A 115343-nucleotide genomic window follows, 5' to 3' on the forward strand; every position below is an offset into this window, starting at 1 on the left:
AATTCTTTTGGTAAATGGAGAGGCTGTGTTAGGTAGTATTATCCCATATTTTCTTACGAGGTGCAGTATGGTGTGGCGTTTGAATGCATGCTTTAAGCAATATTGTGTTTCTATGAGTATCGATTTTTCTGAAAGAGAGTAGCAGGGCATCTCTTGTAGTGAATAGCAAATTCTCTTGAGAATGATGTAGTTGGATGATATTTTCTCTGTGCTCATCGTATGAATTTTTTATGAAGTATATGTGAGAATATGTTTTTGATAAAAAGTCATTTTGTCAATTTTTATTAATAATCTTCTTGTTGATAACAATATATTGATAACATATTTAACACGGTGATGACGTTTGGTTGTTTTTTTAACAAAATTGATAAAGCGTTACGACCTTTATGGGTAATATGCAATGGATTACATTTTAGAGAAAAGTACAGTTTTAGTCGTTGATGATACTCCGAGTAATATTGATGTTGTATCTGGTGTATTGTCTCGGCACTATAATGTCAAAGCTGCAACAAACGGAAAAAAAGCGCTTCTTGTTGCTGAAGCAATGCTTCCGGACGTCATTCTCCTTGATATTATGATGCCTGATATGGATGGCTATGAAGTGTGCTCGCAGCTGAAAAGAAATCCGAAGACAAAGAATATTCCAGTAATATTCGTCACGGCCATGAATGATATGACCGATGAAGCCCGCGGATTTGAACTGGGTGCGGTTGATTATATTACAAAACCTATTAGTCCCCCAATTCTTTTGGCTCGCGTGAAGACGCATCTCCAATTGCATGATCAGAACAAGGTCTTAGAGCAAAAAGTACTTCAGCGCACGAAGGAACTTAATGAAAGCCGTTTGGAGATTATTCGCCGACTTGGTCTTGCAGCAGAGTATCGAGATAATGAAACAGGGATGCATGTCATTCGCATGAGCTATTATTGTTCCATTATTGCCCGCGCTATTGGCATGAGTGAAGAAGAGAGTGCTCTGATTCTGAATGCTGCTCCAATGCATGATGTTGGTAAGATCGGTATCCCCGATAGTATTTTGCTCAAACCGGGCAAGCTTGATGTAAACGAACGGTCTATCATGATGCGCCATTGTGAGTTTGGGGCTAAAATTATTGGAGAGCATGACAATCCATTATTGCAGATGGCGCATGCTGTTGCTTTGTCGCATCATGAAAAATGGGATGGTTCAGGCTACCCTCGCAAACTTGAAGGGAAATCGATTCCTCTTGTTGGTCGCATCGCGGCGGTTGCTGATGTATTTGATGCACTTATCAGTGCACGCCCATATAAGGCAGCGTGGCCTACGGACAAAGCGGTGGATTTGATCCGTCGTGAATCGGGCAAACATTTCGACCCCGAGCTTGTTGCCGTCTTTCTTGAGAGGTTTGATGCAATTCAAGAGGTTATGAAAAAGCATGCTGACCCAGAAAATGCAATGCATGAAAGCTAAGGCATTTCTTCAGGAAAACCTTTCCAACATCTCTTTCAGTGGAGAGGAGTGTTTTTCATTGTTTCATATAATCACTGTATGACGTATTACGAGGTTGCCAGTGAAACTGCGACACGTTGCTCTATTAGGTATATTGTCCATCGTTATCTTTTTAGCCATATGTCAGGTTGTTGCATCCGTATTCATTATTCGTGATGGTTTTCAAAGCATTGAAGATGATTCGATGTATTCTTCTTATGATACAGCGACTTCATATCTTTCACAAATTCAAAATAATCTTGATGCGTTACTCATAGATTGGGCATATTGGGACGATACATATTATTTTTCTCAGAATGGTAATCAATTGTATATTGATTCAAATTTTGTCATGAATACATTTGTTGATCAAGATCTTTCTGCAATTGTTATCGAAGATAATGTTCATCATGTTATATATTCTAGAGCATTTGGAAGTAATATGAAAGACGACTTGAATCTTTCAGAAAGCCTGGTACGTCAGTCAAAGATTGATATAAGGCTTTCTCATGATGATGATGCGTTCAAGTATGGTCTCCTTGCCTTAAGCGATGGAGATATCGCCCTGGTTGCTAAACGATACATTCTTACAAGCGGAAAAACTGGACCGCCTGCAGGGACCATGCTGATGGTCAGAATGCTCAGCCCTCAAATGATTCAAAGGATGGGTGATGTCTTAGGCTTGCAACTGTCTTTGGAACCATTTCACCATGTTGCGCAATCAGGAGCGGGAGTCGGTGAAAACTCTGGTCGTGATTTTTCGATCCAGTATTCGCAAGACAAAATCATTGGCACCGGTCTTCTGCGCGATGTCAATGGCCAAGCCATTGCTCTTTTGCGGGTTGAAAAATCTCGGACGATTTCAACGTACGGTCAGTATATCATCAACTCGTACTTTGTATTTATGATGTGTGCATTATTTATTTCTGCAGTACTGACATATATATTCCTTAAAAAGAAAATTTTAGATCGTATAGAATCATTAAGTACACAGGTCCGTGATATTGATGATGGAAAGAAGAATGATATCCAACTTCATTTTTTTGGGAAAGATGAAATTTATGATCTTGGAGTGAGTGTAAATGATATGTTGCGAAATATAGATATGACGCAGCAAAATATTATTTTGAAATCAAATGAAGTTGAAGATCATAAAAATTTCTTGCATCAATTGTTTAATTCTATTTCTGCTGGTGTTCTTATTATTGATCAAGAAACACGAGAGATTGTCGACATTAATGGATTTGCACTGAAGATAACGGGATTTTCTAAGGAAGACCTTCTTGGAAGAAAATGTCATAAGTTGACATGTCCTTCAGAAGAGAACAACTGCCCGATTCTTGACCTTAATGAACCGGAGGATATGTCAAAACGTACGTTGCTGACGAAAGATGGTTCAAAAATTCCTATTTTTAAGACGGTGACGCGCATTCATCGTGGCGATCGAAATTTATTGTTAGAGACATTTATAGATATTTCTGATGCAGAGAAAGCTCGTATTGAACTGGAAAAAGCGAAAAAAGCACTTGAAGAAACAGTTCAGGAGCGCACTGCTCATCTCCGCGGTATCATTGATACGGCCAATAATGGTATTATTGTAATAAATTCTCAGGGGCTTATCACTGAATTTAGTCCCGCTTCTGAAGAAATTTTCGGATATACGAAAGAAGAGCTTATTGGACGAAGCATCAATATACTCATGCCTGAACCATATAGTAAAGAGCATAACCAGTACATTAAGAATTATCTTGCAGGAGGGCCGCCGAAAGTTATTGGGAAGCAGCAGGTGGTACCGGCAAAGCGCAAAAGTGGTGAAATCTTTCCCATGGAAATTGCGTTGAATACCGCAATCGTCAATGAAAATCCCATTTTTGTTGCCGTGTTACGTGATGTGACCGACCGGAAGAAAATGGAAGATGCATTAGCCAATGAGCGGCAACGCCTTCAATTGATTTTGGATACGAGTCCTGTTGGGGTGGGCATATCAGTCGATGGCATTGTACAGTACGCTAACACCAGTCTGACACGCATGGGATTGCGGGTTGGAGAAAAAGTCGCAACGGCCTATGTGCATCCTGAAGAACGTACAGAAACTCTTGCAATGTTAGGGAAAGAGGGCGTAGCAAAAAATGTAGAAACCCAGCTCTACGATTCAAATGGTGACATTATAGATGTTATCCTTTCATATTATCATTTTGAATACATGGAAGAAGAGGCCATCCTCTCGTGGGTCATCGACATTACGGCACGCAAGGCAATGGAAGACGAGATTCGCAAGAGCCAGGAAAAGTATCAACGATTGGTGGAAGAACTTGGTGGGAAGTTTGTCATTTTCAGCCACAAGGCGGATGGAGAATTCATTTTTGTCAGCGAAGGAGCTACGACTGTATTTGGAATGTCTAAAGAAGCGTTGCTCGGACAAAAGTTGCATACGGCCATCCAGTGGCTTCCCGGAGAGGTCGAGCGAGGTGCAAAGCTTATCCAACAGATGCTTCACGACAAGACAAGTTTTCAGCAGTTTGAGATGGCGTATATCCATCATGATGGAAGCCACCGCTATGTCCTTATCTCTGAACATCCCGTTCTTGATCAGCAGGGAAATCTTCTTTCCATAGACGGAATTGCAGAAGATATCACTGTGCGCAAAGAAGCGGAAAAAGCCTTGGCTGAAGCCAAAGAGCAGGCCGAAGAAGCGACACGCGCCAAATCCGATTTTCTGGCGAATATGTCGCATGAAATACGTACACCCATGAACGCAATTATTGGCCTTTCTCATTTAGTTTTGCAAACATCACTTGATGACAAACAACGAGCGTATATCGAAAAAGTCTATCTGTCAGCGGACAATTTGTTGGGTATTCTCAACGACATCCTCGATTTTTCCAAGATAGAAGCCGGCAAACTTGAGATGGAATATATTGATTTCCATCTCGAAGAAGTCTTTGAAAATTTATCCAGTGTGGTTGGCTGGAAAGCTCAGGAAGCTGGTTTAGAAGTCTTATACGATATATCTCCAAATATGCCGACGGCTTTGGTCGGTGATCCGTTACGTTTAGGACAGATATTGATCAACTTAGGAAACAATGCGGTCAAATTTACGGCACAAGGGGAAGTGATCATTGCTGTCCGTGTGGAGGAAGAAACTGCATCTGACGTCATGCTCCATTTCTTGGTCAGAGATACAGGGATTGGACTGACCCAAGCGCAAATCAAGAAGCTCTTTCGAGATTTCAGCCAAGCCGACTCCTCAACGACGCGAAAGTATGGCGGTGCCGGCCTGGGGTTAGCCATTTCCAAAAGATTGACTGAAATGATGGGGGGGCAAATATGGGTTGAAAGCGATCCTGGCATTGGCAGCACATTCCATTTTACCGCTCGTTTTCTCAAACAGGATCAAGATGTCATGTGGTATAGTCAGCAACTGGCTGACCAAAATCTTCATATTCTCGTCGTGGATGACAACGAATACGCACGTTCAATTTTTTCCGAAATGATGACGGCGTTTGGCTTTAGTGTGGATAGTGTTGATACAATCGATTCCGCATTGGAATTTCTTGAAGCACAGCGCCGTACACGAAACTACGATTTTGCCATCATTGATTGGGATATGCCGGGACTGAATGGGAGAGAATTCTGTCGTACACTGCAGAATTACTCCGACATTCACAATATCCCTCTGATGATTCTTGTTACTTCTTACCGAGGGGACGGACTTCAGGAGGAAATTGGCGCATTTCCTTTCATTACGGCGGTATTGAATAAACCGGTGATGCCTTCAACGATCTTTGACGCCATGGTGGAAGCAAGAGGTGGTGTGATCGACCGGAAACGTCGGGATGCGTTGCGACAAGGTGTGATGGGAGACGTTATTGCACGTCTGAAGGGGAGTCGCATTTTGCTCGTCGAAGACAATGAAATTAACCAGGACGTGGCGCTTGAGTTGATGGAAAGCCATGGGATTTCTGTCCGTGTAGCGCAAAATGGTCAAGTTGCGCTGGATATGCTCGGAAGCGAATGTTTTGATGCGGTGCTTATGGATTGTCAGATGCCGGTTATGGACGGATATACGGCAACCCGAAAAATTCGTGAACAGGAACAGTTTAAAACGTTGCCTATTATTGCCATGACGGCCAATGTTATGGTTGGAGATCGGGAACGGTCGCTCGAAGCTGGTATGAATGATCACATCGGCAAGCCTATTAAAGTCTTGGAACTCTTTCAGACTTTAGGAAAGTGGGTTCATCGCATATGCCCTGATGTTGGTTCTCTTGCAGCACAACGTATTGAGACAAAAGCATTGATGGATTTTGCAGATATTCCTGGGCTTGATGTTGAGCTTGGTCTGGATACCATTTTAGGGGATACCGCATTGTATCGAAAGCTTTTGGTGAAATTCTATAATGAGTATAAGGATTTTGAACATCTTTTTCGAGAGGAGTGGCAGTCTTCCGACACCATGGCTGCAGTACGGTGTGCACATACGTTGAAAGGAGTCTCAAGCCAGATTGGTGCAACAGATGTGCCTCAAGCGGCTTTAGAGCTGGAACTTGCCTGTCAGAATATGCGCTCCGCTGCGGAAATAGAAAAAAAGTTACGTAAGGTGGTCGCTACATTGGAGCCCATGTTCACGGAGTTGAGGAAAATGATCAAGGGGTGGCGAACAGATTCTGCCTCCACGCTCGCTGTAGCGGATCCTTTTCCAGATGGCCTGCAACACTTGCTTCAGCAACTCCAACGTTTGCTCAAAGAATCGGATACAGCCGCAGTGACCGTGTTGGATGAAATCCAGCGCAATCCGGAGTATGAACCGTGGAGAGAAGCACTTGGGCGAGTCTCCAAGTCACTGGCCAATTATGAATTTGAGGATGCTTTGGAAGAATTGACCATGTTAGGTATTGAGTAGCCCCTTGCGTTCATGGATTTTGGTGTTGGCATGGGCTATGGCAAAGCGCCGACTTGCTCCAAGGCTGCATTGTTGATCGTCATGCGCGCCGCGGCTTGGGCGGAGGAGGGCATATCAATACGCGTTGCGAAAAACCATGGGTGCCCGGTGTTTTCCAACCAGCCAACAAACCATCCTGTCTGTTGAGCCCAGCCTGTTTTACCGCGCAGGATTGTCGTCTCAGTGTGTTCTTTTTCCAGACATTGTTTGACAATGTCCATATTCCGTTTGGAGAACGGGAGCGCATCGTCATAGAGTTTTTTGAGAAAAGGGATTTGCTGTACTGGAGATATGCGGAGTTCTCCATCTAACCAAAACGAATCGATATCCCCGCCAATATTGTGGTTGCCATAATCGGCGCGATCCACATATTCCTGCATGCGTTCGGGACCGATTTTTCGGGCAAATCCTTGGAATACCCACACGGTGGAATTGGCAATGGCGCTTTTGAGTGTCTGGTCTTTGTTCCATGCTGCGACATTCCGTTTCTTCCCATCCCATGGGATAACGGCATTTTCATCGGCTATGACACCGGTTTCAAGCGCGATCAATGCATGCAGGATTTTAAAGGTCGATGCTGGTATCGCCCCAGTGTTTGCCAGCGTAGAATCCGAAGTGACACACTTTCCCGAAGGTTCTTCAACGATGACGACTCCTGTCACTCCAGCGTCTTCGATGACCTTCTGCAATTGTTCATCTTGTTGCATCTCGAAAGCCAGTAGGCCAGAAACACCACAACAGAGCTGGACAATGAGCATGAATATGACGGAAAGGCATATTCTCATGAGTATGGTCCTCTTGTGAAATTATTGGATCGACGACATGTGGATGCTAACGGTTCTGCTGTTGCGTCAATATGCTCTTTGTCCAAACGTCAGGCCGCATGGTATGCTGTTTCTATTGCGGCGCACATTGCTTCCAGCTCGACTGGTTTAATGAGATAGGCATTCATTCCTGCTTTGAGGAACGTTTTTTTGTCGCCAGGCATGGCACATGCGGTGAGCGCGATGATCGGTATATTGGATTTTTCCTGTCCTGCCTGTCCTTGACGAATAGCTTGAGTCGCTTCAATGCCATCCATAACGGGCATTTGTACATCCATAAGAATCACATCGATATCGTGTGTTTTAAGCCTTTCGAGCGCTTCCTTTCCATCCTTGGCTGTGGTGACGGTATATCCACATGATTCAAGAAGATGGCTTGTGGCGGTTGTATTGATGTCATCGTCTTCGACCAGCAGCACCTTCGCAAACGTTGGAGGGGCAATGACAGGAGGACATGAAAAGGGAAATGGGGAATTCTCCGATTGGGGAGCGATACATTCATGCGATTCTGCCGGGGGCAAGGGGATAGAAAAATGAACAGTTGTGCCAACATTGACTTCACTTATAATCACAAGTGTGCCGTTCATCAGCTTGATGAGTTGCTTGCAAATGGTCAACCCCAATCCTGCACCTTGAAAATCACGTTTAAATCCTCCGCTGACTTGGGAGAAGGGCTGAAAGAGCATGGTAATTTTGTCGTCCGGAATGCCAATCCCTGTATCTGTAACGGAAAAATGGATATGTTGAGTTGCTGAAGACGGACCACGCAGGGGGTAGACCTCCAGATGAACTTCTCCTGATTTGGTAAATTTGAAGGCATTTCCAAGGAGGTTGTTCAGTACCTGCGTAAGTCGCAGAGGGTCGCCGATGACCTTCGCCGGCGTCTGGGGATCAATGACGCAAGTGAGATAAAGGCCAGTTTGTTTGGCGCTGATTTCAAAAAGTGCACATGCCTGTTGGATCGTTTGGCCAAGATCAAATTCGATGGATTGAAGGTTGATTCTATTCGCTTCAATGCGAGAAATATCCAAGATGTCGGAAAGCAAGTGATGGAGACGCTTCGATGACTGGATAGCCATTTCGACAAATTTCCGCTGCTTTTCATCGACATTGCTGGTGCTGAGGACTTGGAGCATGCCGAGTATCCCGTTGAGCGGCGTGCGAATCTCATGGCTCATGTTGGCCAAAAATTCAGATTTGACCTGATTGGCCTTTTCAGCCTGTTCTTTTGCCCGCAGCAATGTTTCTTCGTAGCTTTTGAGTTCCGTCACATCAGCGACCTGAGACAAAATGGAGATCATGTTGCCTTCTGCATCGAGCAACGATGAGTTGTACCACTGGCAATGAACAATGGTTTTATCTTTACGGTAGTTTCGATTTTTGATCGTGTTGAAGGGGATTTTACCTTCAAATAATTGTGTAATGTTTTGTCCGACAACGTCTTGGTCTTCGGGATAGACAAGCTCAAAATCGGTCCAATTTTTTCCGACAACTTCTTCTTCTTTCCAGCCGAAAATATGTTCCGCCTGCTTCGACCATGTTTTGATATGAGTTCCATTCTTCCATTCAATGACGGCCAAAGGAGAGTTTTCCATATGAAAGGAGAGTCTCTTGTGTGCTTCGGCAAGTTGTTGCTCCGTCTGTCTGCTCTCCGTCACATTGGCGTTGTTGCCGATCATATATGCCGGTTTACCATCGGAACTCCACTCGACGATCTTTCCGGATGATTCAATCCAGATGTATTCCCCATTGCTGTGCCGCATACGAAATTCGTTTCTGTAATAGGGAGAGCGCTGTTCAATATATGCGTTAAAATGTTTGATCGCACTGTCTTTATCGTCGGGATGGAGAAGCTCGGTTTGAGCCGGAAATGCCGGGGGAAGTTCTGAAGGAAGATAACCCAGCATGGTTGCATATTTGGAACTATATGTTCCTGTCATATTGGTGAGGTCGAGTTCCCATATCGCATCGGTCGTCGCGTCAAGGACGCGTTCAAGGTGGATTTTGATGGATTCGAGTTCTTTCCTGACATTGACCTGCTCAGTGATATCCAAAGACAAAGAAAGTACACACGACTCATCCTGGTCGCCGTATGCAATGGGAGTCAACGAATTCCGGAACCACATATCATGCGATGCCATGGTCACCATGGTTTCTTGAATTGAGGATACCTTGCCTTGAGCGACTTCTCGATATTTTGCAATGAGGTATTCTGCTTGATCGGCCGGGACAAATTCACGAATGTTTTTACCAATGACTTGTGCAGGGTCGGGAAGTCCGCAGAGGTTTGTGGCTGCTCTCGGATTGGCAAAGCGGAAGGTTCCATCGGCGGAAATCACGGAGAGTGTTTCTTGGAGAGAACTTACGACTTGACGGTATCGTTCTTCACTTGCCGTGAGCTTGTCTTCGAATGTCTTGCGCCGTGTGGTGTCGAGAATTGAGCCGAAAAGGCTAACGACCTTACCATCTTCATCGGTTTCGACAACACCGCGAGCAAGGAGATGGATAACCGTTCCATTCGAGAGTGTTCTTGAGAGCTCCAATTCATATGGTTCTGCCTTTTCCAACGCGCGAGTAACCATGTTGTCCAAGCGTTCTGCACTTTCAGGGTGGAAAAGGGCGAGTTGTCCTCTGTAGCTTGAGGGAACATATTCCGGATCAATTCCAAAAATAGCATAGAGATTTTCCGACCAGGTGATGGTATCGCTTTTGGGGTCCCATTCCCAATCACCGAGACCCCCGACGCGTTGTGCTTCATTAAGCCGAAAATTTGCTCGTGCGAGCATCCGTCGAACATTTCTGAGACGAATTGTATAAATCGCAAGAAATGTGCAGAAAAGGATGAGCATGGCCGTAAAAATAAGAACGATAAAAAGAACGGTCTTGTACTCCTCCCAAATAGTATGCGGGCGATTAAGGAAGATTGTGTCCGAAGGAAGTAAAGACGGGTCGATGTCGAATCGATCAAGGACGGCATAATCGAAGAAATAACGATTGGCTTTGTCCCCTTCGATAACAGGATGCTCTTTAGCCGGAATGTCGTGTAAAATGTCGAGGGCAAGCTGTGCGGCAAGTTTACCTTGTTCGAATTGAGAGATAACTTTGCCTCCGATCAGTCCGCGATTGATACCGTGCTCCCAGAGATGAAAAGTTGGTACCGGTGCGTGAGAAACTATCCAATCGAGGCTTTCTTCAAAGGATTTTGTTACTCCGTTCTTATCTCGATAGGCTGAGAGCAGCAGGAGTGCATCGCTCATTTTGAGGGCACGAAGACGTTCTCCAAATTCGTCCCACGTCAGGTCTTGGAGAGAAAGCATTTCAAGTAAGGTGTTCGGGTGCGAATGTCGCAACTGTTTGTAGGCGATCAGATCGGCCTGCCCACTTGGGGTGGAGTCTACAATGGCATAGATCGTCTTCAATTTTGGTTGCAAGCTGAGCATGGTGTTAATGGTGTCCTTCATGGAGACTGCTTCGATCACTCCAGTGATGTTTTCTGCTCCACTCAAGGAAAGGGCAAGCTTTTGGTTGTTGACTCCACAGAATACAAGAGGAGTATGGGGAAAGAGCTCTTCGCGATGTTGGAGGACAAATTGCAAAGCGTTATCATCTGCAGTGAGAATTACATCATATGCTTCTATTTGCTTTAATTTATGACGCAAGAGTGAGTAAAATACGTTGAAGTCCGTCTCCGTAAAAAAACGTTTGCTGTCCATGAATTCAACGTCGAGAGCGATCCCAGCGGGACGAAAAACAGACTGAATCCCTTCCATTTGCTTAAAAAAAGTTGGAAATCCAGGGTGGTATGAACTGATTAAGAGTGCTTGTTTCTCCGATGCGTTTGCTGAAAAAGCAAGGAGAATGAAAAGTATAACGTTGGAAATTATCAGAAGGTACTTTTGATGCACAGGCATTGTTATACTCTTTGCGTCTTTTGTATTTTTCAATGGAAAGAGATTTAGAGTCACTTCCTCTTCAGAGAGATGGTCTTATTGATATCTTTTTACATAACAAGAGTATTGCACTTTGTACAATCATTGTGCTTGTCGGAGGCAGGATGGAGCATAGAAACGGAAGAAGAACACGGATTGGAAATTGGATCTCAGATACAAATTGTTACCGAGAGATGTTGCTAACATTCTGAAACCATTTATTGGTTGTGGAGTGTTGTTCTCTTTTTACGTAGTGCCAGTGCATGGAGCAGATTCCAGGGAACACCGCCTTGAACGAATTTCGAGAATGAGAGCATTCCACGGCGCAACGAGGGCGTAACCAAGTCGGGTGCATTTCAACATTATTCCTCATATTTTTCGAATTATATTGAATCTATGCGATTTGTTAGCTTCTTTTTGCTGACAGAGCTGGTATATCCTATTGTTTGGGGCTATCGTTATACTGAGCCAGACACCCGAAATTGCTTTACTCGTCAGGGGGAGAGCTGGATGATCCACCATACGCACAACCGACGAGGTGCAAGTCACGCTCGACAGTCTCTCCTTCCCGGGTATACTCTGTTATTTCAATGTATTGATCCATTTTGGTATCCTCTCGGCGGCTCTTTCAAACAAATCTTCTGCTCCTGGTCTCTTTGCTAAGGGAAATTCGGGAAGACCGCTCTCTTACGAAAAATTTGTTATCGACTGTGTAACCTCTTTGAACTTATTGTCTACTCCATTTGTAGAAGTTGACGTAGAGTCAACCTCAATAAATATAAGGACACCGCCCTATGCATACCCTTCCGGATTTTGTCGTTGAGCCCATCGAGCTGAAAATTGAGATCACCCGAGCGTGCAATCTGCGTTGTTCCTTCTGCTACCTCGGCTCCATGGATCGATGGTCAGCCGAAAGCCATATGCCGACTTCCGCCGTCATGGATTGGATCGATTGGTGTGTGGACAACGACGTCCCGGCCGTACGCTTCACTGGTGGAGAAGCCACACTCCATCCCGACATCGAGCTTTTGTGTAACTATGCCCAAGTCCGGAAGCGTTATGTCATCCTGAATTCCAATGGCATGGCTGATCCAGCGCTCTACAACCGCCTGCTCGTCAATGATCTCCGTGTCAGCATTCCTACATTGGACCCGCAGAGCATGGACGAGATTACAGGATGCTCCGATGTCTTGGCCAAGAAGATTGCGGCCATCGACCAAGCCCTTGCACGAGGTCTTTTCCAGGTGGTCATGTTCACGGTCATGACACCTGAGATGTTGGGAAAACTGCACGAGTTTATTCCCTTTTTGCAGGCTCGACCTCAACTGAAGTGGGGGCCGTTGCGCTTCGAGTCTTCGCCGGACGACCCACGTCCTTTGACGCGCGAGATCATGCAGGCTTTAGCCGAGGAAATGTCTGACCTCATGGACGCGTATCCCGAGACGGTCAAGGGCATCGGTATCGCGGCGCCATTCTGCAGTGTCACTCCAACGAGCCTTGGAGCTAAAGTCTTCTTTGGCCGGGGCAGGGCCTGCGGCCCCTTCAAGGCCCTGAACGTGAATTTTGACGGCATGCTCACAGCCTGTTTCGGCACCTGTGAATTGTTCACGCAGGGATCGCTTGACGACGTCCGTAACTCGCCGGTGCTTCATGCTCATTGTTCCTACGAGGTGCTGCCCGAGGAATGCCATGAGTGTGAATACATCGAGGCTTGTGCCGGCGGTTGCCGTAAACCCGCGACACTGGCCGGTCACAATGGTCGACAGGTCGACTACCTCGCGGAGTTTGTCCAGGAATAACTGTCGTGAGTGCCGGAAACTTCGGTTTTACATCGTGGTCAATATTTGAGTGGAAATGGAATTCAAAAACGGCTTCTGGCCAAGGACGGCCCGCATCCGGTTCCGATGTCAAGAACTGGAGAGAGCCGCACATTGTCGGGGTTATTCCGGTTAACGCACCGGATGCCGCAGAGACGCAAGTATGCCCCACAATCTCATTTTACAGGAGAGCAGTGATGAACGAGATGAATGAACAGCAGAAACAGTGGGCCCGCATTGTCGCAAAGGCCTGGGCAGATGATGATTTCAAACAGCGCCTTTTGACCGATCCGGCTGCGGTTTTGACCGATGAGGGTGCCAGTTTCCCGGCCGGTGCTACGGTCCGTGTAGTGGAGTCTCAGGAAAATGAAGCCATATTCGTTTTGCCGACCAGGCCGGCAGATATGGGGCTGCCGGATGAATTAGATGAACGCTTGGCGGCACATTGGCCCTATATCTATGTGATTTAGTTTCATAAAGAGGTTGCTGCAGACCGTTCCTTCACACAAAGCAAGGAGAAGTACCCATGAGCGAAATGAACGAACAGCAAAAACAGTGGGCCCGCATCGTGGCCAAGTCTTGGGCGGATGAGGAATTTAAACAGCGCCTTTTGTCCGATCCGACGACGGTTTTAGCCGAGGAGGGCGTCAGCTTCCCGGCCGGAGCCAAGGTCAGCGTGTTGGAAGCCAAGGAGAACGAAGCTGTACTTGTCCTGCCGACTAAGCCGACGGATGCCGAACTAGGAGATGTGACCGAAGAGCGCTTGGCGGCGATGGTTGATGCCTTCGGTATATTATAAATTGCGGTAAACTCCGCAATCATCCCCAGTAAGGAGAATATGCATGAGCGAAATGAACGAACAGCAAAAACAGTGGTCTCGCATCGTAGCCAAGTCCTGGGCGGATGAGGAGTTCAAACAGCGTCTTTTGGCCGATCCGTCCGCTGTCTTGGCCGAGGAAGGCGTCAGTTTTCCGGCCGGAACCACGGTGAGTGTGTTTGAAGCCAAAGAAAACGAAGCTGTGCTTGTTGTGCCGGCCAAGCCGACTGATACAGACTTAGCGGAAGTGAACGACGAACGCCTGGCTGCCGCGATCGTCTTCTCCGCGACCTTCTAATCGTATTACGATACAGGCTGGCCGCTGCGGACAATGTGTCGGGTATCGACGTACGTGTCGGCTCCGTTGCGGCCAGCCGAAATTCTCCACCAAGGACATGTGCAACGCGCATACCCAAGCCAGGAAGGAAACGACATGACGACTCAAACGCCCCTCCACGTTGACTCAAACCCCTTCGGCAATCACAAAGACTGTTCTCCCCAGGAAACCGTGGAGCGGATCAAATCGATTCTCTATAGTGTGGGCCTCGGCGACAAGGAGCCCATGGCCGAGATACGCTTCAACCCTGCTGCGGGATGCCACTCTCTCCATTTGACGGACAAAACGTATCCTCTCCTCGGGGCTAATGGGAAAGGCGCAACCGACGACTACAGCACTGCCAGCGCCTACGCCGAGTTTCTGGAACGACTTCAGTGTTTTTATCCCCTCTTTTTCGGTCGCCTGGGTGAAATACAGCCCCAAGAACCCATGCACTTTGACGAAGGAGAGCGCACGGTGAGCGACCTTCGGCGTGATGCACCGGGCGTGATGAGCGAGCTCCTCGATACAGATGCTGCTCACCCTGATAATACGCTGGTTTGTTTGCCTTTTTGGGATGTGTCACGTGAGAAAATTATACCTTTACCGTATGAATTCATGACGCATTGTACACTTTCCACGGGGATGAGTTCGGGAAATACGGCGGAGGAGTCCCTGACTCAAGGGATTTGCGAGATTTTGGAGCGATATGCTGTGCGACTGGTCACGAAGGAAAGAATGAAGATGCCAACGATCCCGTTGGAGACGGCACCCATTGTTTCACCGGGACTACGGGACATTCTCACGGCGCTGCAGGAGGAGGGATTCGAGGTTATTGCCAAAGACTGCACCAATGGTGGGACCATACCGGTTCTTGCAGTTATTGTAGTGGACAAAGAAAATGATCGTTATGGTTTATGCTTTGGAAGCGATCCTGTCTTCGATGTAGCGTTTCAGCGTTGTATTACGGAACTTTATCAGGGAAGGAATGAGCTAGCATACTGTTATTCGATGTGGTCACAAGAACGACCTCTTTTGAAAGACATTTATAATAACGTACATAGTTCTTTGTGGATACTGTTGCCGGACGCACCGCCGTGTGATTTTTCCCGCGCCTTCACCGCTCCTGGGAAAAGTAACGCGGAGTATCTTTCGTTTGTACGGGATCAAGTCGAAGCAATCGGTGGACGTATCTACATACGGGATTTTTCCTTCCTGGGATTTCCCGCACACTACACTTATATTGAAAAATTATCTGCGCCTGCACCGCTGAAAGCAGCAGAGTTCGACTATTTTTATGAGGGATTTGATGAGTCACTTGGTGTTCTTTTTCGTCTCTCCGAGGCCTCTCAACGTGATGTAGAACGACTGGCCGCAGCTTGTGAATCCAAGTTTCGTAGCGAGCACATTTTTTCTTCTCGATTGGAAGGTCTCCTTGAAAGGTGTTTGTTTCGACTGCCGCTGCATACGTGGATGGAGCCGAAACTGTTTCTGGCCTTTATTTACATTGAAGCCGGCCGACTGGACGTTGCGCTCAACATGTTGGAAGAACCGACTGCTCATCCACTCAAGGGCGATGCAGCGGAATTGAGCCAGTTACTGAGCGCATATTGTCGGTACGCCTCGCAAGGTGAACAGAATATTCTGGAGAGACTGGAAGAAGAGTTTGGAGATGGCCCTTACGGCGCGAGTTTGACGCATCTGGTGAATATGGACTGGGGAAGCCTCTACGCAAAAGCGCCGGCAGACGCTCCGGGGGGCAAGTTCGAGACTCTCCCCGTTCCTCGTTGTGATAGCCCCTTTTCCTGTGCCGGGTGCGCCTACAAGCGGAAGTGCTGCCTGGACCGCTTTTTCGAGATCCGTGGCAAAATTCGTAAGGCGTATCGCCCTGTAGATCAGACGCTGTTGGGCCGGCATTTTTCCAATGGGCATGGGGAAAAAGCCGTGTAAAAATGCGAAAATCGGGATGCTGCATGATTTCCCGTTGGTATTGAACACCTTCACGACCTCTCTGGATAGAAACGTTCCAGGGTGGTCGTGAAGGAGTTTGTGTTTCTTGTCGTTTCTCTTCAATTCTTCCCTCCCAAGGCTCCGGTTCGGGGCATGGTTGCACCTTCATCTTGCCAACCGAAAAGCGATACTCGACACTTCCCAGAACGCGTCTTGTCGCTTAGAGGAACGCTCAATTCAGATTGAAATGGGAGTTGTGGTATGACGCAGAAAACCAAAGCCATGCTTCTTCTTGCTGTGACAGCTCTGGTGTGGAGTTCCGGGGGGTTGGCTATAAAACTTGTCGATATGCATCCCATGGCGCTGACCGGAGTACGAAGTGGGTTGGCCGCATTGACGCTCATGGTGCTGTTTCGCGGGAAACTGTCGTTTGGGTTTTCTGCGGTCCAACTCGGCGCGGCGTGCGGGTATGCCGGTTTGCTCATTACGAATGTCGTCGCCACCAAATTGACGACATCTGCCAATGCCATTCTATTGGCGTATACCGCACCGGTGTACGTAGCCCTGGCGGCACCTTGGTTTCTGCATGAGAAAACACGAAAAAGCGATTGGCTTTTTATCGTGTGTACACTCATCGGTATGGCGCTCTTTTTTCTCGATAAATTGTCCCCCACGGGGCTGATTGGCAATGGCGTCGCCATGGTGACGGGCCTCTCCTATGCCGTTTTCACCCTATGCATGCGCGCGCAGAAATCGTCGTCACCGGTGGAGTCGGTGATATTGGGGCATGGTTTGACGGCCGTATGCGGACTGCTGTTTTTACGTGATGGGTTGCCCGGAATGGAGGGACTCGTCGGGCTGCTCTATTTGGGAATTGTGCAACAGGGCATATCGCTTGCGCTGTACTCGTGGGCAATCAAGCGTTTGGGAGCGCTTGAAGCAATCTTGATCATGACGTTGGAACCGATTTTCAATCCTCTCTGGGTAGCATTGGGCTATGGAGAGCGGCCTGGGCCATGGGCCATCGCCGGCGGGACGCTTGTTGTTGGAGCTGTGACCTCCCGCGCTATCGTCGCGGCTTGGCGTACCAAACAATATTTGACGAAATAGCAATATGCTTCTCCACTACAAACGATGCAGAACAGGGGCGTGCTCACAAATCCCGCATCGCATTGTACTGTCTAGACGCATTATTGACACATAATTTTCACTGGTCGGACGCGTGCACGGCATGTACGAATTATGTACATATGTAAGAATCCCTTCCTTGGCACTATGCTGTTTTTCTTTGAATTTTCTCTTCATTTATGGAGGTTTTCCAATGAATCCGCAAGACGTGAGCCGAAGGGATTTTTTGTTGATGGGTGCTGTGACGACGGCTGCAGTGGTTGCGCTTCCGAAGTTCAGCCTGGCTGATGTTCGGCAAGTTTCCGTGTCCGACTGTATGGATATGTCACCGGAAGAAATGGCCCGTCAGTCCAAGCTGGTAACGGACAGCTACGCTTATCTCATGACAGCCATTGATTCCATTCAAGACCCCGCCCTGCGTAAATCTGTGAAAGACATCATTGAGAATCCCGCCCCTACGATGATGACGGGACTCATGGATCCGGCAGCGCGCAAAGATGCCTACGGCAAAATGCAGAGTATGGGATTTGTGGAAAAAACCAGCGAAGCGGATTTCCTTCCAGCCGGCGATCCTCAAAAATCTCCGCAACCGTTTTTGAGCGCACCCGGAAGCGGATACACGAGTCATCACGCCTATCCTGGGGGTGTCGTCACGCACACGGCCGCCAACGTGATGTTGTCTCAGGCCCTCTATGATGCCTATAAAAAAACATATGGTTTCGATATGGACCGGGATGTCATCATTGCATCGCAAGTGCTGCACGACCTCCACAAACCCTGGGTATTCCAGTGGGGTGATAATGCTGAATCGCGTACCGAACATCCTCTTGCCGGAACCGGTCAGCACCACCCGCTTGGTGTGGCGGAATCCATCCATCGCGGTCTGCCGGCGTCGGTCTGTGTGGCCCAGGCCTGTGCGCATAACCATCCGGGGTTTGCCAAGGACGAAGAAGGTCCGGTGAATTGGATTAAAGCAGCCTGCGCTCTTGTGGAGAAAGATCCTGTTGCTGCCGGCTTGTTGGCTGAAGACGGCGCCACGTTGCCTGTTCCGCGTCAGATGGAAGGCTTCATTTGCCACCTCGGCGATCATGATTGGGTGCTCACCGTGCCTGCGGCCAAATGGATGATTCCGGTTCTGGAAGAAGTCGCTGTGGAGTCCTACGGACTGAGCGAAGACGATCTGAAAGGACGCAAGTTCAACGCCCTGCGCAATTATGTCTTTTCGCAGGCAACGATCATGACTTTGTACAATATATACAGCGCCCAAGGTAAAGACGTTCTCAAAAAGACGGTATTTGAAATCGTCAAACCCGTCTAATTCTGCACGTTCACAACGCTTTCACGCGCTCTTTTCCTCTTTTCTTCGATACGGATGAACATTCACGCTGCATGAGGTCATCGATTGCGTCTCCACGGTGAAATCCTTGATTCACCCTGGAGGCGCAACCTCCTGCGTATGATGCTGTCCGCTTTGCTTGGGTGAACGAAATGGCGTATACGTCGTGAATGGACATACGAGCACAAATTCTTCGCCAACTTGACGCCATGGCCGTGAACGAGGGCACAACCGAAACCGTTCTGGATGAAGTCACGTTCTATCGGGCAAGTCAATATATGCCCAAGCAACCCTTGATTTATAGCCAGGGGTTTTGCATTGCTCTCCAGGGCTTTAAGGCCTGTTATTTCGGTGGGAATGTGCTGACGTATGGCCACGACCAATATCTTGTGGTGCCAACCATTCTTCCGGCGAAGGCCGAAGTATTTCCGGAAGATGGGAAACCGTTACTTGCGATCTCCATTGCCATTGACCACGAGTATGTTCATGACATTCTTGATGCTATGGGGAATGCGTATCCCTATCAAGATCGTGCTGTTCCGGGCATTCCTATGGCCTATTTGGAATCGTTTTCCGATGATCTGCTTGATCCGCTTTGGCGTCTCTTGCAAAGTCTCGGCAGTCGGGGCGAAGCCGAGATATTGGCTAAACCGGCCATTCGAGAGGTCTACTATCGGGCTTTACTCGGCGCAAATGGGCATATTCTCGCTTCGGTTGCCCGGAGTGAATCGCATTATGATCGGATTTGTCAGGTGTTGCGCGATATGCATGACAACTATGCCACTCCGATCGATGTGACGGCATTGGCCACGAACGTGAATATGAGTGCCCGAGCGTTTTACAAACATTTCAAGGCGGTGACGTCGCTCACCCCGGTGCAATATCTCAAACGTATCCGGCTGGAAAAAGCACGGCATTTCCTCGTGGCACATGGTCAGCGTGTGAGTGTCGCCGCGCAATATGTCGGCTATGAAAGTGTTTCTCAGTTCAGCCGCGAGTTCAAACGTCACTTCGGATACCCGCCGCGAGAAGCTCTACAGCGAAATGCCACAGTATTGCATGCTGAGAAATCTTCGGGCCGTGAATGCGTGGAGAATTTCAGGCGATCAGGTACACTTTGTGTGCAGGAATAGGCACGTTTTTGGCGGAATCTTACCTTCCCCTTTGTTGTCGATCGTTTTAAAAAATGCAGCATACTCAGCGAACTCAGAGTATGGGTTCGCGCAATACATGCCCACGACATGACAAGGAGAAATCCATGCAGAGCTTTGACTATTACATCCCGACGAAAATTTTGTTTGGTCCCGGCAAACTCAATCAGCTCGCCACGGAAAAATTACCCGGTAAAAAAGCGTTGATTGTCATTTCAAATGGAACATCCATGCGGAAGTATGGCTATTTGGAGCGCGTTCAGGCGCTGCTGGCCGAGCAGGGAGTAGAATCCGTGGTCTACGATAAGATTCTTCCCAATCCTATTGTGGAGCACGTTATGGAAGGTGCCGCCGTTGCCAAAGACAATCAGTGTGATTTTGTCATTGGACTTGGGGGCGGGTCTTCTATCGATACGGCAAAGTCCATTGCCATTATGGCCGTGAATCCCGGACATTATTGGGATTATATCCACGGCGGCAGCGGCAAGGGACAACCTGTAGCCAATGGTGCATTGCCTATTGCTGCGATTACGACAACCGCCGGGACCGGGACCGAAGCCGATCCCTGGACTGTTATTACGAACAAGGATGAGAAAATCGGTTTTGGAGATTTGTCTTGCACGTTTCCCGTCTTGTCTGTGGTGGATCCGGAACTCATGGTGTCGGTGCCCCCGCAACTGACTGCCTATCAGGGGTTTGATGCGTTTTTCCATGCGGCCGAAGGCTATATCGCCAATATCGCCACACCGGTGAGCGATATTTACGCGCTGGAAAGCATCCGTCTGTTGAATGAATATTTACCTCGGGCCGTCAAGGATGGCAGCGACATGGAAGCACGCGGATATGTGGCGCTGGCGAATACGCTATCCGGTATGGTGGAATCGACATCAAGTTGCACGTCTGAACACTCTCTGGAACATGCGTTGAGTGCGTTTCATCATAATCTGACCCACGGTGCCGGGCTTATTATGTTGTCGAAAGCGTATTTCGGACATTTCGCTACAAAAGTTCCAGATCGCGTCAGCACGATGGCCAAAGTCATGGGACATGACGATTTTATCGAAGCCCTCGGTGCGTTGCAGGAACAATGCGGCGTGGCCGATCTGAAAATGTCCGACTTCGGTGTCAAAGAAGATGAACTCGAAGCCATCGCCAAGAATGCGCGAGAAACCATGGGGTTCCTGTTTACACTTGATCCGGTGGCCCTGACCGAAGACGACGCGTTGGCTATTCTGCGAGCGTCCTACAGGTAGAGAAAAGAATAGAGAGAAGAAGCCTCCGGCGGCTCAAGAAACTTTTTGGAAAAAGTTTCTTGAGAATCTTCAAAAACTTTAGCGGGTTGAATATAAACATCGACGTAGAAGTCGGTGTGTTCAGCAATCTGGAGAGTTCGATAGAAACTGAATATGCTCGACACCAGAGTGTTGTTTTTTATCACCACACAGGCCTGGGAGTGCAGACTTCCGGGCCGTGTGGTTGGCTTACGGTTTTCCCTTCCGGAATCCTTTACCACCACCTCGGCGGGGATGGTCACGATGCCCTCTACCACGTCCACGCCCTCGGCATGAGGGGCCTTCGGCATCGCAGTTGTTTTTCAGTGATGTGACGAGTTTTTCTAATATTGCGCCAAGTTGGCGGCGTTCTTCATCGTCCAGACCATTGAAAAGGCTTGCCGGTGTGACATCGTCTTCAGTTTGTCCCGGTATTGCGGCCTGCGGTGTTGCCGAAATGATGAACCGTCGTTTGTCTGTTTCGTCGCGTTCTCGGGAAATGAAACCATGGCGTTCTAATTTGGCAAGCACTTCGCTGAGCGACGACGAACGAACGTCGAGCATTTCCAGTAAATCACCCTGATTAATGGGGCCTTGCTCTCGAATGATGGACAACACGCGCCCCTGAGCATGGTGCGCGTGGTCCCGTCGGTGGAACGCACGCGCCATATATCTGGAAACGTTCTGAAACTGTTCGATCAATGTCGCGTTATCCGGTATGACCGGTGAGCCATAATTCGACATATCGAATCCTCCTTACTGATTCCGCAAAGCCGATGCGGCATAGGCCTTGCCTTTTTTGCAGGCCGGAGCATCGAGCGGGCAATGGTTTTCGCAGAGCGGACAACGGGCTTGTTCGAATACGCCGAATTCCTCTGTTTCCGGGGCCATTGTGATGACATCGTTTTCTTGTTCACGCGTGAATGTGTTTCGATGCCAAGGTGGTGGGCTATCGCAACGTCGTGCGTGTCGTCGCCCGCCTTGGCCGCGTCCGCGTTTTTGCCCCATGTGTCCATGGTGATGATTTTGTCCACGACGTCCTTGGTGTTCTTTACATCGTCCAAACATATGTAACTCCTGGGTTGAAATTAAAATGAAAAGGTACCTAACTATTTGATGAGAGAATATGGATAAACTGGAGGATGTCAAGGTGTGAAGGTACCTTTTTATTTTGTTATGAACAGAGACAGGATAAAGATAAGTTATATTAGTTAGTTGCAGTATGTTTAAAGAGAGAAAATGAGATTTTGTAGGCGGAGACTTTGCACACGACGGCGATGAAGTTGAGCTATATTTGCTGAGTTCATCGCACGTCATATGCATTGAAAAACAGAAAGCTATGCAATCTCCCGTTGCTGATGCTTTGCATATTCGTAGGGAATGAACTGGACAAACAGCAGCGAACAGACACTGAGCATGGCTCCGCCGACGAAAATCCAAGAGGGGTGGAACGTCCACGCCAAGCCACCGAGAACGGGAATGATGACGGCCGCGATATGATTGATGGTACCACCGACGGCCATTGATGAGGCGATGTCCTCTTTGTCGCCGATTTTTTGGAAGAATGTATTGATAGCCAGAGAGAAATTAAACACAAGATGGTCGACAATATACATGAGTATAACGAGCCACTTGCTGTCGCTGTATGCGTAAACCAAAAAGACAACAATGAGGCTGAGATATTCCACAGAAAGAACCTTACGTTCACCCAATGCGTTGACGGCTTTTCCGATGAGGGGATTGGCGAACATAGCGACAATGTTGTTCACAATGAACAAGACGGTGACTTCTTGAATGGTGAATTTGAACTTGATGACGAGAAGAAAGACGGCAAATGCAACAAAAATTTGCCGACGAGCTCCGGATAAGAATGTCAGAATATAATAGAGCCAATACTTGCGTTTCAACACCATTTTTTTGTGTTGCACCGTGGCATTGACATTTTTTGGATGGAGAAATGTGCCGAAGAGACCACCAAGAATAACGATGACTCCAATCCAAATGAACATGTTGGTATAGGACATATAATCGGAAACACAAAAAATAATGGCACCGACAAAGATGTTGACGATGGCATTGACGCCTCGCAGCCTTCCAAGAACAATCGGTGCCTGGCGGAGATCAAAGTATTGCAGTGTCAATGATTGATTGAGCGCCAAGTAGGAATGAATACCGAAAGAGATGATGAGCGTCGTGAACACGATGCCGTAGAAACTCGGCATAAATCCGACAAGAGAAATGCCGATCCCCATAAACGCAACAGAGAGCGCGGCGAGTTTGTGCTCACTTATGGTGAGCAAGAGATAGACAATGAAAAAAGTCAGCAACCCGGGAACTTCGCGGATAGACTGGATAATACCCATTTCTTGCCCGCTGATGTGGGCTATTTCCACCGCAAAGTTGTTGTAAAGCGTTCGCCACCCCTGAAACCCAAAGGCCGTGGCAACAGTGAGAATGAACAAATACAAATACATACGATTCTTGAGATTCATGGGGAGACACCCTTGTTAAGGAGGCTGAATATATGGATATATGAGGCAGTCTCGAAAAAGAAAGAAGTCGAAAGTGGCTTCCTGAGGCTGGGTCCACGTTGTATACCCTGGCTCATCCGGGTTTTTCAATGTTTTTTCTGACAGAAAATGGGCTGGAAGAGCACTTCTACAACGCGCGATTCATTGATGTATTCTTGAAGTACGGAGGAGTGTTCTGAATATATGCGCTAGGAGCGTAGAGTATAACGCGATATTCTACGCTCCTAGACTTTATAGTTGTGATACAACATTTTCTCTACAGTAATAAATGAAAGAATTGTATCTATACTATACGTATGAAAGTTTTGTCTTTTCTATGGTGCAGGAAGAAATCCAAGCACTGTAGCAGGCGATCCGGAACCCCCGGCGTCACGAATACCGCCAACCACGATCCATGCACCTTTTGGGGGTAACTGCTCCAGTCCGGCTAGATTCTCCAGATGAATACGATTGTCTTGTAATAGTGCTGTATTGGTCGCATAGGTTTCATCCGAACCGGGATCGACGCCGTGGGTATCAATGCCGAGACCGCCGATGTGGCGATGTTTTATGAGCCATTGCGTCGCCTCAATACCAATGCCGGGATAATGCATCACGTCATCTGCATCGGCGTTGAAAAACGCTTTCGGGTCGTTCCATCGATCCTGCCACCCTGTGAAGGCAATAACCATAGCATGCTCGGGGATAGGGCCATTGGTTCTTTCATATGCGCGCACATCATCCAGCGTCAGGGCATAGTCTGGGTTTTTGGCAGCCTGAGCACGAATATCAATAACGGCTGCAGGAAACACAAACGATGTTGCCGGAACCTTATCAGCGGTGGCTCCATCGGTATGGAAATGCGACGGCGCGCCCCAGTGGGTACCGGAATGTTCCCCCATCATGATCGAATGCAAGGCAAACCCATCTTTTTCTACGTTAAAAAGCGGCTTGAATTCCGGGGTGGGGTCGCCGGGAAAAATCGGCATGTCGACGGTATTGACGTGACTAAGGAAGACAACATGGCTGAATGCCTGCTGCATTTGCTGTGGTGTCAGAGATGGGCCGCCTGCAGCGTGGGCTACTCCTCCCCAGCAGCTTACAAGCACCGCGATAAATACTGTAATAGTCCATAAAGATTGTACATATTCACTTATTAGGGAAAGAACACCCATGGTGAAAGCTCCTGTGCTGTTGCTAAAATGAAAATGGTGCCCAAAGTTTGTTGGGGCATATCTCGTTTTTTCGTATACATACTGCATCCCAAGGTGCTTTGTCGAACATCCACCACGAAGGAGTGAGGTCTCTTATGACAGAAAAAGAGAACATGATTGCTGGGCGACTCTACGATGCTTCAGATCCCGAGCTTGTCGCCGCACGTCTCGCTTGTCGGAAGTTGTTGCATGCCTTCAACCATGCCGCACCGGAAGAGGCGGAACTTCGCCAGGATATTCTTGGGCAACTGCTCGGGGGGATGGGTGAGCGGATTGAAATTACTCCACCGTTTTATTGTGACTATGGGTTCAATATTACTCTGGGAAACAATGTGTATATGAATTTCAATTGCATTATTCTCGATCCCGCGCCTGTGCTTATTGAGGATAATGTCATGTTCGGTCCGTCGGTCTCGCTCTATACAGCAACCCATCCGGTTGAGGTGGTGGAACGCCTGAAGGGGCCGGAACTCGGCACGCCGATCACGATTCGGGAAAATGCCTGGATCGGCGGTGGAGCTATTCTTTGTCCCGGTGTGACCGTGGGGCGCAATGCCGTTGTTGCTGCGGGTGCCGTAGTGACCAAAGATGTTCCGGATAATGTCGTTGTCGGCGGCAATCCGGCGCGTATCATCAAGCACCTTGATGGGGATGGAGAGAAGAAATAACAGGCTGTTTTTACATCGCAAAGCCACGACGTTATGCAACGTGTGTCGTGGCAGATGCTCTATGGCGAAAGAGCAGTGTCGTTCCAAACCCTGCCAGCGCGCACAGGGCCGCGACGAGATAGACCGACGCAAATCCGGCATACGACGCAAGGGCACCGGTGAGGGGGCCTGTGAGCCCGTAGGCAATGTCCTGAAATGCAGCGAATCCCCCAATGGCTGTGCCGCGTATATGTGGGGGAGCAATACGCACGACCTCGACACCCAGTGAAGGGAAAATCAACGAGCATCCCGCACCCGTGAGGGCCGCACCGATCCACGCCACCAGAGCATGCGGCGCAATCCACAGCAGGGTGAGCCCGAAGCACTCAATCGCGAATGAAATCAAAGAGACCTGAAATCCACCCATTCTGTCGGGGAGATTGCCGAACAGGATGCGGACTGTGACAAAAGCACCACCAAAAAACGACAGCGCAAGTCCGGCATTTCCCCAATTGTTTGCAAGAAAATAGAGCGAAGAGAACGCCCCGATAACCGCAAACCCGACACCTTGGAGTGAGAGGGCCATCCCAGGCAGCACGATGAGCCTGACGACAGAATGAAACGGCACGCGGTGACCACAGTGTATGGGAATTGGACGTATCCAGATATTCAAACACAGCGCAATGAGCGGCAGCAGCATGGTGGAGACACCGAGTGCTGCAAATCCCCACTGATTGAAGAGCACCAGGCCAATCGGTGCCCCCGCGGCCAACGCGCCGTACACGGCGACACCACTCCAGGACATCACGGTTCCCGACCTTTCCGGCCCCATGATGCCGAATCCCCATGCCAGAATGCCGGTGAGAAATTGGCTTTCTCCATAGCCAAGAGATAATCGTCCCAAAAGCAGTATGACAAAACGAGCCCAGATGGGGACGGGAAGAAGCGCCGCGCCGAGATAGAAACATCCGGCCAATCCGCAAGAGAACATTCCCCACAGTGCGGTGCGTTTTGCGCCTTTGGTATCGGCCGCCCGTCCGGCATAGCCTCGCGTGGAGACCGTCGCCAAAAACTGAATGCCGACGGCAAGCCCGACCATGGTATTACTGAGTCCGAGCTGCTCATGCACAAACAAGGCGATGACGGGAAGGGGAAGCCCGACGGTCAAATAACAGAGAAAAATGGACGTCGCGAGCCAGAAGAAAGAACGCTCGGGATATGGATGGGCCTCTACTTCCTCAGAGTGCGACATAAAGAATTCCGGGTTGGAGTCCCCAAAATCCTGGACCCTCATCCGTACAGAAGGAGAGAGGCAGGTCTTGTCCATGGAAATGTGTTTGGTGCATCGCTGAATAACGAATATTTTTTACTCGATTCATGGGGGGATGCCAAAGAGGAAGATGCAATGGCCCTCATTACTTGCGGAACAACGGGCTATCTTTGGGGAGAGAGATGTCTTCTTGCGTATTCAGCCCTTCTCGTTGAGCAATGAGTGCACATGCGGTATTGTATTTTGAAATGATGATGTTGAATCGTTTGAGCTGCAATGCGAAGTGTGGTCCCTGTTTTTCTATTGTCTCAGAAAATTTTTCTGATGCGTATATATAAAGTTCTCTGTCAGCTGCATTGTATGATTCAGCAATGGCGATATCACTCTGTGTGATGTGTTCTTTCAATTCTTGACGGAGTGCATTGCGCTTCTCATAAATGATGGAGTCGAGACCAAGAAATGATTTCAGTAAGAGCAAACTTTCATTGAATCGTTCTTGTATACCAACGAATCCAAATCGTGTTGTGATGTTTTCTTTCGCGATGCGCAATGGCTCGTGAGGAAATTTGGTGAGATCGAAATCTTCACCGGATATCATGCGCGTCATGAAGTTCTTTCCACGGTATCGCAGCATTTTAGAATCGCTTGTAATATAATCTGAAAATGTGACACCATTCTCGTTGAGATACCGGTAGAGATGGTTGTTCGGCCATGTCTTCAGAAACACATACTCGGAAATGAGGCGTTGCACCGGGTCTCGGAGAAATGTGAAGACATTGACCGGTATGGAGTAGATTGTCGGTGGCGTGTACGATTGCAAAAAGAGATGACCCTGAATTAATTTCAGTTGGTCACGCTCTTCAGCACTCAATATGCGTTTTTGTTTATAATCATCCTCCCGATATATCGATAGAATCTCATGCTCCTCGAAATTATTTTTCAAGATGGAGTTGAGCGTGGTTCCGGCGGTTCTCGGTATATGAAGAAAAAAGAATGGTGTGCGCATGACGGCATTATAAAATGGACTTCCACTGAAAGCTAGCGGTTCGTCCTTCCTCATACGCTTGCACATAACGATGAAATCGGCGTGTTTACTATTTCACATGGCTGTTTATCCCAAAATTCTAGATTGTTACGGCGCGAGAATTGTATAAGAAGTGTCTCAATCACAATGCATATATAATGAAATTTTTGTAGGATTCATTGTATACAGATTGATACAGGCTTCATTGGAAGCCCCATCGACTGCACGCATATATGGTGAAGTCGATGGAGGATGTATTCCCCTAATCGCTTGCCAGATACGCTTCCTGCAAGACTTCAATGGGATGCTGGACCGGGTAGGCGCTCATTTGGTTGAATTGCAAACGGCAACTCAGACAATCGGTAACGAGATGGTCCGGAGAAAGGTGTTTGATATGGGCCATCAAACGGCTTCCCATTTGGATGGACGTATAATGGAATTCATTTTTGAATCCCATAATGCCGCCTAAGCCGCAGCAGTAGGACACGTTGTCGATAGCATCCATGGAGATGTCCGGGATGAGTTCCATGAGTTTGGCATAGGGGATGCCCATAGCTTGTTCCCGTTGGTGGCATGGCGCATAGTAAGCTTTTTTCCCTGGAATAGCCCCGAACTGCGTGGAGAGTTCTCCGTTGCGATGCAAGGAGAGCAGGAATTCTCCAAGGTCGAAGCAGTTAAGCGATACCTTGATGCGTTTGAGCGGATCAAGCGATGCAAAGTAGCCGTCATTCTTCATGATACTGCCGTATATCGTCTTGCTCAGCGTGCGAATGCGCATTTCCTGCACACGACCAAGGATACCGTCAGGAATCGGCACGGTTTTCAGGGCGGCTTGGATATTGTTGAAGGTGACATTGCAGAGCTTTGGGGCGTCAGGATCCTGCTGTTTCGCAGGGGAGAACTCCGGCACCATCAGGTTTCGGTCCGTCCCTCCGACCAGCGCCTGATATTCTTCCGCATAATAGGCTCGTTCCGGCAACGCTTTTTTCAGCAGATAGCCGCATGTCGGGCAGGATGTGACAATGCTATACCCATCGTCGATGAGTTCGCTCATAAGCGAAACCGTACGTTCTGCACTGGCAAGCGTTGTCGGGCGATCTCCCTCCAGCATGCTGGGCATGCCGCAACAGCCTTGTTTCGGTGGGTAATATACGGTGATATTATTGCGTTGCAGCACTTCGACTGCGGCCTGGGCAACTTCCGGGAAAAGGCGTCGAGCCGTGCAACCGGAGAAGAACGCGACTTTCTTGCCTTTGGTTTCGGACTGTGCAGCGGGCCGTGTATCCCATCCTTCTTTTTTTGCTATGGCGGGAAACGCTGTCCGAGGAATCAGGGGCAATTTGCGTTTGGCATGAATACCGGCGGTTTTTCTGATCAATCCTCCGGAAAGCGGGTGTTGCAACAGGGCGTTCGCAATTTGCGGAGCGGCACCGCATAATATCCCGAGACGTTCGACGTCTTCAAGAAGGCGCAGGGGCAACGGGAGGCCATCCCGTTCGATGAACATGGTTTTGGCCAAAAGGATATCCTGCCGGACATCATCGCAGGGGCACAGTGCGCAATAGTTGCAGCTCTCTGCCAATTCGCGCAATTCGGTTCCTGTGATCCGTTCTCCTGTTTCCTGTTCCCGGTCGACAAGGGCATAGAGTTTGGGAAAGAATAGGCAATTCGTTTCGTACATGTACCGACAGCAATCACAATCCAGGCACAAGTCGACGACTTTTCGCATCTGACGTTCGGCATTATCCATCTGCGTACTCATATGTGTTTCGCGACGACATCAGGCAGATTCGTCGCGTGTGTTGAGTGTGGTGAAAGGGAAATACGATTGATTCACGGAGAGCGGTGTTGTGTTGTTATTTTTAACATATATACGCGTGGGGAGTATGGCGGGTCAAGATAGGACCACGTGTTGTTTTCTGCAATGCGAACATCCGGAGAATATTGGTATGGAGATACCTGGGATTATGGGTGTCTTCCTGCTACATATGCTTGTTTTTCGCTGCATACTTTCCCATTACCCAAAGCAGAAGCACACAGATGAGCGCGCCAATCAGCGCTGCAGGAAGGATGGCCCATCCTGACGTACCGCCTTCAAGTCGCGACCAGATAATTTTAAGTGTGGCGGCTGCAATGACAATGAGCATGGCTAGCCTGATGTTTCGCATGAAGCATGCGATCCCCATGAAAAGGTAGGTCACGAGTACCGCAATCCAGCCGAGCACGGTGAACGTTGTGATATCGCCGTAGAGATAAGCGTATTCCGACTGGAGAAACGCCGTGACGTGTGGATCAGGATTTTGGGGTGGTGGAAACCAGCCCATGGATGTTGCCATGGCAAAAATGGAAAACGCCATGCCACCGAAAGATTTTTTCCAGGCAAAGAAACAAAACGGCAGCAAGAGCAGGGGGCGGATATACCAACTCCATACATTGTGATGCCGCGCCCACATCCAATCAAAGAATGTGGGCGAAAACATCATGAGCAGGATGAACGCGAGGGTGCCGACTGAAAAAACGATTGCGAGAATGACATCACGTGCTTTCGACATAGGTTTCCTTGGGTGTCCACTGGAATGCGTACATCCCTCGTGGGGGTTGGGTCTTTGAATGAGGAATATTGCAAAATTTTTCGTAATTGCTTTCAAAAATTTTATGGTTCCCTGTCAACGCGTATTTTTCGGTCCCCTTATGAGATGAGGATGGGGAAGGATCGTCTTGCGTCCTGCTACAGCTTGAGGTACTTGCCTGCCTCACCACGATGTTCTTCAGGTGGCCACAGGCCATAACAGGGAATCCGGTGCAAATCCGGAGCGGTCCCGCCGCTGTCATCCTCATGGACGTGTGATCCTCAAACGCCACTGCCGTCAGGCGGGAAGGCGGATCATACGAGGATAGCCAGAAGACCTGCCTGAAGCATTTCCTGCCCGCTACGGTTCGCGGAGCCCGTAGAGGGACTTGAATGGACACACCATATAACTGTTGTCGCGGTTTTTCGGTTCTGCCGTTGGACCTCGCGTCGGCAACATCATCAAGCAGTTAAGCCGTGATCACTTTTTTCTGTGCCGGCTCTTTCCGCGTCGCTGCTTGTGTCATGATTTTTTATGCCCAGCAAAATTCTCAAGCGTGATGGTTGTATCGAAACCTGGTCGACCAAGCGAATCGGCAATGCCATTTTCAAAGCACTCAATGGAAGTGGCATCAAAGACCCGTTACTTGCGGACCGATTGGCCAGAAAAGTCGAGCAGAAGCTCAAAGAAGCAGACGTCGACATCCCCGAACAAGAAGAAGTGCAGGACATGGTTCAGCAGGTGCTCATGGAAGCACGGCTGTACAAGGTGGCCGAGCGCTACATTATTTATCGGGAAAAACGTCGTGAACTGCGTTCTCAAAACGCCGCCTATTTGGACATTGCCGGTGTAACGGACAGTTATTTGAACAATGTCGACTGGCGCGTAAATGAAAATTCCAACATGGTCCATTCCTATCAGGGGCTTATTTTGCACATGGCCGGTGCCGTTCAGGCTCGGTATATGCTGGAAAGATATCCTGAAGAAGTCCGCATGGCCCATACCCACGGCTACTTCCATATTCACGACCTGTCATTTGGACTCGCAGGATATTGCTCCGGTTGGAGTTTGCGGGATCTGCTCTTGGAAGGGTTCAATTTGCGGGATAGGTGCTCCTCGACACCGGCCAAGCATTTTGACGCTGCGTGCGGGCAAATAGTCAATTTTCTCGGAACACTGCAAAATGAATGGGCTGGGGCGCAAGCCTTCAACAACGTTGATACATACCTGGCTCCCTTTATTCGATACGACAACTTGAATTACAACGATGTAAAGCAACAGATTCAAAAGTTGCTGCATAATCTGAATGCGACATCTCGTTGGGGCGGGCAGAGTCCGTTCACGAATTTCACGTTCGATTTTTCACCCCCGGCACACATCGCCAACGAAGCCGTTATTATCGGCGGCGAGTTGCAAGACTCGACCTATGGTGAGTATGCCGAGGAAATGGCCATGATCAACCGGGCGTTCCTCGAAATCATGTTGGAAGGCGACGCCGATGGCCGCATTTTCTCCTTTCCAATTCCCACGTATAACGTGACCGAAGACTTTCCCTGGGATTCCGTGGAAGGGAAACTTCTCATGAAGATGACCGCGAAATACGGTGCACCGTATTTCCAGAACTTCATTAATTCCGATCTGAATCCGGAAGATGTGCGCTCCATGTGCTGCCGCCTGCAAATGGACTTGCGAGAGATTCGCAAGAAAACCGGTGGATTGTTTGGCGCCGGGGATTTGACCGGGTCCATCGGGGTCGTGACCCTGAACCTTCCCAAGTTGGCCTATCTTGCCCATAACGAAGAAGATTTCCTGGACTTGATCACGGAATATGCTTCGTTGGCGAGTGAGTCCTTGGAGTTCAAACGGAAAGTGGTGCAGAAGAATCTTGATGCAGGCATGTTTCCGTTTTCTCGGCGGTATTTGAAGAATGGTTTCAAAGGTCATTTTTCGACCATTGGCTTGATCGGTGGTCACGAAGCCTGCATGAACCTGTTGGGCAAAGGCATCGAAAGCCCCTCCGGTATGCGCTTGATGAAACGTATACTCAATCATCTGAGAAGTCTTGTTGTGCAATTTCAGGAAGAAACAGGAAACTTGTACAACCTGGAAGCCACGCCCGGAGAAGGCACATGCTATCGACTCGCAAAGATCGATAAAGCATTGTATGCCGATATTTATACGTCCGGCAATGGAACGCCGTATTATACCAATTCGACACTCTTGCCGGTTGGTATTAGCTCCGATGTGTTCTTTTCACTGGAACACCAAAATGATTTGCAGACGCTCTACAATGGCGGTACGGTTTTTCACACCTTTTTGGGTGAAGCCGTTCCCAACGAAGAGAGTATTCAGCGTTTCCTTTTGAAAGCCATGAGTATGACCAAGATTCCCTATATCTCCGTGACACCGACATTCTCGGTCTGTGAGAATCATGGGTATCTCTATGGCGAACAGTTCCGTTGTCCGACATGTGATCGGGAAACCGAAGTCTATACGCGTGTCGTGGGATACTATCGCCCGGTCAATCGCTGGAATAAGGGCAAACAGGAAGAATACAAGGATCGGACGGAATACGCGATGGAAGTGCTTTGTAAAACAGCGTAAAATACGGTCTCAATGATTCTCGATGCCAATCAGATTGCCTCTATCAGGCAAAACAACGACGAAGAACTCCGCGGGGGTAGCCGTGCTACACACGGCTACCCCGCGCACACCATTCAAAATCTGCTCCATACCATCGAAGCCTTGAAAAAGGAAAAACGCAAGTGGAAGAAACTGGCGCAGTCCAGAGGAAAACTTCTTGAAGAGATTGGAGCATTGGCGTCGCAGGTAAATCACGACTGAGACACAATCAGTCTGTATCCGTACTGCGTTTTCAAATGGCCCTATGGAAGAGTGTTCTTTCATAGGGCCATCCTTGTCAGAGGAGCTTGACCGCCGTTATTTGCCTCGCTACGGTTTTATCATGGTAAACACGTGTTTCTTCTTTTCTGAGGAACGCTCTCCATTTGTATTTTTGAGCTGTCAGCCCTGTGTCTCGTCGAGTCGGGGAAATGCTCATGAAGGCTCCTTGCGCTTTCCGATGGCGGCGTTATGTCGGTTTCGGGGGCGCCTGTATTTCCTTTGCAAGAGAGTGCACATGAATTGCTCACGCGTGGTCGTGGGCTATGCGTGAAGAATTTGAAACAAGGAGTGAATTGATGACGTTAGATTCTTCTCGGGATGGGAATGCTGCCTTGCCCGAGACGCTGAATGGTGCTGAATCGCTTGTTGCCACACTGGTTGATAGTGGCATTGAGGTCTGTTTTGCCAATCCGGGTACGTCGGAAATGCATTTTGTTTGTGCGCTCGACCATATTCCCGGCATGCGTTCGGTGCTTTGTCTGTTTGAAGGCGTCGTGACCGGTGCGGCTGATGGATATGCCCGCATGGCAGGAAAACCGGCTTGTACGTTGCTCCACCTTGGGCCGGGATTCGCCAACGGCATGGCCAATATTCATAATGCACGGAAAGGGCAAACGCCGATGGTGAATATCGTCGGTGATCATGCCACCACACATGAGCGCTATGATGCGCCATTGACCTCAAACGTCGTCGGTTTTGCCGAAGCCATTTCCCATTGGGTGCATCGGTCGAAAAGCTCACGCAATGTTGCGGTAGATGCTGCCCGCGCAGTTCAAGCGGCGCGTCAGTCTCCCGGTCAGGTGGCGACGTTAATTCTCCCTGCCGATGCTTCGTGGTTGCCAGCGGAACGACCTGCGCCACGGCTTGATGTCTGCCCGGCGGGAGTCGTGTCCGATGCGGCGATTGATGCCGCTGCACAGGCGCTTTCCAGCGGAAAGAAAACAGCAATTCTGATGCGTGGGAGTGTACTCTATGAGGAAGGACTCCACGCAGCCGGCTGCATTGCCGCCAAAGTGGGCGCGACATTGTTCTGTGATACGTTTACTCCACGGATGCGCGCAGGGGCTGGTGCGCCAATTGTTGAGCGGCTGCCGTACCGCGGGAAGGATATTCTCCGTCGATTGGGTGAGTTTGAACAACTTCTGCTTGTCGGTGCGGAACCTCCGGTTTCGTTTTTCGCCTACCCGGATCAAGAAAGCTGGCTGACACCGCCTGCATGTGCCATTTTGACATTGTCGCACCCGCATGAAGATGGCAATGCCGCTTTGGTCGCGCTGGGCGAAGCGATCAAGTCTCCACCGACCTGTTCCCTGACATCGTTTGGCCCGCCGTCGCTGCCGGGAAATGGTCCTCTGACAGCGCAAAACGCTTTGCAGATAGTAGCGGCATTGTTGCCGGAAGAGGCTATTGTCACGGATGAAGGCATTACATCCACCTTGCCGTACTCGTCGTTACTCGCGCAGTCGGCACCCCACGACTATCTTGCGCTGACGGGGGGATCCATCGGCGATATTCTGCCTTTGAGCACGGGGGTTGCCATTGGAGCACCGGGCCGCAAGGTCGTTTGTTTGGAAGGTGATGGCAGCGCCATGTACACCCTGCAAGCGCTCTGGACGCAGGCACGTGAGAAGCTTGATGTCGTCACCGTCATCTATGCCAATCGGTCGTACGCCGTATTGAATCAGGAATTACGTCTGATGCAGGCGACATCCGAAGGCGGAGTTGCAGCGTCACTGTTCGATCTGCATAATCCGTCGCTCGATTGGGTCAAACTTGCCGAAGGCATGGGCGTGTCGGCGGTACGAGCCGAAACAACGCAAGCATTTCTCGACGCGTTTACGGCCGCGCTTCGTGAGCCCGGACCGCATCTTATCGAAGCGATTATTTAGCGTGATCTTGCCACCACATGTGGTGGTGAGAGACAGGGAATGCGATGAAAACGTCCGGTCGGCCAGTGGAGCAGACCGGACGTTTTGCGTGATGTGCATGGCGGAAGACGTTTTCGCAATTTTGTCCAAGCCTTTCCACGTCAGGATGATTATGAAAGAGCTACGGAGCAGGGAGGGGATGATGTCCGTGACGAAATATGACCATTTCCAATTCATGAGTCCGAAAGAATCAGTTGGAGTTACGGTTCTTCATGCGGTCATGTCCGATTTCTCCTACAGCAAACATGCACATGAAGAATTCGCGATAGGGGTAACACGCGAAGGGGTTCAGGAATTTTCTTGCCAAGGACGTTGGTTTCGCAGTTTTCCTGGCAATATTATTTTCTTCAATCCTGGCGATGTGCATAACGGCAACCCTGGGAAAGATACCGCCCTGAAGTATACGATGCTGTATATTGATCCGAAAGTACTCTTTCCTCTTGTGGGGAGTGCAGCGCACGATGAAAAATCGGATTGTCGTATTTATGAATTACATTTTGAAGATTTTGTCCTGCAATCTTTAGTGTTGAGAATGGCGTATCTTGTCAATGCAACATCAATCGCAACGCTTGAATATGAACACGTGTTGTATGAAATCGCCAAGCGCCTGAGTCAGCGCATGGGAACATTCCATTCTGATAAATGGATAAAGAGCAAAGATGCCCTGCTCTTAAAGGTGCGAGATTATATTTTCGCAAATATTGCACAGGATATTTCGATAGATGATCTCAGTTCAATCGTGCACATGTCGAAATATCATTTCATCCGCATGTTTCGAACACAATTCGGGCTCACACCTCATCAATTTATTCTTAACCATAGGATCAATAAAGCCCGGGAAGTGCTCAGCAAAGGAAAATCACCGACTGACGTTGCATTGGAGCTTGGGTTTTTCGATGTCAGCCACATGAATCGACATTTTAAACGGGCGTATGGTGTCACGCCTAAGCAGTATCAAGTACAGCTTTTGAAGTGAGGAAAAAACATGCTTGGCATAATGCTCTATTCCATTGGGGTGATGTATACTCCTGGCCCCGTGAACATCTTGAGTTTGCACTGTGGGATGCAGAAAAAGTTTTCCGTCCATATCCCATTTTCTTTAGGCGTCGCAACATCTGTATGCTGTATGTTTCTTTTAGCCGGGTATGCTGGGAGCAACATTGCCCATAGCGCATTCTTGCCGTTTATTTCAGCTGCTGGCTCGCTGTTTATCGGCTATCTTGCCTATAAAATCATGTTTTCCCACATCGATATAACGGGAGAAAAGGATGATGTCCCTCTTTTGCGGTATAAAGACGGGGTCTTGATGCAATTGTTTAATCCGAAAGCTATTGTGGCGGTCTTGCCTGTGACGACGATTCTTTTTCCTGCAGCAGGGATTGATGGAATTGACATCGCGGTCTGGTCGGTACTGCTTGGGGTGACGTCGTTTGGAGCGCCGTTTGTCTATGCGGTAATGGGGTCAACCATCTCCAAGCATATAAAAAGGTTGTCTTATTTTGTTTATCTGAATCGGATCATGGCTGTGCTGCTCCTCGCGGTCGCTGTGGATATCGCGTATGAGCATGTCTACCTTGCGTTGCAATAAGGCGATTGAAAGAATCGCAAGGCATGTTTTCGTCGAGGCGTCTCCCATCTCAAGTTTCGGAAAACGCTCTCTCCCGTCATTACATTGTATGTCCGCTCAATTTTGAAAAGAGGGGCATCATCATGGTAAACAACTCTCCCTGCGACGAGATGTTGCATTTGGTGTAGAGTTGTCGACGAAATACCTTGACGGTTTGAATGCTGATATTCAAATGTAAACTGATAGCCATTGAAGAATAGCCTTGCAGGATGAAGGCCGCGATTTCGGCTTGGCGAGGCGTCAGATGAATACCGGTTTCGTGTTGAAAGGCTTCTTGGAGGCGTGTCTTTAACGGTATATCAAGTTGTTGTGCAAGCAAGTCCCGAGCGGTATCCTTCCATTGTTTTTCCAGCAAAATACTGAGTACATGTTCATGTTCCCACAGAGCTCGGATTTCCTTTCCTGAAAATTTCGCTCCACTCGTTCTGTCTTTCCCGAAACACGCGGTGATTGTTGTTCCGTTGCCCAGATCGGCAAAGGCGGCCACTTCATCGATCAACGTCGTTTGCGCGTAGTATGTCGTGTAGTAATTGGTCTGTTGGAGCTCTGAGGGGATAACATCGATGAGCCGTCGCAATCCGTGTACAGAACCCTTGAGATGTTCCTTGTAAAACGGGTCGAGCTGATATGCACTCTCCACGTACGCGCTGTCCATGTTCCGGTACACAACCGGGTCTCGATATTCTCGATACAGCACCACCGGATTGGTCTTTCCTTGATAGAGGAGGACGATCAGGTTGTCGAAGGCAGTGAGGTGCCTTGCAAACCCTGAAAATGCTTCGGAGAATCTCTGGTGACCAAGAAGGTTGATGGCCCGCGCTAATGACGTATCACGATTTTTTGCGACTCCGTTCATACGCTGTATACCACTTTAGGGCTATGTGAATTTCACAAAATTGTGACTAATCAATATTTCACGCCTGCCAAAAGTGCAAGGGCTTTTTGGTATGATTGAGGGACGGATTTTGCCGGCATCGTCCCTAATCATATTGAAAAAACACATAATATTGTGAAGCATGAGCAGGAAGGGCAGGTCTGCACGGTCTGGTTACAGGAGCGCAAACAGGGAGTAAGGAAGAATGATTCCTCATAGTTGCGAGGTCTTCATTCCTGTAGCCAATGAATATTCACGCCCGATGAGAGAGGGTACTTCAGGAGGATGGTATGACAACTTCACAAGCGACTCTGGATCGGACTTTATCGCTGAAAGCGGTGGTGCTTTTCGGTCTTGCCTACATGACTCCCATGATCGTTCTCGGCACCTTTGGTGTCGTGGCCACGACGACTAACGGAGCCGTTCCAACGGCATATATTATCACAACATTGGCGATGATTTTTACGGCATATAGCTATGGTATCATGTCCAAAGAATATCCTGTGGCCGGTTCCGCCTACACCTACGTACGAAAATCCATCGATTCTCGGCTTGGGTTCATGGTCGGCTGGGGCATTTTACTTGATTATTTCTTTCTACCCATGGTGATCTGGCTTATTGGAGCCGCGTATCTCAGCGCGCAGTTTCCGACCGTGCCGAGCTATTTCTTTTTGCTCGCCTTTATCGCGTTGACGACCATACTCAATGTCATCGGTATTCAACTCGCTGCCAAAGTCAATTCGCTGCTGATGACATTTCAGGTATTGGTCATCATCTTTTTCGTCGCTTTGTCCCTGTTGCACATTTTTGTCGCAGATGGTTTGTCCGGGATGGTCAGCTTGACCCCGTTCTTCAATGACGGTTCTTCATTCAATACGATAGCGGCGGGAGCCGCCGTGGCTGCGTATTCATTTCTCGGCTTCGATGCCGTCACGACGTTAACCGAAGAAACCATTGATCCGAAGCGCACCATTCCCAAGGCGATTATTCTGACTGCGTTGATCGGGGGCGGCATTTACATTGTGGTCGGTTACACAACACAGCTTGTCCATCCCGGTGGAATATTTCAAGATGCGGATTCGGCTGCGTTTGAAATTGCCAAGGTTATCGGTGGCAATTTGTTCAGTGCGGTTTTTCTGGCAGGAATGGTCCTTGCGCAATTTACATCGGGGATTGCCGCGCAGGCCAGTGCATCCCGTTTGCTGTACGCTATGGGGCGTGACTCCGTGCTCCCCAAGGCGCTTTTCGGTCACCTGAATGCCCGGTTTCATACTCCGGAATTCAATATTATTCTGACAGGCGCCATCGGGATTGTCGCATTGTTTCTGGATGTACTTTCGGCGGCATCGTTTATCAACTTCGGTGCGTTTGTCGCCTTTACCATGGTCAATCTCTCCGTTGTCTTCATGTATTATAAAAACGAACGGGCGCGCGCTCAATACAATGTCTTGAGCGGCGTGGTGCTTCCGATTCTTGGCGCAGTCGTCAATGTTTGGTTGTTGACCAAACTGGACATCCACGCCGTTGTGCTAGGGAGTTGCTGGTTACTGTTGGGTGTGGTGCATCTGGCCTATTTGACGAAATTTTTCACCAAAGAACCGCCTGAAGTGGATTTTGATGAAGAAGGCGCGTTGGATGACAACTCTTCATTCACGCAGAGCATATTGGAGTAATGATGGCGCGATATCTCCCCATATTGGCAATGCAGGAAACGTCACGGTCTTTTGAATGCGACATGGATGAATTTGAGGATGAGATCGTCTCTTTGTTGGCCGATTTTCCGAAAACGCGGCTGGTAATCTACCCGGAGAATCATCTTTTCAAAGTTGATGGTACGCCGGAGCAACGCAGTGCTCAGATGATGCAATGGGCGCAGCAGGTTGATGGACCGCTGATGCAACGTTTGTCGCATATTGCACGCCGCGCCAAGGTTTGGTTGTTGCCCGGTACCTTTTACGAAGACGATGGAAACGGGGGAATTTACAATACTTCGCCGTTGTTTTCTCCGGCAGGGGAGCTTGTGGCAACGTATCGGAAATGCTTTCCGTGGCGGCCGTATGAACCCTATACGCCGGGACAATCGTTCTGTGTTGTCGATCTTCCAGGAATCGGCCGTCTTGGGTTGTCTATTTGTTATGATATCTGGTTTCCCGAGGTCTGTCGTCAGCTCGCCTGGATGGGCGCGGAAGTGATTATTAACCAGGCACAGACATCAACCTGCGATCGGGAGAAGGAACGTGTGCTGGTGCAAGCCAATGCCATCAGCAACCAGACGTTCATTGTCAGCGTCAATGCGGCGGCTCCGGCAGGAACCGGTCAAAGCCTCATTGCCGATCCGGAAGGCAATGTGCGGGTACAATTGCCGAGTGAAAACGCAGCGATTATGACAGATGTGCTTAATCTGGACGAGGTTGAGCGTGTGCGTGAGTTCGGGACATGCGGACTCAATCGAATGTGGTCGCAGTGCAGACCGACCGATCCTGTTTTAGAGCTTCCGGCGTATGGAGGGCGCATTGCGCCGGATCAATGGGCTTGTCACCTTGAATCGTCAAAATCGGTAACATCGTAACACTGTATTCACGACACACGTCCGGCTGAACTTATGTCGGCCGGACGTGTGCTTATGAGATGATCAAGAGATTATGGATTGCTGGGTGAAACGCTTTCCACTTCATTCGATTGCCCCAGAAGAAGCGAGAGCGTCGGGAGAATGCTGATGAGCTTTCCTACCTCCAAAGCCGCTTTGAGATGGGAATATGCAAAGTATTGATAGCCGTCGATGACAGCATCTCCGGGAAGTTCTGATTGTTGAAAGACATACATATCCATGAAAATGTCTTCTGCTGTTCGTAGCGCGTTCGTCTCGTACCATTTTCCCATAAAGCACATATTATCCACACCTGTCTGATGAGGGCCTGAGCAGATATCAACCGGTCTCCATTCTGCACTGAAGATGGGGCGGATACGAATACCACTTTTTACTTGGGTAAATATCGAAAGACGATCCGATATATATGCATACGTCGCATAGGGATCGGCTCGATAAGCATGCAGGTAAATGATGTCGGCAAATTCCGCGATCCGTGCTGCTTCTTCTTGCTTGTCCTCAGACGTTCCAAGCCAGCCCAAATAGGCATCGACTGTCATGTCTTGCCGGTCTGCAATCTCGCGCATATGCGTCAGGAGATGCACAAAATCGTTGATATCCCCTGCGTCTGACTGGCTTGCATTCCAATATTCATATTCGCTGACAAGTCCATTGAAACGCTCTACGGTCGTGTTACACGACGAGTTGTATACTTCAATGCTGTCAAAGTCTGTATCAAGACAACCAACACCTTTGACTGCGAGAAGACCATACTCTTGCTTGGCTTGCGTGATAAATTTTTTGAGTTGTTCGACACGTTGCGTATAGCCTGAGTCCTCTTGCAATATGGGAAACAGACCGTATAACGCAATTTCGCTAAATTTGTGGCCGTCTACAAAATGAAGCAACTCCTGCTCTTTTTGGGAATCACCGAGAATCGAGTCAAAACCATCGACATAGAGTGACCTGTACTCCACAGGGTTGGCATGATGTGGTGGAGTAACATCGATGATCCATTCTATGGGATCGCTATAAGTATAGGTATCATCGAAGGCAATGACGGAAATCGTATATGCTCCTGGTTCCGTAAAAAGGAGTGTTTTTTTGATTTCAGCTTCATATGCCTTGCCGTCGGTTTTTTTGACGATGGAAATGCATGGTGTACTTGGGGATTCCGGACAACCGTACCATTCTGCTCCCAACAGGTCGCCGTCCACATCTTCGGCATGAATCGTAAAGACGACGGAATCGTTCACGGCACAGCGAAATGTCGTTGCAGGAGAAATATTTTGGGCGGTGGGGGCTTCCGCATAAAGGGGGCTCGGAACAGTGCACAATGCGAGAGTGGTGATGATGAAAGCAATGCTCCATAATCGTAAAGCGGAGAAAGAAGTGGTTGGCATGGTACATCTCGGGGCGTTGTTGTCTCGGCGTGTTTAAACCGACGCAGTAGGACCACCTGTTGTATGCGGTTATATTGCCATACACCTCACCAAGAGAAAAGTGCGACGATTGCAACACGAACCATCAGGTCAGTCGGCAATCTGTCCTGACGATTCGTGGATGTTCACGGTTTATTTGATGCCGATGGGAACACCTGTCGCGAACGAAGGTTCATGGAGTGGAATGACGATATCGGCAGCATCGCGTATGCGTCGCACAATGTCGTAGGCGGCATACGAATTGACGCAGGTTCCCGGCGGGATGACGTCCATTTCTCTTGCCGTTATGGCCTTGGGCGGAAACAGATTTTCCTGGATAACACAAAAGCCCGTAATGACGGCGGAACCGGCCGGAGTGTCGATAAAGATGGACATGCCACCTTCGGTATGGGCCGGAGTGTGCACCATGCGCAGACCAGGCATGATTTCCGTGTCTTCGCTGAGGGGTACCATTTGTCCGGCATCCACGACGTCTTCGATATATTCTTCGTTATACCGGTAATCCAGCGGGTGGGGATTCTGGGCATGAGCCAGTTCTTTTTCATGAACATAGAAGACGGCGTTCTCGCATAAGTAGTCATTCTCGCAGTGATCGTTATGCAGATGCGTATGGACCACGACATCGATATCGGCTGGCGTTAATCCAAAACGGGCAAGCCCGTCGGTAAAAGTGGAAATTGCTCCGCCAATAGCCTGCTCTCGACTTTCTGAAATAACAGGGCGCATTTCGCCGGTATCGACGAGGATTCGCTTGTCTCCTCCTTCCAGATACCAACCATAAATGGGAATGGTATACGGCTGACCATAATCGAATTGATAGGTCATCATTCCCTTATCGAATTCTTTGGTTCCCAAAACGATAGGGTGAATCACGAACGTGCTCACAGAGCCCTCCCCTTGTTGGAATTCACCGAATTATGGAGCGGAATACACTCGCCGCCCCGGACTGCATGGCAATGTATGGTAAAGGATAGACTATGGACCTGTTACCAGATGTTGGCAACCGTCAATGTCAATCATGATGAATGGAGGTGTGGGTGCGTTTTGTGATGGTTTTTTTTGAGAGAAAATGGTAATCATATAGTTGAATATGCAACAATATAATCCTTGAACATGATGCCACAGGGGAGGGGTTATGGGCTCGGAACCGAACGTTGATCTGCGACGAAAAATCTTGGAAATGATGTATTTGGCTCGGGCTTTTGAAGATTGTGTGACCACATTGGCGGCGGAACAGGGCAGATTGCCCGGTATGCAAATTCTTGCCACAGGCCAGGAAGCTGCCGTGGCGGCCGTGCTTGCTTTGCGTGGCGATGACGTCATCATTACCAATCATCGTAGCCATGCTCACCTTCTTGCTCGGGGAGCTGATCCCAAAGGGTTGTTGGCAGAGATTATGGGCAAAGAAACCGGAGTGAATCACGGCAAGTCCGGTACGTTGCATCTCATTGTTCCAGAAGTGAATGCGTTGATGACCTCAACGATTGTGGGGGCCAGTCCGCTTCTTGCCGTCGGTGCGGCATTCGCCCAGCAATACCAAGGCAGCGATGCCGTAACCTTGGTTTTTTTCGGTGACGGAGCCGCGGCGGAAGGATCGGTTCATGAAGCCATGAACCTGGCGGGATTGTGGAAATTGCCGATTTTGTTTGTCTGCGAAAACAATTGTTGGGCTGGAGCGCAAAGTTTCAGTGAGCATTGTTCGGCCGGGAATATCGCGTCGCGAGCGGAGTCGTATTCCATGTCCGGTGAACTCGTGAGCGGAAATGATCCCGATGATGTGTTGCATACGGCACAAGAGTGCATTGCCGGAATTCGTGCTGGGAAGGGGCCGGCGCTCATGGAGCTGGCCACATATCGCATGCATGGACATGGTGAATATGACAAACAACATTATGTCGATCCGGATGAGATTGCATTTTGGGCGCAACGCGATCCATTGGCCATGTTTCGGGCACGCCTTGAAAGCGAAGGTGTGATCAGTATGGAGGATGCTGAAGCCTTGGAACAAAAAGCGGCGGATACAGTTGCCGATGCCCTGTTGTTTGCCGATGAAAGTCCTTATCCAACCCCTGAATCCGCCTTGGATCACCTCTGGGCGAGTGCTGAAGAGCGCATATAAAGGAGAGCGACATGCGAGAATTGCACACTGGCGTCGCGATTCGAGAGGCGTTGACCTTGGCCATGGAGATGGACGAACGCGTCTTCATTGCGGGGGAAGGTATCGGTGTCTCCATTCATGACAGTCCACTCATGCCCACATATGGGGTGTTGGAAACGTTCGGCCGTCGTCGTGTCAAAGATACTCCCGTGAGTGAGGCTGCCATTGCCGGTCTTGCCGTGGGTGCTTCGACGATGGGATTGTTGCCTGTTGTGGAAATCATGTTTTTTCCTTTCATTACCCTGGCGTCAGATATGTTGGTCAATCATGCGGCGAAACTTCGGTATCTCAGCGGAGGGAAGTGTTCGTTTCCACTGACCGTTCGTGTCAAAGCCGGTATGTTCAACGCCGGTTGCCAGCATTCGCACAACCTCGAAGCCTGGATGGCACATGTTCCCGGATTGAAAGTAGTTTTCGCGTCATCCCCGGCCGAGGCCAAGGGATTGCTTCTTTCTGCTATCTTTGACCCCGATCCGGTCATTGTGGTGGAAGAGATGGGCTTGTACTGGATGCAAGGCCCGGTGCCGGAAGGGGATGAGCGTATTCCACTCGGGAAAGCGATTATTAAACGTCCCGGTACCGATGTCACCGTCGTTGGATACGGTGGCGCCGTACTCGCTGCTTTGGGCGCTGCTGCCGATCTGGAAGCCGAAGGTGTTTCCGTGGAAGTTATTGATCTGCGCAGTCTCGTGCCGTTGGATCGAGAAACGGTGTTGGAGTCCGTCGCACGGACGGGACGTTTCGTTACGGTCCATGATGCCACGAAGTTTTGCGGTTTCGGCGCCGAGTTGGCCGCCATGGTGGCGGAAGAAGGATATGGATCACTCAAGGCGCCTATACGTCGGGTGGCCGGTCCGGATATCCCTGTGCCGTTCTCTCCGCCGCAGGAGCAGTTCTACAAACCCAATGCCCAAAAGATTGCGGCTGCTATCCGATCAATTCTGTAACTGAGCTCTACTCCATTTCCAGGAAGAGACACTGGAAATAGAGACCCAATCATACCGCCCGGTCCGTGAGAATATGGGCCGGGGTGGTATGTATTGGGGAGCCCTTACACAAAAACATCAACGGAGGCAGATGCCTCGTTTTTGTCAGCGCTGCTCGTATTGTCTGTTTCTGATGTCGCGGTCTGGGCAGGCTGCTGTTCTGCGTTGGATTGCGTGGCCGCGCTTTCCGTTTGAGCTTGTGTTTCTTCGGTTGCAGCCTGTGTTTGCTCCGTATCGGCACTTTCTTGTGTGGATGAAGCATTGGAAGCGGTCGTTTCTTCTTCGCTACTCTCTTCACTTTCGCTACTCTCTTCACTGCTTGCGATGGCTTGTTCTTCGAGTTCCTGTTCGATTTTTTCTTCGTATTCTTGGCGTTCTTTTTCCATGCGCTCGGTTTGCGTTTTAACCACTTCATTTTCTATGACGTCACCGGCCGCTTGGCTTGCTTTGTTTCCAATGATCACTTTTTCGGCGTAGTTGTCTGTTGCCGCGGCGAGTTTGCTATAGGAATTGATGATTCCCATCATTTTCGTGCTGAATTCGTTGTCCGATCTCAGGCCATTCAAAAGGCCTTGTGTATACTTTGACTGTTCATAATTGCGTTGAACGAAGTTGTTTGCCAAAAGGTTTTGGGGAGTGCTCTGTGTTTGGTTGGATTGATTGGCATTATTGGTTGGATTGATGCTCAGGGCCGTGGATTCGGCCGTCTCCTGTTGCTCGTCTGAACGGGATGTGGAAAGGAGGAAGGGAGAGTTAAACGTACTACTCGATGAAATTTTCATGGCGTCCTCATTAAAAGGAGTATTGTACGTCTATGGTATAAATGAATATCGGCTAAATGTCACATGGCTTTATGTGTTGTCGTGAAGAAAATTGTAAATTGATATTTTCTATTGGTGGTTGTGCTTTATATAGATGCTTTTGTGATTGCAATGTATACTCATTGTGTTGATGTCTTCTTGCTTTCTCCAACGAAGAAAGGAATTCTTTTGTCAAATTGTGATGTTATGACTTGAACTGCATCAATATGTATGAATTCATGCTGTGAAAATAATATCAGGCCTAGCTTTTGCAAAAAAAGATTGAAGGAGCACCCATGCGATACATTCATAACCGGGGCACTGATCCGGCGTTTAATCTTGCCGCCGAAGAGTGGTTGTTGACACAGACCGATGCTGAAATCTTCATGCTGTGGCGCAACGCGTCGGCGGTTATTGTTGGCCGAAATCAAAATACGCTCTCGCAAATCGACGAAGTGTTTGTGCGAGAACGCAATATTCCGGTGGTCAGGCGACTCAGCGGTGGTGGGGCCGTGTTCCATGATCTCGGGAATATTAATTTCACATTTATCAGTAACGGCACTCCTTCTGACAAGCTGGATTTCAATCGTTTTACTGCACCTATTCTTGATGCTCTGCGGAGTATGGGGGTGGACGGTTCTCTTGATGGACGGAACGACCTCGTCATCAATGGGCAGAAATTTTCCGGTAATGCGCAGCACTTCCACAAGAATCGCATCCTGCATCACGGGACGTTACTTTTTGCTTCGGATATTGCCGATGTCTCCGGTGCGTTACGTGTCGATCCCGAGAAATATCGAGACAAAGCCGTCAAAAGCGTCAAGAAGCGCGTCACGAATATTTCCAGCCATCTTCCTGAGCCGATGGATGTTACGGAATTTCTCGATGTGCTGATGGCACGAGTCTCGGGTGAGGCTGTCCGTGATGACATGGCATTGAGAGCGGAAGAAGTGCGCGGCATCGAAGAACTTGCCGAGCAACGGTATCGTTCCTGGGATTGGAACTTCGGCGATTCGCCTGCTTACAATTTTACACGCAGTACGCGGACTCCAGGCGGGTTGCTGGAAGTGCATATGGACGTAAAAAAAGGGCGCATCGAACACATTCGTCTGTTTGGAGATTATTTCGGCGTGCGTCCCATCGGGGACATTGAAGCGTTGCTGGTTGGTTGTCCTCATGATCGTGCTCAATTGGCACAGCGCTTAGAGAAGATCTCGTTAGATGAGTATTTGAAAGGGGTTGATTTATCTGCGCTTATCGATTGCCTGTTCTAAGCTCACCGGAATCATGTTGGTTTTCATGCAGAACACCGGCTTTTCAGAACGTTCGATTTTCGATCAATGTTCATATCCGGGACAAAGCATTTACAGAGACTTTGATTTTTTCAGGTTGCTATCATACTAAAACGACAGGAAAAACAAATATGATTCGTGAGGCATACTCCTTGCTTAATAGGAACATCAACATTTAACTGAGGAGTACACCAATGGATGCAGCGGAAAAAGCGGCCTTAGTCCTTTCTAAAATGCAGTCGCAGGCCGGGGACATCTTCCCCAAATACATCGGTTTTACCAAAGAAATCAGCCAATACGGTCCGATCGATCACAAGACGCAGGAATTGATTCACGTTGCGTGTTCGATGATGTCGCAATGTGAAATGTGCATCTCCCTTCACGTTCAGGGTGCAGCCAGCCACGGTGCAAGCAAGGAAGAAATCATGCAAGCCGCCATGCTGGCCATTTCGATGGGTGGTTCGCCGAAAATGATGTACATGAAATATGTTTTCGAAGAACTTGAAGACTTGTTCGATTAGCCCGACAACGGCATAATATTGGGGCTGGTCGGAATGACTTCCGTCCGGCCCCGGAATTTTCAGCAATTGCCGGGGGTGAGATATCTCCATCCATCTTCGCGGAGCACTTTATGGAGATCAAAACACATGAACGCATTGATCGGTCCCTCTGCGGAGAACCGAGCGTCGTGGAAGAAAATCGGAGTGAAGTCCAACTGACGTGCAGTCCGAATATGGCGGCGGATGCCAGTGGATTAGTTCACGGCGGATTTCTTTTCGGGTTGGCAGACTATGCTGCCATGCTGGCCGTGAATCATCCCAACGTTGTCCTTGGCGCGGCGGAAACCCGCTTTTTGAAACCCTCTCGCGTTGGTGACGTGCTTGTTGCCAAAGCACAGGATGAGACCCCGCAAGAGAAAAAGCATCTTGTTCGGGTAGAGATTCTGTGTGGTGAAGATGTTGTTTTTTCCGGCACGTTTACATGCTTTGTGCCAAAGAAGCACGTGCTGGACGGCGCCTAAGCTTTTCCTTCGGACGCGCGAGGCGGCCCGGTACAAGCGGCCGCCCTGTGCGCATCCAGTCTCTATTACGCAAACAATGTGTCACCGCTGGCGTTATTCAAGCCAGGGTGGGTATCAAAGCGGACGACTCCAACTGGTACGTTGACGGCGGCAGCAACACGCGCCGTTCCAGCCGCTCCGAATCCTCCGCAGAGTTCTATGGCAGCGATACCTTCTTTTTCCACCAGTTCACGGGCGAGAGCTTCGGCCTGGTCATAGTTGCTTACGGCCACGGCAAGCAATTCAACGCCTTCGGTGCGTACCCAGCTCCGATGTTGTGTAGGATCGCCGCCGGGGGCGACAAAAATAAACGCGGCTTTCAGGGCATTACTCATGCTGTCTCCTTTCAGATTAGGATGGTTGACAGAACAGGCCTTCCTGTCTGGCCAGTGCCATGGTTTTCTGTACGTCAACGACCATCGGGCCGGCGGTACTCAGTCGAATGCTCGCACGGGAACCACGAGGGATTTCCACTTCACGTTCACCGTCCACAGCAATAATCCCTGGATTGACGTGAATGGGGAATATCTCACCGGGAGCCATTTCCGACACATCGACAAGAGGAACCTCGGTGAACATGCCTGGGGCAATTGCCGCCGTCACCTTCATGGAGGCGTTTGGTCCCAAGGTCAGGGCGAGCCCGCGTGGTTCTTCGGGAAGGATACTCCGAATTTGACCGCCGATAGCTGAGAGTCCGATAGACGAAGCGCTGCACCGCGTGAGGAAGAGTTGCGGTACTTTCTCCATATGCCATACTGCGCGAGATGCGAGAAACACATCATCGTAGACCGCCGCATCGACCAATGCGATGTCTACAACGGCATCGTTGAGCAAAATATCAAACATACAGGAATGGACGCAACAGGCTTCTCGCGGGAGACGGCCGCTTGCCACCAGGCCAGCCGCAAGGCCTGCAATGGTGGCTTCGCCCATAAAGGGAAAGACATTGTTGGTCCCTGTGGAGAGGGGAAGAATGGGAACCGCAACGGTTCCTTTGCAGGCAGCCCGGCTGGTCCCGTCTCCTCCGAGGACAATCAGACACTTCGCCCCAAGCGTTTCCATGATGCCTGCGGCTGTGGTTGTGTCGGTCTGGTTGCTTCGAATGGGCATCTCCACCGCCTCAATGGGGATGGATGGAGAAATGGAGTTCAGGGCACGAGGAATAATGGCGTAGGAATCCGGCATGTAGAGAATTTTGGTCACACCGGAGCGCTCCAGGCCGAGGATTAACCGTCGAACCATGCGCACTTTTTCTTGATTATCAAAGACACTGCCGTGGGCCACCAGACGACGAATGTCCTTGCCGGAAGCGGGGTTGGCTAAGATAGCTGCGATACTCACACTGATACGCCCTCGTGAAATGAGATGGGGATAACGGGTTGAACCGTTACCCCCTCAATGATCATGGGATTAGCAAATGCTCTTGACCGCTTCGATGATTTGGCCCGCGCCGGGAATGTAGAACTGTTCCAGCGGTGGCGAGAACGGAACGGGGCAGAACGGCGCGCCAACCCGCTTGATGGGCGCGTCGATGTATTCAATGGCTTCGTCTGCGATGATGGCGGCAATTTCAGCGCCGGCGCCAGCAAACGTGACGGCTTCATGCGCGACGACGAGCTTATGGGTCTTTTTGACAGAGTCGATGATCGTGTCTTTGTCGAGCGGCAGGAGGCAGCGCGGGTCGACAACTTCAGCGTTGATGCCGTCGGCTTTGAGCTGTTCCGCAGCTTCCAGGGCCGAGTAAAGCATCTGCGAGTAGGCAACGATGGTGACGTCGGAGCCTTCGCGTTTGACGTCGGCTTTGCCGAGTTCGATGCTGTAGCTTTCATCCGGTACTTCGCCGGTGGCGCCATACAGAAGTTTGTGTTCCAGGAAGACAACTGGGTTGTCATCGCGGATAGCGCTGATCAACAGGCCCTTGGCGTCATGGGGGGTGGAAGGGATAACCACTTTGAGGCCGGGGATGTTCATGAACCAGGATTCCAGGCTCTGGGAGTGCTGCGCGGCAGCACCGATGCCGGCACCTTGCGGCATACGTAACGTCATCGGCACGGTGGCTTTTCCGCCGAACATAAAGCGCATTTTGGCCGCTTGGTTGAACAGCTGGTCAAAAGCAACACCGATGAAGTCGACGAACATCAGTTCGGCCACGGGGCGCAGGCCACACGCGGCAGCACCGGCCGCGGCACCGACGATGGTGCTTTCCGTGATGGGTGTATCCATGACGCGCTCTTCACCGAATTCGGCGAAAAGTCCCTGGGTAACACCGAAGCAACCACCGAACTGACCGACGTCCTCGCCGAGAATGAACACCTTCTCGTCGCTTTCCATTTCCTGCCTCAATGCTTCATTGAGCGCCTGAAGATATGTTTTTTCGGACATTGTTTTCTCCGTAGGATTGATTGTCGATTCGTGAAGGGTAACGCGACGGGCCTAAGCGTATACGTCGTCCATCAAGGCGCTGGTCGAGGGCATGGGGCTCGATTTGGCGAATTCCACAGCCTCATCGACATCCTTTTCAATGCGCTTCCATGTTTCTTCAGCTTCTGCCTTGGTCAAAGTATTGCTTTCAATGAGCTTGGCTTCGAAGCGGGGAATGGGATCTTTGCCCTTCCATTCTTCGAGTTCTTCGACGCAACGGTAGGTGCAGGCATCGCCTTCGAAGTGTCCACGCCAACGATACGTCTTGCATTCGATGAGGGAGGGGCCTTCTCCCTTGCGGGCGCGTTTGACGGCCTCGACGACGGCTTCATGAACAGCGAGAACGTCGTTGCCATCAACCACAACACCGGGCATGTCGTACGCAGCGGCGCGATCGGCGATGTCAACGACAGCCATGGACTTGCACTGCGGGCAGGATATGCCGTAACCGTTGTTTTCATTGACAAAAACCAAGGGGAGTTTCCAGGCGCTGGCCATGTTCAAGGCTTCCTGTGTGGTGCCCTGGTTGGAAGCACCGTCGCCGAAGAAGCACATGGCAACGTCGTCGGTCTTCTGGTACTTCGCGGCGAGCGCAGCACCGACGGACAACGGGCCGCCACCGCCAACGATACCGTTGGCGCCAAGGATACCGAGGTCCATATCGGCGATGTGCATGGAACCGCCTTTGCCTTTGCAGTAGCCGGTCTGTCTGCCGAAAATTTCCGCCATCATGAGCTTCAGGTCGCCGCCTTTGGCGAGCAGGTGACCGTGGCCGCGGTGGGTACTGGTGATCTTGTCGCTGTCGGTGAGCGCGGTACAGGCTCCGGTCGCCACAGCTTCTTCACCGAGGTAAAGGTGTACGAAGCCCGGAATCTCGCCTGCTGCGAAGAATTCTTGTAACTTCAGCTCGAACAGGCGAATCCTGATCATCGTTTCATACATGTGCATCAATGACTTCTTGCTGAGATTCATTGCTTTCTCTCCTCATGGGTTATTCGGCCTTGACGGCACACACGCAATCCTGTTGTTCCGATATTTTTGGCCCCTGATCCACATTGTCCATCTCAAGAGAGACGGTGAGAGCAGCGCAAGCTGCGATGATATTGCTCACCCCAGGGGCGAAGCAGGGGACCTCGATCCCCGGCACGCACAAGCCGCCGGAGACCAGAGTTAACGATTTTTCACCGATCGGGATGCAGGCCAGGACTGCATCTCGATCTACAGCGTTCGGGTTTGGAACGGCCACGTCTGCATGAACGTACACGCCTTGAAACTGGTCCCGACCGCAAATTTCCATAATTCCGCAAAGGCAAATTCGGGAAACGGCGTCCTGCACGGCGCGCACCGCGGCTTTGGTCATATCCTCACCGTGCAGATCGGCGGCATAGCCGAGTTCTATGGCAAACCGTTTTCGAGACATTGATGCCCCCTAGACAATCATCAGTCCGGGATTTTCCAACATATCGCCCAATTCACGCAGGAAGGACATGGCAGGAGCGCCATCAGTGGTCATGTGGTTGAAGGTTAGCGACAGCGTCATCATGCTACGGATACAAATTTCGCCATCCTTGACGGCGGGCTTTTCGACAATGCGACCGACGCCCAGAATACCGGTTTGCGGAGGATTGAGGATAGGAGTGAATCCGTCGACACCGAGCATGCTGACGTTACTGATGGTAAATGTTCCGCCACCCAGTTCGTCCATGCTCAGACCACCGCTTCGCGCCCGACCAGCGACATCGCGGATCTCTGTTTTGAGCTCTTCCAGTGTAAAGGTATCGGCCTTCTTGACGTTCGGCACGATGAGGCCGTTGGGCAGGGCCACGGCGATGCCGAGATTGACATGCTTGTGCAGATGAATACCGTCATCCTGGAGCGTGGAATTCACAATGGGATGCCGCTTGAGAGCACGGCACGTCGCGTAAGAAATAATGTCATTGTACGAAAGCCGATAATCGGCGTTACGCTTGTTGCGCGCCAGGAGCGTCGAGCGCAGGCGGACCATTTCCGTTACGTCGAGTTCAACGAAGACAGAAAGCTGGGCAGCGCTGTTCAGACTGGCCTGCATGTTGTCTGCAATCAGCTTGCGGACACCTTCCATCGGGACGATGGTGTCTTTTTCGGCGGCGGGGGCTGCTGCGGCGGGAGTGTCGGTGGCAGGGTTCATGGCGCGAAGAATATCGGCCTTGGTGATGCGTCCACCTTCACCTGTGCCTTCGATAAGGCTGAGGTCGACGCCTTTCTTGCGAGCGAATTCAATTGCTTTGGGGCTCGCGTTAATACCGGCAAAAGCAGAATCAGCGGAGTCTTGAACATCTTTCGACGTAATAGCGCCGTCACGTCCGGTTCCGGTAACCGTCGACAAGTCAACGCCCAACTCTTTGGCCAGCTTGCGTGCTGCAGGCATTGCTTTGACAAATTCGCCACTGGAAGCAGCTGCAGGAGCAGCACTTGCAGCCGGTGCGTCAGCGGAAGCCGCTGCACTTGCTTCAGGGGCAGCTCCACCAGCGACTTTTTCAAGTGTTTCACCCGCTTCGGCAATGACGCCGAGAACGGCCTGTACTTTAGCAACTTCCCCTTCGGGAACAATGATCTGAAACAGGACGCCGTCGGCGGGTGCTTCGACCGAATTGGTGATTTTATCGGTCTCCACTTCGAACAACGCTTCGCCTGCTTTGACCGGGTCGCCTTCGGCTTTCAGCCAACGTGCGACCTTTCCTTCTTTCATGGTCAAGCCCCATTTGGGCATGATCACTTGTTGAGCCATGACCAAACCTCCTGATTGTTTACCTTGTGATTGTCACAAGGTTGCAACCGAAGTGCCAATGGGAAAAGTATTTATATTACAGTATGATCTGTTGTTTTTGTTTTCGGATGCGATGGGATTGTGTTCCGTGGTGGAACAACGTGGGGGTTGCCTGGTAGAAATGATGAAGGGAGATGTATCTAGTTGATATTCATTGTTAAAGTGTGTTTTTTGTGAATTGTATCTGTTCGAAAATGGAACACTTGACAGAAATGAAGAAGTTACGTCAGTGATTTGATACAGTAAACATACAGCTTTGCATTGCGATGGAGGCCCGATATGCATTCGCTGATCCGAGATGGAGATGCTTTTGGGATCTGCCACGTTGCGTGTGCGCAGTCTGAAACGGTTGAGCTTCCTTTACCACGTCCACGGGAGAGACGGGGGTCTCTTGTGGAGTATTCTCGATGGAAGCGGTTTGTAGAAGGAAAGCATGTAGAGGCAGAGGACGTTGACCAGACGCTCCTTGATTCGTGGAAACGATGTCGTAATATGGGAGTTGACCCTGCTCCACGAAGTTGCTGGGATTTTGCGCCGATGGCTCAACTTGAGCCGTTTTCGACGACGTTAAAAAGAATTTGTACCGATATTGAAGCCACTGCCTACAAAAGTATTCGAGGGCAGGGATTGCTCATTACCATAACCAACGCTGACGCTCGCGTTGCCCGCACGTGCGGAGATCTCGACGTGTTGCGCCAAGCTGACAGATTGAATTTTGGACCTGGTGCCAACTGGTCTGAATCAAGTGTCGGAACCAATGCCATCGGAACCGCTTTGGCAACGGGGCACCCCATGCAGGTTTTTGGTGAGGAACATTTTTGTCGCAGTCACCATGGTTGGTCCTGCACGGCAGCTCCAATTTTGGATCCACGTGGCAACATTTGGGGGTGTTTCGATATCTCCGGTACCGCAGATTCGGATCATTCCAAGAACCTTGAATTGGTTTTGCAAGCGACCCGGGCGTTGGAACAAAAGTTAGCCCGTGTGTATTGTTCTGAGCTTGAAGGGCAGATGACATCGTTGTTCTCTTCCATGTTCAACTCGGTAACAACAGGTATCTTGTTTCTCAACAGCGCTGGACGGGTGACGAGTGCAAACAGCATTGCCGAATTGCTGTTGTGTTCCAAAGGATGCTCATTGCGAGGGCGTCGAGCCGATGAGTTGTTTGATTTCGACACGCTCCTTGCCAAAGCCAAGCATGATGCCATGAGCGACCCTGTTGTCTTGCAGTGCCGCGTTAATCCGAAACTGTATGTTCAGGCTATACCGACTTTCAATTCCAACGGGGTGTGGCTTGATACTATTGTTTCCGTAAGCGAGACACAGCCATTCCGTCATATTTCCATTCCAACCATGAAAAGCGGACGGAATGTGTCCGTGCAAGCGGAAACACCGAAGGGCTTTGAGCGCGTCTTGCATGCCAGCCCGGCCATGCGTCAGGTCATTCGTCAAGCGTCCAACGCGGCTAGAACATTATCCACCGTTCTGTTGACGGGTGAATCCGGTACCGGGAAAGAGCTCTTTGCGCGTGGCATTCACCAGGCCGGACCGCGCGCCGAAAAACCCTTTATTGCCGTCAACTGCGGCGCTTTTTCCGAAGAACTCGTTCAGAGTGAACTCTTTGGATATTGTGATGGGGCATTTACGGGCGCAGCAAAACGCGGCCGTGTAGGAAAGTTCCAGAAAGCGGACAAGGGTGTGCTTTTCTTGGACGAGATTGCAGAAATGCCGCTGTCACAGCAAGTGAACTTGCTCCGTGCCTTGGAAGAACGTGCCATTGTTCCGGTTGGTGGGACGACTCCGCGACCTGTCGATGTGAAAATCATTGCAGCGACGAACAAAGACTTGCAGGAGTTGGTCCGACAAGGGCGGTTTCGCGAAGACCTCTTTTATCGCCTGAATGTTGTGGGGATATCCATTCCAGCATTGCGGGCACGTGGTGATGATATTCTTTTGCTGGCCAAACATCATTTGCGTCGTTTATGTACGGATTTCGATATTCCGTTTGCTGGTATTGCACCGGATGCCGAAGCGCTGTTGATGTCGCACGATTGGCCCGGCAATGTCCGCGAGTTGGTGAATTGCCTTGAGTTTGCCGCGAATAACCTTTTTGGAGAACCGCTCAGTGTCGAGCATCTTCCTCCATACCTTCAGGAGAAAGCGGTGAGAGCCCCCGGCGGAGCTGTCAAACGGCAACCGAGTGGTTTTCAGCTTAAGAAGCGGGAAGAAGAGGCGATTCGTCAGGCGCTGGCCTTCCATCAAGGAAATATCAGCAAAACGGCCAAAGCCCTCGGCATCGGCCGCAATACGTTGTATTCGAAGATGGATCGTTTCGGCATCAAGTTTGACGATTTGTCATAATCGTTTATTCACAGAGAGAGCTTTTCGTTCACGACAATAACGGCCTGGGGGCTTCACTCCCAGGCCGTTATTGTCGTGCCATCCACTCCATTCCTCCCGTGAATATCATGAAGGGCAGTGTCCTCTCTCCGGTCGTTCAGGATTGGCACATTGCATTGATTTTGCTGGCGGCACAGGCTGCACCGAAACCGTTGTCGATGTTGACCACCGTGACACCGCTGGCGCAGGAGGTGAGCATGCCAAGGAGTGCGGCCACTCCTGAAAACGCGGCTCCATATCCCACCGAGGTGGGAACGGCGACAATCGGTTGGGGAACCAGCCCGCCGACAACGCTGGCCAGAGCCCCTTCCATGCCGGCGATAACAATGATGACGTTGGCTCTGCGAATTTCAGGAAGTCGGTGAAGCAGCCGATGAAGGCCGGCCACACCGACATCGGAAATACAATTGACGTGATTTCCAAACAGCTCACAGGTTATGCGCGCTTCTTCGGCAACGGGGAGGTCGGAGGTGCCGGCTGTAATGATGGCAATTTCTCCTTCGCGGAAGGAGATGGGGTTGCGTATGAACGTCAAAGCTCGGCCCAATTCGTGATACTTCACTTCTGGACAAACAGTCTGCACGTGTGCTGCCATTTCGGGAGAGACACGGGTGGCCAGAATATTGGAATGCTCGGACATTCGGAGAAATATTTCTCCGACTTGTTCCGGCGTTTTGCCCTCGCCATAGATAACTTCGGGAAAACCATTTCGTAATGGACGGTGTACGTCAAACTTGGTGTGTCCCAAGTCTACAAACGGAAGGTCGCGAAGTTGTTCAACGCCCTGATTGATATCCAGTGTACCATCTCGAATGCTCGTGAGGAGTTGCTTCAGTGTGTCGTCGTTATGCACCGTGTACGCTCCAAGAATTGAACAGAGCTCTTGAGGCTGTTCGTCGTAGAGAAGAATAACAGGGACAGGCAATTGTTTTGCATTGCCTGCCCCTGTTCTCGTTATCGCTTTTTGAAGAGGGGAATAGGGTCAGGAGTCCATTTCCGTGACAGCAAGATGGACACGAAGGACATTGGGGATTTCCGTTTCACGGTGCCCAATGCCGTATCCGGTCCGTTGTGTCGTCATGGCGGGAGTGTCGGTAAATGTATCCACGAGTGAAGCAAGAATGGCGGCGCCGGTGGGTGTTGTCATTTCGTGTTGTGTCCTGCCTCGTGTGGTCGGGATGCCGTGGAGTATTTCGACCGTGGCCGGTGCCGGGACCGGAATGAGTCCATGGACACAGTGAGAGAAGCCACCTCCAAGTTCCACAGGAGACGCCCATACTGCATCGACACTCAGTCGATGATAGCAAATCGCCGCACCGACAATGTCGACGATGGAGTCGGTGGCGCCGACTTCGTGAAAATGGACTTCATCGGCAGGTTTCCCGTGAACGTGGGATTCTGCCTGCGCAACCTTCCGAAATATTTTCATGCTGGTCTCTTTGACCGCATCGGACAATGTGCTTGCCATAATAATGGATTCAATATCCCGAAGATTACGATAGTCGCCATGAGCATGTCCGCAACCATGGTGATGATGTGCGTGTTCATGGCCGTGGGTGTGTTCATGATGATGTTCATGTCCATGGGATTCATGATGATGACTGTGCTGCTGATGTTTTTTTAAGATGACATCAACGCGTGTGCCGCAAATACCGCAGCGGGAATCGGAGGTGACGCGCAGTTCGAACTCATCGTCAATACCAAGTTTACTCAGCTCCGCTTGCACATAGTCCAATTCTACCCCAAGGTTCATCATAGCGGCTAAGTTCATGTCTCCGCTTATCCCGGCAAAGCAGTCGTAGTACAGTATATTCATGGATGACTCGTTCATGTTTTTCGGTAGGGCAAGAGCGCCGGCATTGAAACCATGTAGCCTTTCGTTCCGACTGTTCAGTGATGGCAGTATACAGTAGCGTCGGAGAAGGACCGAGGTTGTGGGCAAACAGCCTCATTTCAGCGGGTTATCATGCGTTGTGTGAGGAGCTTGCATGTTTTTGACGCGTATTTTCGTCAGATGTCTCACATACATCATGGTAGGGAGGTACGGTACACGTTGTTACCCCCAATGGGCAAGAGCCGTGTTCATTAGGAAGACAAAATTTGAATTTCTGACCGTGGCTATGAAGACACGATCTATGATTCTTGGGCAACGCTCCCAATCGACACTTATAAATATTATTGATGTTGTTCTTCTTTCTGTGGAGGAGTAACGATAAGAATAAAGATTTATTCGTTGAATCAAAAATTCAAACGGAGGCACGTATGCGTATGAAATATTCGATGATTGGAATTGCTGGTATTCTTTGTTTTTTCCTTCTTTCTTCCCCTCAGCGCGTGATGGCACAAGAGGTGAATGACGGAAACGCTGAGAAGGGACAGCAAAACGAAATGCAACCGCCTGACATGATGCATGAAATGATGGAAAAGATGATGGGGGCTTCTGGAAAAGGGAAGGGGATGGAGCGCCATGTCATGAAGAAGATGTCCTTGATGGAGCAACTCATGACCTTGTCGCCGGAACAGCGAGCTTCCTACTTAGATGCCGTGACGAAGAGCCAGAAGCAGGCCTTGGATATCAGAGAGGAGTCTTTGTTGGCCCAAATGGCATTGCAAGACGCTCTGTCGGCAGAACAATTCAACAAGGCTAAGGCGACAGAATTGGCGAAAAAACTGGCTGAAACTGCGGCAAAAAGCACGCAAAATAAGTTGGAGCTTGTTATTTCGTTACGTGCAATGGGATTATCTGCAGAAACGATTTCACAGTTTGGACTGTACCCGGTGGGCAAGAAGGCTGGCCCTAAAGGCATGATGCCCAAGCCAAAGATGCCGGGAAAAATGTAGCCGTTCAGATTCATGGAGCACAGGTGCGCTGATACAGTATATCGGTGTTGCCGGTTCTCCCTGTCATATTTCCTAAAGTGGATGTACGTATCGAGGTACTTGGTTTAGAGGATATGGCTGTATGAGGCGGGTTACGAGAGTTTCAGAACATAGAGAGGTAACCATGTCAGGACAATGGAAAAAAATCCTTCTGTCGAGCGCGCTTGTTGTATTGATGACGGCGTGTACGCGGGGAGCTTTCTGTCCCCAATCAATGGATGGTTGGGGAGGGATGATGGGGCCTGGCTTTTGGGGAGGAGGTATTATGTGGATCATATGGCTTATTCTCATAGTCGTTATTATTTATTTTGTCGTTGGTTTCGGCAATAAGTCCGGGTCGTTTCCGGGGGCGAGGCGCGAGAGTGCTCTGGATATTCTCAAGAAGCGATACGCGCGAGGGGAGATATCCAAAGCAGAGTATGAAGAGTTGAAAAGAGATATTGCAGATTGAACGGGGCTTCTCACTTCATAATGAATAGGGACATGTACAGCACGCAAAACTCTGTGGTGTGAGGTTGTAATGGGTTCTCTCCATAGGGCGTAGGGGACAAAAGAAGCATACCACGTTGGCGGAATATATCGTACAAGGGGATGGCGTTGATTGCATAATGTAATGCACTCATGTGGACGACATGCCCTTGGCGTGTTTGATTTGATTGTTCAACGAAAAAGCATGTATCTTTTATGATGGACCCCCAAACGTTACACCGAAAGTTACGAAGTCTTCTCGCGCATCCTGTACCGCAAACCCGCCTGACACACCTTCCGTTTCTCGGAATGTTATCATTTACGATGGCCCATAGGATTCATTCGGTTTGTCCCTCCAAATCCGCTATTGTTTTTGTTCTTGGAGGCATGAAGACCGTCACGCGCGGGGAGGAGCGCATTACCGTGCGTTCCGGTGAAGGATTCTTTTTCCCCGCTCGGATGGAAACAACCATTGAGAACATCCCTGATGGGCAAACGGGGCGATACGAGGCCTTATGTCTGACATACGACGAAGATATGATTGCTCGTGTTGCTGCCGAACATCCACATTCAGCAAGTGCTCCGGTGCATACACTCGAGTCATTTCGCATCCCATGTGATGGCGTCATTGAATCTTCAGCGGCCCATGTATTGGAAATGGCTGCCAGCGACCAGGAGAATGAACGTCTCATTGCCTTGTGTCGCGAAGAATTGTTGTTGGTCGTTGCGGGAAAAACAGATTGCATTGCGTTTTTATGGGAAGCTGCGTCTTCGTGGAGTTCTCGGTGTAGTGCTCTTGTGGGAATGGATCCGGGCCGTGCATGGACTGCCGAAGGTATCGCAGAAAGATTAGGCACGAGTGAACGAACGTTGCGGCGCCATCTGAAGAATGAGGGAACCGGGGTTACACACATCCTTCGTGAAGTACGCCTTCATACAGGCTTGGCCCTGCTCCAGGTTGGGAATACGTCGGTCAGTGAAGCCGCATATCGTTGTGGATATAACTCGGCTTCACGCTTTGCGGGACTTTTTAAGGAACGGTTTGGTGTGAGTCCGAGTGAAGTGTTGCAGTGTTGTGCCGTTTCGGGGCAACCTTTGGCCGAATCGTGATAATACATTCATCGCGCCGATGGTAGACCACCTTCAGCACAAGGAGGAAATACATGCGAAGAACTGTTGTTGGTATGTTGGCGTTGCTCATCGTCAGCACGGTATTGGTGTTTTCGACACAGGGAAGCTGGGCTGCGGATTTTACGCTGACCAGTCCAACGGTCGAAAATGGGGGAACATTGGCCGATGCCCATCTTTTCAAAGGATTCGGCTGTTCAGGGGATAACGTCTCTCCGGCGTTGTCGTGGTCAAATCCGCCTTCCGGTACAAAGAGCTTTGCGCTGATGGTCTATGATCCGGATGCCCCAACGGGAAGTGGTTGGTGGCACTGGGTCGTCTTTAATATCCCGGCGTCCGTGTATGAGCTGGCCGAAGGTGCCGGAAATCCTGGAGGCACCCTGCCAGCCGGTGCCGTACAAAGCCGGACCGACTTCGGTTCTCCGGGATACGGTGGGGCGTGTCCTCCAAAAGGCCATGGTGCGCATCACTACATTTTTACAGTTTATGCCCTTGATGTTGAAAAAATCGATCTGGGACCGGAGAGTTCCGCCGCTATGGTCGGTTTTTATTTGAATGCGCATACCCTTGGAAAGGCATCCCTTACCGCGACCTATGGTCGCTAGTTTTAGTCATACCGGTTCCGCTGATCACCTTTTGATAACGGCGGAGCTTGAGTCTCACAGCACATCGTTCAAGGCGGCTCGGTTAACTTTCAGTTGACCGAGCCGCCTTCGTCTTGTGATATGATTTAAGGATTGTTTTTCTACGTGCCATGCGTTGCCCAAAATGTTTGGGCAGCGTAGAGTCACATGCTGCCAATACAGGGACGTTGTGCTGTGCGGGATGCACACGTCCTTCCCGATAGTTATGACTGTGCGATTTGCTTTGGAGGACGTTCCCATGACCGAAATGATTGCTCCGCACCGATTGGACTTGATTTGTTTGATCGTCTCAATGGCGGTTTTCTCAGCGTATCACCTGTTTGTCTGGTGGAAATTGAAGAAGAATCCCATGTATACGCTTTACGGCGCAATAAAGTTAGCAAAAGCGGCCTGGGTTGTGAGCATTATGGAAGATAAAAAAGATATTCTTGCGGTTCAAACGTTGCGCAACTGGACCATGGGCGCCACATTTCTCGCGTCGACGTCCATCCTGCTGGCTGTCGGCTTGCTGACATTGTCTGGTCAAGGCGATAAATTGGGTCAGATATGGCACACGGTGAATCTGTTCGGTTCGACGACACAAAGTACAATTACATTGAAATTATTGGTTATTCTCGGAAATCTGTTCATTGCGTTCTTTAGTTTTTCTTTCTCTATACGTCTCTTTAGCCATGTGGGGTTCATTATCAATACCCCTCCGGTCGATGGGAACTATGGAACATCAATGACATTTGTTGCCATGCAACTCAATAAAGCAGGAAGCTACTTCCATATTGGCATGCGCGCCTATTATTTCCTCGTTCCGCTCATCTTCTGGCTGTTTGGTCCCCTTTTCATGGTTGTTTCCACCTTAACCGTCGTCATCATCATTGCTCGTATCGACAAAACTCCGAAATTGGAGTGTAGCTATCTGGCAGGATTCTTCAAGGAGAACTGTCGATTGACTCAGAAGTAGACAAAATGGTAAAAAAAATTAAATGGAGCAATGCTTTTGTGACGCTTCTGAACAAATGTGGCATAGTCTGAAATAGTGCTTATCACATTGCTTAGTCGTTGTTTCTTGCAAAGCTCCATGATGTCTCTAATGTTTTGTAATTCCATTTCTTAACTGTAGTGACTTGACGTGTGTACTGTACACATTGCAATCACTGAGCATGTCAATGATCAAAAGGCTATTCTAAGATAGGATTGAAATAATATATTCCTTTTCGTAGCAAGAGCACCTCCCAATTTACATATAACAATGATCCAATATTGCTTGTGCAAAATGGAGTCTGTATGGATAGGTGTGTATGTTGATGATCCCCCAACAGAATTCTTATCTCCCGCTAACAATGAGGGATGAGCCTTTTTTGTTGATTGTCAATCACTGTTTAACAGGATTGATTGTTTATGTTGTGTATAGTGTGTAGAATTTTTCGTAAATCTTATTCCCTGTAGAGTTGTGAAGGCTTGTGATATCTATTTTTTTATAGAGGGGTATGTTCTAAAGATGGATCATTTTGAAAAGAATCGTTACTATTATGATAGGAATGCAGAGAGCTATGAAGCTTCAAGCTGGTATTTTTTTAATAGATATAAAGCAGAGAAGGTTCTTGAGGAATTAACTCAGTTGTTAGATAATATAAGAAGGACAGAATCCCTTCGGGTTCTTGAGATTGGCCCTGGAACGGGCTACCTTCTCAAGAAGATATTAGAGATTTCAAAATGCCGTGTTCGTTATGTTGGTATTGAGCACTCTGCAGCAATGGGGGAGATCCTCAAGAAGAGCTGTGAAGGTTTATGTGAAAGCTTTGAACTTCATTGTGCCTCAGCGTCAAGAAAGGTTGTAAAGGATGTCGTTGGATCTCGTCGATTTGATATCGTAATAGGTTCTTCGGTGCTACACCATATCCCAGACTATGCAGATCTTATTGATGCTATTGCAGACACAGTGGATGAAGGGGGAGGATTGTACTTTGTACGTGAACCATTGCACATTGAAGAGTGTTCTCCTCCACAAATAATACACCGTTTGTTTTTCTATATAATTGATAGTCTCAATTCCTTTATGTTTAAAGCACGAATTCAGAAATTGCTTTATCCTCAAAAGATAAAAGCTGAGAGTGCTGTGGATATTGGGGTACACATGTATAAAAATGGTGTTTCGTTAGAACCCTTTTATGCGCTAACCCAAAAAGGATTCTCGGTGTTGTCGTTAAGAAAATATAATAGGAGACTGACAACATTTCTTTCTAAATTGGAGAATGTTTGGTGCTCCAGTTTACGGAAAGATCATTTTGGCAACACTCTGTATTCGATTAGTATGTTGAAGGAGCGAATTTAATGGATTTTTTCGATGTTGTTCTTGCGAATATCGAACGCCATGATCCTTTTTCTTTGGTAAAACTTAATCATGGATTTTGGGAATATCGTGTTAAGGTTGAAGATCAATTTGGCATTACAGGCTACGATGATCCTGAACCAGATATTGAGAAACTTGATGCATTCCATCAAGAAATATCAATCAATTTTTCCGCCCAATTTATGGCTGAACTTAAGGTCCAAGTTCGGTCTCTTCCACAAAAAACGAGGATATCATTTCTCGCGTCTGTTTTTTCATGGAAGAATTGTTGGAGAATTGAGCGTACTCCATATTGTGGCATACAAAGAGCAATGAAAGCCATGCGTAATTATGTACATCCAGAGACCAAGATTGGTAATGGTCTTCTCTGGAAGAATGTAACGTATAACAATCAGCTTCATCTATTTATTGAAAAAATACGTACGAGAAAAGTTTTTATTATTGGCCCTGGATATATTTCTCATTTTTCAAAATTTGCACAATTAAATAATGCTGAATTTATTGAAATATGTAGTTCTGCTGCGTATGAAAAACGCTATGATACTCTGAAAAAAATACAATCTTGCTATGATGAAAGTGTAGAACTTGATAAATCTCCTGTGTTTCTTTTCGAATCTGGTGACCTTGTAAGTTTATGGTTTATTACTCATCTCTACGAGAGTTGTCCAAACGCAACAATGATTGATTTAGGGCAAGTCCTTAACGTATGCAATTTTGCATACGTTGACGGGATCAATTGGTTTACTCAACATCGCAAAGAAGTCGTTACAGCTATTCAGACGATAAATGCCAACTGGATCAATGATGAACGTTCATATTGGAAGCCCAACACAGAAGACACAAACAACGTAATAAAATCTTCTCTTGTTGCTGCAGGAATTCATTTACTTCTATATCCTTTGACCAAAAAGTGTTTGGATGAAAGTAGCCAACACAAGCCGGAACAGCGATATGGATTTGTTGAGAACAAAGGCATCGACATCGTACTGCTGCAAAGACTTCTATCAATATCCCGATCTCGGAATCACTGGGCCAATTTTGGCCCTGTTGTTGAGTTGCTTGAATCTACCGTCGCACGCATATTACGGCTTCCCAAAAAGAGAAGAGTTGTTTTTTGCAAGAGTGGAACGAGTGCATTGTATGGATTAGTGGGATTGGAAGAGTATAAAAGGCGGCGCAAAATGAAGTGGGTCGTCTCCGCGTTCGGGTTCCTTTCGACCAAGCGCGGACCTCTTTTCGATGCTCGTGTTGTCGACTGTGACGAGAATGGTTTCATTAACCTTGCAGCACTTAATGAATTAAAAGCTGAAATTGATGGAGTGATTGTTACGAATACATTTGGCTTACACAATATGTGGAAGCCGTTGATTCAATTTTGTGAAGAAAATGGTTTGGCACTCATTTACGATAATGCAACTGCCCTCTGGGGGCCTGACCGGACAGTGTCGGGGGCTCCAAATGAGATTGTGAGCTTTCATCAAACCAAGCCCTGGGGAATGGGTGAAGCTGGATTGGCTGTCATTGATGCGGCGGATGAAACAACGTTCAAAGCTATGCTGAATTTTGGTGTAGGCGCTGCAGAAGGTATCGAAAGATATAGTGGAAACGAGAAATTGAGTGATTACGATGCCGCGCTTGTATTGCAGCGACTCCTCACCATTCCGCGTTGGCTTCATGGATATAGACTTCAGCGAAGACGAATTGTAAAAATTGCTCAAGAATGTGGTGTGAAGATTCTCAACGATGAGCCGAATACAATTACAAATTCTGTTGCTGTTCTGATGGATCATCCTGTTACGTATGATGATCTTGCTAACGACTTTATACCGCTCAATAAATATTATGCTCCGCTTGAATCCGGGCATAAAAATGCAGATTATTTATTCTCTCGAATCGTGAATATTCCATGTCATCCAGAAATTGCGAAGATAGACGAAGAAAAAATTCGTAAAGTACTTGTGGTATTAAATGTAAAAAAAGATGTTCAAGCCTACCACAAGAGCAAAGAGGTTGTTCAGGAAGATACAGATGTCCAGTATGTGTTTATAACGGGATGTTCAAGGTCGGGAACATCTTTTACTGCTGACCTTTTACGCAGCCATCCTTTGGTGGCAATGGGACGTGAACGGTTTGCAACGCGATATTTTGAAAAGAGATTTCATCGGCAACTTTTTTCTGCTGAGCGATTCTGTACTATTCTTAAAGAAGGAGACTCGCACCACACTCAACTTGAAACATATTATCCACGTTTGATTTCCCGTTTTCACAAATGCCGTGTCGTTGGCGATAAGATCCCTGAGATCAGTCTGGATTCCACAACACTATTCTCGACGCTTCCTGATGCAAAAGTGGTGCTTTTATTACGAAATATATATGATGTGGCCAGCTCGTTTAATGCGAGGGCTATGCAATCAAAAGAACGTGGTGGTGCATGGCCTACATTTAGAGACTATCGTTCGGCTGTAACAGAGTGGAATAGAATGCTTGAGAATTTTATAGATAGAGCAAGCGATCCGAATGTATTTATCATTGAATTTGAAACTTTCTTTAATGATACGGCAAAGCTTGATGAATTATATGCGTTTGTTGGGCTTGATGTTTCTCCAGAAGTAGAAAAATCCTACAATGCTAACAAGAAAAAATATTTTGATATTGAAAAGGAGAGATTGATTTATCTTACTTCGGAGCAAAAGCGTCACATCGCACGTTCTGCTCGATTTGATTTGTATAATAGTATTGTTTAATTGGGGTGTTTATTTGATATCGTTTTTATTTACTAGCATATTTGGGTGTGCGTCCATCGCAGAAAATAAACAATATACTCATGGAAATCTCAGATTGTAGGATTTGTGCATTGTATAGAATTACAAGGGTAGTTTATTGCTAAGGAAGAAGAATGAAACTCGCTATCATGCAACCGTATTTATTCCCATATATTGGATATTTTCAACTTATGAATTATGTCGATACGTATGTTGTCTACGATGATGTTCAGTTTACAAAGGGAGGATGGATAAATAGAAACTATATCAATTTAAACAACAATCGTTTTTTATTGACACTTCCCATAGAAAAACCAAGTCTAAAGAAAAAAATTAATGATATAAATGTAGTAGGGTATTTTAAAAAATATTTAAAGACTATCGTGCAGGCCTACAGGCCTGCACGATATTTTAACGATGTGTATCCAATGTTAGAAAGTATATTTGTACGGCAAGATAGAGATCTTGTCGGGCTTATACTTGATTCATTCTACGCGATATGCAGCTATCTTGATTGTCATGTGGATATTATTGTCTCAAGCGATCTCAATATGGCGACAGAACTTAAAGGAGCTCCACGAATATTAGCTATGTGTAACGCTCTGAATGCTCATGACTATGTGAATGCAATTGGAGGCCAATGCCTATACTCGAAGGATGAATTTTTGAAAAACAATATTAATTTACAATTTTTGATGACGCATGATATCGAATATGAACAGTTCTCCGGCTCTTTTATTCCAAATTTGTCCATTATTGATGTGTTGATGTTTAATTCAAAGCAGGACGTTAAAAGGTTTCTTACTCAATTCGATTTGGTTTGAAATTTTTTCACCCGAGACCGAAGATTGATTTTAATAGAAGAGAAAGATGTCTCTCTCAATAAATGTTAAAAATTTTAATGTGTTGTGTCGTGAAAAAGCCGGGCTGTATTTTATATATTCACAGCCCAGCTCGTTTTCTGCAGTCCCAAACGGACGAAGTTAATTTATGTGGGTGCTTTGTGGTGTGACGACGAGGAGTTGTTCCTGGCCGTTGTGGTACTTCTCCGTTCCTTCTGACTGGATTTCTTCAATGAGGTTGCGTAACTCCTCTGCTTGATGGGCAAGGTTCTCGACGGCTTGTTCAGATTGCGTCATGGCCTCTGCGGTTTCCGCAGAAATACGGTTGATGGTGGAGACGGATCGGCTGATTTCTTCCGATGCGGCGGATTGTTGTTCCGATGCTGTTGCGATGGCACGCACTTGGTCTGTGGTCATTTCCACCAGCGAAACGATTTCTCTGAGCGAGACTCCCGATTGGTCGGCTAAGACGGTTGCCTCTTCGATTTTCTCGCCAGCTCGGTCCACGTTCTGAATGTTTTTCCGTGTGCCGCTCTGAATGCCGTCAATGGCGGTGCCCACTTCTTTGGTAGCGGTCATGGTTTTTTCGGCCAATTTGCGTACTTCATCGGCCACGACGGCAAAACCGCGTCCGGCTTCTCCTGCTCTGGCCGCTTCAATGGCGGCGTTCAACGCGAGAAGGTTGGTCTGATCGGCAATATCTGAAATAACATGCATAATGGTGCCGATGCCTTCGGCTTGTTTGCCCAACGATGCCATATCGTCTTTTAATGCAAGGGAAATTGTTCTCACTTCGCCGATGCCTTGAATCGCGCGTTCGACGATCTTGGCTCCGTCCTCGGCCTTGTCCCGCGCCTCCTCGGATGTTGTTGCAGCATTGGAGGCATTTCTTGCTACTTCCATAACCGTAGAATTCATCTCCTCCATGGACGTGGCTGTTTCGGCGACACGTTGGGATTGTTCTTCAACACCATTTTGAGACTGCTTGATTTGTGCGGACAGTTGTTCAGCGGCAATGGTCACACTGTGAACAACGTCTTCCAGTTGATCCGCAGCCTTGTTTAACAGCGCTCGTTGGTCTGATTTCAACTGGCTCAGGTCGACGATATGTTCCATCACGATGCCTTGACCAAGGGGGATAGCCGAGTATTCAATTTCGATGGCTTTGCCTCCAAGCGGCCGTGCAACGGTAGCGCTTTTTTCTACGCATCCTGAATGTAAGGCTTTTTCACATGCGCATTTCCCGTTGTTGCAATCCTCAGTGCGAAAATACTCGCCACAAGATTTTCCTTCCATGGTTGCAGGATCAATTCGGTCCATTCCGCAAGCTCGATTGAGAAAGAGCATTTTTCGGTCGACATCGCGAATCATGATAGGGGTTGGTAATGCATCAAGCACAGATACGACACTCTCGAGCATAGTATTCAGATTTTGGGCCAATGTGGCATATTCCATCCCCAGGCCATCTGTATCCAAGCGTTTGCGTAACGCTCCGCGGCCGACATCGTCAGCCGTGTTACCGATATCGCGGATGACCCTGGAAAAGACGTCGGCCATGCCGTCCATGGCCGCCCCAAGTGAACCGATTTCGTCTGCGCGGTCGAGATTCATGCGGTTGGAGAGATCGCCATTGGCAAAGGCTTCGGCCATGGCTTTTCCGCGGCGTAAGGGAGGAATGATGGACCGTCCAAGCAGTATCGCAATAACGCACACGACCACCAGAACCAGGATGGTCGTTACAGCTAAAGAAACCTTGCCGAAGTGGGAGTGTTCTTTGGCCTCCTGGCCTGAGTGCTGACTGCGATGTACGGTACTCGCAACGATTTTTTCAGCGAGATCGAAATTTCTGTTGTCGATTTTGGTGAATTCTCCCAGAACGAGAGAAACCATACGGTCGTAGCTTTCCTGGGTATGAGTTCGCCGAAATTCTTTCTCTAAGTTGAGGATTTGGTTGTTCAGCGTTTTACCCTGTATGAGCACTTTTTTGAGTTCTTGCCAATACTGGGTCTCTTCAGGCGATTTGGGAAGCGGGGCATACAAATCCATAGCGGCTCCGTAGGCCTCTTGTGCATGAGCAAGGTCTTGGCGAAGCGAAGCGATGCGATCAGGAGAAAGGGATGGGATAAGAAGCGTGCGTTGAATCGCAATGACTTGACGCATGTTGTCAATCATACCGAGAAGGCTTTTGAGACTTGGGATGTGGACATCGGCAAGTTCGGCAACATGATCATCGACGGTGTTGGCACTCCAAAAGTTGATCCCTCCCTGGACGAGGAATAAAAGAAAAATAAGACCAAATGATACGGTAAACTTCAAAGCAAGAGGGAAGTTTTTCATCCCGACTCCTGAGATTTATATGGTAACGACTTGGTACTCACATGGTGAAAGCGTGAAATAAATACATTGGTGGTGTTACAAATTTGAGACCAGAAGGGAGAGTTGTTGTTCTTTCAGGGGGCGTCCCCTTCTCACGATGTCGAAGGGGAAACATCCCATGAAATACTGCTTATGCGTTTTTGCGGGAACCGCGAACAATCAGCATGCGCGATCTAAATCGGTTTCCGGTGGGGTTTTTGTGGACTGTGTCAGAAAATGGAGAAGATCGTCCTGAGTTGGTTCTCGTTTCGTTTTTCCAGTAAATGTACGAACCTGGTTAAGAATAGATTGTGTTTGTACGTCGTTCAGTATGATTCCAAGTTGGGAATATGCCCATTTGATAGCAGCTGTCCCGGAATGTTTTCCTAACACAAGGCGGTGGGCTCGGCCGAGTTTTCCGGGATCAAGGGCTTGATAGTTCGCGGGATCACGCAACAAGCCACTCACATGAATACCGGATTCGTGAGTGAAAATATTTTGTCCAACGATGGATTTGTTGACCGGGACAGGACGTCCGGATGCCTTGGACACGAGATGTGACACATGTTGAAGGCTGCGTACATCAACTCCGGTATCCACGTCGTACATATGGGCGAGGGCCATAACAATCTCTTCCAGCGGTGCATTCCCCGCTCGCTCTCCCAAACCGTTGACCGTGGTGTTGGCATGGGTAGCTCCGCCGCGAAGTGCCGCAAGGGTATTTGCTGTGGCCAAGCCGAAGTCGTTATGAGCATGGATTTCCAGCTCCAGGCTGGTTTGCTGACGCAATTCGCGAAAAATATCCAATGTCCGGAATGGATCCAGGACACCAAGCGTGTCGGCAAATCGGAAACGTCTGGCCCCAGCGCGTTCGGCCGTTTCCACGACGTGAGCCAGAAACACAGGATCGGCGCGAGAACTGTCTTCGCCACCGACAGAAACATCGAATCCCATGTCCCGCGCAGTACGTGTAGCCCATTCGATTCGTGAAAGTACCCAAGCGCGATCTCGCCCAAGTTTATGTCGAATCTGTTGATCGGATACCGAGAGAGAAATATGGATTATGTCGATGTGACAACGTGCCGCCGCTTTAAGATCGTCCTCGTGCATGCGACACCAGACCACAAGACGCGACGGAAGGTCCATTTCGGCTAAAGCGCGAATTTCCTCTTGCTCCTGTCTGCCCATGGCCGGTATGCCGACTTCCAGCTCTGGGACTCCCGCCCGGCTTAAAGTCGCAGCAATCTCCATGCGTTCTTGTAAAGAAAACGCAACTCCGGCTGTCTGTTCACCGTCGCGTAGCGTGGTATCGTTCAATGTGACTGCATTCATGATGACACTCCTGAGAATGAGATAAAGCAAGCCGTATGCCATATGGAATGCCTGCCTTTCGGTGCAAGAAAAGCTGGCGTGTTGAGAAGTGATTGTTGAAAAAAATAGTAAAATAAATATGTTATCTGTGGTGTCATTGTTTCTCTTTTGCACGGTACATACGTTCACAATTCTTCAAAAACGTACATTTTCGATCATCATGTACGTAAAATGAATGGAGGAGTTCTCGCCCACACACCAGAGGGCGATACGCTGGAATCAAAAAAGAACACTGTGAGGAGGACTGTTCGGAGTGTGGATTTTTGATGAGGTTTGAAGGAACTGACGGCTGTGCTCTTGTGAATGCTTTGTTGAAATATGATTTATACCCATTGGTTTATTTTGATGTTTTTCAATAAATGCGATCATTCCTTTTGTAAGCCTCTCTGTATTTTGCAGAATTCATATTCACTGAAGATATAAAATGGAGGTGTTTCTTGTGTGTCATTCTGAGACATTGCTTTTTTATCATCGGTTCTTGTGCTGTATGAAGGAAGAGCTTCCTTGACTGACTCGAACGATATGATATGTAATTCTTTACAATATTTTTTATGCCCGTGGTGCTTCATTAAAAGGTATCACATTCATATGATTGAAGACTATTTACGATTGATTCGCCACGTATCCGTTGGCGTCTTTCATCTCTCCGACAGTCACCATGTAACGTCGGCGAATCCGTTCCTTGCGACCATACTCGGATTTGACTCTTCTGAACAATTGATGGACAGCAAATCTTCCTTGCCGGAGTTGGTGAGTATCGATCCTCAAAGCTGGGATCGCCTTATCAAGCAGGTGGATGCTGCCGAGTCTGTTCATAACAAAGAAATACGTATGAAAAAACGAGACGGTTCGCTCCTTTGGGGGACCGTCAATCTTTGGAGTGTTCCTCCTGAGCTGTCTTCCCACCGATACGAAGGGACGCTTTCAGATATTACTGATTTTGTGCAGACCCAGGAGAATCTTCTGCAGGCGGACGCGCTCCTTGAGGCTTTGAGCAATGCCAGGGATATGATCATATATGCCAAAGATAGTGATGGACGTATTACCCGGATCAATGACTATTTTCTTCGCATGATGAAGAAAACTGAAGCCGAAATTTTCGGGAAAACGTCTCGTGAAATTTACTGCTCTGGTTTGGGCAGCGAGCACATGGAAAACGACCAGGAAGTGATGAAGGAGGGGGAGACACTTCGGTTTGAAGAAATGGCGGATACTCCCGAGGGAAGGCGGTATTTTTTGTCCGTTAAGAGTCCATACCGCGACTCCTCCGGGAATATCGCCGGGTTGGTTGGGATTGCTCAGGACATCACTGATCACAGGCAAACTGAAATCGAGTTGCGAAAAACATCTCGACAGCGGCAATTGGCGCTTGATGCCGCCCAGATGGGCTGGTGGCGTTATGATCCTGTCACAAAGATATCTTCCTGGGACAAAAGATATAAAGAGATTTTTCAAGTATCAGAGGATCGCGCACCAAACGAACAGATCCTGGAGCGCATTCATCCCGATGATCTCCCTTCGGTCATAGCCAAAGTAGAAGCCGCCCTTGATCCCCTTGATCCCAAGCCATACATGGCTACGTTTCGAATACATCTTCCGGGTGGTTCTCAACGATGGATCGAAGCCCATGGAATCGTGGACTTTGAAGGTGATGGAGCTGATCGCAAGGCGAGAGATTTTATTGGTACTGTCCAGGATATTTCCGACAGAGTGAGAAGTCACAATGCGTTGTCACACAGAATTTCAATGCAGCAGGTGCTGACGAAAGCAGGGAGAATGCTTTCCTTGGCGCAGTCTCAGGAAGAAGTCATCGAAGCTGTACGCTCAACGGTGCGTGAGATGACTGGTGCAGACGGGGCGACGTTTGTACTTCGCGATGGAGACAAGTGTCATTATGTCGATGAATCGGCGATTGCGCCGCTCTGGAAGGGACAGCGTTTTCCGCTGACGCAATGTATCAGTGGTTGGGTGATGCTTCACCGGGAGACGGCGGTTATAGAAGATATATATGCCGATCCACGTATCCCCAGCGCTGCCTATAGGCCCACTTTTGTAAAAAGTCTGGCAATGGTTCCTGTGAATAGGGAGGAGCCGCTGGCAGCTATTGGCGCCTACTGGGCTGAGAAGCACATGCCGGATAATTCAACGGTGGAAATGCTGCAGACCTTGGCAGATCTCGTTTCCGTGGCTTTGAAAAATGTTGAACTGTATAATGAATTGAAGAACAGGATCAAGGATTTAGCCTCTCAGAAGCTTGCCGCAGAGTCTTCAAGCCGAGCCAAATCAGAATTTTTGGCGAACATGTCCCATGAGATTCGAACACCGCTCAACGGTGTCATGGGGATGTTGCAATTGCTTGAATTCACGCAATTGTCTGCGGAGCAACAAAAGTATGTGAGTCTTTCCATAGGATCTTCCAGAAGATTAACATCACTTCTCTCGGACATCCTTGATCTTTCCAAAATAGAGGCAGGTAAGCTTCGTATCATGAAGCATACGTTTGCTCTGATCACACTTCGCGAATCCATTATTGGACTTTTGAACCTGACCGCTGAGACAAAAGGTCTGGATTTACAAATTCATCTTGATCCCCGGTTGCCCTCAAATTTAATTGGCGACGAAGTACGCGTCCGGCAAATTCTTTTCAATTTGGTGGGAAATGCAATTAAATTTTCAACATCCGGTGTGGTGCGAGTCGATATATCGCCTTTACCGTATGCGCAACCTGGCAAGCTGCAGGTGCTTTTTACCGTGAGTGATACGGGTATCGGTGTGGATGACGCCGTGCTTGAATCTCTTTTTGAGCCCTTTGTCCAAGGGGAAAACGACTTTATACGCCATTATGAAGGCGCAGGCTTGGGCCTGACTATTGTTCGACGGTTGATTACATTGATGAATGGCGGGATGACGATAGATAGCACCGTTGGAAAAGGCACCACGGTGTATTTTGCTCTGCCGTTCGAAGCCCCTGGGATGAGCAATACCGACCATCTTCCCCAAGAAATCTTTCAGCTCACAGCGAAGCATTCTTGCAACGTGCTCATCACAGAAGACGACGAAGTGAGTTGTCTGGCCGTGAAGAGTTTGGTTGAAAAGTGTGGTTGCGATACACTGATCGCCAATAATGGTCAGGAGGCCATCCAATTGCTTACGGAGAGGGATGTCAATCTTGTGCTCATGGACATTCGCCTGCCAATTCTTGATGGAGTCGAAGCGACAAAAGCTATTCGTCGAGGCAAAGCTGGTAACGATAAAGCCGACATCCCAATTATTGCCATGACGGCATACGCCATGGCTGGGGATAGAGAACATTTTCTTGCCGCAGGTATGAATGACTACATAAAAAAAACGATCAACTTTGCAGAACTCAAAGAAGCTCTTCGAAAATTTGCTGTCTTAACGTAAATATATTGCTGAGGCGGCTTGATTTCCAGGAAAGACAAGTGCAACGGCGAGAGTCTCTCAGGAGGACTCAACAAGCCGGTATGATTTTGCATCATTACTTTAAAATGCGGCGTATTGCTTTTGTATGTGATCCACAAACAAGCGAACTCTCCGGGGGAGCTGGCCGGAGCCTGTGACGCGATGGACATCGTGTTCAAAATCGCCGCTCCATTCCGGAAGTATTTTTACTAACCGTTCCGCCTGCTCATCCGACGCAACCCGCGTTTCCCGAAGTAGCGCGATACCGAGCCCGGCTACGGCAACATCTCGGCATATTTCACAAAATTCGATGTGCAGCAACTGGCGAACTCAGCGAATATGAGCGTTTCGGCTTTTCACAAGGCCTTTAAAGATATCATCGCCGATTCCCCGCTGCAGTACCTCAAAAGAATACGACTTTCGCGAGCCAAGGATCTCATTATACAGAAAAGAATGAAAGCCTATCTTGCCGCCGACGAAGTAGGATACGAAAGTCCATTCCAATTCAGCCGGGAATTCAAACGCTATTTGGGACAAAGTCTGGCGGATGTGATGCGAGAGGTTCGTGAGATACAGTGGCCTGATGCCTGCTGCATGGAGGAAGGGGCTTCTCAGAAGCGCAACATGGCTTGAGGGGTATCGTTAGGTATGGAGGAAAAAGCATGTCCAGACGAAAGAGTCTGTCCACCTCAACAATACCCCACGTCAGCACATCGGAGAAAACGCCAGGCACATGGAGAGCAAACGATAAAAGCCGGGACGTTTGCAGCGTGCCCTTTGCCTGCGGCTATGCCGTGATCGATCTGCCTCGAAGAAAGCCTACGACCGGTCCGTCCCAGATTTTTTCGGCTTCGACAACCTCGAACCCTTTGTCCTGGAGCAAATCGACAAGGTGGTCGAGCTTGAAGCTATGCCACACCGCTTGGCCCTTGTACTTGAACGCCCATTGTAACAGCGAGGTATCCTCTGAGGGGCTTGAATCGCCGTAACAATAGGTGATGAGCAGGAGTTCCCCGCCGGGTTTGAGCACACGATTCATTTCCATGAGGGCTATTTCCGGCTGGTCCATGGTCTGCAGGGCATTCACACTCATGACGGTGTCAAAGCTGTAGTCGTCAAAAGGAAGTTCACATGCATCAGCTTGTTGAAAACACACATTAGTAGGGTCACAGACCAGTTTTTTTTCTGCGATCTCTATCATCTCCGGTGTGACGTCCACTCCCCATACTTCATGGCATTTCTCTGAAAGGCGAATGCTCAGGCTTCCCGGCCCACAACCGACATCAAGCACTCGAAGCGTGGGGTCCATGTATTTCGTTAGAATGTTCCAGTTGACCTCGTACTGGTCCTGAAAGTCACTGGCAATCCACTCGTCGTACCCTTCGGCAGCTGTCTTCCATAAGCTTTGGTCTTTCCATTCGTCATACCCTTCGGCAGCCGTACTCCATACATTCTGATTCATTTTAACCTGACCATTTTTGTATGTATCGAAAATCATAGAGACTTTCCAGAAGTTGATGATGAGGTGTTCGACTCTGTCGCCAGCACATCATGATCGTGGCATCGGGGGGAACCGAACACCAAAACAAGCCACACAATACCTCAAGATTTCGTTGGCCTTCGCCAGTGCGATCTTGTGTGATAGGGGCCTATGAAAGGATTTTAGGGATTACATCACGATTTGGGAGGGAGTAAGCGCCTTTTTGAAATGCACGATCCTATGTGCAGAATCGGAAAACAGGCACGGATTCCCGAATCGTCCCAAAGTCAGCCCCGAATTTCCCGTCCCCAAGAAATACTTGGGCTAAAACCGTTGGCTTTATTGGTATGTTAATGCGCATAGTCGATTACGCTTTCGCAGATAGGGAGGTCAAGCGATTTTTTTTAATTATGAGAAATGACTTTGGGATGAAGCTATGGAAATAAATTTCTACAATTTCAGACTATTATAGTGGTGTAATATGTTGTGATTTCACGTGGATTTCTCACGACAACGAGAGAGTGCAATTGATTATCGCATTGCCTCATTGGTATTTTCGTTGCAGTCGTTATGTATGCTTCCGCGTACTGCGTTCACTTTTTTTGTTGGATTAGGCTGGAACAAACAGAAGGACTCTCCGTATTTTTTGCCTCATTCTCTTCAGTTTGCTTGAATTGATTGCGAACTGCTCCTTCTCTCCGTTAAAGATTGGAGAAGAGAGGAAGGTATACAATGGAAAAAAAACACAAACTCTTCGTGGAACAAAGGGCAATTGGACGTATCGAATGAACTGCTGGCAGAGTGCATTTGGGGATGTAATAGGGGAGAGAAATCAGTTCAACACCGCCGTGCAGGATTGAAGTTGAGCCGTTAGATTGTCGCTGTGGGCAGCTATAGTAATCAGATTGTGCAAGCGATTGAGTAGATTAAAAACAACTATGCTGAATCGTTTTGTATTGATGATCTTGCATCGCAAAGTGGTATGGCAACATCCACATTTCATCATTTCCGAGCATTGACGGCGATGACTCCATTGCAGTTTCAGAAACGATTGTGGCTTAATGAAGCTCGGCTCTCAAATTGACAGAGCAAATGGATGTCGCAACGGCGGCATTTAAAGTCGCTTATGAAAGCACTACCCCGTTTAGCAGGGAGTACAGCCGGCTTTTGGGTGAACCGCCGTCGCGAGATATCAAGCGATTGAACCTGGTTATTTCTCCGCAAGAGAGGCTGATGAGTTTAATCTGTCTAGAATTGTGTGTGCACGTAGAATGTGCAGCAAAGGCGGAAATATTGTTTTATTTCGGTTTCTTTCTATCCAAAATACAGATGTTGCCATCTAGATGCCAACATTTGGAGCACGAAACGCACCGTGGTTTGCTGAAATCGCCCTGTTGCCACCGGTTGATCAAGTTTGGTTCCGCAAGGAGCGTGCGGGACATGGAAAAATAGCGAATTGGCGTTTCATTCAGGATACGCTCCATCAGCTCTGGGGTTCTGTTCCCCCCGACGGAAATGACCGGAATGGTGAGTTCTTGTGCTATGCGTGCGGTGTATTGTGCAAAGTAGGACTGTGCTTCCGGCTTGAGAATATCCGAGTGAGCTGGGCCCTTGTTCGGATAATTTTTCACATCGAGATTACCACCACTGAATTCTATCGCCGTTATTCCCAGTTCTTCCAGCTTCTTGGCGACAATCGTACTGTCTTCAACGGTCAGCCCGTTACTGCCCCATTCGTCGGAACTATGCATTTTGATAAGGACAGGGTATTCTTCTCCGATTGCTTCACGAATGGCGCGTACGGTTTCGAAGATGATGCGACCCCGGTTTTCAATACTGCCACCATATTCGTCCTGTCGACGGTTGTAGTATGGGCTGAGAAATTGACTAAAAAGATAGGTGTGCGCGCCGTGTAACTGTACGCCATCAAAGCCTGCTTCTTTGACGCGCCTGGCGGCCTGCACAAAATCTTCTTCCAGAGCAAGAATGTCGGCTTTTGTCATTTCCGTTGGTGTGACACCAAAAGCCGGATGTGGAACGGCTGATGGTCCCCATATCGTGCGGTTGCCGACGTTGTAATTCGTCGCAGATCCTCCATACACGATTTGCATAACGATGTTGACACGTTCGGATTTGATCTTTTGGACAAACTCCCGGTATTCCGGGATAAAAATATCGTCGTAGATCCCAAGCATGCCTGGATTCGGTTGCTCGTCTTCTCGAACAAACGCATAACCCGTAATGATTGTACCCACTCCTCCTTTGGCGAGATCAATATACATTTTTTCGAGACGATCTGTAACATGTCCCTTGTCGTCAGCCATGTTCAACCACGTCGCCGAGCGCCATAAACGATTTTTCAACTGCATAGGCCCCAGTTGAGTGACATCAAAAAGTGTTCTCATGGTGAGACTCCTTCGTGTATTTCTATAAAGAGATATATCGCGAAAAAACGATATATCTGGTGGTAAAAAAAGGAGCACAGCGCTCCCTGATCTCTTGAATGCTTAAAGATTACAATTCATGAGCAATGAATTGTGCCAATTCCTGGATGAACGCTTCGTTTCGGCGATAATACGTCCATTGTCCGATCCGTTTGCTTTCAAGTAATCCGGCTTTTTTCATCATGGCAAGAAAACTTGATGTTGTTGATTGCGTGATGTCGGCTTTGGACTGTATGGCGCTGACGCAAACATACCCTTTGCCCTGCTCATTTTCAGGCAGGTGACACATGGGAGGGAAATACAGGTCCGGCTCTTTGAGCCATTTCAAAATATTAAGACGAACCGGATTGCCCAGTGCCTTGCAGGTTTCGTTTAAATCCATTGATATCTATATATCGTGTTTTCCCGATATGTCAACAGGAGAGAGCGGGTAAACAAAAAAATTGAAAAATGCTTCTGCCTGACCTTTCTCGCAATCTGAATTCATCGTCGAGCTTATGAGGTGAGTCTTGTACTTAGGAGGTATAGCATCCTATGAACCTGTTTTAGGGTTGATTGCCAGTTCTTTGGAATCTTATTATCATGACTTTTGAGAATCATAGGATCATTCGATCTCGTGCTCAAGGAGCTGGAGCCCGGCGTTCGGTACAGGCGCTATGTCATTACAATGAAGGCACCCAATTCGCGACAAAAAATAGCTGGGTAGCACGCACGAGTTTTTGCGCAGTATGTTAGACAACACAATGATGAATACTGAATTTATTATTACAAGAGCGACCGCGAGAGATGTACCAAAGGTTGCTACGATGGTTGGTGAACTGCTTACGGAAATTATGACGACCATTAATATTCAAGCATTTCACTTTGATCTGACCGAAACAATGGAAAGGCTCAGCGATTTTATCAAGAACGAGAAATACGTTGTTTTCGTTGCTTCTCGTGCAGATGATGGAGCCGCAGGATTCATCGCCCTTTACGAAAGCTATGCACTGTATGCGGAGGGCGCATTCGGGACGATTCCCGAGCTTTACGTTCGTCCTGAATACCGTTCACATGCGTTAGGTAAGCGCCTTGTTTCTTACGCCAAAACGTTTGGTTTCTCGCGGGGATGGAGTCGATTAGAAGTCACTACGCCGCCTTTGCCACAATTCGATAAAACCTTGGAATTCTACGAGCGTGAAGGTTTTGCCATTACGGGTGGTCGCAAGCTGAAGATCGCGCTTTGAAGATCTGCGTCATGGATCGCCACGTGTTGTGTTTTTCGCCCGTTGAATTTATCTGTGCCACATACAAAATGAGCTGCTTAAGGAGACAATTCCTTGGGAAACTTTCTTAATGGGTTGAGTTGAATGATTTTTTAGCATGATAATGTGGATCTCGTGGGTATTTGAAGCGGTCTGGCTTTGATTTGGTGTGTACCCAACCCACCTCCATTGCGCCCATCCTTTCCTTGTTCTTTGTTCGACAAATTTTTTTCGGAAACACCCAGTGAATACTGTGTGTGGATAAATGCGTGCATATAATTTCTGTTTCTGAGTTTTTCTTTCATGCTCTCATTGAGCGTCGTGAATTATTTTTAGACTGTGGAAATCCATCGCCGTGGATGTACGAAATATGACGAAGAAAATCTATAACGCTTATTTCTCATTTTTGGAGTAAGGAGGCTATGGTTTTATCTCTTCGTATATTGCAGGTGATATAAATGTTGAGAAGTAGATTGTGTTGATTCAAATTGAATACGATAGTCCTCTGCAGTCAAACGGATATCTTGTTTTTCAGTGAAGCTAGACACTCGGGGGTTTGTGTTTCATTATATGTTCGATTTCGTGTCTGACAGGGGCAAAGACGTCGCTCTCGGAGACGACACATTTTCTCAACGATACTATACAGAGGAATGTGTGAGAAGTGTCGTTGAGGGAAGTCCGTATCTGGCCGTTTGTATGTGGGGAAGGAATGAACACGCGCAATACGCTCTCGTTCCAGCAGAGCGAAAATGACTTTTTACAGCTTCTTTTCCAAAAAGTGCAGGGAAGTCTCGCCATCATCCAGGATGGACACATTCAGTTGTGCACCCGTTATTTCGCGAAAATGCTTGGCTATTCTCAAGAAGAACTGCTTTTCAAAAATATGAGGACTGTGATCCACCCCGAGCACGAAGACCGTATGCTCACGTATTACACCACACGTTCTCCGGGAGAAGAGGGGAGTCAATGCATTGAGTGTAAGGTGGTCACAAAATCGGGAGAAATATTGTGGCTGAATGTCTCCAGTTCTTTGGTTGAGTGGGATGGGAAGCCCGCCGCTCTCGATGTGTATGCAGATATAACCGAGTTCAAACATGCTGAACAGGAACTTCGAGAAAGCGAGGAGCGGCTTGGTCTGGCATTAGACATCGTCAACGAGGGGATCTGGGATTGGTTCGTCGAAACAAGTGAAGCGCATTTTAATGCCGCGTGGTTCTCTATGCTTGGGTACACACCGAGCGAATTTCCTCAAAGTTTGTCGACATGGGAGCAACTTGTCCATCCTGAAGATTTTCCCGAAGCAGAACGTCGTATCAAACAGCATCTGAAGGATGACACGCCAATTGATATTTTGTTCCGTATGTGCACCAAGTCCGGTGGTTACCGTTGGATTAATTCCAAAGGTCAAGTTGTAGAGCGGGATGCAGCCGACCAACCTATTCGAGTGATTGGAATTCATTTAGACGTTACCGATCGTATTATGGCTGAACGCGCGCTCAAAGAGAGCGAAGAGCGATTCAAAGCACTTCATGATGCATCGTCCGGTGGCATTATTATTCATGACCAAGGAATCATCATCGACTGTAACAAGAGAATTTCGGATATCTCGGGCTATGCCATAGACGAACTTATAGGAATGAATGGGATTCTCCTCGTTGCCGAAGATTCTCGCGATACCGTCATGCAAATGATTACCGCTGAGTATGAAAAGCCTTACGACGTCGTTGGGTTGCGTAAGAATGGTGAGAAATACCCACTCCAAGTTGAGGGTCGAAATTTTTCGTATGCGGGAAATATGGTCCGTGTCGTGGAGTTTCGCGACATTACTGAAGTTCGGCGGGCGCAAGAGGAACGTGCTGTATTAAAGGCTCGTTTGGAAGCCCTCTGGCAGGTTTCGCGAATGGTTGAGGCCGATTACGCCTCACTCTGTAATATGATGTTGCGTGAAGTGCAGCTGATGACAGCAAGCGAGTTTGCTTTTTTCGGTTTTCTCGACAAAAGCAACGAAAGTATGACGTTGCAAGCGTGGTCCCCGGACGCGAAAGCGGAATGTTCCGTTGCGGAAAGTAAAATCGTTTTCCCTATTCATAAGTCGAGTATGTGGGCCAAAGCCATACGGGAGCAACGTAGCGTCATTGTCAATGATTATGAAAATTCTTTAGAATCGAAAAGAGAACTCCCCCAAGGCCATATCCCAATCCATCGTCTGCTCATGATACCCCTTGTTCGCAATGGCGTGGTTGAAGCAATGGCAGCTGTCGCCAACAAGGCAAATGACTACACAGAGGAAGATGCTTCGCAGATCTCCGCATTTGTAACCAATGTCATGCTTCTTTTGGAAAGACGAACGATGGAAGAAGAGCTCAAAGAAAGCGAGAAAAAGCTTTCCATGGCCTTGGAAATGGCGCTCATGGGCCAGTGGGAGCTGGACTTGCAGACGTTGACGTTCACGTTCAATGAGCAGTTTTATAAAATTTATGGAACCAGCGCTCTGCATGAAGGCGGAATGTTTATGTCTGCCGAAACGTATTCTCGCAATTTCACTCACCCTGATGAAGCTGAACTCGTTTCTTCAGAAATTATTAAAATTATGAACCATGAATATGATGAAGAGCGCGCTCAGCTCGAACATCGCATTGTGAGAAGAGATGGTGAAGTCAGGCATATTGTCGTTCGGTTTGCTATCATAACAGATGAATTTAATCGTCCTATAAAGACTATCGGAGTCAATCAGGATATAACTTTACATAAACTGGCCGAAGAAGAGATGGCCAACCAAAGGAGGCGGTTGGCAGACATCATTCAGGGAACCAATGTTGGGACGTGGGAATGGAACGTTCAAACCGGTGAAACAGTTTATAACGAACGCTGGGCCGACATCATTGGCTACAGTTTAGCCGAAATTTCGCCCACGACCTCCGATACTTGGGTGAAGTGCGTCCATCCGGATGATTTGAAAGTTTCAAACGCGTTGTTGGATGATCACTTCAACGGGGACCTTGATTATTATGAATGCGAGGTTCGGTTGAGACATAAAAGCGGGGATTGGGTCTGGATTTTGGATCGAGGCAAAGTTTCCACATGGACAGCAGACGGCAAGCCTTTGCTGATGTCGGGGACGCATCAAGATATCACCGAAAAGAAGCGAGATGAGGAAAAAATACATCATCTTGCTACACACGATATGTTGACGGACTTGCCTTCTCTCAGGCTGGCGAAGGATCGTATTCAAGTCTCTTTGGCAACAGCTCAACGTAAGGGGGTGTTGTCGGCTGTTTTGTTCATTGATTTAGATGGATTCAAGGGTGTCAACGACCAGTTTGGGCACGATGCCGGGGATGCTTTACTCAAAGAAATTGCCAAACGATTAACGCAATGCGTGCGTAAAATGGACACTGTGGCGCGTCTTGGCGGTGATGAATTTTTAGTTATCTTATCTGAACTTCAGGCTCAAAAGGATGCTGCGGTCGTTGCGGAGAAAATAGTGAACACTGTTAAAGCTCCGTTTATGTACATGAACAAGGAAATTCAGGTCGGCGCCAGCGTTGGTATTTCCGTATGTGGGAAGAGCTGTGCGGAAATGGATATCGACCGTTTCATCAAACAAGCCGACGAGGCCATGTATTACATCAAAAAGTCGGGTAAAAACGGTTACACTTTTACGAATTCCTGTTGAAATAATACGAGCAAACTCTTTCATGGTAGGGTTGTTCTGTATATTCATACATGTGGTGCTGTATTGTAGAAGGATTGATGAATTGTCAGGATATATGTAATGGGTCTTGATCTGTCGACAAAACGGCTTGCAGGTTCAACTCGACAGAGTAATCATGTATTTTTTTAAAACATAGTGGACATAAAGCGTAGCGTCGATAAAATCGATTGCAATACCTGGTCAAAAAGAAGCTCTTTTTTCTGCGAAGGATTCCTCATTGTAGCGAGAAAAATCTATTTTAATTAACGCTCAACAGCGTGTATTTTCACTTTTGTATTTTGGTGATAAACAATTCAGGGCATTCTGATCATTTTACTCTGTGATGAAACTGCATAGGATATCTGTTGTGGTCATCGTGTAAAGAGAAAAATGATGGCACTTTGTTGTATCATACCGGTATATAAACTGGTTTCATCGTTTTCAAAATAGAGGAGAGTCATGGGCATTCGAGGACTTCTTTGGAGGCATTCTCTCTTTATCATTTTGTTTTTGATGTGTTGTACGCCAGGGCAGCTTTTTGCAAAATCATGGTGGACGCAGGCTGCAGAACCGTATGAAGGTATCACGCTACGTGGAATCAGTGAAAGCACGACCTCTTCTCGCTACGTCAAGGATGTCCTCTGCAAGAAATTTGAGGACGAGACAGGTATCAAGGTGGAGTTGGAATTGCTTCCCTGGACGGACATGCATGACCGGAGTATCCAGGATATGGCCACGAATACGGGGGTTTATGACTTCGTTTATGTGGAACAAGACATTATTTCCGCCTATCTTAAACAACAGTATCTTGTAGATTTGACCGTCGCTTTGGACAATAATGCTCGTCTACGTGCTCCGGACTTTAGCTTCGATAATTTCACCTCGTTTCTTGACTACTTTCGCGATGTCCAAAAGGGACATGTTTACGCTATTCCGATGGAATCCTTTCTCAAAGTGTTGGTCTATCAAAAACAACTTTTCGAAGATCCAACCATCCAAGCTGCCTTTGTCAAAGAGTACGGCTACGCATTGGCGCCTCCTGAAACTCCGGCCCAATATCGGGACATCGCCGCCTTCTTTACGGCATGGGGCAAGCAACATGGCCTGGAACTTTGGGGCAGCACGCAGCAAGCTTCCTTAGAACATCCTGCCGCGTTTTATGAACTGGTTGAATCCATTTTCCCCATGTTTGGCCTCTATAATTGGGGGATTAATCCAAAGACGCTTCGAGCCTCTCAGGTCAACGGCGGTACACTCAATAGTGAGCTGGCCAAGAAAGCCTTTCGATTCTGGCTGGATATGCTTCAATACAGCCCACCCGAGGCCTATGGATCGACGTGGGATGAGACCGTATTGACATACGCTTCCGGCCGTGCAGCCATGATGTTGATATATACTGAGAATCTTCCCTGGATTGCCACAGATCCAATCCGTTCGAAAATTGTTGGGAATATTGGCATTGCTCTCCCGCCTCTTGTTCCTGGAGTCCTCAAAAATGCTGAACAGGGGAAAGGGTACATTGGCTATTACGATGGAGGAGCCTTCGGATTGCCGAAAGACTCACGAAATCAAGAAGCGACGTTGCTCTGGTTGCAGTACATTGGTCGGCCCGAGCTTCAGGTCGACTGGGCATTGAATTCCGGCCGCGTTGTGCACCGAGCCACATTGGACGATCCTCAAGTAAAGGCCCAGGATAAACGTTTCGGTGGGTACTTTACGCTTTTGCAGAAATACGGAGATCTTTTTGCCGGCGCACCGCCCTTTGAATTTCATGCTGCCGTACGAGATGTCATTTCACCATATATCACGATGGCTATTCGCAAGGAGCTGACACCGGAGGAGGCTTTGGACCAGGCTGCTGTTGCTGTGGACACAACACTCCAAGAAATGGGATATGGAAGTCACTCATGAAGCGATGGTTTTGATATGAGTAACACCTGGTTGTTTTTCAGGTTCTCAAGCATTCGCAGTCGTCTGCTTTTGGCCAGCGTTCTGTTGGTCATCATACCCATGCTGACGGTGAGTTTTACCTCCATCTGGATGCAGTTGGACGAGGGCAAAGAACGCGTATTAGATCGGCTGACAGCCGTGGTGAGTTTCAAGAAAAGCCAGTTGGTCAGTTGGACCCAGTCGTTATTGCAGGAACTGGATACGGTGATGGGACCGGGGAATATGCGTTGGCATGCCTCGGTAGTTGTCCAAAAATCGCCCTCCCTTGCTCTGTTTTGGCAAGGTTCCTACAACAAAATGCAGATAAATCTCATCAGTTTTTTGACGAAAAGCCGGAGTGTGGAAGAGGTTTTCTTCCTGAACGCAAACGGCACGGTCGTCTTGTCTACCAACGCCGCGCTGGAGGGCGCGCAGTACAGCAATGCCTTCTTCTTCATACAAGGCATGGCTGGAAAGAAAACCGTCTCGACCTTGGCGCCGGGCTCACATGACGAACTCTCAGTTGTGGCGGCCGTTCCGGTGGAGACCGAGGGAGGCCTTGTCCTTGGCGTGTTGGCGGGGAAGGCTGATTTGGTACGTCTGGAAAACGTTCTTGCGGAGCGTTCCGGTTTGGGGCGTACCGGCCTTTCGTATCTCATACGAAAAGACGGCGTCGTGCTCACTCCCACTGGACATGGACTCAATATCAGCAATATCCCTCCACCTCCTTCCACGTATTGGACACACTCCCAAGATATGCCGAAAGGGCAGGAGTACACGAATCTCCAAGGGGAAAAAGTCATTGGGTGCCGTCTGGAGATTCCGGTACTGGAAGCGATGTTGGTCGTTGAACAAAGCCGGGAAGAGGCGTTTGCTACGACCTTCAAAGCCATGCGAATAGACTTTGTGGTCGGATTTTTCGCACTCATGCTGGCGGTGGGAGCAGGGTTGATCATAAATAAATCTTTTACCAAACCTTTGGCGGCTTTGACGGCTACGGCAGCCGCTATTACCGCCGGAGAGTTGCGATCCGAAGCGACTGTGCAGGGACCGGATGAATTTCGGCACCTGTCTACGGCCTTCAACACCATGACGCACAGGCTTGGTGAGTTGGTCACGGGATTGCAAAAGGAAGTGGCCGAACGAAAGAAAGCACAGGAGGCCACGCGTGAAAGCGAGGATCGTTTCCGTACGCTCGTGGCGAATATTCCGGGCGTTACGTATCGTCGACATGTAGACGACGATGTACGTTTGGTTGTGGAGTTCGTGAGCGATGAGATCAGCAACCTCTGCGGGTATCCTGCCGAAGAGTTTGTGGCGGACTGCGTACGAAGCTATGATAGCATCATCCATCCGGAGGATATTGAGAAGGCTCGACAGACGCTTGAGGAACATATTCGCTTACGAAAACCGTATACGTTGGAATACCGCATTCTCACGGCTGAAGGCAAAGAGCGTTGGGTGTTCGAGCGAGGTCGTCCCGTGCTTTCACCGGATGGCGAACTCCTGTTTCTTGACGGTGTTATTTTTGATGAAACCGAGCGCAAATTGGTCCAAGAGCAATTGGCGGAATTGAATAGACGGTTGGAAGATCTTGTCGAGGCTCGTACCAGTGAGCTCACAAACAAGACAATCGAATTGGAAGCAGCAAATGCGCAACTTCGTCAGCTGGATAATCTGAAATCCATACTTATGACGTCCGTGTCCCATGACATCAGGACTCCACTGACCTCGGTGTTGGGGTATGCCAAGCTCGTGATTAAAACATTCGAAAGAACCTTTATACCGCTGTGCTCCGACGATCCCTCCTTGCTTTGCAAAGGGGAGCGGGTGGCCGCCAATCTGCAAGTCATTAAAGAAGAAGGAGAACGTCTGACACGGCTGGTTAATGACTTTCTTGATCTTTCTAAAATCGAATCGGGGCGGATGTCCTGGAGTGACAGTCTTGTCTCCGTCGAGGACATGGTCAAAATGGCTTTGCGGGTACTTGAAGGGGAGTACAAGAAACGTGACAATTTGAGCGTTTCTGCTCAATTGGAACCCGATTTGCCGCAACTCTCGGTCGATCCGGACAGAGTGATTCAGGTTCTCGTCAATCTTCTGCATAATGCCATAAAATTTACGGCGCATGGCAGTGTGACGCTGTATGCGGAGCAACGAGACCAAGCTGTACGTATCAGCATTGTAGATACCGGCATCGGACTTACGACACAAAACATCGAACATATTTTCGATGAGTTCTACCAGGTGACCGCAGATACCTTAACGGAAGCAAACAAAGGCACTGGTTTAGGTCTTTCCATCTGTAAACGTATATTGGAACACTATCATGGCCGTATTTGGGCTGAGTCAGAGCAGGGCAAAGGCGCCACGTTCCACATTGAATTTCCCACCGGTCAGACTGAAGTCTGAACACACGTTGCTCAATTTCAATGAGTCTTCTGTCCGTGGATATGCGAGAAAGGAGGGACAGAATTTGACCCCCCTTTTGAGTGCTGCAATCGTTTCAATTCCAATACTGTTCACTCCAAAAGGAAAAAGGCCTGGGAGAATATTTCCCAGGCCTTATGCTTTTTCGTGAAGCAGGAGAAAGCACTTTGCATCCACAACCTGTGTTGCTTGTCGTTGCAGTGAGAGCTTCTACGCCAAAGTGATCAACTACTCGTCATTATGAAGGCACCGGTGCTTTTTGCGCTGCGATGAGGAGTCCGCTTCGTCGTTTGCCAGCAGGAGAGGAAAGGATATTCGAGAACCCTGCCGCGTTTAGGGCGTTTTTCAATTGGCTTCCTTCAATAAAATGGGTTGAATAGCCTGCCATGCGAGTGATGAACTGCACGGCGATGACGTAATTCTTGTCGAGATCTCCACTCGGATTGAGGTGATGAGACACGAACCATCCGCCTGGTTTCAATGCCGCATGAAAGATGTGAGCGAATTGTTCCAACTCATTTATGAAAGCATACAGAATGTGTGATGTTAAGATCAGGTCATAATGGTTCTCTCGAAGGTGATTCTTGCGGAGATCGAAGGGGATAGCGCTCAATCGTTGGCTTAGCCCACGATCGGCAATGCGTTTTTCGGCGGCCTTGGCAACGTGGTCCAAGTCCAGCAAGTCGCCCTTCATGGCTGGATATCGTTCCAGAAGAGACAGAGAAAACTCACCGTGGTTCCCGCCGATGTCACAAATTCGACCCGATTGATCGAGGCCTGGTAATCGGGAAATGAAGGCGATGGTGTCTTGTAAGGCGCCCATGTGAGCGTGCTGGAGGGTGCCGATCATGTTGTCTTCAAGTCCCCATCCTTCATCGACATCTTCGCGTATTTGGGACTTCCCCTGCAGCATCCTCAGAAGGTTATGCTGCACAGTTTCATTAAAGCGGGCATGGAGTTCAAGAGCCTTTCCCTGATAAAAAGGGGAGGTGGAGACGAGGTGTTCGCTGGCCGTCATAGTATTAGAATATCCATCTGGTCCCTGTTCCAACAATCCTTTTCCCGTGAGGATATCAAGAAGAGCTTCGGTTTCATTTGTTTGGAAATCATGCATTTCAGCGACTTGAGCAGCTGTCAGTGGACCATTGTCCAGTGTGTCGAAAATATTCTGGCGCACGCTTTCCAGAATTGCACCAAACACAACACGCTGCATCATGGATGTTTCGACAAAAGAAAAATCGGTTTTTGGAGACTGCATTGCTGAACTCCTCTTGGCTAGGGGGTGTTGACAGGTTTGATGATGAGTTCCTTTCTGACCTCGATCACCTCTGGCAGGGCCAATTCGTGAAAGAATATTCTTGTCGTTGAATATCCGTTGAAACCGTGTCTCAAGTTCAGTCTCAATGCTGATGACGGTTTATTTTGGGGGCTTGCATATATTGAAGGGATAAACAATCTGTTCGATGCAATGTCTGCGCTGGTTAGAAGTGTTTCTCTTCGGATCTTGACTCCTTGTAAGTGTAAGATTCTTCATCAACTCAAATGGATCGTTATTTTATCGAGAATGAAATTCATTTTCAATTTAATGTCAAGCAGGAGACGTTTATAAAAATGAAATAAGAAGAGCCAGAAGAAAGAAACGATGTGGATGGGACATTATACCATTACTTCGCGAATAAGATCGAGCTGCTTCAGATATTGCAAGAGAATTTTGAAAAAGAGATTATCGGTCGAATTCAGTCTCGTATGGAAAACTGTCCTGCAGATGATTGGCGTGGACGTATGAAAGCATGGATTGATGGGGCGGTGGATGCGTATTTCGATTTGAGCGAACTTCATGATATCGTGATTTATGGTTCCGGAATGCCGTTCCGGAATGCCATGGCTGATTCAATAATAACGAGACATCTTGCAGAGTTGATTCATGAAGGTGCCGAGGCGGGAGCCTGGCACGCTGATGATATCCGTTGGACGGCAGGGATGATGTTCTATAGCTTTCGCGGTGGTTGTGACGAGGCGATGATAGGAACTCAACCTGCTGAAAATATTCCTCAAAAACTTTACGATCTCTTTGTACGAATATTGGGTATGTGATTCACGGGGGAGGTGCTTCATGTCTGCGCGATTCATTGATAAATTTGATGTCCTGCTCTTCGATGTACAACAGACAATTATGTTCGGCGGAGATCGATTTGCGGCAACGGAGGATTTTTATGGTACATATCGAAGATGTGGAGGAAGTCATCTTTCTCCGGAAAATGTACAGTCTGCGATTCTTCGTTGCTTCGACTATCTGATGCATCGTTATACGGATGCCAAGTTTTTTGATTGTTTTCCTTCTCTGGAAGAAGCTTTCAACGCATCATGTCCGGACCTCAGGCAACAGTCCGAAGAGGTGGGGACTCTCGTAAAGACTTTTGCTTGCCATGAGTGTGGTTGTATTTCCGATGGTTATGCTGAATGTATACAGGAACTTGCGAAGACTCATCAATTGGGAGTGGTCAGTAATATATGGGCCAAAAAAGACAATTGGATTCAGGTATTTGAAAGAAAGGGTATTCTTGATTGCTTTGAAACCTTGATTTTTTCTTCAGACTTTCGAAGCATCAAGCCGTCCGTCACGTTGTTTCATGAAGCAATGCGTTCTTTCCCTTTGTCGAAAGAGCGAGTTGTATTTGTTGGCGATAGCCTTGCGTATGACATCGCCGGAGCCAAATCGGCAGGTATCAAGGCCATTCTCATCACCAATAAGACACCAATCTCGCAACGAATGACCCCTGAACCTGATTTTGTCGTTCCTGATCTCTATCATCTCCTCAAGCTCAATAAGGACAATCGGTTTTTTCTCAGCGGAGAAACGGAAACAAAGAAGGCTGGAGGATGAGTCTTCAGAATGGAATTGTTATGGAAAACCTTTGGTTTCAAAGTATGGGTAGTCTGATCCTTGTTTCAGCCTGATGCCTACAGCGTCGCAGCCAATGACCTGATGCATTTGTTCCAAAAGTAAACCGAACCACTGCCTCGGCTCACCTCCAGATCCCAGTGTTTTGATGATGTCACCGAAAATTTCGAAAGATAGGCTTTCAGAGGGGGAAAAGGATTCTGTCTGTGGGGCCTTATTTGGGGAGGGGGCCTGTAAGTTATTGGGCAAATTCGTGTTTGAAGACAGACCATAAAGGGTTGTCATGGCGCTTTACAAGTTGTTCATGAGAGGCACCTTCTTCGCGTTTTTTCCAATAGTTCCAGCCCAACTTTTTGGTTCCCAATTCATAATCCATTCCATCCCAATCGGAAGAACGGAACGAATAAAAGGCCCAATGCCATTTATTTTCATTAAATGCTGCTATGATGTCATGGAGATACGACTTTGCGCCGTGAACGCGGCGGTCACAACCGAACTCCTCAACAATGATTTGAGAAGGGGGAATGGCAAACCGGTCAGCCCACTCAATAACTGGTTGTATTTGTTGTTTTATACTTGAATTGTCCCACGCCTTTATTTTTCCGTTCGAATCTGTAGGCATTTTTTCAGGATAAGAAAAACGCCCTTTGTTGACACGAAATGTAGTATAATTCCACGGATAGTAAAAATGGAATGCATAAAGGACAGCATTGTCGGCAACGGGCACAAGGTATTTTATACCTTGTGCCGCAGCGTGAAACCAACCATCGAGGATAATTGGGGTATGAGGGTCCTCGCTGCGAATTGCCTCTACGATTCGACGATTGAACCTATTTAAATCTGATGCGGTTCCTAAATGCTGTTTCAGCCAGCTGCCAAAACCTTCATGATTCTCATTACTGAACCCATCTTTTCGCGCGGGATAAGGTTCATTTAAAGGGTTGTAGCCAACAATTGCGGGGTGGTCCTTTAATTTTGCAGCAAGCTTTTTCCAGAATGCAACAGCTTGCTGCTGGTATTTTTCCTGTGTCCAAAGACGATAATCGAACTTTTCCTTGTTCTGCTGGCGCCAGCGTGCGCCAGGAAGGCTGAACATGGTTAACACTATTCGTACGTTATACCGAGCTGCTGTATCCAGTACATTTTTGAGGCGTGAAAAATCCTCTTTGGGGATATCTGTGAAATTGTCCGCATCACCAAGCAAGAAATCCCGACCGTGAGGCTTTAATTTCACTGGACACAGCCGTACAAATTCGATTCCGGCATCAGACGCGGCTTTAAACCATTCTGCTGAGTTCTGTTCAATACAGCCATTTGCCCCTTTTCGCTGGTGTCCCCAAAAACTGATTTTCATTTCTGGCGACAAGCTCTCCAGCGTGGCGACTTGTCTGTCGCTTATCGTCTGCCCATGACACAAGCTGCTGCCAATTGTGACAACAAAAAACAGTGCCACACCCATAAGAATTGTATACTTTACTTTCATTTTTTCGGTTCTCCTCAAAGACAGGGGCAGAGATATACAACAAGAAGAGCCTGGGAGAAAATCTTCCAAGCCTTTGTAATGTCTGATGCTGGAAGGAATCAAGCTCATGGTCTGTTGAACGTCATGCCATTTAAGTCAGGATGGAATTTTTGTTATGGTAGCCTTCAAACCAGCTGAATATTATTTTGAACGTATGGACCTTGGCAGTCTATTCTATCAATGCTTGGTGCGAATGGTTTCTTCACAAAAACATTTGAGAAGATTTCATTATGAAATGCGAGACCAATGAGAGCGCACCGTCCATTCTGGCATTTCCACAAAGACTCCAAGTAATTCATTGTGAGGTCAAACGGCTGATCATGCTTTCGGGCGCATCCACGAGCGGCTGTTAACGCCGAGCGTAACTGTTGACGCATCTCAGAAGTAATACAGTCCATATCCATAATGTTATATTACCCGAGAGCGATTCATTTTGAAAGTATTTGGAATGAGGCAACTCGTTAATTTATACCAACCCCTCATTTTTCTTGGGAAAATGTCTGGTGGAGCTGGAGGGGGACTGCACCCACGGCCTCTTGAATGCCATGTCTGGATGATGATCGAAATACATTGATTTTATTCAATGTATTTCGATCATCGTCAATATTCTGAGGAGAAATTGTTGTATAGACTTGTCTTAGGAACGCCTGCTGTTTTGTGATGGAATTGATACCGTTGGAAAAAGGAATCAACCGCGTTTGTATGCAGGTTGGCGGAGGCACATACGCTTGCCGGAACCTTTCTTTTTCGTCCTTCTATGGGTAAACTCCGTGTGATCCGCGAGACAAGTCGGAGATCAATCGGAGACTATGGACGCAACGTGCCGGGTTCCTCTATAAAAACGCCTATCGACCTCACCAAGAGGATCAAGTCGCTCCTCTGCACTGAAATATCTGTGAACACGAGTGCTCCCAGATTCGTTTTGCAGTATATTTTCCTCTTTGCCGTTTTTTATTTTGCGATATTTGAGTATACGGCCCCACCTCACGAGATCGCTAGGGGGATAGTCGAATTCATTCTTGTCGCCTCTTCCTTCAGCGTCGCCATCATGCTTGTTTGGCTGTTCGCCGTCCTGTCCTCAAAGTGGCGACGAAAATCCTTCCAACCATGCTACTGGCATGCTTTTTTGCTCTTCCTGGCAGTCTATACCCTGAGTTTAGGGATTCTCTATTGCATCAAGGAGCTGGTCTACGACATTCAAAAGGCATGGTTCTGGCGATATTACTGGCGGCATCTTCCTTACGCCCTGCTGGGGTCCGGCGTCTTTCTGCGCCTCAGGCACAAGAACGCATTGATTGAAAACCTGATCGAGCAGTTGAACATCAAATTCGAAGAGATTCAGCAACAAGACCGTGAAAACGGTTGCCGCCATGAAAGCGACGTTCCATTTCGTATCGTCGTTTCAGGGCTGACGAAACAACTCGCCCCGTCCGCCATCACCCATATTACCGTCTGCGGCCATTATCTGGATGTCTATTACCAGGAGGCCCAAGACAATGAGAGGGTCTGCATCCGGAAATCGCTCAACGAAGCCATGGAAGCATTGCCCACGGGCATGTTTCTGCAAACCCACCGTTCCCATATCGTCAATTCCGGCCACATTTCCGGTCTGCTCAAAAAAGACCGGCGGTATTTCGTCAAACTTTGCGGCGACCGTTTCCTGATTCCCATTAGCAGGAGCAATCTCTCCCATGTCTTGTCCTTCCTGGAGAACCAATTGGGCGGCTCGGATCGCGCCCGCTAAATTCGCCCCGAGAGGAATGTCTGCCAGCGCGATATGGCGGATACCGCTCGCCATGTGCTCTCCGGAATTGCGAAAATGCCGGGAGCGGCGCTAGCCCCCTGAAAAACACGCTTTGCAATCCGCATTCTCGACAAGATCAGTCAGAAGAATTCCATAAGCACCCTCAAACGCCTTCCGTGCTCCTGTCCCAGAGGGCATTTCGCGCTCACCCCGCACCGTTGAGGACAAATTTGTACCGTTCAAGACAAATCACGTTATTTCAGGCCTATGCGCATTGTACAGCGCGGGTTGTTCCGGCATGTCTGCCGTAGAACCAAAAACAACCAGCGAGGATTTGCCATGACGAGACAAAAAAAATGGAAAAGGCTTGTTACTCCCGGGAAGATTATCCCGGCTCTCCTGGTATTGCTTTGCGGCCTAGGAATTTTCGTCGCCCTTGGGGTGTACGGATTCAATTCCCGACTGAAGGAAATGTTTCGCCTGAACCGGGAACTCCAGGCGCAAAATTACGTCATGTCGGAATTCGAGTACCGGCTGAAGGGAATAAGCTATTTGTGGGACAGGGGGCGGTGGGGTGAAGCGTTCCACCTGTTTAACCAGTACTACGACCAGCTGAGGTCAAGGGATGGGTTGGTCAAGTTGCCCGTCTTCGGTTCCACGCAGGAGGAACTGGAATTTTATCTGGACCAGCAAAACCCCCGCACTGGGGCATTCATGAATGACGTCTATCCCATGTGCGTCTACCACGGCCCCACCGAGAACGTGCTCAAGCACATAGAAAAGCTGTCCCTGCAGCTCGGCAAACCGGTTAGGCTCAAGTATCGGCTGGCATATCTGGACCAGATCAATACGCCGGAAAAAGTGCTCGCCTTTCTGGATGACGTTTCAACGGTCGGCTATATTGCCTCGAAAATGCCGCAGACGTCCTTTCATCTTGCCAGGGATATTTTCAGCCTGGCCAGGGATGAGGTCCACTACCGACCCGAGGATGCCGACAGACTCATAGAAAAGCACGATCTCTACCATTTTTCCCCCGAGTGGAAACATGCTGTGCTGCAATGGTTTTATGAGGCGCAGGACCCGGAAACCGGTTTGTGGGGACCGAAATCACCATCTGGAAAACTGCTCAAGCTGGACCTGAATAATACTTCGTCCATTCTCAAGGCGTTTCGAGACGGGGAAGGCAACGACATCCACGAGGAATTCCCCCTGCGATACGTGGTGCCACTGCTCAATTCCACCCTGGACTCGCTCTCGGAGCCGCCGCCCTCCGATGGCGACCTGGCCTGGATGCACGAATGGAACCTCAAGACCTTGAAAAGCCTGAGACTGATGACACGGTATTTATGGAAGGACATTCCGGCGCCGGAACTGGAAAGAGCCACAGCCCTGTGCAAAAAGCATATTCGGGCCAACTTCGAAAAGTACTACATTCCGCAGGAGGGAGCCTTCAGCTATTACCCCGGCTCGGAGCACGCTTCGCTGGATGGTATGACCGGCTTTTTCATCTTTCATGAAATCGGGGCGTTGTCGCCCGAGAAGCAGCGGTATCTGTGGGGGAATGCCGGGGATACCATCCAGGACGAGTCTGAGATTGAGGCATCCCGGCTCACACAGGCCGGGCTTCGATCCATAGCCGCCACCCACAACATCAACTCATTTCGCTTTTATCAGGACAATCCCGGACAGGACGACCTGCTTTCGGAGGCCAGAATGGTCTGTTATCCCACCCCGACATCGGTGCCGGATATCATTGAACTGGTACGGGGGCTGAAGCGATTTCTTGCAACAACGGATCAGAGCATGGGGAATTGGGTGTCCAAGGCGGATGTGAACGAACGGTTGCAGCCGGTGACCATTCGGGAGGATGTGGTCGTCACGGCCGACATCCCTGAAGCCGAGGTGCACACACTCCTGAGGAAGACGGGGACGTGCGTCGTCATCGGCTTCGACCTGCTGCAGATTCCACGCTACAGGCTTGTTGTCCGGACCCGGTGAACGGCAGGGAGCCAAGAGGGCAACTTCAGGTTGCCCTCAATACGAATTTCCTTATTCAGGCTCTGCAAATTGAGATGCGTCAACGACTGCGTCGTACCGTCGCAGTCGTTGACATCCTTGTGGGGGCCGTGTACCCGCAGAAATATACCATAACACCTTCAACAAGGATATTGGATGCGCAATTTGTTGGATTTTGTTTGTTATGCTTAGCAAGGGCTATTGCATAACAACGTAAATTTATGCGGCAATAGCCCTTGCTCGATCCTTATTTCATATGAGGAGGAGCATAATGGGCTACAGAAATGCGAACTCGGTGCTTCCGCAGCATCTACTGGTCGCCGTTCAGCAATATATCGACGGCGAATATCTCTATATCCCCCGTAAGGACGAACATAGAAAGCAATGGGGGGAATGCACCCAAAACAGGCAACGGCTTCTTGAGCGAAATCGTGAAATTGCAGCAAAACGCAGGGCGGGATATTCCGTCTCCACGCTGGCGGAGGAATATTATCTCTCCGACAAGGCCGTGTACAAAATACTCTCTGTCATGAACACTGATTGACGCTGAAGCGCTCCGGATAATTCGGGGCGCTTTTTCGTTTCTGAAACGAAGAGTAGAGTGATTCTGTCTCCCAATGCCGTTATGTCTTCCGAAAAAATGAAGGAGACAGCACAATGCAGACGTTTACAGATAGCTACGACAAAGCCTACTTGCTCGAAACCATGATGGGCCCCAATGCCATGCGTGTGACGGAAGAAATGACCTCGTACCTTCCAATGAAAGAAGGCATGCGCATTCTTGATCTGGGGTGCGGTATGGGGATCTCTTCTATTCTGTTGGCAGAGAAATACGGGGCTACGGTCTTTGCCGCAGACCTGTGGGTTTCGCCCTCGGAAAACTTTGACCGCTTTAAACGGCTGGGCCTTGCTCAGAATATCATTCCCGTTTCGGTCGATATCACCAAGGGCTTGCCCTTTGCCCATGGTTATTTTGACATGATCGTTTCGGTGGATGCTTACAACTATTTTGGTTGCAACGACACCATGTTACCGTATCTCGTGCAGTTTTTGAAGAAGGGTGGACACATGGCCGTTGCTGTATGCGGAGTGAAAGAAGACTTTCCCAAAGACAGGATTCCAAAGGATATGCAACCCTACCTGGAGTTGGACATGGGCTTCCACCCCCTGTCATGGTGGCGTCGTCTGTGGTCTAAGGAACCCCATTTCTGTCTACAACACTGCCGAGAAATGGATTGCTTGCGGCAAAGTTGGGACGAATGGCTGGAAAGCCCCAACCCGTACGCACAGCGGGATATTCCCATGATGGAAGCTGAGGGCGGTAAGTACTTTTCTCTGATCCAGATTACCGGCCAGAAAGCCTTGTGAAACGGCTTTCCCTCAAAAAAGGGGAGCACGTCCGAAAGAGAGACAACGAAAAAGGCCTGGAAGCAAATTTTCCAGGCCTTTGCAATGTCTGGTGCTGAAGGAAATCGAGTTCGCTGCTTTTTGAATATCATCCCAGTAATGGGCCTCCCAGAGCTGTCTGGTCCAGAAAATTCGTAAGGTTGGTCGATCGAAGCGCAACGGCAAGACCTCCGTTGCCGGAACAGAACAGGATCATGATTGAATCCAGCAGGACCGGAGGGGCAAGCCTTGCAGGAGCCAGGGGCAGGTGGAGAAGCAGACGGCAGCCCGTACCAAAATGCAGATCACTATAGCGTTGAGTCCAACTGCTGATGAGAGCAAGGGTGTTCCCTGGCCCCGCAGTGCAGCCCGACTTGGTGGAGGCCGAGAATGCCTTCACAGATGCGCGTATCCCAGCCGGGTCTTCAAATTCCTCTGGGCAGAGCAGGAAACCAAGCTGATAATTGCCCGCATGGCGTGTTCCGATTTCGGGAGTACGGTCGCGTGCATTAATCGCAATGGCTCCCATGCTTGCCTGGCTTCTGGTCAGAAACCACGATGTGAGTATGTCGTTGGTCGATATCCAAGGGATGGAGGCATTCCTCTGAAACGTTCGTTTTTGCTCTGCCACCCTCTCCAAGTTGACCTGAAACAGCCCTCCGCTGAATGGAGTCTCTTTTGCCGGAACATCTTCTTCTTCCCCGTGTGTCAGGCCTATGGCTTCGCGCGTTTCTTTCGTGCACCACAACGCCTTTGACTCCAACAGCCAGTTTAATTTGCTGTTGGAAGAGGGGACGACGCCGGATCTCGGAATCCACAAACTTCCGGGCAAGCCACCGGTGGCTTCTATCACTGCATGAAACGACTTGATCCGTTCAGGCATCAATGAAATCACGGCCTCTGACGGATTAAGCATCTGGTAAATACGATAGATTGTGAAGCCGTCTCCAAGAATATGACTCATGGAGACAATAATCATAAACCGACCATCACTCCCCGTGCAGAGGCGTATTTTGAATAGCGGTTCATCCGTGTTCAGACTATTGAAACCATGCTTCGTAAATATCTGTGACAAGGAATAAGAAAGCGGCATGGTGTACGTCTCTGCTAAAATGGAATCCACTGTCGTTCCGGTTACACAGATATCAGCCACGTCGACCTGCTCATAGAAGGGAGATAACGGCGGTTCCTCTGCATGGACGAGGCAGGGCGTTCCCGTTTGCTCATCAACTTCCAGTCTGGATGCAAGCCATGGGTTGGCTGACAGGATTTGTTGGGCTCGATCATTCAGAAAGTCGACTGGCGGCGTTCCTTCAAAAATTGTAGCGATGGTGACAGGAGAATCATACATATTGTGTGCAATTTCAGTGTCCTGAAGGGCAATGGTCGTGATTTTTTTCTGCATAGGTCTTCCTTGGCTTGAATGCATATTAATTTGTAATTTCGAGATGTTATGACATCATTGTTGATGATGATAAAAGAGAATTATATATTCACTTTTAAAAATGAATCTCATATTCTTTTTTGAGCGTCAAGAGGGTGAATTCATGGTTCAGATTCGTAAAGAGATCGTCCGAGACAAGATTGTTCTCGCAGCCGAAGCCTTGTTTGCACAGGCCGGATTCAGGAAATCAACGGTAGAAGCTATTGCCAAGAAAGCCGGTATCGCTACCGGAAATATTTATACTTATTACCCAAACAAGAGAGCTCTGTTTAAAGCCGTTATAACGCCTGAGTTCGTTGAAGAGTTTTCCCTGTTGACGCGAAACAGGATTGCGGAATTCGAACAGCCTCAAGGAATTGATCCTAGCCTTTCCTATTCGGAAGGCGAGGCTGGAAAATTGCTCCATTTCTGGATCAAAAACCGAAGCAAGGTTGTAATTCTGTTGGCGCGGTCAGAGGGGACCGAATATGAGGATTTTGGGCAGCAGTATGTGCAGGACATGACGGCTCAGGCTATCGCCCAGATCCGCAAACAATATCCTGGCCTGGAAATTACGGCGTTGTTGCAGTTTATGCTGGAAAAGGCGCTGACTGATTCCGTGAGGGGGATTGTTTCCATTCTGGAGCATTTTGAAGATGAGTCGGCCATACTGGAAGCGTTTGGTGCTGGCACGGCCTATCATCTCGGAGGAATAACCGCTCTTGTCGAATGGGCAAGCAGGCAAAAGCGTGCGATATGAGGTTTTTCCTCTCGTTCATTCGTCATTCTCTTCAGGAAGCCGGTCGAACGTGGGCACATTCTCCAGTTCGGCGTCCCAATTGGCCTTGTTTGCGAGAAAAATATGGCCATCCGGCCTGATCGGGATGTCGCTGGCTTTCCGCTACGACACGATCCGGCTGAAACTTTTGAAGATCGGCGCTGTCGTGATCCGAAATACCCACCGCGTCCGACTGCTGCTCTCGGACTCGTATCCGTCAAAAACTTTCCTGGTCGTGGTGGTTCGGCTTCAAAGCGTAAAAACACTCCAGAAATCAGCGTCTCGGGGATGTTCTTGCAATATGTAGGCGAGCTGTCCCTCTATTGAGAGTCATCTATGCCATCCCTTGGTCAATCATGGATTGGAGTAGTGCTTGCTTGGAAGCCGTATATTGATTTTCCTGGATAATTCCCAGTCTTTTTTCAAAATGGCATATACAAAAGTATTCTCATATTTCGGTGTCCCATCAGGGTTTTTTATAAAGGATATAAATTCTATAAAGTGAGACTCCTTGCGCATATCAAGCCGTTCACAGAGTTTTTGCGAGCGAATATTATCATCTTCAACATAGGCATAAATCCGTCTTGCATCCATTTTCGTGAAAAGAAAATTGAAAAATGCCCTTGCTGCTTCGCTTGCATACCCCTTTCCTTCGTATTGTTCGTTGAAATTCCACCCGACACTATAGGTGTCTGGTTCTTCCTTAGCGGCAAACAAATTTCCAATAATGCTATCCTCCTCCTTCAAACAAACGGCGTATTGCAATCCTTCTTTACTTCTGCGCTCAACATCGGCAAGAGCCTCTTCCATTGTCCCGAGTCGCTCATCAATAAAGCAATTTACACGGGGATGAGCGAGGTACGCAAACAGTCCTTCAGCGTCTTTGGCCTCAAAATTTCGTATAAGAAGTCTTTCCGTTTCGATTCTTGTTTTCATGAATATATCTTCCGTCCCAGTAATTATTTTTCCACCCATGGCATACCTTTATGCTACGGGAATCGTCGGCGAAGCCGGTGTATTTTTATGCGTCTTCTTTCGTCCAAAAAACCGCGTCACCAAAACGAAAAACAGCGGTGTATAGTAAATGCCGAGTCCCGTTGCCGTGATCATGCCCGCCATTACCGCCGTGCCGAGAGCGTTTTGCGCACCGGAACCGGCACCGCTGCTGACGGCCAAAGGCACAACGCCGAGAATGAAGCAGAGCGAGGTCATGAACACGGGCCGCAAACGCAGACGTGAAGCTTCCACGGTGGCCGAGAGCAAGTCTTTCCCCCCATGATGCAAAGCTCGTGCGAATTCCACGATCAGGATGGAATTCTTGGCGGACAGGCCTACGATGGTGAGCAGGGCTATCTGAAAGTATATGTCGTTGTTCATACCGCGAAGATACACACCGCCCAACGCTCCGATTACACCAGCGGGGACCGCCATGAGCACCGCCAGTGGAATAGTCCAACTTTCGTATAACGCTGCAAGGCTGAGAAAGACGACGGTGATGGAAATGGCGTACAGGAGTGGAGCCTGATTGGAGGCCATGCGTTGCTGGTATGAAAGGCCCGTCCATGCATAGTCAAAGCCGTAAGGCAGTTTGGCCGCACTTTCTTCCATTTCCATCATTGCCTGTCCGGAGCTTTTCCCCTGAGCTACGGCCCCTTCGATTTTCATGGATGGAATCCCCTGGTAGCGCGTCAGGCTGGGATAGGATAGAGTGGACTTCACAGCAAGAAAGCTGGTGAACTGCACCATTTCACCTTTGGCGTTGCGCAGATAAAACCGATTGAAGTCGTCCACGCTGGTCCGAAACGACGGTTCAGCCTGGAAATACACTTTTTTCGTTCTGCCCCGGTCCGAAAAGTCGTTAATATACTCACCCGCCCAATATGCGCTGATTGCATTGTTGATGTCGCCCCGAGAAAGGCCATATGCGCCCGCCTTGCCATTGTTGATTTTGAGGTCATACTGTTCAGCGTCATCCATTCCGCTATAACGAGCGTAGGAGACGGATGGCTGTTTCGCCGCCTCTTCCAACAGGGCATCCTTGGCCTTGAGCAACGCCGCATGACCACTCCCTCCGCGATCCATCAACTCCATTTCAAAGCCTGAAGACGTGCCGAGTTCCATGGCCGCCGGTGGCGTCATAACAACGATTTCAGCGCCGTGGATGGACGAAAAGCGGTCAGAAGCTCGTTTCATAACGTCAAAGGCGCTTTGCCCCCGACCCCGCTCACTCCAATCTTTCAGCAAGGGAAGCACCATGGCCGAATTCTGGCCGGAGCCGCTGAATCCCCAGCCGATGACCGCCATAACACTTTGGATGGCATCTTTCTCCTCGGTACGAAAGTACGCGTCGATTTCTTTGACTATTTTTTCGGTGCGCTCCTGTGAAGCACCGGGCGGGAGCTGCACATCAACATACAGTGTTCCCTGGTCTTCATCGGGCAAAAATGAATACGGCAGGTACAAGAACAACACCGCGCACATCGCGACCACCAATAAGATTGTGGGCGCCCACGTTTTGGGCCGTTTCACTATGCCACCCACTTGGATGGCGTATCGCCCGGTGAGCGTGTCGAACCACCGGTTAAATCTGCCGAACACACCTGTTTCCGCTCTGTGCGCCTTTGTGGTCAGTATGGTGGCACACAAGGCCGGGGTAAGCACAATGGCGACAACAACGGAAAGCACCATGGAAGCAACGATGGTAATAGAAAATTGCCTGAAAATAGCGCCGGTTGAGCCGGGCATGAAGGCCATGGGAATGAACACGGCGGAAATAACTACGGCAACGCCGACAAGCGCCCCGGTTATCTGGCGCATGGATTTGAGTGCAGCCTCCCTGGCGGAGAGCTTTTCATCGCGCATCAGGCGCTCCACGTTTTCCACCACGACAATAGCATCATCAACCAACAGGCCAATAGCCAGAACCATCCCGAACATGGTCAGCGTGTTGATAGAAAAACCGGCCACCGTCAGCACCGCGAACACACCGAGCAGAACGACCGGAACGGTGATGGCCGAAATAAGTGTGGCGCGGAAGCTTTGCAAGAACAAGAACATTATCGCCACGACCAGGGCTATGGCCTCAAGAAGAGTGTGCACCACGGATTGTATGGATTTTTCCACAATGGGAGCCTTGTCGTCAGCATAGGCGAAGTTGAGCCCCGACGGAAAGAAAGCGGCAAGCGCTTTCAATTCGGCTTTGATGGCTTTGGTGGTTTCCAAGACGTTGGCCCCGGAGGAAAGTTTGAACGCCAATCCTGTTCCTGCGTGACCGTTGAAAAACGTGCCACCAGTGAAACTTTCTTCATTCAGCTCAATGCGGGCAACATCCTTGAGCAGCAGAACGGACCCGTTCTCTTCCACGCGTAGAAGTATTTGCTCAAACTCCTCCACGGTCTCCAGACTGGATGAGGCATTGATGGCGATGTTTATTTCCTGGCCTGGCGGGGCGGGCGATTCACCCACCTGCCCGCCTGCGACCTGAGCATTTTGTTCACGGGCAGCGGTCAGAACATCCTGGGGATTGAGTCCGTACTGTCGCATTTTGTCAGGATCGCACCAGATGCGCATTGCATTTTGAGAACCATAGAGAGTGACAGAACCCACTCCCTGAATCCGGCTTAATGGATCGACAAGGGAACTCGCCACAAAGTCACTGATGTCGCTGGCCCGCATCGTGTCATAAGCGTCATAAAAAGCAACGGTCATGAAAGAATTCTCAACGGCCTTGAATGCTTGAACTCCTTGCCGCTGTACCGCTTCAGGCAGCAGGGACATGGCTTGCTGTAACTTGTTCTGTACCTGAACCTGTGCAGTGTCTATATCCGTTCCGGCCGCGAAAGTGAGATTAATTTCCGAACCGCTGGAAGAGCCACTGGTGGAATTCATGTGCAGCAGGTTGTCCAGCCCCTTGAGTTGCTGCTCGATAACTTGTGTTACGCTCCGGTCAACGATGGACGCGGACGCGCCGGGATACTGCGCGGAAATAGATATTTGTGGCAGGGCTATGTCCGGATAATGGGCCACCGGAAGCCTGCTCAAGCCAAGCGCCCCGGCCAGCATGATGACAATAGCGATAACACAGGCAAAAATAGGACGGTTGATAAAGAACGCTGCCACGAGTTACCGCGCCTTCTTTTTAGATGTCATGGCGACGGCTTCGGTCGGAGCCTTCCGTGTGGGAACACCTTTAACAAGTTCGCCGGGAGCGGCCTTCTGGAGTCCCTCTACAATCAGAATATCACCGCTATTCAGGCCAGAGCTGACAATCCATCGGTTGCCGGACGCGCGTTCAAGTCGCACATCTCGACGCTCAACCCGGAAAAGGCCGTTCTCGGCATCATCACCGCGCAAAACGTAGACAGAGTGCCCGCCGGTGTTGTTCGCAAATGCAAGGCCTTGCGGAATCAGCACCGCATTGTCTACCGCGCCTTCCTCGATAATTGCCTTCACATACATTCCAGGCAAAAGCAGCCTATCCGGGTTGTTGAACACGGCTCGCAAGATGAGGCTTCCCGTGCTTTGGTCGACGGATATCTCCGAAAACAACAGATCACCTTGTATCCATTCAGGTTCTCCATCCGTCTGTACCCGTGTTATCGCGGTGTATGGCGAGCCGTCTTCAAGGGTGAGACGAACCTTAGTGGCGCTGCCGTTGGGAGCCATCCGGCCCTGGGCCATGGCGCGACGCAAGCGAATGGTATCCGTGCTGGATTGCGTTATATCCACATAGACGCGATCCGTCTGTTGGATGACGGCGAGAGCGGTAGGCTGATTTGCCGTAACTAAGGCGCCAACAGTCACGGACGAAGCCCCGATGTGTCCTGCCACCGGCGCTTTAATCTCTGTGTAGGCAAGATTGATGGCGGCGGATTCCAATTCAGCTTTAGCCCGAGCGACACGGGCGCGGGCCTGGCCGTGTTGAGAAATGGTGTTGTCCAGTTCTTGGCGGCTTAGGGCATTTTGGGAGATCAAAAGCCGCTGGCGTTTTTCCAGCAGGGCGATAGCCGCCACATTGGCTTGCGCCTCAACCAGAGATGCCTTGGCCATGGCATAGGCGGCCTTGTGAACGGCAGGATCGATACGGTACAAAACCTGCCCTTTTTTCACATCCGCACCCTCCTCAAAGAGGCGCTCAATGATGATGCCATCAACCTGAGGCCTGACTTCCGCCGTTACAAGCGCGGAAACCCGCCCAGGCAATGTGCTGGTCAGGGTAATCTTTTCTTCGCCGACGACTGAGTACAGCACCTCGTTAGGCTCGGCCTTGAGCTGTTTCGATGCATCGCAGCCCGCCACAAGCAAAATGCAACAAAACAGTATAAGCACCTGCCATCCTCGTCTCTTCTCGCTACCCAAAAACATTTAAGACACCTCTGTTTTATCCGACGTAAGCACATTCCGACTTGCTGCTTTCTCCATTGTGTGCAAGGCTAATGTATGCAGTAACTTTAGAGTCAACAAAAAAATAAATATGAAAAAACATCTACTTACAACTGGAGAGTTCGCAAAGTTGTGCGGAACTCAAAAGGGTACATTGCTGTTTTACGATAAGGAAGGGCTGCTGAAACCAAAGCACGTTTCCGAAAACGGCTATCGGTACTACGAGATAGAGCAGTATTTTGAATTCGACCTGCTCTCGATGCTCAAGGAAGTCGGCAGTTCGCTGAAAGAAATTAAAACGCATTTACGCCATATGGATGGCGAGAGTTTCTTGTCCTTCCTTGAGGAAAAGCAGGTTGCCGCCAAGAGGGAATTAAACAAGCTGAAACAGCGGACGCTTATGCTCGGGGACATGACCGAGTGCCTGCGCGAAGCCTTGAATTTCGACTATGACGTATTGATCGTGGAACAACAGGAAAAAGAACGTCTGGAGGTGACACCCACCGGAGCAACCCCATCCGAATCACGGTGGGAACTTGTCATGCGTTTTGTCGAGAGCAACGATGCATATAAAAAACAGGAGCAAAAACCTCGTTCTCCGTTCGGTTTCATTCTCGGCCTGGATGACGTGCGCCAGGGCAACTCCTTTGAATGCTATTCCTTCCACCGAGCGAGGCGTACAACGCCGCGTTCCCGGCTTCACGTCAAACCTGAAGGAAAATATGCCACCCTGGCTCATAAAGGAACGAATGAAACACACAGGCAGGCCCTTGCCGGAATGCTGGAGAAAATCGATTCCGCCGGTATGGTTATAAAGAGCGATATCTATGTCTACGACATGGTGAGCTATGTCGTTCAGGAAACCGGAGACTGCTACGCGCTGAAGTATTGTGTTCTGGTGGAATAGCGTGTGTGGGGTTCTCAGTTTTTCTTCAGAGACGGGCCGAGATATACAAAAGCAAAGAGGCCTGGAATGTAGCGGCCACCATACCGTGCTTAACGAAAGATTCTTTCGCTCATTCGTCATTCTCTTCAGGAAGTCGGTCGAACCTGGGCACATTCTCCAGCTCGGCGTCCCAATTGGCCTTGTTTGCGAGAAAAATATGGCCATCCGGCCTGATCGGGATGTCGCTGTCGAGGCTGCCCGCAGGAACGACAAGAAGTGCTCCATCCATTTGAATATTCGGAAGGGCCGAACCACAATGGCTGCAAAAGCTCTTGATATGTCCCGTTGAGTTGAAATTGAATGTCCGCACGCACTCTTCGCCGGACAACCATCTCAATGTGGCTGTGGAGGAAAACAGATTCGCAGCGTGGGAGGAGCCGGTGTCTTTACGGCATCGTTCGCAATGACAAAGAAAAAACCGCTCAAAATTTCCTTCTACTTCAAACGCAACCTTGCCGCACAGACATGCCCCTGCATATTTCATTATGCCTTCTCCCTCATGCACAGTGTATATTTTCGGATCATTTCAGCCGAACCGCCACAGAGCTGGTTGGTCTATATCAAAGAGGGGGGGCAGGGCTAGAGGACAAACCAATACAAAAAGGCCAGGAAAATAACTTCCTGGCCTTGAATATTTTTTCTGGTGAAGCTGGAGAGAATTGAACCCCACGGCCTCTTGAATGCCATCCCTGGAGAACGCTTAAAAAGTGTTGACTTTATTGATCTTTTTTCAGCACCTGTGAACACTCTTGTCGGAATTCTAGAGGAATCTTTGGGAATCCAGGTTCACCGGTATTTGATGATTACTGTATTCATATTCACATCTCTTAGATTTCTCTCAATTGTATGACGCTTGTGGGTTACACGAATCCTGGCCGTTGAAAAGCCGTTATGGCGCTTGATGGCGTTGTAGCCCGGAAGGTGACGGGGGGATTGCCATATTTTATTAGACTCTCATGTCAATTTTCGAACAAAGGTGGTGGTAGTCTAGAATTAATATCTAATGATTCCAACGCGTAAAACGATAGTATGAGGAATGGGCTCTAGGGGGGAGCGGAGGTTCAAATCCTCTCATTTCGACCAGAAAAGAAATGTTCAAGGCCGGTTAAGTGAAAAATTGACTGGTCTTTTTTGTTGCATTGGCCAGTGTTACCCTTTTCGTCTCCTCGGTGGCGGCAAGCCCTCCTTAATGAAGGCACTTCTTTGAAGAAAAGTCGGAAATAATCTAAATATAAGAAATATTATAGCACGATTCTGCATACGAAATAAATAATAATGCGGGCTTGTTGTATCTATAAATAGCGTTATTTTGTTAGGAATACGATTTTTAACAAAGGAGCTTATACAATGTGTAAATCTTGTGGTTGCGACCCCCAAAAAAGTCAGATGACCCACGAACATACTCATGAAAATATGAATGCTCATGACCACGAACACGAGCATCAACATACTCATGTTCATGAACACACGCATTCCGATGGTACGACTCATGTCCACGAACATTGCCATGTGCATAGCCACTCCCATCAGCACACCCATGAACATGGTGTGGGTGAAGAACATAAACACGGTCATGGTGTCCATAGTCATAATAATGACCATGCTCATAATGATGGGAATGGACACGATCACAGTCACGATTAGTTTCTTTTATAAAAAATTGTAACTATGAGCGGAGAAACCGCACAAAGTAAAAAGAAGAGGACGTTGTTTCATCCTCTTCTTTTCTTTTTTAGATTATATATATTCATATTAGTACATATTATCCAAAAAAAATGAATTGAAAATATATTCATCAGACAAAATAGTGTTGTATTATTTTAGGATAAGACAATTTGTTTATATGTTAATTTGTAATTTACAAAATAAAGAAGAAGGCGTTTGTGTAGACAGTACTGAGAAATTGTTTTTTGATGTTTATCTCTAGTGGATGTCTCAATGCATCCTGTCTGTATATATGAAGTTATTTCCCTGCACACTATCAGTCTCTTCATTCACAGAAAGCACTCTATATCCATATAAAATATTTAGTGCGGAATCTTTTATGATTTTTCTGTGAAAACAGGTTGCTAGCGGCATATAGTTATTATTTATATTGATTAAGTAGCCTTTGAATTATAATTTTTTATAATAGATGCTCGGTAAATGTTAAATTGCATAATTTTATATTTTTCTTGTGTTATTTTTTTTGATTTAATAGCACTAGAAAGAGCTGCTGAGATGGTAATTCAACACGTAACCTCATAAAGGAGTTGTTTATGCCTGAGTCCAAAGCGAAGGATTCTGTAGCCACTCCGGCCTATCTCTCGAATTTGACCCCTCCCCAAAAGGGGGAGAGAGTAGAAATGGAGGGGGTCTATTATAAAATTGCGGCCCCCAAAGATGTTGATCCCGCCAGCATTTATTTCGTTCAAGTTGACAAAGACAAATGTGTCGGCTGTGGTGAATGCACAAGCCACTGCCCCACAGGAGCCATCCAAGAAATGCATGCTGATGGTCAGCGCGGAATTGTCGACTCAGCTGTATGCGTTAACTGTGGCCAATGTCTTGAGAACTGTCCTTTTGGGGCAATTTCCGAAGAAGTCTCCTTTGTTGGAGAGCTCTTTGAAAAATTGCGTGACCCCAATACCGTTGTCGTCTCCATGCCGGCACCTGCTGTTCGCTATGGGCTTGGCGAATGTTTTGGCATGGATACGGGAACGTATGTCGGTGGAAAAATGCACGCCGCTTTGCGTCGTCTCGGATTTGGTCTGATATGGGATAATGAATACACAGCTGACGTGACGATTATGGAAGAAGGCACCGAATTGCTTGAACGTGTTAAGCACGGCAAAAAGCCTCTTCCTCAATTTACTTCATGTTGCCCTGGTTGGGTAAAATTCGCTGAAACCTTTTATCCTGATCTCAACGGACATCTCTCTACGTGCAAGTCTCCCATAGGCATGTTGGGACCTCTTGCCAAAACGTATGGCGCAGAACAGGCTAAGATAGATGGGAAAAATATATATACCGTATCTATCATGCCTTGTATTGCTAAGAAATTTGAGGGCCTGCGGCCTGAAATGAATGCAAGTGGATATCGCGATATTGATGCCACTATCAACACGCGTGAATTGGCTTGGATGATTAAAAAGGCCGGTATCGATTTCGTTTCACTTCCAGAGGAAGATCCTGATCCTGTTCTTGGTCTGTCTACAGGCGCGGCAACGATTTTCGGCACCAGCGGAGGTGTTATGGAAGCTGCTTTGCGTCTGGCCTATGAAGTTTTGTCGGGAGATACGCTTACGAATCCCGACATTAAAGTTGTGCGTGCTCATGAAGGCATCAAAACTGCTGATATTCCTGTTCCCAATTTCGGAACGGTGAAAGTGGCTGTGGCCAGTGGACTGCAAAATGCCGCGAAGCTGTGTGACGAAGTGCGAGCAGGCAAGTCTCCATACCATTTTATTGAAGTTATGACCTGTCCTGGTGGCTGTGTAAACGGTGGAGGGCAACCTCTTGAACCCGGCATACGTGAAGCATCCTTGTTCCGTAGCACCATTGCCAAGATTAACCGTCGTTTTACACAACGACGCCCAGCATAGGAGATTCCAGTGAAGAACAAAGGTATCTTGACCAGACGAGGCTTCATAAAAATGGCCGGTATTGCCTGTGGCTATGCCGTACTTGGCTATAATGTAACGCGCGAAGCCTGCGCAGCAACGGCTGACTTTGTAGGAATACGTCAAAGTTCCGTGTACGCAGCAGATAGCAAGCGTTACGCCATCCGCAAATCGCAAGATAATCCTATGATTAAAAAGCTGTATGCCAAAAATGGTTTCTTAAATGAAGGGCCCTGTGGTCACAAATCACACCACCTCCTTCATACGGAATACGAAGACAGAAGCGCGAGCCTGAAGGCCTTAAAGGCTAAGGGTGTGAAGTTGGCTCTGTAGTAGAGCATGCCGTATTCCTACGGGCAGCCTGCGGGAAGGAATTATCTGAACTTCAGGGCAGCCCGTGTGCAGCCGATGCTTTGAGTTATGAATAAGCGCTGAACACCGAGAATGTTATCGTATCTCTGCCCGTTAGGATTCTGCAATCCAAAATTGATGAGATGAGAATGTTATGGAAAAGCGCATGGGAGTCGTCAGCATCCTTGTTGGTGACCGAAAGAAAGACGCAGGCATGGTCAACACTATTATTAGTCGTCATGGGGAGATTGTGCTTGCTCGTATGGGGCTGCCGTGTCGAGATAGAGGCCTGAGTGTCATCGCCCTTATTATTGAGGCCACGACGAATGAAGTTGGCTCGCTAACCGGCCAATTAGGCAACCTTCCCAGCGTTAAAGTAAAAGCATCGCTTATTTAAGCCGGGAGACGGATATGCATTTGACTACTGAGGGACTGACTAATTTTATTGATGAAGATTCTATCTGGAATATTGTGCATGCTACGGCGACAGCAGAACCGAAACGTATTCATGATATACTTGATAAAGCCAAAGAAGCAAAAGGACTCACGCTTGAAGAAACTGCATTTTTGTTGCAAGCAGATGATCCGGAAGTAAACGAGGCGATATTTGAAACGGCTCGTGCTGTAAAACGCATGATTTACGGAAATCGTCTTGTTCTTTTTGCTCCATTGTATGTAACGAATGAATGTAGCAATCGTTGCGCATACTGTGGATTTAAAGCTGATAATAAAGATCTTGAGCGAAGAACGCTTACAGCCGAAGAAATTCGTCAGGAAGTCTTCGTGTTGGAGAATTTGGGGCATAAGCGTCTTTTGTTGGTTTACGGCGAGCATCCTAAATTTGGGGCAGATTGGATTGCTGAAACCGTGCGCACTGTGTATGAGACGGTTGCCGAAAAAAGTGGTGAAATTCGACGTGTCAACATAAACTGCGCTCCTCTGGATGTGGAAGGTTTCCGTACATTGCACGATGTGGGTATTGGGACCTATCAATGCTTTCAAGAGACCTACCACTCGTCGACGTACTCCAAATTACACCCCTGCGGACATAAACAACACATTCTTTGGCGGCTGTACGCACTTCATAGAGCCATGGAGGCAGGCATCGACGATGTGGGAATGGGCGCTCTTCTTGGTATTTATGACTACCGTTTTGATACGCTTGCTATGCTGACACATGCGGCAGAGCTTGAAGATAAATTCGGTGTTGGACCACATACAATTTCATTTCCACGTCTTGAACCAGCATTGAATGCAGATATCGCATTTAATCCTCCCTATCCAATTACAGATATCCAGTTTAAAAGACTGGTTGCTGTCCTCCGACTTTCTGTTCCATATACCGGCTTAATTCTTAGCACTCGGGAAGGCCAAGCCATGCGCCGCGAATTGCTTGATCTTGGTGTTTCGCAATTGAGTGCCGGCTCGCGTACCTATCCCGGAGGATACGCAGACCCCAATTACGACAGGCCCGAAGTGCAACAATTCTGTGTCGGCGATAACCGGAGTCTTGATGAAGTCATCCAAGAAATCGTGCATCAAGGGTATATCCCTTCGTGGTGTACGGCGTGCTATCGTCTCGGCAGAACCGGGGAGCATTTCATGGAATTGGCAAAAAAAGGGTTTATTCAGGATTTTTGTCATCCTAACTCGCTCTTTACGTTTAAAGAGTATCTTCATGATTACGCGACGGATTCCACACGAACGCTCGGATTTCCCCTTATCCAACGTGAACTTGATGAGTTCCCCACAAAACGCCGTGATGTCGTCGCTTCGCGTCTTCAGCGAATTGAACACGGTGAAAGAGATCTTTACCTCTAGGTAAAAGAAGAACGTTGTTGTCAAGCATACGTGCTTTGCAAGCATAGGCCCACGAAAAGGAGGAGGGTTGTCCCCGTTCGACCTTCCTCTTTTTCTTTTTTCGTTTTGGAGAAGAACTATGATGGAACAGTTTCGAACAGAGTATGATGAGCTTGGCTCTGTCGATATTCCAACGGAAGCGTTATATGGTATTCAAACCGTTCGAGCATTACAAAATTTTCCTTTGTCCGGTTATCGCCTTCCCCCCGTGTTTATCCGATCTTATGCAGAAGTGAAGCTTGCCTGTGTGAGAACGAATTGTGCTCTTGGGTTTTTGCCCGCTCCCATTGCTCAAGCGATAGCGTGTGCTTGTCAGGAAATTATTGATGGGAAACTTCATGAACATATCGTTGTGGATGCCTTTCAGGGAGGAGCAGGCACATCAACGAATATGAATTTCAATGAAGTCATCGCGAAGAGAGCAAATGAATTACTGAAAAGCACATCAAGTGCCGACACTGTCCATCCGCTTCATCACGTCAACCAGCATCAATCAACAAACGATACTTATCCTACTGCACTTAAAGTTGCCGTGTTGCATGAGCTAAAAGCATTGGAACAACCTGTTGCCGATATGCAGGAATGCTTGCAGCGTAAAGAAACGGAATACTGTAATGTGTTGCGCCTGGCTCGTACACAATTGCAGGATGCTGTACCTATAACAGCGGGCATGACATTTGGGGCATGGGCGGAAGCTGTTGCGCGTGATCGCTGGCGTCTTTTTAAAAGTCGTGAACGTATTCGACAAGTCAATCTTGGTGGAACGGCAGTTGGTACCGGTTTAGGGGCTCCTCGTGATTATATTCTTCGGGTGTGTGATGAATTGCGTCAAATAACAGGACTCAAGTTATCTCGCTCAGAGAATCTTGTGGATGCGACACAAAATCTTGATTCTTTTGTGGAAGTTTCCGGCATGCTTAAAGCCTGTGCTGTGAATCTTTTAAAGATATGTAGCGATATACGGTTACTTTCTAGTGGGCCAACAGCAGGCTTTGCCGAACTTCGTATTCCTGCTCTGCAAACCGGCTCGACCATCATGCCCGGTAAAGTCAATCCCGTCATACCGGAAGCTGTATCGCAAGCAGCCTTGCGTATTATGAGCAATGATGGATTGGCTGGCCAAGTAGCAGCTCTTGGGAATTTAGAGTTAAACCAATTTATGCCGCTTATGGCTCATAGTCTTCTGGAATCTTTGCACCTTCTTCGACAAGGTGTTTCCCTCTTACATACCCGGTGCTTGGCGGATATGAGCGTAAACGCTGAGCGAAGCCGTCATCATGTGGTATCAAGTGCTGCTCTTATTAGGGTTTTGGTTCCCGCTATTGGGTATGCAGAAGCGGAAAAGATTATTCAACATGCGAAACAATATAATCTTTCTCTTGCTGAAGCAGCAGAACATAGCATTGGCATGCCTGCTGATACGTTTACGAGGTTACTTTCACCAGAATGCATGCGGCAGTTAGGATATACGGATGAAACCTATGCTGCTTTTAGAAAAAGGCCCCAATAATTACTTGAGTTGTATTTCCGAGATAAAGATATGAATCGAAGCCAAATTATTGAAGTGTTGTCTTCTCGAAATGCTGAAGATGTTTTTTCGCAAGCGAGAGAGGTGAGAGATCATGTCTTTGGAAGAGATGTTTTTCAACGTGGTGTCGTTGAGTTCTCAAATTATTGCAGAAAGAATTGTATGTATTGTGGGTTACGAAAGAGCAATTCAAATTTGAATCGTTTCTCATTGAAAAGTGACGAGATCATATTTTCTGTAAAAAGTATTATAGATTTAGGGATGGGGACAGCTGTACTTCAGTCAGGAGAGGATTCTGCATATTCAATTCAAGAAATAGGTCGAATTATAACGCATATTAAAACACATACTGATCTTGCCGTAACACTTTCTCTGGGCGACTATGATGAAGATGTGTATCGTTTTTGGCGAGATTGCGGTGCAGATAGATACTTGCTTAAAATGGAAACATTCAATGCGCCGCTTCATGAGCAATTACGTCCCGGCCAACGAGTAGAAGAACGCCTTCGTCGAGTAAAACTTCTTTATAAACTTGGATATGAAACAGGATCGGGGATCATTACCGGATTGCCTGGAATGACTTCTGAAATCTTGGCGGATGATCTTATTCGGATGCGTGATCTTCCGTTAGATATGATCGCGATTGGTCCATTTATTCCACATCCCGCCACTCCGTTGTGTAATACGCCTCCCGGAAATGTCGATGAATCCTTACGGGCTATGGCGATAACACGCATTATGCATCCCTACGCCAATATTCCAACAACGAGCGCCTTGGATGCTTTAGTTTCTGATGGGCGCGAAAGAGGACTTCATGCCGGTGCTAATGTTGTTATGCCATCAGCCACACCGGAAACGGTACGGGCTGGTTATAGTATTTATCCTGGAAAAAATAATTCATTAACTCCAGTTCATCAAACTATCCGTTCTTTGCAGCAGCGTTTGAAAGATGCCGGGTATGCCTTGTCGTCTTCGCGTGGCATGTCCCCGGCACGAAGTATCAACAAAGAAGAGAGAAGGTATGTCTGATAAAGCCCCCAAAGGCGTACGCATGGTAATCTCCCTTGTAGGGAGACGTAACGTTGGAAAGTCCTCGCTTATTAATGCCATTGCAGGCCAAGAAATCGCTATTGTCTCAGATCATCCCGGTACGACCACAGATCCTGTAGGGAAACATTACGAACTCCTTCCACTTGGGCCTGTTACTTTTTATGATACTGCAGGACTTGATGACTCCGGTGAACTTGGCGAACTTCGCATTAAGGCAACTCACAAAGTTCTCTACAGAACAGATATAGCGTTGTTGGTTATCGGTTTGGACGGTATAGGGGATAAAGAGCGGGATATTCTTTCGCGCTTGGATGAATTGAATATTGCAACGCTTGTCATTTTTAACAAAACAGATATCGCTTCTCCTCGCTCTGAAGATATGGAATTCTGCACCAATAAAAATCTGTCATATCTTCAAACGTCGACTTCATCCGGTGAAGGCATTGATGCTGTAAAAAAAGCCATCATTGCAAGTGCTCCTCGTGAATTTGCAGAAGATCCAGTCTTGGTGAGTGATTTTATTCAAGAAGGGAATATTGTCTTGTGCGTGGTACCGATTGATCTCGCTGCTCCGAAAGGACGGCTTATTTTACCGCAAGTACAGGTATTGCGGGATGTTTTGGATAGTGATGCACTCGGTATGGTAGTCAAGGAACGAGAGTTGGAAGAAGCATTGATAGTCTTGCAAGATCGTTTGTCATTGGTCGTGACCGATTCGCAGGTAGTCTTGAAAGTGGCGGGTGATGTCCCTGACCATATAGCAATGACGACATTTTCCATTTTGTTTGCACGCTACAAAGGTGATTTACGTACATTGGTGCAAGGCGCAAGGAAAATTGATGCATTACGTGATGGCGATAAAATTCTCATGTGTGAAGCTTGTTCTCATCATGCTGTAGCAGATGATATTGGACGAGTAAAAATTCCTCGTTGGATGACGCAATATACGGGAAAAAATCTCGAATTTGTTCAATACACAGGACACGATTTTCCTCAAGATCTTGAAGAATTTTCCCTCGCTGTTCATTGTGGTGGATGCATGATTAACAGAACGGAAATGTTGCGTCGTGTTCGTGAATGTATGCGTCGCAACGTGCCCATCACAAATTACGGCGTCGCAATTTCTAAAATTCAAGGAGTGTTGGACAGAGTCGTAAAACCATTTAATCTGTAAAGACTTCACCAAAAATAAAATAAGACATTCCCTATTTATCAAAGCTCTTTCGTGGGTGATTCGTCCCATGATGTGCCGGGTTGGAGGAAAACAATTTCAGCAAGGTTTTCCTCCAACTAGGAAAGAACGTATTAGAAACTATTCTCTTCATTGTTAATCCATGAACGTCACGGGCATAGTTCAGCCTTAAATATGGTCTTCGCAAAAGATATGGTGGGGTGGAGGAGGATTTGAACCTCCTCCGGGCGCTGTCATCGGATTAACAGTGCAGTTTTCCAGCGGTATAATTTCTCTCTCAGCTCTTGACCTCAACCAGACACCCCACAAGCACCTCACCAAAAGCCAGGCAGATCAAGCTGATAGCACCAATCATGAAGGACTCCCAAGATACCGTTATGGTTATCTGGGCTGTCACAATGAGTTGAGCTGAGAAAGCACATACTGCCGTCCAGTCAACATCAATCCAATTGCAAAAATTACTAAACACAAATCTATTCATTTTTGAGTATGTGCCAAGGAGAACGCTCGAAGGGATGTTCCCCCCCGGTTCACCGGCAGGTTCACCGCAAAAGAAAAGGCCCGGTTATCTTGAAGGATAACCGGGCCAATGTATTGGAAATTTTCTGGTGGAGCTGGAGGGAATTGAACCCACGGCCTCTTGAATGCCATGCCTGGCGAACGATCAAGACGTGTTGATTTTATTAACCTTTTTACAAGGCATGTGAATATTCTTGTCGGAATCCTAGAGGAATCTTGCGGAATCCAGGTTCAC

89 protein-coding genes, 2 pseudogenes and 1 riboswitch are annotated in these 115343 nt (G+C 48.4%); of the genes and pseudogenes, 56 read left to right on the top strand and 35 right to left on the bottom strand.

Translation table 11 applies throughout. The features are described from left to right. The first annotated feature begins 400 nt into the window (after nt 1-400). Both G451_RS0103380 and G451_RS32215 read left to right on the top strand, forming a co-directional pair. Nucleotides 401-1450 (top strand): response regulator, encoded by a 1050-nt coding sequence (locus tag G451_RS0103380; RefSeq protein ID WP_027183152.1) that lies wholly within the window; start codon nt 401-403, stop codon nt 1448-1450. 100 nt (nt 1451-1550) lie between these two features. Further along, entirely contained in the window at nt 1551-6371 is a 4821-nt protein-coding gene (locus G451_RS32215; protein ID WP_051261089.1) for a PAS domain S-box protein, read from the top strand. A 35-nt stretch (nt 6372-6406) separates the two neighbouring features. On the opposite strand, the gene blaOXA is transcribed toward G451_RS32215, so the two are convergent. After that, nucleotides 6407-7195, bottom strand: coding sequence for a class D beta-lactamase (blaOXA, locus tag G451_RS27325; RefSeq protein WP_034640532.1), 789 nt, complete (start codon nt 7193-7195; stop codon nt 6407-6409). Nucleotides 7196-7284: 89 nt separating this feature from the next. Further along, nucleotides 7285-10947, bottom strand: coding sequence for an ABC transporter substrate binding protein (locus tag G451_RS32220; RefSeq protein WP_169727813.1), 3663 nt, complete (start codon nt 10945-10947; stop codon nt 7285-7287). 1010 nt (nt 10948-11957) lie between these two features. Here G451_RS32220 and G451_RS0103400 point away from each other — a divergent pair. The 9 genes from G451_RS0103400 to G451_RS0103440 all read left to right on the top strand — a co-directional run bounded on the left by G451_RS0103400 (nt 11958) and on the right by G451_RS0103440 (nt 20931). Beyond that, entirely contained in the window at nt 11958-12962 is a 1005-nt protein-coding gene (locus G451_RS0103400) for a radical SAM/SPASM domain-containing protein (protein WP_027183153.1), read from the top strand. Nucleotides 12963-13177: 215 nt separating this feature from the next. Next, complete coding sequence (locus tag G451_RS27335; RefSeq protein ID WP_156921495.1) at nt 13178-13450, top strand: NHLP leader peptide family RiPP precursor; 273 nt, start codon at nt 13178-13180, stop codon at nt 13448-13450. Between the two features lie 56 nt (nt 13451-13506). After that, nucleotides 13507-13779 (top strand): NHLP leader peptide family RiPP precursor, encoded by a 273-nt coding sequence (locus G451_RS0103410; protein ID WP_027183154.1) that lies wholly within the window; start codon nt 13507-13509, stop codon nt 13777-13779. Nucleotides 13780-13822: 43 nt separating this feature from the next. Further along, nucleotides 13823-14095, top strand: a complete 273-nt coding sequence (locus G451_RS27340; protein WP_156921496.1) for an NHLP leader peptide family RiPP precursor — start codon at nt 13823-13825, stop codon at nt 14093-14095. A 135-nt stretch (nt 14096-14230) separates the two neighbouring features. Next, nucleotides 14231-16063: a YcaO-like family protein gene (locus tag G451_RS0103420; protein WP_027183155.1), complete on the top strand. Its 1833-nt coding sequence runs from the start codon at nt 14231-14233 to the stop codon at nt 16061-16063. 261 nt (nt 16064-16324) lie between these two features. Further along, nucleotides 16325-17173, top strand: coding sequence for a DMT family transporter (locus G451_RS0103425; protein ID WP_027183156.1), 849 nt, complete (start codon nt 16325-16327; stop codon nt 17171-17173). A 211-nt stretch (nt 17174-17384) separates the two neighbouring features. Continuing rightward, nucleotides 17385-18509: a hypothetical protein gene (locus tag G451_RS0103430; RefSeq protein WP_027183157.1), complete on the top strand. Its 1125-nt coding sequence runs from the start codon at nt 17385-17387 to the stop codon at nt 18507-18509. 188 nt (nt 18510-18697) lie between these two features. After that, complete coding sequence (locus G451_RS27345) at nt 18698-19660, top strand: AraC family transcriptional regulator (protein WP_051261091.1); 963 nt, start codon at nt 18698-18700, stop codon at nt 19658-19660. Between the two features lie 125 nt (nt 19661-19785). Continuing rightward, complete coding sequence (locus G451_RS0103440) at nt 19786-20931, top strand: iron-containing alcohol dehydrogenase (protein ID WP_027183158.1); 1146 nt, start codon at nt 19786-19788, stop codon at nt 20929-20931. 228 nt (nt 20932-21159) lie between these two features. On the opposite strand, the gene G451_RS27350 is transcribed toward G451_RS0103440, so the two are convergent. From G451_RS27350 to G451_RS0103465, 4 genes are all read right to left on the bottom strand, one after another. Next, nucleotides 21160-21693: a MarR family winged helix-turn-helix transcriptional regulator gene (locus tag G451_RS27350; protein WP_051261092.1), complete on the bottom strand. Its 534-nt coding sequence runs from the start codon at nt 21691-21693 to the stop codon at nt 21160-21162. Nucleotides 21694-21705: 12 nt separating this feature from the next. Then, entirely contained in the window at nt 21706-22017 is a 312-nt protein-coding gene (locus tag G451_RS27355) for a hypothetical protein (RefSeq protein ID WP_034640535.1), read from the bottom strand. A 269-nt stretch (nt 22018-22286) separates the two neighbouring features. Beyond that, the gene (locus tag G451_RS0103460; RefSeq protein ID WP_027183160.1) at nt 22287-23441 is read right to left on the bottom strand and encodes an MFS transporter; all 1155 of its coding nucleotides are present in this window, start codon (nt 23439-23441) and stop codon (nt 22287-22289) included. Nucleotides 23442-23794: 353 nt separating this feature from the next. Then, on the bottom strand, nt 23795-24634 hold the full coding sequence (locus G451_RS0103465) for a cyclase family protein (protein WP_211236326.1): 840 nt from the start codon (nt 24632-24634) through the stop codon (nt 23795-23797). A 134-nt stretch (nt 24635-24768) separates the two neighbouring features. Between G451_RS0103465 and G451_RS0103470 the strand changes: the two genes are divergently transcribed. Continuing rightward, nucleotides 24769-25341, top strand: a complete 573-nt coding sequence (locus G451_RS0103470) for a sugar O-acetyltransferase (protein WP_027183162.1) — start codon at nt 24769-24771, stop codon at nt 25339-25341. A 31-nt stretch (nt 25342-25372) separates the two neighbouring features. Here the strand turns inward: G451_RS0103470 and G451_RS0103475 are convergent, their stop codons facing one another. From G451_RS0103475 to G451_RS0103490, 4 genes are all read right to left on the bottom strand, one after another. Further along, nucleotides 25373-26572: an MFS transporter gene (locus tag G451_RS0103475; protein WP_027183163.1), complete on the bottom strand. Its 1200-nt coding sequence runs from the start codon at nt 26570-26572 to the stop codon at nt 25373-25375. 163 nt (nt 26573-26735) lie between these two features. Further along, nucleotides 26736-27650 carry a sulfotransferase family 2 domain-containing protein gene (locus tag G451_RS0103480; protein ID WP_169727814.1) on the bottom strand — a complete coding sequence of 305 codons (915 nt, stop codon included), beginning with the start codon at nt 27648-27650 and terminating at the stop codon, nt 26736-26738. 226 nt (nt 27651-27876) lie between these two features. After that, a complete protein-coding gene (locus G451_RS0103485; RefSeq protein WP_084448347.1) occupies nt 27877-29376 on the bottom strand; it encodes a heterodisulfide reductase-related iron-sulfur binding cluster in 1500 nt (499 codons plus the stop codon). 220 nt (nt 29377-29596) lie between these two features. Next, on the bottom strand, nt 29597-30166 hold the full coding sequence (locus tag G451_RS0103490) for a hypothetical protein (RefSeq protein WP_027183166.1): 570 nt from the start codon (nt 30164-30166) through the stop codon (nt 29597-29599). A 201-nt stretch (nt 30167-30367) separates the two neighbouring features. Next, nucleotides 30368-30543, top strand: a riboswitch (cobalamin riboswitch). Nucleotides 30544-30718: 175 nt separating this feature from the next. Here G451_RS0103490 and G451_RS0103495 point away from each other — a divergent pair. The 5 genes from G451_RS0103495 to G451_RS0103520 all read left to right on the top strand — a co-directional run bounded on the left by G451_RS0103495 (nt 30719) and on the right by G451_RS0103520 (nt 36604). Further along, nucleotides 30719-32788, top strand: coding sequence for a ribonucleoside triphosphate reductase (locus G451_RS0103495; RefSeq protein WP_027183167.1), 2070 nt, complete (start codon nt 30719-30721; stop codon nt 32786-32788). A gap of 12 nt (nt 32789-32800) precedes the next feature. Further along, nucleotides 32801-33028, top strand: a complete 228-nt coding sequence (locus tag G451_RS0103500; RefSeq protein WP_027183168.1) for a hypothetical protein — start codon at nt 32801-32803, stop codon at nt 33026-33028. Nucleotides 33029-33384: 356 nt separating this feature from the next. Continuing rightward, nucleotides 33385-34977: an acetolactate synthase large subunit gene (locus tag G451_RS0103510; RefSeq protein WP_051261093.1), complete on the top strand. Its 1593-nt coding sequence runs from the start codon at nt 33385-33387 to the stop codon at nt 34975-34977. 187 nt (nt 34978-35164) lie between these two features. Beyond that, complete coding sequence (locus G451_RS0103515; protein ID WP_027183170.1) at nt 35165-35992, top strand: AraC family transcriptional regulator; 828 nt, start codon at nt 35165-35167, stop codon at nt 35990-35992. Between the two features lie 9 nt (nt 35993-36001). Beyond that, nucleotides 36002-36604, top strand: coding sequence for a LysE family translocator (locus tag G451_RS0103520; RefSeq protein ID WP_027183171.1), 603 nt, complete (start codon nt 36002-36004; stop codon nt 36602-36604). Nucleotides 36605-36683: 79 nt separating this feature from the next. Here the strand turns inward: G451_RS0103520 and G451_RS0103525 are convergent, their stop codons facing one another. Further along, a complete protein-coding gene (locus G451_RS0103525) occupies nt 36684-37499 on the bottom strand; it encodes a helix-turn-helix transcriptional regulator (RefSeq protein WP_027183172.1) in 816 nt (271 codons plus the stop codon). A 308-nt stretch (nt 37500-37807) separates the two neighbouring features. On the opposite strand from G451_RS0103525, the gene G451_RS27360 reads away from it, so the two are divergent. Both G451_RS27360 and G451_RS27365 read left to right on the top strand, forming a co-directional pair. After that, the gene (locus G451_RS27360) at nt 37808-39190 is read left to right on the top strand and encodes an APC family permease (RefSeq protein ID WP_034640543.1); all 1383 of its coding nucleotides are present in this window, start codon (nt 37808-37810) and stop codon (nt 39188-39190) included. 2 nt (nt 39191-39192) lie between these two features. After that, complete coding sequence (locus G451_RS27365; RefSeq protein WP_084448348.1) at nt 39193-40086, top strand: carbon-nitrogen hydrolase family protein; 894 nt, start codon at nt 39193-39195, stop codon at nt 40084-40086. A 71-nt stretch (nt 40087-40157) separates the two neighbouring features. On the opposite strand, the gene G451_RS0103540 is transcribed toward G451_RS27365, so the two are convergent. Both G451_RS0103540 and G451_RS0103545 read right to left on the bottom strand, forming a co-directional pair. After that, on the bottom strand, nt 40158-41507 hold the full coding sequence (locus G451_RS0103540; protein WP_027183173.1) for a hypothetical protein: 1350 nt from the start codon (nt 41505-41507) through the stop codon (nt 40158-40160). Between the two features lie 171 nt (nt 41508-41678). Continuing rightward, entirely contained in the window at nt 41679-42431 is a 753-nt protein-coding gene (locus tag G451_RS0103545; RefSeq protein ID WP_027183174.1) for an N-acyl homoserine lactonase family protein, read from the bottom strand. A 250-nt stretch (nt 42432-42681) separates the two neighbouring features. On the opposite strand from G451_RS0103545, the gene G451_RS0103550 reads away from it, so the two are divergent. Next, a complete protein-coding gene (locus G451_RS0103550; protein WP_027183175.1) occupies nt 42682-43665 on the top strand; it encodes a thiamine pyrophosphate-dependent dehydrogenase E1 component subunit alpha in 984 nt (327 codons plus the stop codon). Nucleotides 43666-43676: 11 nt separating this feature from the next. Further along, nucleotides 43677-44651, top strand: a complete 975-nt coding sequence (locus G451_RS0103555) for an alpha-ketoacid dehydrogenase subunit beta (protein WP_027183176.1) — start codon at nt 43677-43679, stop codon at nt 44649-44651. Nucleotides 44652-44755: 104 nt separating this feature from the next. On the opposite strand, the gene G451_RS0103560 is transcribed toward G451_RS0103555, so the two are convergent. Then, the gene (locus tag G451_RS0103560; protein ID WP_027183177.1) at nt 44756-45472 is read right to left on the bottom strand and encodes a hypothetical protein; all 717 of its coding nucleotides are present in this window, start codon (nt 45470-45472) and stop codon (nt 44756-44758) included. 314 nt (nt 45473-45786) lie between these two features. Here G451_RS0103560 and lplA point away from each other — a divergent pair, with 314 nt between their 5' ends. The 3 genes from lplA (at nt 45787) to G451_RS0103575 (ending at nt 47803) form a co-directional block, all read left to right on the top strand. Beyond that, on the top strand, nt 45787-46764 hold the full coding sequence (gene lplA / locus G451_RS0103565; protein ID WP_027183178.1) for a lipoate--protein ligase: 978 nt from the start codon (nt 45787-45789) through the stop codon (nt 46762-46764). A 212-nt stretch (nt 46765-46976) separates the two neighbouring features. Continuing rightward, nucleotides 46977-47303 carry a carboxymuconolactone decarboxylase family protein gene (locus tag G451_RS0103570; protein ID WP_027183179.1) on the top strand — a complete coding sequence of 109 codons (327 nt, stop codon included), beginning with the start codon at nt 46977-46979 and terminating at the stop codon, nt 47301-47303. A 110-nt stretch (nt 47304-47413) separates the two neighbouring features. Continuing rightward, nucleotides 47414-47803: a PaaI family thioesterase gene (locus tag G451_RS0103575; RefSeq protein WP_027183180.1), complete on the top strand. Its 390-nt coding sequence runs from the start codon at nt 47414-47416 to the stop codon at nt 47801-47803. A gap of 65 nt (nt 47804-47868) precedes the next feature. Here the strand turns inward: G451_RS0103575 and G451_RS0103580 are convergent, their stop codons facing one another. From G451_RS0103580 to G451_RS0103605, 6 genes are all read right to left on the bottom strand, one after another. Then, nucleotides 47869-48177 (bottom strand): DUF6506 family protein, encoded by a 309-nt coding sequence (locus G451_RS0103580; RefSeq protein ID WP_027183181.1) that lies wholly within the window; start codon nt 48175-48177, stop codon nt 47869-47871. 16 nt (nt 48178-48193) lie between these two features. Then, nucleotides 48194-49183 (bottom strand): NAD(+)/NADH kinase, encoded by a 990-nt coding sequence (locus tag G451_RS0103585; protein WP_027183182.1) that lies wholly within the window; start codon nt 49181-49183, stop codon nt 48194-48196. A gap of 69 nt (nt 49184-49252) precedes the next feature. Then, a complete protein-coding gene (locus G451_RS0103590) occupies nt 49253-50224 on the bottom strand; it encodes an alpha-ketoacid dehydrogenase subunit beta (protein ID WP_027183183.1) in 972 nt (323 codons plus the stop codon). A gap of 51 nt (nt 50225-50275) precedes the next feature. Then, nucleotides 50276-51235 (bottom strand): thiamine pyrophosphate-dependent dehydrogenase E1 component subunit alpha, encoded by a 960-nt coding sequence (locus G451_RS0103595; protein ID WP_027183184.1) that lies wholly within the window; start codon nt 51233-51235, stop codon nt 50276-50278. A gap of 19 nt (nt 51236-51254) precedes the next feature. Continuing rightward, nucleotides 51255-51683 carry a Lin0512 family protein gene (locus G451_RS0103600; protein WP_027183185.1) on the bottom strand — a complete coding sequence of 143 codons (429 nt, stop codon included), beginning with the start codon at nt 51681-51683 and terminating at the stop codon, nt 51255-51257. Nucleotides 51684-51692: 9 nt separating this feature from the next. Further along, nucleotides 51693-53030, bottom strand: coding sequence for a dihydrolipoamide acetyltransferase family protein (locus G451_RS0103605; protein ID WP_027183186.1), 1338 nt, complete (start codon nt 53028-53030; stop codon nt 51693-51695). Between the two features lie 318 nt (nt 53031-53348). Between G451_RS0103605 and G451_RS0103610 the strand changes: the two genes are divergently transcribed. Continuing rightward, entirely contained in the window at nt 53349-55430 is a 2082-nt protein-coding gene (locus G451_RS0103610) for a sigma-54-dependent Fis family transcriptional regulator (protein WP_027183187.1), read from the top strand. Between the two features lie 136 nt (nt 55431-55566). Here the strand turns inward: G451_RS0103610 and larB are convergent, their stop codons facing one another. Continuing rightward, the gene (gene larB / locus G451_RS0103615) at nt 55567-56322 is read right to left on the bottom strand and encodes a nickel pincer cofactor biosynthesis protein LarB (protein WP_027183188.1); all 756 of its coding nucleotides are present in this window, start codon (nt 56320-56322) and stop codon (nt 55567-55569) included. Between the two features lie 141 nt (nt 56323-56463). Next, nucleotides 56464-57285, bottom strand: a pseudogene (gene larC / locus G451_RS27370) (nickel pincer cofactor biosynthesis protein LarC); the annotation flags it as partial. Nucleotides 57286-57647: 362 nt separating this feature from the next. Between larC and G451_RS0103630 the strand changes: the two are divergent. The 8 genes from G451_RS0103630 (at nt 57648) to G451_RS0103665 (ending at nt 66519) form a co-directional block, all read left to right on the top strand. Then, nucleotides 57648-58310 (top strand): periplasmic heavy metal sensor, encoded by a 663-nt coding sequence (locus tag G451_RS0103630; RefSeq protein WP_156921498.1) that lies wholly within the window; start codon nt 57648-57650, stop codon nt 58308-58310. Nucleotides 58311-58614: 304 nt separating this feature from the next. Next, nucleotides 58615-58800 (top strand): SHOCT domain-containing protein, encoded by a 186-nt coding sequence (locus G451_RS0103635; protein ID WP_245587761.1) that lies wholly within the window; start codon nt 58615-58617, stop codon nt 58798-58800. A 341-nt stretch (nt 58801-59141) separates the two neighbouring features. Then, the gene (locus tag G451_RS32225) at nt 59142-59927 is read left to right on the top strand and encodes a helix-turn-helix transcriptional regulator (protein ID WP_342663748.1); all 786 of its coding nucleotides are present in this window, start codon (nt 59142-59144) and stop codon (nt 59925-59927) included. A 53-nt stretch (nt 59928-59980) separates the two neighbouring features. Continuing rightward, nucleotides 59981-60550, top strand: a complete 570-nt coding sequence (locus G451_RS0103645) for a YbhB/YbcL family Raf kinase inhibitor-like protein (protein WP_084448349.1) — start codon at nt 59981-59983, stop codon at nt 60548-60550. 277 nt (nt 60551-60827) lie between these two features. Next, nucleotides 60828-61544, top strand: a complete 717-nt coding sequence (locus G451_RS0103650) for a DUF599 domain-containing protein (protein ID WP_027183194.1) — start codon at nt 60828-60830, stop codon at nt 61542-61544. 537 nt (nt 61545-62081) lie between these two features. Beyond that, on the top strand, nt 62082-62915 hold the full coding sequence (locus G451_RS0103655) for a class I SAM-dependent methyltransferase (protein ID WP_084448373.1): 834 nt from the start codon (nt 62082-62084) through the stop codon (nt 62913-62915). Further along, nucleotides 62915-65677 carry a sulfotransferase gene (locus G451_RS0103660; RefSeq protein ID WP_027183196.1) on the top strand — a complete coding sequence of 921 codons (2763 nt, stop codon included), beginning with the start codon at nt 62915-62917 and terminating at the stop codon, nt 65675-65677. Before G451_RS0103655 ends, G451_RS0103660 begins: the two co-directional genes overlap by 1 nt. A gap of 152 nt (nt 65678-65829) precedes the next feature. Then, complete coding sequence (locus G451_RS0103665; RefSeq protein ID WP_027183197.1) at nt 65830-66519, top strand: WbqC family protein; 690 nt, start codon at nt 65830-65832, stop codon at nt 66517-66519. Nucleotides 66520-66678: 159 nt separating this feature from the next. Here G451_RS0103665 and G451_RS32230 read toward each other — a convergent pair whose 3' ends face one another. Then, nucleotides 66679-68874 (bottom strand): methyl-accepting chemotaxis protein, encoded by a 2196-nt coding sequence (locus G451_RS32230; RefSeq protein ID WP_051261095.1) that lies wholly within the window; start codon nt 68872-68874, stop codon nt 66679-66681. A 198-nt stretch (nt 68875-69072) separates the two neighbouring features. Continuing rightward, nucleotides 69073-70224, bottom strand: a complete 1152-nt coding sequence (gene nifV, locus G451_RS0103675; RefSeq protein ID WP_027183198.1) for a homocitrate synthase — start codon at nt 70222-70224, stop codon at nt 69073-69075. A 627-nt stretch (nt 70225-70851) separates the two neighbouring features. Between nifV and G451_RS32235 the strand changes: the two genes are divergently transcribed. Beyond that, nucleotides 70852-73668 (top strand): PAS domain S-box protein, encoded by a 2817-nt coding sequence (locus G451_RS32235; RefSeq protein WP_051261096.1) that lies wholly within the window; start codon nt 70852-70854, stop codon nt 73666-73668. A gap of 99 nt (nt 73669-73767) precedes the next feature. Here the strand turns inward: G451_RS32235 and G451_RS0103690 are convergent, their stop codons facing one another. Beyond that, nucleotides 73768-74007, bottom strand: a complete 240-nt coding sequence (locus tag G451_RS0103690) for a LysR substrate-binding domain-containing protein (protein ID WP_027183199.1) — start codon at nt 74005-74007, stop codon at nt 73768-73770. Here G451_RS0103690 and G451_RS0103695 point away from each other — a divergent pair. Continuing rightward, a complete protein-coding gene (locus G451_RS0103695; RefSeq protein WP_425387476.1) occupies nt 73999-74319 on the top strand; it encodes a helix-turn-helix transcriptional regulator in 321 nt (106 codons plus the stop codon). The genes G451_RS0103690 and G451_RS0103695 overlap by 9 nt on opposite strands. 154 nt (nt 74320-74473) lie before the next feature. Here G451_RS0103695 and G451_RS0103700 read toward each other — a convergent pair whose 3' ends face one another. From G451_RS0103700 to G451_RS0103715, 3 genes are all read right to left on the bottom strand, one after another. Continuing rightward, complete coding sequence (locus G451_RS0103700; protein WP_245587762.1) at nt 74474-75184, bottom strand: class I SAM-dependent methyltransferase; 711 nt, start codon at nt 75182-75184, stop codon at nt 74474-74476. A 1280-nt stretch (nt 75185-76464) separates the two neighbouring features. After that, complete coding sequence (locus G451_RS0103710; RefSeq protein ID WP_027183203.1) at nt 76465-77571, bottom strand: NADH:flavin oxidoreductase; 1107 nt, start codon at nt 77569-77571, stop codon at nt 76465-76467. 109 nt (nt 77572-77680) lie between these two features. After that, complete coding sequence (locus tag G451_RS0103715; protein ID WP_027183204.1) at nt 77681-77992, bottom strand: ArsR/SmtB family transcription factor; 312 nt, start codon at nt 77990-77992, stop codon at nt 77681-77683. A gap of 361 nt (nt 77993-78353) precedes the next feature. On the opposite strand from G451_RS0103715, the gene G451_RS0103720 reads away from it, so the two are divergent. The 4 genes from G451_RS0103720 (at nt 78354) to G451_RS32245 (ending at nt 86889) form a co-directional block, all read left to right on the top strand. Then, nucleotides 78354-78836, top strand: a complete 483-nt coding sequence (locus tag G451_RS0103720) for a GNAT family N-acetyltransferase (protein WP_211236327.1) — start codon at nt 78354-78356, stop codon at nt 78834-78836. Nucleotides 78837-79563: 727 nt separating this feature from the next. Continuing rightward, entirely contained in the window at nt 79564-82530 is a 2967-nt protein-coding gene (locus tag G451_RS32240) for a PAS domain S-box protein (protein WP_027183207.1), read from the top strand. Nucleotides 82531-83007: 477 nt separating this feature from the next. Next, the gene (locus G451_RS0103740) at nt 83008-84459 is read left to right on the top strand and encodes an ABC transporter substrate-binding protein (RefSeq protein WP_051261097.1); all 1452 of its coding nucleotides are present in this window, start codon (nt 83008-83010) and stop codon (nt 84457-84459) included. A 15-nt stretch (nt 84460-84474) separates the two neighbouring features. Continuing rightward, nucleotides 84475-86889, top strand: a complete 2415-nt coding sequence (locus tag G451_RS32245; RefSeq protein WP_051261098.1) for a sensor histidine kinase — start codon at nt 84475-84477, stop codon at nt 86887-86889. A 256-nt stretch (nt 86890-87145) separates the two neighbouring features. On the opposite strand, the gene G451_RS0103755 is transcribed toward G451_RS32245, so the two are convergent. Next, nucleotides 87146-88165, bottom strand: coding sequence for a methyltransferase domain-containing protein (locus G451_RS0103755; RefSeq protein ID WP_027183209.1), 1020 nt, complete (start codon nt 88163-88165; stop codon nt 87146-87148). 386 nt (nt 88166-88551) lie between these two features. Here G451_RS0103755 and G451_RS27400 point away from each other — a divergent pair, with 386 nt between their 5' ends. Both G451_RS27400 and G451_RS27405 read left to right on the top strand, forming a co-directional pair. After that, nucleotides 88552-89001 carry a TetR/AcrR family transcriptional regulator gene (locus G451_RS27400; RefSeq protein WP_051261099.1) on the top strand — a complete coding sequence of 150 codons (450 nt, stop codon included), beginning with the start codon at nt 88552-88554 and terminating at the stop codon, nt 88999-89001. Nucleotides 89002-89020: 19 nt separating this feature from the next. Next, entirely contained in the window at nt 89021-89791 is a 771-nt protein-coding gene (locus G451_RS27405; RefSeq protein WP_051261100.1) for an HAD family hydrolase, read from the top strand. Nucleotides 89792-90047: 256 nt separating this feature from the next. Here G451_RS27405 and G451_RS0103770 read toward each other — a convergent pair whose 3' ends face one another. Continuing rightward, entirely contained in the window at nt 90048-91292 is a 1245-nt protein-coding gene (locus G451_RS0103770; protein WP_027183210.1) for a glycoside hydrolase family 5 protein, read from the bottom strand. Between the two features lie 1087 nt (nt 91293-92379). Here G451_RS0103770 and G451_RS33550 point away from each other — a divergent pair. The 4 genes from G451_RS33550 (at nt 92380) to G451_RS0103800 (ending at nt 96459) form a co-directional block, all read left to right on the top strand. Then, a complete protein-coding gene (locus G451_RS33550; protein ID WP_169727816.1) occupies nt 92380-93075 on the top strand; it encodes a LytTR family DNA-binding domain-containing protein in 696 nt (231 codons plus the stop codon). A gap of 339 nt (nt 93076-93414) precedes the next feature. Next, nucleotides 93415-95073, top strand: coding sequence for a hypothetical protein (locus tag G451_RS0103790; protein WP_027183214.1), 1659 nt, complete (start codon nt 93415-93417; stop codon nt 95071-95073). A gap of 289 nt (nt 95074-95362) precedes the next feature. Continuing rightward, nucleotides 95363-95635 carry a CD3324 family protein gene (locus G451_RS0103795; protein ID WP_027183215.1) on the top strand — a complete coding sequence of 91 codons (273 nt, stop codon included), beginning with the start codon at nt 95363-95365 and terminating at the stop codon, nt 95633-95635. Between the two features lie 113 nt (nt 95636-95748). Further along, the gene (locus G451_RS0103800) at nt 95749-96459 is read left to right on the top strand and encodes an SAM-dependent methyltransferase (RefSeq protein ID WP_027183216.1); all 711 of its coding nucleotides are present in this window, start codon (nt 95749-95751) and stop codon (nt 96457-96459) included. Nucleotides 96460-96586: 127 nt separating this feature from the next. Here G451_RS0103800 and G451_RS0103805 read toward each other — a convergent pair whose 3' ends face one another. After that, complete coding sequence (locus tag G451_RS0103805; RefSeq protein WP_027183217.1) at nt 96587-97882, bottom strand: hypothetical protein; 1296 nt, start codon at nt 97880-97882, stop codon at nt 96587-96589. Nucleotides 97883-98024: 142 nt separating this feature from the next. Between G451_RS0103805 and G451_RS0103810 the strand changes: the two genes are divergently transcribed. Beyond that, nucleotides 98025-98660, top strand: a complete 636-nt coding sequence (locus G451_RS0103810; protein WP_169727817.1) for a TetR/AcrR family transcriptional regulator — start codon at nt 98025-98027, stop codon at nt 98658-98660. Between the two features lie 148 nt (nt 98661-98808). Then, nucleotides 98809-98985 (top strand): annotated as a pseudogene (locus G451_RS34935) (hypothetical protein); the annotation flags it as partial. A 47-nt stretch (nt 98986-99032) separates the two neighbouring features. On the opposite strand, the gene G451_RS0103820 reads toward G451_RS34935, so the two are convergent. From G451_RS0103820 to G451_RS0103830, 3 genes are read right to left on the bottom strand one after another with little or no spacing between them, the layout of a single operon-like run. Further along, nucleotides 99033-99653 carry a GNAT family N-acetyltransferase gene (locus G451_RS0103820; RefSeq protein ID WP_211236328.1) on the bottom strand — a complete coding sequence of 207 codons (621 nt, stop codon included), beginning with the start codon at nt 99651-99653 and terminating at the stop codon, nt 99033-99035. A 9-nt stretch (nt 99654-99662) separates the two neighbouring features. Next, nucleotides 99663-102797 (bottom strand): efflux RND transporter permease subunit, encoded by a 3135-nt coding sequence (locus G451_RS0103825; protein WP_027183221.1) that lies wholly within the window; start codon nt 102795-102797, stop codon nt 99663-99665. 3 nt (nt 102798-102800) lie between these two features. Then, complete coding sequence (locus G451_RS0103830; RefSeq protein ID WP_027183222.1) at nt 102801-104006, bottom strand: efflux RND transporter periplasmic adaptor subunit; 1206 nt, start codon at nt 104004-104006, stop codon at nt 102801-102803. A 145-nt stretch (nt 104007-104151) separates the two neighbouring features. Between G451_RS0103830 and G451_RS32250 the strand changes: the two genes are divergently transcribed. After that, nucleotides 104152-104967 (top strand): MerR family transcriptional regulator, encoded by an 816-nt coding sequence (locus G451_RS32250; RefSeq protein WP_084448353.1) that lies wholly within the window; start codon nt 104152-104154, stop codon nt 104965-104967. 109 nt (nt 104968-105076) lie between these two features. Here the strand turns inward: G451_RS32250 and G451_RS0103840 are convergent, their stop codons facing one another. Further along, entirely contained in the window at nt 105077-105490 is a 414-nt protein-coding gene (locus G451_RS0103840; RefSeq protein ID WP_027183224.1) for a GFA family protein, read from the bottom strand. Nucleotides 105491-106429: 939 nt separating this feature from the next. On the opposite strand from G451_RS0103840, the gene G451_RS34035 reads away from it, so the two are divergent. The 8 genes from G451_RS34035 (at nt 106430) to hydF (ending at nt 114571) form a co-directional block, all read left to right on the top strand. Then, nucleotides 106430-106672, top strand: coding sequence for a hypothetical protein (locus G451_RS34035; protein ID WP_156921501.1), 243 nt, complete (start codon nt 106430-106432; stop codon nt 106670-106672). Nucleotides 106673-107264: 592 nt separating this feature from the next. Beyond that, nucleotides 107265-108590 carry a [FeFe] hydrogenase, group A gene (locus tag G451_RS0103850; RefSeq protein WP_027183226.1) on the top strand — a complete coding sequence of 442 codons (1326 nt, stop codon included), beginning with the start codon at nt 107265-107267 and terminating at the stop codon, nt 108588-108590. 9 nt (nt 108591-108599) lie between these two features. Then, nucleotides 108600-108941, top strand: coding sequence for an iron hydrogenase small subunit (locus G451_RS0103855; protein ID WP_027183227.1), 342 nt, complete (start codon nt 108600-108602; stop codon nt 108939-108941). A gap of 172 nt (nt 108942-109113) precedes the next feature. Further along, entirely contained in the window at nt 109114-109356 is a 243-nt protein-coding gene (locus G451_RS0103860) for a TM1266 family iron-only hydrogenase system putative regulator (RefSeq protein WP_027183228.1), read from the top strand. A 14-nt stretch (nt 109357-109370) separates the two neighbouring features. After that, nucleotides 109371-110780 (top strand): [FeFe] hydrogenase H-cluster radical SAM maturase HydG, encoded by a 1410-nt coding sequence (gene hydG, locus G451_RS0103865; RefSeq protein WP_027183229.1) that lies wholly within the window; start codon nt 109371-109373, stop codon nt 110778-110780. Between the two features lie 118 nt (nt 110781-110898). After that, nucleotides 110899-112329 carry an aspartate ammonia-lyase gene (locus G451_RS0103870; protein ID WP_027183230.1) on the top strand — a complete coding sequence of 477 codons (1431 nt, stop codon included), beginning with the start codon at nt 110899-110901 and terminating at the stop codon, nt 112327-112329. A 30-nt stretch (nt 112330-112359) separates the two neighbouring features. Then, entirely contained in the window at nt 112360-113376 is a 1017-nt protein-coding gene (hydE, locus tag G451_RS0103875; protein WP_027183231.1) for a [FeFe] hydrogenase H-cluster radical SAM maturase HydE, read from the top strand. After that, nucleotides 113369-114571, top strand: coding sequence for a [FeFe] hydrogenase H-cluster maturation GTPase HydF (gene hydF, locus G451_RS0103880; RefSeq protein WP_027183232.1), 1203 nt, complete (start codon nt 113369-113371; stop codon nt 114569-114571). The genes hydE and hydF overlap by 8 nt, the downstream gene beginning before the upstream one ends. The last annotated feature ends 772 nt before the right edge of the window (nt 114572-115343 follow it).

It is taken from the genome of Desulfovibrio inopinatus DSM 10711, assembly GCF_000429305.1.
Lineage (GTDB): Bacteria > Desulfobacterota > Desulfovibrionia > Desulfovibrionales > Desulfovibrionaceae > Alteridesulfovibrio > Alteridesulfovibrio inopinatus.

Coding starts and splice junctions, on each gene's coding strand:
- G451_RS0103380 (WP_027183152.1), top strand. CDS start 401: ATGGATTACATTTTAGAGAAAAGTACAGTTTTAGTCGTTGATGATACT.
- blaOXA (WP_034640532.1), bottom strand. CDS start 7,195: ATGAGAATATGCCTTTCCGTCATATTCATGCTCATTGTCCAGCTCTGT.
- G451_RS32220 (WP_169727813.1), bottom strand. CDS start 10,947: ATGGACAGCAAACGTTTTTTTACGGAGACGGACTTCAACGTATTTTAC.
- G451_RS0103400 (WP_027183153.1), top strand. CDS start 11,958: ATGCATACCCTTCCGGATTTTGTCGTTGAGCCCATCGAGCTGAAAATT.
- G451_RS27335 (WP_156921495.1), top strand. CDS start 13,178: ATGAACGAGATGAATGAACAGCAGAAACAGTGGGCCCGCATTGTCGCA.
- G451_RS0103410 (WP_027183154.1), top strand. CDS start 13,507: ATGAGCGAAATGAACGAACAGCAAAAACAGTGGGCCCGCATCGTGGCC.
- G451_RS27340 (WP_156921496.1), top strand. CDS start 13,823: ATGAGCGAAATGAACGAACAGCAAAAACAGTGGTCTCGCATCGTAGCC.
- G451_RS0103420 (WP_027183155.1), top strand. CDS start 14,231: ATGACGACTCAAACGCCCCTCCACGTTGACTCAAACCCCTTCGGCAAT.
- G451_RS0103425 (WP_027183156.1), top strand. CDS start 16,325: ATGACGCAGAAAACCAAAGCCATGCTTCTTCTTGCTGTGACAGCTCTG.
- G451_RS0103430 (WP_027183157.1), top strand. CDS start 17,385: ATGAATCCGCAAGACGTGAGCCGAAGGGATTTTTTGTTGATGGGTGCT.
- G451_RS27345 (WP_051261091.1), top strand. CDS start 18,698: ATGGACATACGAGCACAAATTCTTCGCCAACTTGACGCCATGGCCGTG.
- G451_RS0103440 (WP_027183158.1), top strand. CDS start 19,786: ATGCAGAGCTTTGACTATTACATCCCGACGAAAATTTTGTTTGGTCCC.
- G451_RS27350 (WP_051261092.1), bottom strand. CDS start 21,693: ATGTCGAATTATGGCTCACCGGTCATACCGGATAACGCGACATTGATC.
- G451_RS27355 (WP_034640535.1), bottom strand. CDS start 22,017: ATGTTTGGACGATGTAAAGAACACCAAGGACGTCGTGGACAAAATCAT.
- G451_RS0103460 (WP_027183160.1), bottom strand. CDS start 23,441: ATGAATCTCAAGAATCGTATGTATTTGTATTTGTTCATTCTCACTGTT.
- G451_RS0103465 (WP_211236326.1), bottom strand. CDS start 24,634: ATGGGTGTTCTTTCCCTAATAAGTGAATATGTACAATCTTTATGGACT.
- G451_RS0103470 (WP_027183162.1), top strand. CDS start 24,769: ATGACAGAAAAAGAGAACATGATTGCTGGGCGACTCTACGATGCTTCA.
- G451_RS0103475 (WP_027183163.1), bottom strand. CDS start 26,572: ATGTCGCACTCTGAGGAAGTAGAGGCCCATCCATATCCCGAGCGTTCT.
- G451_RS0103480 (WP_169727814.1), bottom strand. CDS start 27,650: ATGAGGAAGGACGAACCGCTAGCTTTCAGTGGAAGTCCATTTTATAAT.
- G451_RS0103485 (WP_084448347.1), bottom strand. CDS start 29,376: ATGAGTACGCAGATGGATAATGCCGAACGTCAGATGCGAAAAGTCGTC.
- G451_RS0103490 (WP_027183166.1), bottom strand. CDS start 30,166: ATGTCGAAAGCACGTGATGTCATTCTCGCAATCGTTTTTTCAGTCGGC.
- G451_RS0103495 (WP_027183167.1), top strand. CDS start 30,719: ATGCCCAGCAAAATTCTCAAGCGTGATGGTTGTATCGAAACCTGGTCG.
- G451_RS0103500 (WP_027183168.1), top strand. CDS start 32,801: ATGATTCTCGATGCCAATCAGATTGCCTCTATCAGGCAAAACAACGAC.
- G451_RS0103510 (WP_051261093.1), top strand. CDS start 33,385: ATGACGTTAGATTCTTCTCGGGATGGGAATGCTGCCTTGCCCGAGACG.
- G451_RS0103520 (WP_027183171.1), top strand. CDS start 36,002: ATGCTTGGCATAATGCTCTATTCCATTGGGGTGATGTATACTCCTGGC.
- G451_RS0103525 (WP_027183172.1), bottom strand. CDS start 37,499: ATGAACGGAGTCGCAAAAAATCGTGATACGTCATTAGCGCGGGCCATC.
- G451_RS27360 (WP_034640543.1), top strand. CDS start 37,808: ATGACAACTTCACAAGCGACTCTGGATCGGACTTTATCGCTGAAAGCG.
- G451_RS27365 (WP_084448348.1), top strand. CDS start 39,193: ATGGCGCGATATCTCCCCATATTGGCAATGCAGGAAACGTCACGGTCT.
- G451_RS0103540 (WP_027183173.1), bottom strand. CDS start 41,507: ATGCCAACCACTTCTTTCTCCGCTTTACGATTATGGAGCATTGCTTTC.
- G451_RS0103550 (WP_027183175.1), top strand. CDS start 42,682: ATGGGCTCGGAACCGAACGTTGATCTGCGACGAAAAATCTTGGAAATG.
- G451_RS0103555 (WP_027183176.1), top strand. CDS start 43,677: ATGCGAGAATTGCACACTGGCGTCGCGATTCGAGAGGCGTTGACCTTG.
- G451_RS0103560 (WP_027183177.1), bottom strand. CDS start 45,472: ATGAAAATTTCATCGAGTAGTACGTTTAACTCTCCCTTCCTCCTTTCC.
- lplA (WP_027183178.1), top strand. CDS start 45,787: ATGCGATACATTCATAACCGGGGCACTGATCCGGCGTTTAATCTTGCC.
- G451_RS0103570 (WP_027183179.1), top strand. CDS start 46,977: ATGGATGCAGCGGAAAAAGCGGCCTTAGTCCTTTCTAAAATGCAGTCG.
- G451_RS0103575 (WP_027183180.1), top strand. CDS start 47,414: ATGGAGATCAAAACACATGAACGCATTGATCGGTCCCTCTGCGGAGAA.
- G451_RS0103580 (WP_027183181.1), bottom strand. CDS start 48,177: ATGAGTAATGCCCTGAAAGCCGCGTTTATTTTTGTCGCCCCCGGCGGC.
- G451_RS0103590 (WP_027183183.1), bottom strand. CDS start 50,224: ATGTCCGAAAAAACATATCTTCAGGCGCTCAATGAAGCATTGAGGCAG.
- G451_RS0103595 (WP_027183184.1), bottom strand. CDS start 51,235: ATGAATCTCAGCAAGAAGTCATTGATGCACATGTATGAAACGATGATC.
- G451_RS0103600 (WP_027183185.1), bottom strand. CDS start 51,683: ATGTCTCGAAAACGGTTTGCCATAGAACTCGGCTATGCCGCCGATCTG.
- G451_RS0103605 (WP_027183186.1), bottom strand. CDS start 53,030: ATGGCTCAACAAGTGATCATGCCCAAATGGGGCTTGACCATGAAAGAA.
- G451_RS0103610 (WP_027183187.1), top strand. CDS start 53,349: ATGCATTCGCTGATCCGAGATGGAGATGCTTTTGGGATCTGCCACGTT.
- G451_RS0103635 (WP_245587761.1), top strand. CDS start 58,615: ATGTGGATCATATGGCTTATTCTCATAGTCGTTATTATTTATTTTGTC.
- G451_RS32225 (WP_342663748.1), top strand. CDS start 59,142: ATGGCCCATAGGATTCATTCGGTTTGTCCCTCCAAATCCGCTATTGTT.
- G451_RS0103645 (WP_084448349.1), top strand. CDS start 59,981: ATGCGAAGAACTGTTGTTGGTATGTTGGCGTTGCTCATCGTCAGCACG.
- G451_RS0103650 (WP_027183194.1), top strand. CDS start 60,828: ATGACCGAAATGATTGCTCCGCACCGATTGGACTTGATTTGTTTGATC.
- G451_RS0103655 (WP_084448373.1), top strand. CDS start 62,082: ATGGATCATTTTGAAAAGAATCGTTACTATTATGATAGGAATGCAGAG.
- G451_RS0103660 (WP_027183196.1), top strand. CDS start 62,915: ATGGATTTTTTCGATGTTGTTCTTGCGAATATCGAACGCCATGATCCT.
- G451_RS0103665 (WP_027183197.1), top strand. CDS start 65,830: ATGAAACTCGCTATCATGCAACCGTATTTATTCCCATATATTGGATAT.
- G451_RS32230 (WP_051261095.1), bottom strand. CDS start 68,874: ATGAAAAACTTCCCTCTTGCTTTGAAGTTTACCGTATCATTTGGTCTT.
- nifV (WP_027183198.1), bottom strand. CDS start 70,224: ATGAATGCAGTCACATTGAACGATACCACGCTACGCGACGGTGAACAG.
- G451_RS32235 (WP_051261096.1), top strand. CDS start 70,852: ATGATTGAAGACTATTTACGATTGATTCGCCACGTATCCGTTGGCGTC.
- G451_RS0103700 (WP_245587762.1), bottom strand. CDS start 75,184: ATGATTTTCGATACATACAAAAATGGTCAGGTTAAAATGAATCAGAAT.
- G451_RS0103710 (WP_027183203.1), bottom strand. CDS start 77,571: ATGAGAACACTTTTTGATGTCACTCAACTGGGGCCTATGCAGTTGAAA.
- G451_RS0103715 (WP_027183204.1), bottom strand. CDS start 77,992: ATGGATTTAAACGAAACCTGCAAGGCACTGGGCAATCCGGTTCGTCTT.
- G451_RS0103720 (WP_211236327.1), top strand. CDS start 78,354: ATGATGAATACTGAATTTATTATTACAAGAGCGACCGCGAGAGATGTA.
- G451_RS32240 (WP_027183207.1), top strand. CDS start 79,564: ATGAACACGCGCAATACGCTCTCGTTCCAGCAGAGCGAAAATGACTTT.
- G451_RS0103740 (WP_051261097.1), top strand. CDS start 83,008: ATGGGCATTCGAGGACTTCTTTGGAGGCATTCTCTCTTTATCATTTTG.
- G451_RS32245 (WP_051261098.1), top strand. CDS start 84,475: ATGAGTAACACCTGGTTGTTTTTCAGGTTCTCAAGCATTCGCAGTCGT.
- G451_RS0103755 (WP_027183209.1), bottom strand. CDS start 88,165: ATGCAGTCTCCAAAAACCGATTTTTCTTTTGTCGAAACATCCATGATG.
- G451_RS27405 (WP_051261100.1), top strand. CDS start 89,021: ATGTCTGCGCGATTCATTGATAAATTTGATGTCCTGCTCTTCGATGTA.
- G451_RS0103770 (WP_027183210.1), bottom strand. CDS start 91,292: ATGAAAGTAAAGTATACAATTCTTATGGGTGTGGCACTGTTTTTTGTT.
- G451_RS33550 (WP_169727816.1), top strand. CDS start 92,380: ATGCTTGTTTGGCTGTTCGCCGTCCTGTCCTCAAAGTGGCGACGAAAA.
- G451_RS0103790 (WP_027183214.1), top strand. CDS start 93,415: ATGACGAGACAAAAAAAATGGAAAAGGCTTGTTACTCCCGGGAAGATT.
- G451_RS0103795 (WP_027183215.1), top strand. CDS start 95,363: ATGGGCTACAGAAATGCGAACTCGGTGCTTCCGCAGCATCTACTGGTC.
- G451_RS0103800 (WP_027183216.1), top strand. CDS start 95,749: ATGCAGACGTTTACAGATAGCTACGACAAAGCCTACTTGCTCGAAACC.
- G451_RS0103805 (WP_027183217.1), bottom strand. CDS start 97,882: ATGCAGAAAAAAATCACGACCATTGCCCTTCAGGACACTGAAATTGCA.
- G451_RS0103810 (WP_169727817.1), top strand. CDS start 98,025: ATGGTTCAGATTCGTAAAGAGATCGTCCGAGACAAGATTGTTCTCGCA.
- G451_RS0103820 (WP_211236328.1), bottom strand. CDS start 99,653: ATGGGTGGAAAAATAATTACTGGGACGGAAGATATATTCATGAAAACA.
- G451_RS32250 (WP_084448353.1), top strand. CDS start 104,152: ATGAAAAAACATCTACTTACAACTGGAGAGTTCGCAAAGTTGTGCGGA.
- G451_RS0103840 (WP_027183224.1), bottom strand. CDS start 105,490: ATGAAATATGCAGGGGCATGTCTGTGCGGCAAGGTTGCGTTTGAAGTA.
- G451_RS34035 (WP_156921501.1), top strand. CDS start 106,430: ATGACCACGAACACGAGCATCAACATACTCATGTTCATGAACACACGC.
- G451_RS0103850 (WP_027183226.1), top strand. CDS start 107,265: ATGCCTGAGTCCAAAGCGAAGGATTCTGTAGCCACTCCGGCCTATCTC.
- G451_RS0103860 (WP_027183228.1), top strand. CDS start 109,114: ATGGAAAAGCGCATGGGAGTCGTCAGCATCCTTGTTGGTGACCGAAAG.
- hydG (WP_027183229.1), top strand. CDS start 109,371: ATGCATTTGACTACTGAGGGACTGACTAATTTTATTGATGAAGATTCT.
- G451_RS0103870 (WP_027183230.1), top strand. CDS start 110,899: ATGATGGAACAGTTTCGAACAGAGTATGATGAGCTTGGCTCTGTCGAT.
- hydE (WP_027183231.1), top strand. CDS start 112,360: ATGAATCGAAGCCAAATTATTGAAGTGTTGTCTTCTCGAAATGCTGAA.
- hydF (WP_027183232.1), top strand. CDS start 113,369: ATGTCTGATAAAGCCCCCAAAGGCGTACGCATGGTAATCTCCCTTGTA.